Here is a 113,708-nt window from a genome sequence, read left to right on the forward strand (position 1 = left end):
CAAGCAGCGTGTTCATCAGCGATTCCTGCCTTACCCAGCCACCGGCTGCAAGCAGCGGAATCAACTGGACAAGCATCGGCAAATTCGGGATCGCCCGCTTGTACAACCTCATCCAAAAACGGATCACATCGTGGTAGAGCTGATCGGTGTACGGCTGCTCCAGCCGCTCGCGGCCCGCCTCCGTAATCGCCACTTTTCCTTCCGCTTCCTCAATCCACTTGTGGTAGTAGCAGAAATCGTAGAGCAACGAAAACCGGTCCGGGTACACATCGAAGTGAAGTCCGTAGCCAAAGCGCCATTTTTGCGGCAAAAGCGGTTCTTCCTTCACGTACAAAAATTGAAACAACTGCTGCTGATGCCTTTTGTACATGCCTCCTTCGGCCGTAAGCGGTACAGGCTCTTGCTGAAGGAATTGTAAAAATTGCATGATATCGTCGCAGAGAGCCGTTCCTTCATCCCTGTACGCTTTCGGTCCCGGAACGACCAGCGTGTTTTGTTCGCGCCACTGATCGAGCCAGGCTTGTATGTACGGCTCACGGATGTCGAGCGGAATTTGATACTGCCCGATCGTCTTGCTTTTCGCCGGGAAGATCCATCCTCTTTTCATGGCCGCGGCCACGAACTTTCTTGCTTCTTCCTGCTTTTTTTCTTTGGCACTCTCCAGAGCTACTCCCGCTTTGGCCAGCAAATCTTCCAGCGACATGACGGTTCGCTTGTCGAGTAGCAGTTGCAGCAAAAAATGCGTTTCTGCCGAGGATAGCTGGGCTACTTCTTGCGCGATTGTCAACCGATGGCGCAGGCTGGACAAGAGCGAGGTGATTAGCTCGTTTTTGGAATGAGGGTTGCATTCGCATCCGTAGTGATTGGCAATCTGATGGAGCTGCCGGATATCGGTGTACACCAAGATCTCAGCCAAGTTCATCTGTGCATCCCTTCTTTGCGATGGCTTTCTTGTATCCCTCATTCTTGCCAATAAGCGGAAAAATAAACAGGAAGCCACCTGAGTGACTTCCTGTTCGTCGATTTTTTTATGCGCGAGCGTTTTTTTCGCTCTATTCTTCGTCTGTTTCGTGATCCCATTGGTCGTGCAACTGCTGGTATTCTTTCGCCTCGTCGTACCGTCCTGCCTGCGTCAAAAGCGCAATCAGGCGGCGAATCTGGTCGAGGTCGAAGCCGGACAGCGTCACGTATTGCTTCAAGGCGTCGATGGCCTGCTCGGTTTTGCCGAGCGACAAGTAAATGTCTGCCGCCAAAGGGTACGCGGCGACGTATTCCTCGTCAATCGCCTGCAGGGTGGTCACCAGCTCCACGGCTTCCTCCAGACGTCCCACATGGAAGCCCATCAAGGCTGCTCCGTACAGCACTTCCGGCGAGCGATCGAGCACCAACGCCTGGCGGAACACCTGGTACGCCTGCTCAAACTGGCCGCTTTGCGCCAGCGAGCGCCCTTTTGTCAACAGCAGATCGAGGCTCTCGTGGCCTGCCTCCTCCAACAGCTTCATCGCTACGTCGTCTTCGCCGATGCGGAAGTACAGATTGCCGAGTGCCGCCAAAATGTCCTGGTTGTCCGGCTCTTTTTGCCTTGCCTGCTCCAGATACTTCACCGCCACCTCATCCAAATCTTGCAGCGCGTACAAATCGGCGAGCAACAGGTCAAGCTGAATGCTTTCGTAGCCCGATTCCTTGCATTCGTAGAGCAAATGCTGCGCGGTTTCAAAATCGCTGGAATCAAGGGCAATTTCTGCGAGCAACAGTTGGCACTCTCTGCGCAAGGAAGGCTCCATGCCCGGATTTTTCTCCAGCACCTCCGACAACAGCTTGCCCGCTACTTCCAAATGTCCCAGCCGGTACCACACCTCGGCCAAATACATCATCACATCCGGAAGATCAGATCCGTGCTCCTGCACTTTTTGCAGGGCGGTCAAGCCCAGCTCCACCTCGTCGTTTTCAATCCGCTTGATTGCCTCGTCTATGACATACAGCCATTTTTTTGGCATCGTGTTCACCTCATATGTATTTTGCTTCGGCCGTATTCTCAATGAATAGCCACAAAAGACCGTCCGAGGACGGTCTTTTCTTTCCTTAATGATCTTATACCATTATGCACGAGTAAGCCAGCTCATTGTCAACACGGTTATCAAAATCCCGAAAACACTGAGCACGATCGAATAGTTAGGCTTGGCTGCATCCGCTGTCGCAGGCTTGCCATCCAGCGGAACGATGGAAGCCGTCGCACTCGCAAGCGCATCTCCCTGGGAAGAGAGCGGCTGTGCTTCTACAACGTATGTACCATCATCTGTTTGCATGGAAGAAGAGATGACTTGTGCCTTTGGCGTGTTCATCGCCATCACTTCCCCGTTAATGACGAGGGCGTTAGCCTGTTCCGTGGAGCTTGTATTCACATATAGCGTAAACGTAAACAACAGCAGCAAAAGTACGGCTACACTTGCCCCCATACGTCGCATTCTGGCTGTTACGCTGAAAATTTTTCTGCCAATCGGGATCGCCCACTGCTCCTCAGACAAAATCCGGGCCATGACCGCATCTACAATGGAACGGGAAGGCGTAACCGAATGGTACTCTTCCTTGTCCATCGCCATCCACTCCCCGCTGTCCGACCAAATTTCATAGTCGGAACGGCAGGCATAACAAGAAGCCATATGATGGTCGACGCGGCGTTGCGTCACCTCGGGCAACAGATTTTCGGCGTAGTCAGGCAGAATTTCCTGCACTTCTTCACATTTCATCATCGATTCATCCCTTCAGCTTCATCCAATTGAGGGTCCAGGATGTAGGTTTCCAACTGGCCTTTTATACTTTGGCGTGCCCGAAACAGCAAGGATTTCACGGAGCTGACGGTCAAATTGAGGATCGTGGCGATCTCTGTGTAATCCATTTGTTCGTACTCCCGCAAAATCAGGGCGGAACGCTGCTTTTCCGGCAGGTTGTTGATCGCCAGTCTGACCATGCTCTCCCGCTCGTTGCGCAACAACACCTGCTCGGGCAAGGTTTTGGGAGAAGCCATCGGCACTTGCAGCGTATCGTCCAGATACACGTCGGAGTTGCGGCTTTTGCGCAATTCGCTGAGTACGGAGTTGCGGGCTATCGTATAGAGCCAGGTGGAGAAGGTTGCTTCTACATCACGGAAAGAATGAATGCTCTTATACGCCTTGTAAAACGTCTCCTGACAGATGTCCTCAGCGATATGCTCCAAATGAGCCTGGCGCAAAAGGTGAGTGACAAATGAGAGGATCTTTTTTTCATAACGACGAATCAGTTCAGCATAGCATTCCAGATTACCTTCTTTAATCTCTCGGATAAGCTGGGAATCGGTCATGATCAGGATTACCTCCTTGCGATTCCGATCCCTCAGCGGCCTTTGTCATATTAGACTGCTGGGGATGTAAAAAGTTGCGCGACCTTACGATTCTTTTCTCGTCTCACTGCGGGAATCCTTCACGAAAAAACCCCCAATTTTGGGGTTAAATGACATAGGCGTTGGGCTTTGTGTCGAAAATCCGCCTGCCCATCCCGATTGAAGAGCTAAACTGCGCATTTCGATACATCCATTTACCGTTCGACATAACAGATGCTGGAAGATGCATTTCGCTAAAATTGAGAATAGTGGAAAGATCATACTTTGTCAACCAGTTTTCCTTTTTCAGGAAGACAATATCAGCGTCCGCCCCTGGTGTCAAGCTTCCTTTTTGCGGATAAAGCCCAATCGCCTTGGCAACGTTTGTCGAAGCGAGTCTGACGAGCAGACAAAGCAGCATTTCCGGCGAGCACCATCTCCTGCGATAGTCAATGCGAACCTCCTGCAGAGGCGAAGCGACCTGGCAGCTATCGTAAAACCTCTGATATATATATCGGACAGCCCGGTCAGTTGTTTCAGCGTTCAAACGGAAAATGTGCAAAAACGGATCGGATTGTTTTGGTTCAAAGGCCGCTGACGGATCAGCAATGACAGTACGCACCTTCCAGTATCTCGTGGCGTCCAGCCAAAGCTGCCGAATGAGATCACGCTGTTCTTTTTTTACGGAAGCATCATTTTGAATATGCAAATGCAGAATCGTTTGTTTAGACGTATGAAGTGGCAAAAGCGTTTCCCAATTTATTGTGGAAATTTCTTCTGGGCTTCGGACCGTCACATGAAAGGAAGAAAAGCCGAGCTCTGAGTACTGCGCCACCGTTCTCGGCTGTAGCTGGGCAGGCTCGATCGCCACGTGCCAGGCGTAGTCGAGTGGGCTGTTGAAGTGCCTCGTCTGCTGGTATTCCACCTGCGGCCTGCTCATCCACGGCTCCGGGCGCAACACGTCCACGAAGCTCGTACAACCGCTCCTGACGAGCTCTCGCATCACTTCTATGTACGTCTTCCCATCTTTTATTTTATACAACGATTGTGTCGGCAGTGCGACGAAACCGGGCAAAAGATACATGCCGGACGCGTCCACCTCTTCAAAGACGGTCGTCGCGGTCGTTTTGGGCAAGGTATCCTTGGCGATGCGAACGATTTTTCCGCCTGCAATCCAAATATCTGCTTCTTTGACTCCGTGCGCTGTGACTACCGCTCCTCCTCGAATGACCATTCCTTGCTCCGGCACGCTCGTCCCCTCCCGCCTCGCATCGAGCTGCAATTTGTACGAGCATATGCGCGGGCAAGGAAAAAAATACAAAAAAAGACCGCCGTTGATTGTAAGCGCATTCAAACGGCGGTAGCACACGTGTGCTTTTATGATATTGGATAGGAGTGGAGAGAAACCATACTGTAGTTTTATAATAAACGGAATGTAAGCGCTTGTCAAATCATTTTTGCTAAAAACCGCCAGACCTGTCCCGACGTTTTCCCGGCGGTTGGTAGACAGGCAAAAGAGCCTGGCTCGGTTGCGAGCGGCAGGCTCCTTTCCCTCTTTTTACTGTTGGCTGATGCGCGTAAGCAGCTCGTGGAATCCCGGGAACGATACGTCGATCGCTTCCTCGTTTTCGATTCCCGTCTCCCCTGTTGCCGCCAATCCGGCAATCGCCATCGCCATTCCGATGCGGTGATCGCCCATGCTGTCGATGACCGCGCCTGTCAGCGGAGTCTCGCCTTCGATAATCATGCCGTCCTCTGTCGGCGTGACACGACCGCCGAACTTGGAGAGCTGGCTTACGACCGTAGCGATGCGGTCGGTTTCTTTTACCTTCAGCTCCTCCGCATCGCGAATCACGGTCTTGCCCTTTGCCTGCGTCGCCATGACCGCGATCACCGGAATCTCGTCGATCAGCCGCGGAATGATGTCGCCCGCGATTTCAATGCCGTGCAACTCGGAATGGGTCACGAGCAAATCGGCAACCGGCTCTTCGTTTACGACGCGCTCGTTGAGCAGCTCCAGGCTTCCGCCCATCGCTTTGACCACGTCGATGATCCCTGTGCGGCTCGGATTGATGCCGACATTTTCGATCAACAGCGAGCTGCCGGGAACAACCATAACCGCTGCGATCAAAAACGCCGCAGAGGAAATGTCCCCTGGCACGGAGATAGCCCGTCCTGTCAGCTTTTGTCCGCCTTCTACAGATACGGTCAGGCCGTCGCGCACGACAGAGACGCCAAACGCTTGCAGCATGCGCTCCGTATGGTCGCGGGACAAATGCGGCTCCGTGACGCTGGTCACGCCGTTCGCCTGCAAGCCTGCGAGCAAAATCGCCGACTTGACCTGTGCGCTCGCTACCGGAGACTGGTAAGCGATCGCCTCCAGCTTGCCGCCGCGAATCGAGAGTGGCGTAAACTCGCCGTCTTTTCTGCCGTCGATCTTCGCGCCCATCTGGCGAAGCGGTCCGATCACGCGCCGCATCGGGCGTTTGGCGATCGACTCATCGCCTTCCATCACTACGTGAAACGGCTGTGTCGCCATAATTCCGGACATCAGGCGAATCGTCGTCCCGGAGTTGCCGACGTCGAGATGCTGCAAAGGCTCCCGCAGGCCGTACCAGCCTTTTCCGTGAACAGTCACCTTGTCGCCTTGCTGTTCGATCTCGATGCCCAAGCGGCGGAAGCAACTGATGGTGCTCAGGCAATCTGCCCCAGGCAAAAAGCCTTCAATCGTGGTGACGCCCTCTGCCAGCGCACCGAACATGACAGCGCGGTGCGAGATGGATTTATCTCCCGGAACACGCACGGTCCCTGTTATTTTTTTGGCTTGACGAACTCGAAGCACAGTTCCACTCCCCTTTGTCTCTTCAGCAATTAGTCATGCTGTGAAGCGTCTTCGTTGTAAAGTGTGTTTGTACAAAATGGCTTAGGAACGCCTGTACACATTGTAATCGAAAAAGCGCAGAAGTTCCTCCCCTTTTTCCATCTCCTCCTGGGAATGGAAGGTGATGCGCAGCGCTCCGTATATGTCTTCACGCGTCTCTCTGATTTGCAGGTTGGTAATGTTGATCTGCTTCGCTCCCAAAAGCGTCGTGATGCGGCCAATCTCCCCCGGATGGTCGGGAATGTCGATATACAGGTCGTTCAGAGGCGGCAAAGCCCCGGCTTTGCGCTCCGGCAGGCCGTCGCGAAAATCGCGCGCTGTCTGGAAAAACCGCTCAATGCCTTCTGGATCGCCCTCTTCCACAAGCTCGATAACATCCTCCAGAGCTTTTGTCCAATCTTTGGCGATTTTTAACAGCGGCTCGCGGTTTTGCAGGAGCACATCGCGCCACATCCGCGGGTTGCTGGACGCAATGCGCGTAATGTCGCGGAAGCCGCCTGCGGCCAGGCGTGCGTGCCAGCCGTTTTCCTCGTCGTAGCCCGCAACCAGATTGACCAGCGCGGATGCCAGCACGTGCGGGAAGTGGCTGACCGCGCCCACTACCTGATCGTGGGTGTCAGCGTCCATTTGCACGACTTTTGCCCGCGTCAGCGAGAGCAATTCGGTCAGGCGCTCGACTTTTTCAGGCGGGGTGCCCGGTGCGGGCGTCAATACGTAATAGGCATTCTCCAACAGCCTGTCCGAAGCCGCTTCGACCCCTGACTTGTGCGAGCCTGCCATCGGGTGTCCACCAATGAACGTCACGCGCTCCGGGATGACTTCTACGGCTTGTCTGACGATGCCGGCCTTGGTGCTGCCCACGTCTGTTACAATGACGTCTGGCTGCAGCTCCATGTCTTGCAAATGCTGCAAGGTAGCGACGATCTGCTCGACAGGCGCAGCGAGAAAAATGACATTCGCTTCCCGGACGGCCGTTTGCAAATCGGTCGTGCCTGCGTGGATGACGCCGAGCGTCAACGCTTTATCTAACGGTTCTTGACGTACGTCGTAACCGACGACCCGGATGTTGGGGTCCCGTCGCATCGACAAAGCGATCGAACCGCCGATCAATCCGACTCCGATTACGGCGATAGTAATTTTTTTCATCTCCACTTCCTGTCCTTCCTTGTTCGCGTAGACAAAGATGCCGGGGCACGCCCGGCATCTTTTGTCCGTTATTTCAATGCGCCAGTCACAATTTCTTTCAACACAGACAAAATCTTTTCATTCTGTTCTTTCGTTCCCACCGTAATCCGCTGGTATCCCGGGAAGCCGAGTGCATTCCCCGAGCGCACGATGATGCCGTGCGTCAACAGCTTTTTGAACACTTCATCGGAATCTCTTTTCAGGTCAACCAAAATGAAGTTGGTCTGCGACGGGAAGTAAGAAAGTCCCCACTCGTCAAAAGCGTCCGTCAATTGCTTCAGCCCTTCGCGGTTGCGCTCGCGGCATGCGGCCACGAACTCCTGGTCGCGCAAGGCCGCACGAGCTGCTACTTGACCGAGCGCTCCGGTGTTGAACGGTTCGCGCACGTGCTCCAGTGCAGACACCAGCTCTTCGGAGGCGATGCCGTAGCCGATCCGCAGCGTTGCCAGACCGTAAATTTTGGAGAACGTCCGCAAAATAATCAGATTCGGATACTGATCGAGCAAAGGAACGGTTTGTGGATATTTTGGATCAACAACATACTCGTAATAAGCTTCATCCAAAACAACGAGAACGCTGCTCGGCACTTTTTTCAGGAACGCTTCCAGCTCTGTCGCAGTCACGATGGTACCGGACGGGTTGTTCGGGTTACATACCCATACGACTTTTGTCTGTTCGTTGATGGCTGCTGCCATCGCTTCCAGATCGTGAACGCCGTCCTTGAGCGGAACCTCGATCAGCTCTGCCCCTTCGATAATCGCATTGGAGCGATACTGGGAAAAGGTAGGAGTCGCCATGACCGTGTTCGTGCCTTCACTCAAAAAAGCGCGGGAGATCATCAACAAATTTTCGTCGGAACCATTGCCGAAAATGAGTTGACTAGGCTTCACGCCGAGGAAATCGGCCAAATCCCAGCGCAGGCTGAGGCTTGCGCCGTCCGGGTAAAGAGCGAGATTGTCCAGTTGCTCCGCAATGGCCGCCTTCGCCTTAGGCGAGCAGCCGTAAGGGTTCTCGTTGGACGCCAGCTTGATTACTTCTGTCAAACCAAACTCCCGTTTGACGTCTTCAATGGGCTTCCCTGGCTGATATACCGGGGCATTGAGTATGCGTTGCTTCGGTTGCATCCACGTTCACTCCAGTCACATTTTTCCCATTATTGTAGCGCACTCGCCAACTGTTGTACAAACGTTTTTATTTTTTCAACAGCAACTGGCATTTGTGCCGGATCTTTCAGTTGGTCCTCGTGCTGTTCAATCTGCTGCACGATCGCGCTGCCCACGATCACGCCGTCTGCATGCGGCGCTACGGCCCGCACCTGCTCTGACGTGGAGATGCCGAATCCGACGGCAGTCGGCGCAGTCGTGCTTGCTTTTACCCGCGCCAAAAAGTCCGCCAAGTCTTCGCGCAAGTCTGTCCGCGCTCCCGTCACGCCGAGCGACGAAACGCAGTACAAAAAGCCTGTCGCCTGCTCGCCGATCGTCTGGATGCGCGTATCGGACGTCGGTGCCACGAGCGAAATGACGTGCAAGCCGTTTTGCTTCGCGGCAGCCACGGCTGGGCCGTTTTCTTCAATCGGCAAATCCGGAATGACGACGCCGTCTGCTCCATGCGCGGCCAGGTCGGCGAAAAAGCGTTCGATTCCGTATTGCAGCACGGGATTGAAGTAAGAAAACAGGACGATGCCCGCTTCTACGCCCGACTCTCGCAGGCGGGAGACGAGCTGCAAGGCGTCTGCGATCGACACGCCGTGTTGCAGCGCACGCTGCGAGGCGCGCTGGATCGTAGGGCCATCTGCCAGCGGATCGGAATACGGAACGCCAAGCTCGATCACGTCCGCTCCGGCCTCCACCATCGCAGTCACGAGTTGAAACGTCGCTTCCAAGGTCGGATCTCCTACCGTAATAAACGGGATAAAACGCTTGCGGCTGCGATCCGCAAACAAACGGTCAATTCGATTCGTTGCTGCCGTCATCATGCCACTCCCCCTTCTGTGCGTTCCGCCAGCGCTTCCTGGATGGTCAGCACGTCTTTGTCCCCGCGTCCCGACAGGCAAATGACGATGATCTTCTCCGGCGACATTTGCGGAGCGCGCTTGATGACCTCAGCAATCGCGTGGGCGCTCTCCAGTGCGGGAATAATCCCTTCCGTGCGGCACAAAAGCTCGACGGCCGCGAGCGCCTCCGCATCGGTTACGGACGTGTACGTCACTCTCCCGGTATCTTTTAAATACGCATGCTCAGGGCCGACGCCCGGGTAGTCCAGCCCCGCCGAGATCGAGTGCGCCTCTTGCACCTGTCCGTGCGCATCCTGCAGCAAGTAGGTGAGCGAGCCGTGAATCACGCCTGGCCGCCCAAGGGTCAATGTCGCGGCATGCTTGTCTGTCTCGATTCCTTTTCCTGCCGCTTCCACGCCGCGAAGCGCGACAGACTCATCCTGAATAAACGGGTAAAACATCCCGATCGCGTTGCTGCCGCCGCCTACGCAGGCGACTACCTCGTCGGGCAGCTTGCCGAGTTGCTGCAAAATTTGCTTACGCGTCTCCTCCCCGATAATTTTCTGGAACTCGCGCACCATGTACGGATACGGATGCGGGCCGACGACCGAGCCGATCACGTAAAACGTCTCCTCTACGTGCGAAACCCAGTGGCGAATCGCCTCGTTCGTCGCGTCCTTCAGCGTCCGCGAGCCGGACACGGCCGGAATGACTTCCGCTCCCAACAAGTTCATGCGAAAGACGTTCAACGATTGGCGGCGAATGTCTTCCTCGCCCATGAACACTTTGCAGGAAAGTCCGAGCTTCGCGGCGACCGTCGCGCTGGCAACGCCGTGCTGCCCCGCTCCCGTCTCTGCGATAATCGCCTTTTTGCCCATACGCTTTGCCAAAAGCGCCTGCCCGAGCGCATTGTTCAGCTTGTGCGCCCCGGTATGGTTGAGGTCTTCGCGCTTGAGGTAAATTTGCGCCCCGCCAAGCGCCTCCGTCAGCCGCTCCGCATGTGTCAGCGGCGTAGGGCGACCTGCGTATTTGCTGAGCAGCTCATTCAGCTCGGCTACGAACTGTGGATCACGTCGCGCTTCCTCAAAAGCAGCCTCCAGCTCGTACAAAGCATTCATCAACGTCTCTGGCACGAATTTTCCGCCGAACGCTCCAAACCGTCCGTTCTCGTCAGGCACGACCCGCGTGGTTGTCTGTGTATTGCTTGGCATGCGCCTTCACCCTCTCCACCAGTTTTTTTATCTTTTCTCCGTCTTTCTCTCCATCCGTCTCTACTCCGCTGGACACGTCGATCACCGCAGCCTGGTACGTGCCAATCAGCTCGGCTACGTTTTCGGCATGAATCCCGCCTGCGATGATGCAATCCGCTTCCTTGCACTTCGCTTGCAGCAGCGGAATTTGCTCCCACGAAAACTTTTTCCCTGTTCCGCCTGCTTGCGCCGGATCGTACGTATCGAACAAAAAGGCGCTTACAATCCCCTGATACGCTTCCAGCGACGCGGAGGCATCCGCTTCGCCTCCAACAGCCAGTGCCTTCCATACCGGCACCGAAAACCGCTCTCGCACTTGGCGGCAAAATTCCGGCGTCTCCTGGCCGTGCAGTTGAATGACAGAAAGCGGCGCTTCCGCGAGCACTTCAGCCAGCTCATCCATCGTCGGATTGACAAACACGCCGACAGCCGGCGGGTGGCCGAAAACGGCAGCGAGCAGCCTCCCTGCCGTTTTCGCGTCTACCTTGCGCTTGCTTGGCGCAAACACCAGACCGACATAGTCGACGTCCAGCTCTTTTAGCAGCGCAAGCGTCTCCGGGCGTTTGATCCCGCAAATTTTCAACCGGGTCACAAGCTCACCCCCGCCTTGCTGCCTTTCGCTGGTCCGACCAGATCGAAAACCGCCTGTTTCACGTCTTGCTGGCGCATGAAGTGCTCGCCGACCAAAACCACTCTCGCTCCCGCCTGTCTGACGTTTTCCACATCGGTCGCAGAAGAAATGCCGCTTTCGCTAACGACAGTCAGGGAAGCAGGCAGCTCCGCGAGCAGTTCGTGCGTCACCGCGAGATCGGTCTGAAACGTATGCAGGTTGCGGTTGTTGATCCCGAGCAGCTTCGGTTCGATCGCGCGGAAAACGAGCTCGCACTCCCGCTTGTCGTGGACTTCGACGAGGACGTCCATCCCGAGTTGTTCCGCCGTCTGCGACAAATGCCGCAGTTGCTCGTGCGTAAGGATCGCGGCGATGAGCAAAATGCAATCCGCTCCGGCTGCCCGCGCTTCCACTACCTGAATGTCTTCGATGAGAAAATCTTTTCGCAGCAAAGGACGGTCTACCGCTTCGCGAATGCCCTGCAAATAAGCGAGACTGCCCTGGAAAAACGACTCGTCGGTCAAGACGGACAGGCACTCGGCCTCAGCCGCCTGATACGCCCGCGCAATCGCGAGCGGGTCAAAATCCGGGCGAATCAGCCCTTTGGACGGCGAAGCCTTTTTCACTTCGGCAATTACGCTGACCGGGCGGCTGCTCTGTTCCAGCGCCTGGCGAAAGCCGCGCGGACGCTCCTGCGCTTTGGCTTGCTGCAGCAAGGCCGCTACCGTCGTCTCTTTTTGCAGGCGAGCGATTTCCTCGCGTTTTTTTTCCACGATTTTATGAAGCATGAATCATCCCTCCTGCAATTTGCCGAATGTGCTCCAGCTTGCGCATGACGAGTCCGTCGTCAATCAGCTCCGCTGCCCGGATCACGCCTGCTTCGATCGAGCGAACGCGATTCGCCAGGTAGAGGATCGCCCCTGCGTTTAACAGCACGATGTCGCGCGCCGCCCCGCGCTTGCCAGCGAACACCTCGCGAATGATCGTCGCGTTTTCGCACGCGTCTCCGCCGCGCAGCGCTTCTTTTTCATGGCGGCGCAATCCGAACTGTTCTGGGTCGATCTCATACGTGCGAATCTCGCCGTCACGCAGCTCCGCGATCTGGCTTGTTCCCGTCACGGTCAGCTCATCCAGCCCGTCAGAGCCAGCCACGACCAGCGCCCGCTCTACATGTAGCTCGCGCAGGACAGCCGCGACAGTCGGCAGCAGCTTCGCATCATAGACGCCCATGAGCTGATGGCTGGCGTTTGCCGGATTCGTCAGCGGGCCAAGCAGGTTGAAAACGGTGCGCACGGCCAGCTCCTTGCGCGGACCTGCCGCATGCTTCATCGCCTGGTGGTAGAGCGGCGCGAACAAAAAGCACAGGTTGGTCGCACGCAGACAATCAGCGGCGGACTTGGGCGACAGGTTGACCGGAACGCCCAGCTCTTCGAGGACGTCTGCACTGCCGCTTTTGCTCGACACAGCCCGGTTGCCGTGCTTGGCGATCCGCACGCCGTCGCTCGCCGCCACAATCGCACTGGCTGTCGAGATATTGAACGTGTTGCTGCCGTCTCCCCCTGTGCCGCACGTATCGACCAGACCCGGCAGCTCGATCGGAAAACGCATCGCCCGGGCGCGCATCGCCTGCGCAAACCCGATGATTTCCTCTACTTGCTCGCCCTTGAGCCGCATACTCGCCAAAAAGGCTCCGATCTGGGCTGGCGTCGCTTTGCCGTCCATGATTTCTCCCATCGCTTCCTCTGCGATTGCTCGCGACAAATCGTTTCCTTGCAAAATTTGCTCCAATACATGGGTCAGCATGGCAATACCTCCTTGCGCACAAATAGCTGTTCTGCCTTTTCCAAAGCCGAAATCATCGCGGCTGCCTTGTTTACCGTCTCCTGGTATTCGCTTGCGGGAACCGAGTCGGCGACGATGCCTGCTCCTGCCTGCACGTGCGCGTACCCATCCTGGAAAAACAACGTCCGGATCGTGATGCAACTGTCGAGCGAGCCGTCGAAGGAAATGTAGCCGATCGCTCCAGCGTACAGATGGCGGGCATCCGGTTCCAGCTCGGCGATAATCTCCATCGCCCGCAGCTTGGGCGAGCCGGAGACGGTCCCGGCCGGGAAGGCGCTGAGCAGGGCGTCAAAAGCGTGTAGCCCCTCGCGCAGCTTGCCCGTCACGTGCGACACCATGTGCATCACATGCGAGTAATTTTCGATGACGAGCGCCTCTTCCACGCGGACGCTGCCGTAAGCCGACACCTTGCCGACATCGTTGCGGCCCAGGTCCAGAAGCATGTAATGCTCCGCCCGTTCCTTTTTGTCGGCCAAAAGGTCTGCCGCCAGCTCCTCGTCCTCCTGCGGCGTCGCGCCTCTTTTTCTCGTTCCGGCGATCGGGCGCATCTCGACTTTTTCATCCTCGACCCGCACGAGCAGCTCGGGAGACGTACCGACGACCGTCTCGCCCTCGTATTCGAGGTAGTACATGTACGGCGAAGGATTCAGCGTGCGAAGCAGTCTGTACACGGCAAACGGATCAACGTCGGTCTTGACGGAAAAACGTTGCGAGAGCACTACCTGGAAAATATCGCCCGCTGCGATGTACTCTTTTGCCTGCTCGACCATCCGCTCGTACTGCTCGCGGCTCATGTTCGGCTCGACGTTGAGCGGGGCTGGTGACTGGGTTTCTACCTGGATGCGGCTGTCCACCTCCAGCGGAGCGGTTACCTTTGTAGCGAGCTGCTCCAGCCTTTCGCAGACTAGCTTGTATTTTTCGTCAATAACCTCGGCGGAATCTCCCGGCTCTACGTGCAAGTTGACGATCAACTGAATTTCCTGCTTCAAGTGATCGAAAGCGATCATTTCGTCGACGAAGAGGAAGCGCATGTCTGGCACGCGCACTGCCTCTTGGCGGTGCGCCGGCAAATTTTCAAAATAGCGCAGGGTGTTGTAGCCAAAAAAGCCTACGGCCCCGCCGCTCAAGCGGGGAAAGCCGGGCAGCTTCGGGCTCTTGAAGCGATCCGTCTCCTGGCGCAAAAAGTGGACGGGATTGCCTGTCAAAGCTTTTCGCTCTCCGCTGCGCGTCACTACGGAGATGTCTTCCCCTTTTGCTTCCACGATTTGAAAAGGGTTCATCCCGATGAACGAGAAACGGGCCCAACGCGCTCCGCCTTCCACGCTCTCCAGCAAAAACGAATCACTCGTACGAATCTTCTGATACAATCGGATGGGTGTCTCCTGGTCTGCCAAAAGCTTCAGGCTCACAGGAATCAGGGAATAGGTCGCCGAAAGGTTCTTGACCTCAGCAAGGGAGGGAAAATACATGAACTCTCATCTCCTTTTTAGTGGGAGCGAAAAGGGAGAACAACCGCCTTTTCACTGCCCGCTGCCTAGAGCGAGAGGTAGGGGGGAGAAAAAATATACAAAAAAACCCAGCGACAGAACTGGATTGGGTAGACAAATATGTACCCAGCCTGCTCTTCTCTCCTCAACCTAACTCATCTCAACTCTGCTCTACTCATTCTCAACTCAGCCGGTATTGGCTCTTCTTCTGCAAAAACGAGGCGCTCTCGTTTCACTTATGGTAAAAGAGAGCGCCCTGATTGTCAACTGCGATTTGTCAAATCCGGGCGAAGCTTGACTGCATCCCGCAAAAAGACGTGCTGAATCTCTTTTGCCGACTTCTCTGTGTTGACGTGCATCATGACGCGAATACAGAGGGGCAAGCTGCCCGGCACAGGAATTTCCCGCGCGCACATCAGCGGGACATACTGCCAGGCCTCCCCTTCCAACAGACGCGCCGCCTGGGCGGGAAACGTCGCACATAAATCCTCTGTCGTCGTGATGATGATGCTGCCGATCTCTTCCGGATTTACTTCATTGCGCGTGACCATTTCTTCCAGGAGCCACTTGGTGGAAGAGACAATCTCTTCCCGCGTATCGGCTTCTACCGTAACCGCGCCTCTGATTCCTCGCATTCCCATTACAAAGCCTCCGCTTCTTCACTCATTACTGTCAGGATGAGCTGTTCGTCTACGTGTTTCCCAATCTCCGCCTGCCCGATTGCGCTAGGCAATACGAGGGCAAGCTGGCCGCCGACTGTCTTTTTATCCCGCTTCATCGCCTCGAGGACGTCTTGCGGCTCAAGTCCTTTTGGCCAAGCCGTTGGCAAATGGTACAGGCTGAGCAAATGCTTCGTGCGATCGTACACGCCTCTTTGCGCCAAGCCGATTCGCTCCGCTACTTTGGCGGCGATGCACATCCCGATGGAAATGGCTTCGCCGTGATTCAACGTCGCGTACGCCGACAGCGCCTCAAACGCATGGCCGAATGTGTGCCCCAAATTCAAAAGCGCACGCTGGCCCTGCTCGGTTTCGTCGGCAGAGACAACCGCAGCCTTGACGGCGCAGCCTCTTTCGATCGCTTTCCCTAACAATTCTGAATCAAGCTCCCACAGGCGGGCGGCGTTCTCCTCCAGCCAATCCACAAAGGAGGCGTCCGAAATAAGAGCGTGCTTGATGACTTCGGCAAAGCCTGCGGCCACTTCGCGCTTGGGCAAGGTGTGCAGCACCTTTGTGTCGTAGATCACGACGCGAGGCTGATGAAAAGCACCGATCAAGTTTTTCCCCAACGGGTGATTGATCGCCACTTTTCCTCCGACTGAGCTGTCGTGAGCGAGCAACGTCGTCGGCAACTGGACAAAGTCAATGCCGCGCATGAACGTAGCCGCCACAAAGCCAGCCAAATCCCCCACGACGCCGCCGCCCAGCGCGAGAATTGCGGATTTGCGGTCCAGTCCGCCCTGAATCGCTTCGGTCATCAACCGTTCGTAGACAGCGAGACTTTTCGATTGCTCGCCCGCTTCCACGACGCTCGCTATCGCATTGTATCCGGCAGCGCGCAGAGCATCGCGCAGCGGCTCTAAGTAACGAACCGCCACATGCTCATCTGTAATAATCATCAGTTTGCTTGTGGAGACAACTCCTGCCTCCGCAAGCAAATCAGGAACCTGCTGCAATAGAGAATCGCCGATCACAATCTCGTAAGAACGCTCTCCCAGCTCTACTGTCAGTCTGTTGGTCTTCATTAGAATTTCTCCGTGTACGCGCGGTATTCACGCACGTTTTCGATCATGTCGTCCATCGAATCGCTCGGGAACTTCTCGCACATCGCCTGCGCGATCTCCCACGCGACTACCGCTTCCGCTACGACGCTCGCAGCCGGAACCGCGCAACTGTCGGAGCGCTCGATGCTCGCGGAAAACGGCTCGCGGGAGTCGATATCCACGCTCATGAGCGGCTTGTACAGCGTCGGGATCGGCTTCATCACGCCGCGCACGACCACAGGCATCCCCGTCGTCATGCCGCCCTCCAAACCGCCTGCGCGATTCGTTTTGCGGCTGTAGCCGGTCTCTTCGTTCCAGATGATTTCGTCGTGGACTTGCGAGCCTTTCAAGCCTGCCGCCTCAAACCCGATGCCGATTTCCACGCCTTTGAACGCCTGAATGCTCATGATCGCCTGCGCCAGTCGTCCGTCAAGCTTGCGATCCCATTGCACGTGGCTGCCAAGGCCGATCGGCACGCCTTCCACGATTACTTCGACCACGCCGCCGAGGGAATCGCCGTCTTCTTTTGCCTTGTCGATCGCCGCCATCATGAGCGGCTCCGCTTCTTTATCCAGGCAACGAACCGGCGATTCTTCCGTCCGGGCAATCAGCTCTTCCAGGCTGACCTCCTGACGCTTCGCCACCACATCATTGATCTGCAAAACTTGTCCGCCGATCCGGATGCCGAAAGCCGCCAGCAATTGGCGAGCGACAGCCCCTACGGCCACGCGGATTGTCGTTTCGCGGGCGCTGGAACGTTCCAGAATATTTCGCATATCGCGCTGATGGTATTTAATCGCACCATTCAGGTCAGCGTGGCCTGGACGCGGGCGAGAGACGCGGCGCTTTTCCTCTGCGCCCTCTTCTACCGGCTCGGCACTCATGATCGTTTGCCAGTGAGTCCAATCCTTATTTTCAACGACCAGCGTGATCGGTGCCCCTGTCGTATAACCGTGGCGCACGCCGGACAAAATTTTCACCTGGTCTTTTTCAATCTGCATTCTGCGGCCACGTCCATGCCCTTTTTGACGACGTGCCAACTGTTCATTGATTGCCTCAACCGAAATCGGCAAGTTGCTCGGAACTCCCTCGATGATCGCCGTAAGCTGCGGGCCGTGAGATTCCCCTGCTGTCAAGTAACGCATCTCTTCCTTCCTCCATCCTCCAGGCAGCTTGTATCCCCATTCCTTCCGGTTCGGGTCGCTGTCCTTTATCACTTTTAAGCGCTATAATATCATACCTGTCTCGCTGTGGAAACACAAAAGTAGAAACCTGCGCGAAAACCTTTCGTTTGCAGAAAAAACGCCCCTCCGACGGGAGAAGCGCTTCGTTTGCAGATGGCGCTGATTAAAAAGGATCGACCATCAAAAAAGGATTGGGGCTAAGCGGCCTTCTGGAATGATCCACACGTATCAAATCATCCAGTTGAGTTTTTTCAGCCCCAAGTATTTGTCCGCATTCTTGCAACGTAATCAAACCCCGACGGTATGCTTCGATGACCTTGTGCTTATCCATCTGCTGCCTCCCTTGGCAAAGTAAGTATTCCTAGTCTTGGGAAAAAAGAGCAGCGTTATACGAAAGGCCGAGGGGATTTATCCCATTTTTCGATAAAAGAACGTATCTTCCGTCTCCAACTGGTATTGCTGGGGCTGGAAAATTTGCTCCGTGCTGCCGACAAACAGCACGCCGCCCGGTTTGAGCGCCCGGCTGAACTTGTGGTACAGCTCGTGCTTCGCCTCTTCCGTGAAATAGATCATCACGTTGCGGCAGATGATGAGATCGAACTGCGTGTCAAACGCATCAGCTAGCAAGTTGTGCTTCTTGAACGTGACACGTCTCTTCACCTCGTCGGAAATCCGGTAGCTGAGCGCGTCCTTGACGAAGTACTTGTCCACCAGCTCCTTCGGACAATCCTGCAACGAACGGTCCGTGAAAACGCCTTGCTTGGCCTTGGCCAGCGCGCCCTCATCAATATCGGATGCCAGCACAGTCGCGTCCAGACGCTTGCGCAGCAAGATCAGCGAGAGCGTGTACGGCTCCTCGCCAGTGGAACAAGCGGCACTCCAGCATTTGATGCGCGACGATTGCTTGGCGAGCCGCGGCAAGATCTTGTTCTCAAGAACTTCCCAGCGCCCAGGGTTGCGGAAAAACTCCGAGACGTTGATCGTCATCCGATCGAGAAATTCGTAAAACAGTTCCTTGTCCTTTGCAATCGCATCGAAATATTGGACAAACGTGCCATAGCCCCGCTTTTGCCGCAACGAAGTCAGGCGCCGCTTCATCTGTGCTTCCTTGTAGAGGGCAAGATCAATTCCGGTCATTTTTTTCACACTAGCGATAAATTGGAGAAAGTCCTTATCTTCCATACAGAATTGTACCCCCTTGAAAACTCTTAACTCTTTGATTTCGCTAATATTCGCCAAAATCCTATCACTTCTCGGGGAGATTTTGACGAAAAAAAGAAAAAACCCCACGCATGGGGTTTTTTCGTCGTTGGATCGGCAAATTAGATCCAGCGTTGGATTGTTTTCTCGAAGGAGAGAACTTCATCAGCGGAGAACCAGAGGCCGATTTCACGCTCAGCGCTTTCTGGGGAATCGGAACCGTGGATGATGTTCATGCCAACGGAAGTCGCGAAATCGCCGCGGATTGTACCAGCAGCCGCATCAACCGGGTTTGTTTTGCCCATCATCGCACGAGCAGTGGAGATGACGTTGTTTCCTTGCCATACCATTGCGAATACAGGACCGGAAGTGATGAAGTCAACCAGTTCGCCGAAGAACGGGCGCTCTTTGTGCTCGGCGTAGTGTTGTTCAGCCAGTTCGCGGCTTACTACCATCAGTTTAGCACCAACGAGTTGGTAGCCTTTTTTCTCGAAACGGGATACGATTTCTCCGATCAGGTTACGTTGTACGCCGTCAGGTTTTACCATAAGGAACGTTTTTTCCATTGTAAGTATGCCTCCATCAAAGCTATGTATTGGTGTTTACAACACCAACGAAAATTTTATCAAAACTGGGGTGGCCAAGCAACAGGCAGACAGTCAAATTCTCATTAAAATTTGCGATCGATGATAAAGTTGGCAATTCCTGTCAATGATGTTTTCGCCTGCGTATTGGGCAAGTCGCTGAGAACCGCATGCGCGCGGGCGATATAGCGCTCGGCCAGCCGCTGGGAAAAGGCAATGCCTTCGTCCTGGCGCACCAGGCGAATCGCTTCGTCCGTATGCTCCCAAAACGTATTTTGCCTGATCCATTCCTGGAACTGTCCGCTCGCCTTGCCGTGGTAAGCGGTGTAGAGCGCCGGCAGCGTGATGTTGCCATGGAGAAGGTCGCTGCCCGCCGGTTTCCCCAACTGCTTTTCCGTTCCGGTAAAGTCGAGAATGTCGTCGGTAATTTGAAAAGCCATTCCGACGTTGTAGCCGTACCAGTACATTTTTCGCACCAACTCTTCGGTGGCGCCGCTCGCCACGGCACCCAACTGACAGCTAATCGCGATCAAAAGCGCCGTTTTCCGCTTGATTCTGCGCAAGTACGTGCGGAAGTTTTGATCCCAGTTGTTCAAATCTTTTACTTGCTCGATCTCGCCCTTGCACACCTCGACAATGGCGTTGGAGAGAATCTGGTGCAGCTTCGGATTCGGAAGCTGGGAAGCGATCGCCAGCGCGCGCGCGAAAATGTAATCGCCCGCGTACATCGCTATTTTGTTGTCCCATTTCATGCGCACCGTGTCTTTGCCCCGCCGCTTGTCCGCATCGTCAATCACGTCGTCGTGCACGAGCGAAGCCATATGAATCAGCTCAAGCGGGACGGCGACGTGCTTCAAAACTTTTACATCGTAATGGCCCCACTTGCCTCCGAGCAGCACAAAGACCGGACGGATGCGCTTTCCTCCTGCTTTGAGCAAATGCGTCGAGGATTGATACAGCTCGCGAACGTCTGTATCGATCGATTTTTCCAGTTCATCCTCAATGTACTGGACGTCCTTTTTCATCTTGAAGTAAATATCGACTAGGTTCATCCGTTATCCGTTCCACCTATCTCGCAAGCGTAATATTGGTCTTGTGGCCATCCGCCTGCCACAACTCGACGGTCGCGGGCGCCGCTAGTAACCCCAGCTCCGCCGCGCATCGGTAATAATACTCCAGTCCTACCCGCTGCCCTTCGCCGAAATCGTGCTGCAGTCCCGCGAAGTAACGAATCCATTCCTCTTTAGTTCCGCCGAAGTGCGCGCATACGTAGTCCACTAACGGACCGGGATCGGCTTTCGTCTTCTTTTTGCTCGCCAAAAACGAAGCGTGGACTTCTGCGATCAAATCGTAATGCTCGGCTATGACAGCGCGCCTGAGCGCCCAGATGGCAAACGTCATGGAATAGCCCGTAAATCGGTGCCACAGCTCCCCGAGATCGTACACGTGCAAGTCTTTGGCCGTCCGCTCTGCGGCAATCGCGTCGTCGCCGATGAGCAGGGCAGCATCTGCGCCTTGCAGCATCTGCGCCAGGTTCGGCTCTTGTGTAACGTAAGCGATCTCGTATTCGTAAAACTTGTGGAGCACGATTTTCAACAGGTTCACCGTCGTCGCTGACGTGTTGGTCAGGGCGATTTTCGCCCCGTTCAACTGCTCGATCGGCTTTTTGCTGAATAAGAAAAGGGAGCCTACTCTCCCTTTGGCACTGACAGACAGGTCTGCCAATGCCACGTACTGGGAGGCATGCTCAGCATAGCTAAACGAGGAGATCGGCCCCATGTCAATCTCGCCTTTTGCCATCGCCAGATTCAACTGGGCTGGCACCTGGCGGATGAACTCGATCCGGTCCTCGAATTTTGCTTGTTCAAAGTAGTAGTAAACAGGCAGTACGTTGGTGTACAAGATTTGTCCGATCCGCAAAGACTTTTGCATGCGTCTACTCCCCCCAACGCCGAAACAGCGAGTGTGGTACATCCAGTGCATCCAAAGCTTTCCCAACGACAAAGTTAATCAGGTCATCCATCGTTTGCGGCTTTTGGTAATAGCCGGGCATCGCCGGCAAAATCCGCACGCCCAGCCTGCTCAGCGTGAGCATGTTTTCCAGGTGGATCGCATTGAGCGGCGTCTCCCGGGGGACGATGACCAGCCGCCTGCCTTCCTTAATCATCACATCGGCGACGCGCTCCAGCAAATTGCCGGAGGCGCCATGGGCGATGCCGGATACGGTGCCCATCGAGCACGGAACGACGATCATGCCGTCGCAGCGATACGAACCGCTCGCGGCAGGGCAATTGAAGTCGCGCAGGCCCCAATAATGCAGCTCACCGGGGAAATCCTGCTGGAGCTTCTCCCGCAATAGCCCTTCCCGGTCGTCTGCCTGCCAGTCCAGCTCATCGTGAAAAACTTGCCAGCCTGCCTCGGTAATCATCAGATGGACGATATGCCCGGCGCGCAAAAGCTCGGTGACGACGCGGACGCCGTAAATCGCGCCGCTTGCTCCTGTAATCCCCACTACCCACTTTTGCCTGTTCATGCAATCACCAGATCAATCATAGTAAACACGAACATGACGACGCTCAAAATTCCGTTCATGTTGAAAAACGCCACGTCGACTTTGGACAGGTCGGTCGGCTTCACCAGCGTATGCTCGTAAATCAGGATCGCCCCGGAGATGAGCACGCCGAGCAGGAACCAGATCGACAAGTCCGCTACGACGTACAGCGACATCAAGCCGACAAAGGTAAGGATGTGGCACAGTCTCGCCACGAGCAGCGCATTCGCAATGCCAAAGCGGCTCGGCATCGAGAACAGCCCTTCTTTGCGGTCAAAATCGGCATCCTGGCACGCGTAAATAATATCGAAGCCCGCCGTCCAGAACAGCACGGACGCAAACAGGAGTAAGCCGATCGCGTCTACCTGGCCTGTCGTGGCTACCCAGCCTCCCAGCGGTCCGAACCCGATTGCTACTCCCAATACAAAATGGCAGAGCCATGTAAAGCGTTTGGTGTAGGAATACAGCACCAGTACGAAAACAGCAAGAGGCAGCAGCTTGACGGCCAGATCGTTCAACTGGAAAGCAGCGATGAACAACACAATGAACGAAACGACGATAAACAGGATGACTTCCAAAACGGAGATCAGCCCTGCCGGAATCGCGCGTGTTGCCGTTCGCGGGTTTTTGGCGTCAATGACGCGGTCGATGAGTCGATTCAGCGACATGGCTGCGCTGCGCGCCCCTACCATCGCAACGGTCACCCAAAAAATTTCCAGCCAGGTCGGCCATGCCTTCTCAATTACAATACTTCCCAAAACTGCGCCCATAAAAGCAAAGGGCAGAGCAAACAGGGAATGCTCGAATTTTATCATTTCCAAGATGATTTTCAATTTACGTAGACCCATCTATGACACTTCCTATCTACTGAAAAAATACCGCCCATGCCCGCTCACGCCGGGGCCAGACGCTGAGGCTACGGCTTTGTGCCGATATGCAGAGCGGATACCCCACCCATAAACAGCTTGACCTGGACCGGGGCCAGACCAGCCTGCTGAAACATCCCCGCCAGCTCGCGGCTGTCCGGGAAATTCGTCAGGGAGTGCGGGAGCCAAGCGTATTCCTCATACTTGTTCACGGTCATTTTCGCAATCAACGGCAAAATTTTATAGAAGTATAAGTAAAATAGCTTGCGATACGGAATGAATGGAGGCTTGGACACTTCCAGGGAAACGACTTTTCCTCCCGGCTTCACGACGCGGGCCATCTCATTTAGCACCTGCTGCACATCCGGTACGTTGCGCAAGGCGAAGCCGATGGTGGCAAAATCAAATGTATTATCCTCGTAAGGCAGATTCATCGCGTCGGCATTCACCAGCTTGACGGTATTGCCGACCCCGGCGTTCGCTACCTTGTACGCTCCGACATCCAGCATGTTTTGGCTGAAGTCCAGCCCGACAACCCGCCCGTCTTTGCCCACGGCCTTTGCCAGCGCAATCGTCCAGTCCGCCGTTCCGCAGGCGACATCAAGCGCGCTGTCCCCTGGCTTGATGTTCATCTGCTTCATGGTGTAATTGCGCCAGGCCAGATGGCTGCCAAAGCTGATGACGTTGTTCATTTTGTCGTAGTCGCTTGCAATGCTCTCAAATACGGAGTGAACGTACTTTGCCTTCTCTTTCATTTGTGTCTGGTCCACTAGGCTACATCTCCTCAATAACTCGTTTCAGGCGATTCACTCGATGGGAGTAGCGAGCCGTTATGGAAGCGAGCACGTTGCGCGTTTCGGCAGGGTGCAGCGTGCGCACCATTTGCTCGCACAAGCTGAGCATTTCCATGGCTTTCATCTCGACGCCTGACAACACCTGGGCAAGCGTAGCGCCTGGTTTTTGCAGCAAAAAACGAGCAAAACCAAAAGGAACTTGTTCTTGCCACTTGATTTGCTCCCATTCTCCAATGACACTCTCTACCTTGGCCGTTTCTTTCATCAGGTTCACCCAGAAACGGCGGCGATCGTCCGAATCGGCATACTTCTCGACAATCGCTACATACAAGCCTGTATCAATCGCATTGCGCAGCTCCCAGTACTCTTCGTCTGACAAGCTTCTGGAATCGCGACCTGCCACGTACAGCTTCATTTTCGCTTCATTCACGCGCTGAACGGCTCCGGACAACACCTGGATCGCTTCGATCTCGCCTGTTTCAGACAGCAGGTGGTAGTAGCGGCTGCTGTAATAATCGCCGGCGAGCACCGTCAACTGCCGATTTCGTTCTGCGCTCAATGAATCTTCGTACTGATTTTTGACATGTTCGTGCATGTCCAGTCCCAACTGAACAAGTCCCGTCGCCGTGCAGAAAATGGATGCCCGTTCCTTCGTCATGCCTTGTTCCCGCAAAAACAGATACAAGAGTTCCAGGCGATTTTCCGCCATGGAAGGAACGTCCACGTAATACTCTACATAGGAATGGGTGGTTCGCTTGTAGATCTGCTCGATGATCGACCGAACCTCTTCTACATATGGGGTATGTTCTTTGCTCATGCGTCCTCCTCCACAAGCTGCGCAACCTAAAGATGTCTGCCTGTTCCGTACACTTCCGTCTACCTTTACCATCCGGTCAAAAGGCCGTCCTTACTATCATACCATACTTCTTCCATCAGGGACTAATTCTCTCGTAAAAATACGGCTCGATTCGCACGGGAAATGTGTTTTTGACAAAGGAATCGACGTCTTCCAGCTCCGCGATCGGTTTGGGATGCGCCAGCGAACTGGCTCCCGTCGTTTGAATGGCAATCAGTAGTTTCGACTCTTTCGGCTGGTCGCTTTCCTCCAGCAAGCGGAAATAGACCTGCCCGACATTATCCGTGAGCGTCAACAGCTCGTATGTCAACTGGTAAAAATCGTGATACACATGACTGACATTCACCTTTTCCCCCGGTTTGATCACGAAATCGACATAAACTGACGGGTTTTCCCATTTTATACGCTTCATTTTATAGTGTGGCGTCATCAATGTAAACAAATCGAGGACATTTCGCTCGCTCAGTTGAATCGGGTGTGACGGCTGGAAGGTTGGAACATCCGTCCGCTGCCACCCGGCGCTCGGAACAAGCGACAGCATCAAGGCCAAAAAAGTGGAAACGACAATTGCCACGAGCAGTTGGCGCGGCATAGACATCCCTCCTCTCCACCATTGTACAAATAAAAAAAGCAGGCTATGCCTGCTTTCGCAAAATGGAACTCGTTATTCCGTCGTATCGATGACACCGTGCTGCGAGTAAATCACCGCTTTTCCTCGAACCTTGATGGCAGAAGTATGCTCTGTGAATTGGAAGATCATCACTTCGCCCTTGTCGAGCTTTTCCGTATGATGAAAACGGGTGTCGGAGCCGCGTGTAAGGCCGATGACATGCACGCCGTTTTCTTTTGCTTTGACTACAAAATAGTCCTGGTTAAATGGCTGTGACAAGTTGTTTCCTCCTGACCAGTGCGTGATGCGCCTTGTCTAGTATGATGTCCCGTCGGGCTGCAAACGGCTCATGATTTTTGCTACATAACGCTGTGTTTCCTGAGGCAACTGATTGTACTTCGCCTCCAGCTCCTCATCGCTGTCGATGCCCAGTCGGCCTACGCGACCCGGGCCTGCATTGTACGCTGCCAGCGCCACTTTGACGTTTCCATTATAGCGGTCGAGAAGCGATTTCAAGTATTTGGTTCCACCCGCCAAGTTTTCGTCCGGGTCGTATGCATTGCGGACGCGCATCGCCTGTGCAGTCTTGTCCATAAGCTGCATCAAGCCTTTTGCCCCCGCTTTGGAAACGACGTTCGGGTTGAAGTTGGACTCTGCCCTCACGACTTCCCTGACGAGGTCAGGGTCGACGCCGAGCGCTTTGGCGGTCCGTTCGATTTTCTCCAAAATAGCTCCGGGAGCAACCGTTGCTCCTTTTGCCGCCGTCGTATTCAACTCTGCCTCGTAGTCTGCGGCCAGCTTCCACTCCTTGCTGCCGTCGAGCTTGGCCAAAATCTCTTGCGAGGAAATGACGCGCTGGCCTGACGCCAACTGCGTCTGCAAGATATCAGAAAAGAGATCCTGCTCTCCGTAGGGGGAAGAAGCTGCTTGATCGGTCAAATAAGATTGCGGCATTGATTGTAAATACGGCTGAAGCGATACAGGCACCTTCATGGCATGGAACAACCCTTCCCTTGCTTGTCTCCCCTCTATTATAAAAAAGAAAGATCAGGAAGCCAATAGCAAAAATGGCAACTGTCAAGAACAAAAAAAGAAGCCTGTTCAGAGGCTTCCTCGCTTTTTATTCAGATGGTCGGAATGCAGGGATTCGAACCCTGGACCTCACCCACCCCAAGGGTGCGCGCTACCGGGCTGCGCCACATCCCGACTGTACATCTGTACTTTACAATATTTTACCTACAGTGTCAATAGAAAATGCCGTAATTTTCATCTTCGCACGCGTTGACTGCATACCAGCGGGACGCTAGGAACGGATGAGGCTGAACACTTCCGCACGAGCGGCTGCGTCTTTTTCAAACATGCCGCGCACCGCAGAGGTGACGGTTTTCGAGCCAGGCTTCTTCACGCCGCGCATCGTCATGCACATGTGCTCTGCCTCCACCACGACGATCACGCCGTGCGGATCGAGCTTGCGAACGATGGAGTCGGCAATCGTTGTCGTAATTCGCTCCTGAAGCTGCGGACGCTTCGCCACGGTGTCGACCGCGCGCGCCAGCTTGCTCAAGCCTACGACACGCCCGCCGCGCGGAACGTAGGCGACATGCGCCTTGCCGAAAAACGGAACCAGATGGTGTTCGCACATCGAGTAGAACGGGATGTCCTTGACCAGAACCATTTCTTCGTGATCTTCGCTAAACACCGTCTCGAAGTACTGCTCTTCGTTTATGTGCATGCCCTCGAATACTTCGGCATACATTTTCGCAACGCGCTTGGGAGTATCCAGCAGCCCTTCCCGGTCGGGATTATCGCCTACCGCCTCCAGAATCATGCGGACAGCCTGTTGAATTTTATCCAAATCAACGTTCATACATTCGTACCTCCTACATAGCGGCCTCTTTCCCTAGAAGCGACAGCTTCTCTGGCTGGCCTTATCCTGATCCGATTGTCATGCTTCCGTGCGCACAAACAAGCCAAGCCAATCTTACCATACCCGCTTTAAAAAAACAAAAACATCTGACAAGACAACTGTATGTATGGGGCTCAAGCGCCGATAAACATTTTGATTGAAGCCTGCTCCCGGGAGGTGATCGCGTCGGGTCATCCCCAGACGTTAAAAAAAATCCACATTGCAATCAATGTGGATTTTTTTATGTAAGTGCTTCGTTCTCAAAAGAAACAACTACTTGATGGAGTCTTTGAGTTGTTTACCTGGTTTAAACGCAGGTACTTTGCTGGAAGCGATTTCGATCTCTTCACCTGTTTGTGGGTTACGACCTTTACGAGCCGCGCGCTCACGAACTTCGAAGTTACCAAAGCCGATCAGTTGGACTTTATCACCAGTTTTCAATGCATCAGCAATTGCATCGAGAACAGCGTCAACTGCTTTTGTTGCATCTTTCTTGGTGAGTTCAGTGGTTTCCGCCACTTTTGCAATCAATTCTGTTTTGTTCATTTTATTCACCTCCCCTCAAAGAACACCAAGTCCTAGCTATTATTTTTCTTAACCGAAACGAAGCGTTTTATACACGATTGGTGGTATTTACCGATCTGACAAGCTTATAGTAATACACCGATTTCTTAAATTCAAGCCCCTCCTGTCGAAATTGAACGAAATACAAGAAAAAAAGGCATCCCGTCACACCGGGAGCCCCCTTTTAGAATCAATTGTCTAGGTCTATTTACCTAGTCCTTAAAGTATGATCGCAATCAGACCGCCAGAGCCTTCGTTGATGATTCGGCCCAATGTTTCCTGCAGTTTGTAGCGGGCATTGTCCGGCATCATGGTGATCTTCGCCTGGATGCCCTCTCTCACGATGGAGTGCAGCGAACGACCGAAAATGTCCGAATTCCAGATCGACAGCGGGTCTTTGTCGAAGTCCTGCATCAAGTAGCGGACGAGCTCTTCGCTCTGCTTCTCGGTTCCGATAATCGGCGCAAACTCGGATTCGACGTCCACGCGGATCATGTGGATCGACGGCGCGGTCGCTTTCAGCCTGACCCCGAAGCGCGGTCCCTGGCGAATCAGCTCAGGTTCGTCCAAGGTCATCTCATGCAGCGACGGAGCAGCGATTCCGTAGCCCGTACTGCGCACCATATGCAAGGCTTCCGCTACCTGATCGTACTCGCGCTTGGCGTGGGCGAACTCCTGCATGATTTTCAGCAAATGATCTTTGCCGTTGATCTCGACACCGACGATCTCCATCAGGATGCGATCATACAGTTCATCCGGCGCGAACAGGTCGATTTCGGCGATCCCTTGGCCCATATGCATGCCTGCCAGAGACGCCCGCTCCACGAAGTCATAGTCATTGAAGAAACCGACGACGCGGTCCACGTCGCGCAACCGGCGAATATCCTGCACGGTTTCACGTACGGCTTCTTCATAGTTCTGACGGAGCCAGTGACCGTTTTCCAGCACCATGACCCAGCTAGGCAGATTGACGTTTACTTCGTGCACAGGGAACTCGAACAGCACTTCTCGCATCAGGAGGAGAATTTCCTGCTCCGTCATGTGGTCGACGGACAAGGCCACGACGGGCACGTCGTACTTTTCCTGAAGCTGCACGCGCAAGTTTTGCGCTTCGTCCGAGCGCGGGCGCGTCGAGTTGACCACGATGACAAACGGTTTGCCCACTTCCTTCAGCTCATTGACGACCCGTTCCTCCGCGTCGATGTATCCTACACGCGGGATTTCCGCGATGCTGCCATCTGTCGTGACGACGATCCCGATGGTCGAGTGCTCCTGGATGACTTTGCGCGTTCCGACTTCTGCTGCTTCCTCGAAAGGAACCGGCTCCTCATACCACGGAGTGTTCACCATCCGGGGACCGTTATCATCCTCGAAGCCTTTTGCCCCCTGAACCGTATAGCCAACGCAGTCAACGAGGCGGACGTTAATGCTGAGTCCTTCTGTTACATGTACGTTTACGGCCTGGTTCGGAACAAATTTAGGCTCTGTCGTCATAATTGTTCGGCCGGAAGCGCTCTGCGGCAGTTCATCTGTAGCGCGAATCCGCTCTGCTTCTGACTGGATATTCGGGATGACGACCTGCTCCATAAACCGTTTAATAAAGGTCGACTTTCCCGTACGAACAGGGCCCACTACCCCGAGGTAGATGTCTCCGCCCGTCCGTTCGGCAATGTCTTTAAAGATGTCGACTCGTTCCACCATCGATGACCTCCTTCTATTTGTCTATTTTTACACTATGACCGATTTTCCGAATTATCCCTGACCGTCAGTATTTTCGTAGGGAATCTCGTACTAGTTTCGTGGACAGTACAAGTATATGTGCGGCTGGACCAACTAGAACAAAAAAACAACTCCGGCAAGAGTTGTTTTTTTTGTCCGCTATTTGATTTTGAGCAGCCTCGGCTCGCCGTCTACCAGCTCGTACGGGAACGATTTGGCCGGCACAAACATCGAGGCGCGCGCGAGGACGTATCTCGGGTCTGTATTGGGCGTGACAGTCGCTTTGTTTTCGCGCAGCATCGTCGCGATATCTGCCGCGTAGTCGATCCCGACCTGCCCGTCTGCGTTCATGACCAGCGGCAGCAAATAATTGCCCATGGTGGACGGCACCTGCCATGTTTTCACGCCGATTTCGGCATGGTCGATCGAGTAGTAGCCATTGCCCAGATCGGCCTGAACAGGCAGCTTGTTGAAGTAGCCGCGGTAGCGGTCCACCGCGCTTTGCACGTCGGCAACCGTGCTGACGGCCCCCAGATGGATCAGCTTGACAGTCGGCTTCGTCTCCACGTCAATCAGGACGTATTTGTAAATCCCGCCCTTTTCAAAAGCGTTTCCGGGAACATCCGGGATGTATTTCGGAATCATTTTGCGAAAATCAATCTCGTATTTCTCAAAAATGGGAGTATCCAGCGGCTTCGTCACGATCGGCAGCACAGACGTATCTTTTTGGAATTGTTCGATTCCTTTTTGCGCCGCTTCGAGAAAAAACGCGCTGGGTACCTGGTTTTCCGCCTTTCGCTCTTCCGGATACAAACATCCGGACAGCAGAACGGAAAGGATGCTCAAGCTCATCGTCAGCTTGAAGGTTTTACGCCATGATTGCCACATCTTATGTACACCTCAAACCCTCATTCTTCATTTTCCATGCGTTGCCGCTCCAGCGCGGCAGCCACGACCGATTTCAAGCGGCTCTCCGGTATGCGGACCGTACAGTCGCCGTGCGTCGTCTTCGCCTGACAGGCCAGGCGTATCCCCTGCCGCAAGTCCTGCTCCGGCATTTTTCGCAGCTCCAGCGCGGTCGGAGCCACCAGCTCGCCGCTCTCCACGACGACGCGGCACATCAGACAGGATGCGTGGCCGCCGCACCTTTGCGGGATCACGATCCGGGCATTGCCAGCCACGCTGACAAGCGTCTGTCCTGCCCTGGCCTTCACGCTTTTGTTACTGGGAAGAAAAGTTACCTTCCCCATGTCGTCACTCCTTTTTAATACGGTCGATGGGCAAGCTTCACATCTCCTTGCCCGACGATCCTGATTTGGCAGCCGAGTCTGAATCCTTCTGCCCGCTCGGCTTTGCGCAGGCGCAGTTTTTCTTCGCTGGTGATCTCGTTGAGGAACGAAGCTCCCTCCACAACCAGCGTGCGGCATTGGGCGCATACGCCTCTCTGGCAGGCATGTCCCCACGTCACCTTGTGCTTTTTGGCCATCGCGACCACCGTTTCGTTCAGCTCCACCGGCAGTTCGTGGGTTCCTGCACGCGTAATCAGCGTCAACTGCGACATCCTTTCTCCTCCTTAGACAAAAATCACGATCAAAATCATGACAAACACTGCGATCAGTAACAAGAAAGCGCAAGTCTTCACGAGAAACCTGACAAGCGCATTTGTCATTTTTCTGGCAAAGATCATCAGCAAATTGCAGACGAACATCAGCCCAATCGCCAGCAGCGAAATGTTCATCTTGGTCATAGGATCAATATACATCTTTCTTGCAGCATCCTTTGCATTTTTTGCTTCATTATACCATACTTCCCAGCTCTCGTCTGACGTTGTGAACCTCCATCTGGACGTTCGCATAGACTATTCTGATGAATTCGCCCATGGGAGGGATGAATGTTGAACAGCAAAGTAAATGGACGCAAGTGGCGGAACCCGTACGCTCCCATACCGAGCAGAAAACTGAGCGACCAAGCGGCCGACGTATCATTGGCCATCAGCCCGAAAAAAATCATTCCCGCCGTCGACCTGCGATCGTCTGTGTCCAAAATGCGCAGCAACATCAAAGGGATCAGCAGCACGATTCGCCAGGTAGAGGAAACGATGGATACGCTGTACGGAGCAATGGAGATCATCGAGAACCTGGGCAAGCGCACAGCCGAACCTGAAGCGGCCGCAGAAAAGCCCGTCTCGACCAGACGAAAAGGCAATGCCGGCGCAGCGAAGGAGAGCGCAAAAGGCAGGGAAGCGGTCCGCGCAGAAGAGGCTCCACAGGAATCCAGTGCAGCGGCAGGAAGCGGCGGAGGCAATCCGCTGGGCAACATCGACATCGGGCAAATCCTGGGCCTCTTGCAATCGCCCTTGGTGCAAAACCTGCTGACGCAAACGGTGAGCGGCACGAGCAAGCAACGAAAAAAAGAGGGATGAGATCCCTCTTTTTTTCTTGGTATCTGTAGGTCAGCCATGTCCCTGTAGAGCCATGATTGTTCCTAGTTTTACTGTATGATGCTTTTAACAGCAGGTAACGGGCATAATCGCCCATTTCTCTCATTTGAGCAGCTTGGACAAGGAAGACATGTCATTCAAATTGATTTCTTTGTTGCGGAACATCTCGATGATCTTGTCTTCCTTTTCGGCGTTGAGCTTTTTCCCGCTCATGGTCGCGAGCGTCTGGAGGATTTGCCGCAGCTTTGCCTCATCCTCGAAGTCGCTGCGCTTTACCTGGCTGGCAAGGGAACGCAGTTTCCCCTCGTCGACCTTTTCTGCAGCTTTTCCTTGCAAACGCTCCAAAAAACGCTTAGAAAGATTGTTGTTCATCCTTTGATCTCCTCCTGCACCTGGGCTTTCACCCTATCGTATGTGCAGGAGCCTACATGTGTGAAAAGCTTCGCCTATGCTTCTATGCTTCCGTCCGGGTTCAGGTAGCCCATCTCGAACGTCTTCCCTCGGCCCATCAGCTCTTCTACCCCTTGGCGCGGCTCTTTTCCTTCGAACAAAATGCCGTACAGCACCGACGTAATCGGCATCTCGACCTGTTCGCGCTGTGCCAGGGCGTGTGCCGCGTGAGTCGTGCGCACGCCCTCGACGACCATCCCCATCTGCTCCAGAGCGTCGTCGAGCTTTTTGCCTTGGCCCAGCATGAAGCCTGCCCGCCAGTTGCGGCTATGGCGGCTGGTGCACGTCACGATCAGGTCGCCGACGCCCGCAAGCCCCGAGAACGTAAGCGGCAAGGCGCCCAGTTTGATGCCGAGGCGGCTGATTTCCGCAAGTCCGCGGGTCAAAAGCGCCGCTTTCGCGTTGTCGCCAAATCCGAGGCCGTCTGACATGCCCGCTCCGAGCGCAATGATGTTTTTCAGCGCGCCGGCAATTTCCGCCCCGATCAGATCATGGTTGGTGTAGACGCGAAAATTGGCGTTCATCAACAGGTCCTGCGCGCGGAGCATGCTCTCCTCCGCTTCTGACGCAACCACCACTGTCGTCGGCTGCCTGCGGACTACTTCTTCCGCGTGGCTCGGTCCGGACAGGACAGCGAGCTTGCCGGAAATTTCGGGCGGGATTTCTTCCATGATGACCTCTGACATTCGCTTCAGGCTTTCCAGCTCAAAGCCTTTGGTCGCATGGATCAAAAGCACATCCTTATGTAAAAACGGAGCCAACTGCCTGCAAATTTGCCGCATCGCGTGCGACGGAACGGCCAGCAGCACGATCGGTTTGTCGGAAACGGCCGCCTGGATATCCGTCGTGGCGACAATGCTCTCGGCCAGCTTGGCCTCAGGCAAATATTTGGCGTTCGTATGCTTGCTGTTCACTTCATCTGCCAGCTTGGGATCGCGTACCCACAGCGTAACCTGATGGCCGTTTTCCGCCAGAACGGAAGCGAGCGCCGTTCCCCAGCTACCCGCACCGACTACTGTAACCTCTTTTCTCAATAGATCCCCCTCCATCATTCCAGTCTTTTTCGTAAGAACGATTCAGACCTATCCCAGCTTGCGATTGGACTTATCTCCCAATTTCCGTTCGTTTCCTGCGAGAAGATTGCGGATATTATTATAATGGCGAACATACGCAAACACAGCGATTACCAAACTTGTCCAAAAAAAGGAAATCGGTTTGTCCAACAGATAAAGGGAAACAGGAATAGCCGTAACCAGCACAAGCGATCCGAGCGAGACGTATCGGGTAATCGCAATGACCAGCACAGCCAGTACCGCTGCAATCAAAAAGGCCAGGGGAGAGAAGCCTAGCACCACGCCGAGCGTGGTCGCAATGCCCTTTCCCCCGCGAAAGCCAAAGTAGATCGGCCAGTTGTGCCCTGCGATGACAAACAGGCCCGCCACTGCATAGGCAGCGGGATCACCTGTCATGAGGTGTGTTATTCCCATCGCCGCCAATCCTTTTAATGCATCAAGAATCAGCACGGCGATACCCGGACCTTTTCCCAGCACGCGAAGCGTATTGGTCGCCCCTGCGTTCCCGCTGCCATGTGAGCGAATGTCAATTCCTGCAACTTTTTTGGCGATCAGATAGCTGAAGCTAATTGAACCGATCAAATAGCTGAGCACCCAGGCTACTAACACCATGGCGGTTTCCTCTCCCTACGTTTTTTTCCGCGTCCATATGCGAACAGGCGTACCTTCAAAGACAAACGCTTCACGGATCTTGTTCTCTATATAACGCTCATAGGAGAAATGCATAAGCTCCGGATCGTTCACGAACAAAATGAACGTGGGAGGCTTGACTGTCGCTTGTGTCGCGTAGTTGATTTTCAGTCGCTTTCCTCTGTCAGACGGCGGCGGTGTGCGAATCGTCGCATCCGTTACGATATCGTTGAGGACGGAGGTCGGAATGCGCATGGCGTGTGCTTGCGCGACCTCGTTGACTTTCGGCAGGATCGTGTGAACGCGCTGCTTCGACTTCGCCGAGACGTACAGAATCGGCGCGTAGTCCAGATATTTGAACTCCTCGCGAATCAGCTCTGTGAAGCGCCGCATCGTCTTGTCGTCTTTTTCAACGGCATCCCACTTGTTGACGATAATAATTACGCCGCGGCCTGCCTCGTGCGCATAGCCGGCAATTTTTTTGTCTTGCTCGATGATGCCTTCTTCCCCGTTGATGACGACGAGCACGACATCGCTGTCCTCGATGGAACGCATCGCGCGCATGACGCTGTATTTTTCCGTCGTCTCGTACACTTTCCCGCGCTTGCGCATCCCGGCGGTATCGACGAGAACGTAGCTCTGTCCATCCCGCTCAAACGGCGTGTCGATCGCATCGCGCGTAGTGCCCGCGACGTCGCTCACAATGACGCGCTCTTCGCCGAGCAGCGCATTCGTCAAGGACGACTTCCCGACGTTCGGACGGCCGATAATGGACACGCGAATGACGTCCTCTTTCCGCTCCTCGTCGTCTTCGGCAGGAAAATGCCGAACCACTTCCTCCAGCATGTCTCCCAGGCCAAGGCCATGGCTGCCTGAGATCGGGAACGGTTCACCCAAGCCAAGCGAATAAAAGTCGTAAATATCGGCACGCATGTCCGGGTTGTCCGCTTTGTTTACTGCGAGCACGACTGGCTTTCCGGTGCGGTTCAGCATCCGGGCCAGCTCCACGTCAGCGTCTGTCACGCCTGTCCGGCTGTCGGCGATCATGATGATGACGTTAGCCTCATCAATCGCCAGCTCCGCCTGGTAACGCATTTGCGTGAGAATTTCATCGGTCTCGCCAAACTCAATCCCGCCCGTATCAATCACGTGGAAGGTATGGGTCAGCCATTCTCCTTTTCCGTACAGGCGGTCACGGGTTACTCCCGGCATATCCTCCACGATCGCGATGCGCTCGCCGACCAGTCTGTTAAAAATCGTGGACTTGCCCACGTTGGGTCTCCCCACAATGGCTACCACAGGTAATCCCATAATCAACAACACTCTCTCTCATTTACGTTTTGACTAGCTAATCATACCATACACTACTTGTGGCGAACAACGATAAGGGTATCAGGGCTTACCTCGTGCACCATGGCGTCCAAAATCTTTTCCAGCGTGAAAGCCGTCTGCTGCATCTTCTCATGTGTCGGCTCGATGAAAATCGGCGCGCCGCCCGCGATGCCTTCCCTGTTCACGGTAATCACGGCCAAAATCGTCCCGGTCATGATCTACAGCTCCTTTTTGACTAATTTCGTCTTCTGCGGCATCCGGAAGACGCTCTCTAAAATCGGCACCGCATCAATGACGGCTTTGCCCCGCTCGGCATCCTTTTCCTGCGGCAAAAGGAAGACGCCGAGCCTGCCGGATTGCAGGTCGCGTTTTACCAGTGGCGTCAAGGAAGGCTCCCCTGTATCGGTGTACACGCCGAGCTGGGTCGCTACATCATGCAAAATCGCCTGGCGCTGGCCGGGATGGGCGATCGTCACTTTGGCGTTGGCATCCTTCGGGGTCAAAATAAAGCCGACTCCGTGCTCGCGGATGACCTTTTGCGCGTCTTCCAGACCGACGTTCATGATGTAAATGTCGCCTACGTACAAGTCTTTTCCGTCCACTCTCACCTCTGCCGGACTCGTGTCTGCGATCAGCGACAGCGTCTTCCCGGAGCGCAACTTGCGCGAAATGACAAGGGCGATCACCCCCGCGATGATGCCGCCCCACCAGTTGAACAAAATCGTCGCTGTCGCGGCGACGAGGGAGGTGAAAATCACCATGTAGTTGCGCCCTTCGAACACCATGGCGATCCCTTCGATGTACGGACCGCCGCGCGGTACCAGCTCTAGCTTGTCAATCTCCGTCAAGGTCGTCCGCTCCATGTTGCGCACGTCGCGGAACTGCTGGGCGGCCACGGTCAAAAACGTCACGGCCGTATAGTTTTCCTTCAACAGTGCCGGCACAGCCAAAGCGCCCAGGGCCGAGGCGATCACCCCGAGCGACACATGAATGATTTTTCCGTGCGGATACGTCGGATATTGGCGATAATCCGTCCGCAGCAGATGGATTCGGCACATGATCCCGAAGACGAACCCGATCGTCAACGGAACGACAAACTCATTGGCCAACAACTCTTTAAACAAACGCGATCACCTACCAGTATCGGAATGGGAAGGCTCTGCCTCCCTCCGTCCGAAAAGCCGACGAATGGCAGTCCAGAGCATACTGATAAGCCCCAGCAACGAAATGCCGCTCCACAACAGGTCTTGCGCGTAATCCGTTCCCAGGCTGCACGCTCCGGACGCCCGCCAAAAATAGAGCGCGTAGAGCGCATCCGCCAGCGGCAGCGCCAGCATGAGCAGAAACAGCCGGACGGCCATAAGCCTGCTCGTCGCAAGCGTGATCGCGACGCTAATTCCCGGCACGATCACCCGCTCGTCCCAAATCAACAGGATCGGGTCGGAAAAAAACAGCCAGCGCAGCCAGAAAACCATGACGGCAACCCCCGTCGCGCCGAGCACATACAGTCTTCGGCCTGCTTTGGGGAGCCGTGCATAAAAGATCGCGCTTGCGAAAAAGGGCAGCAACGTTCCGCTGAGACTTACCTGAATCGGGGCGAAAAACAATGTCCAACTGACAAAGGAGCAAATCAGAAACGCACAAAGAACGGCGAGCACGCGCCTTCTCTCCATGCCCATTTCCCGCAGTTGCGAGTCAAAGCTCCCCATCCAGACAAGACAAAGCAAAGACCACTGGATGAGGATCGCAATGGTTCCCTCGTTCATGTTCATCTCCTCAAAATGATGGTTGTCTCCCCAAAGTATGCCTCAAGCGTCCGCCTTTCATGAATGGCTCGTCCGTTAGTCAGCGCCGCTCTGCCCATTCCTCCACTGCTCTCCCGCGCAGACGGGCGCGCTCCGCTGTTTTGCCTGTTATCAACAGCGGGGTGTTGACGCCATCTGCGAGCTGCACAAGCCCGAGCGCCGTCATCGCCACGCGAATCTGGTGATGCCAGCCGTCTACTTCCGCCAGGCATTCTTCGATCGGGTGCGCGTGCACGACGCGCAATAGCGCACCCGCCACGCCGACAGCCGAAGCTCCCAGGCAGACCGCTTTTATCACGTCCAGTCCGTGCCGCGCTCCTCCCGTCGCCATGACAGATGCTTGCGCGTGTATATCGCGGTCTGCTTCCAGCAGGCTCTCGACGGTCGTAAAGCCCCAATCCTCAAACATGGACAGCGGGTGAGCGCTCCTTTTGTTTTCCACTTTGGCAAAATTCGTTCCGCCTCTGCCGCCCACGTCGATGCTTTTGATCCCGGCTGCGGTCAGCTTGAGCATCGTTTCCTTCGCCATCCCGAATCCGACCTCTTTGACGATCACCGGGACGTCGACGCTCTCCTGGATGCGCTGGATCCGCTCCAAATAGCCGCTGAAATCGCGATCTCCTTCGGGCATCAACAGCTCCTGCATCACATTCAGGTGAATTTGCAAGCCGTCTGCCGCAAGCATTTCTACCGCTGCCTGCGCTTGCTCCACTGTCGCTTCCGCCCCGACATTCGCCCAGACGATGCCGCGCGGATTTTCTTTGCGCACAATCTGGTAGCTCGCGGCGACAGACGGGTCGCGCAGCGCGGCCATCTGCGAACCGACGGCCATCGCCAGTTGGCGCTCCCTGGCAATGATCGCAAGCTTCTGATTAATCTGCGTTGTCGCTTCCGCTCCGCCTGTCATCGCGTTGATAATGAGCGGAGACGGCAGGCGAAAAGAAGCAAACTCCGTATCGAGCCTTGTCTGTTCGTAGCCGATATTCGGCAGGCTATTCGGCACAAAGCTGACGTCATCAAAGCTGTTTGTACCGATTTCGGCCGTTGCCAGTGCATGGCGAATATGGTCAAGCTTTCGTTGCGAACGATCCACGCGTCTTCCCTCCCGACAAACCTTTTATCCCCTTGTAGCTTTGGCCACAGCCAAGCAAAAAGGGATACGCAAGAGCGTACCCCCTTATTTTTCCCGTCTGTCTCGCTTACTTGAACTTGTCTTTCAGATCCGCGAACAGTTCACCAAGCGTTACACCCATTGGCTGATTGTTTTCTTGCGTGAATTGTTGCTGTTCACGCTTGCTTGCGCGCTCTGCCTGCTCGGCGCGATCTTCTTCTACCGCGCGGATGCTCAAGCTGATGCGCTGCTCTTGTGGAACCACATCGAGAATTTTCACTTGCACTTCCTGGCCTTCCTTGAGCACTTCGCCAGGCGTGTTCACGCGACGATTCGCGATTTGCGAGATGTGCACAAGCCCTTCAATTCCAGGTGCCACTTCGACAAAAGCACCGAAGGAAACGAGGCGTTTCACTGTACCCGTTGTGATCGAGCCTGCTTTAAACTCTTCGGCAACCTTTGCCCAAGGACCTGCCTGGGTTTCTTTGATGCTGAGGCCGATGCGCTCGTTTTCGCGGTCGATTTTGAGCACTTTCACTTGTACCTTGTCGCCTTCTTTTACGACGTCAGATGGCTTTTCTACGCGGTTCCAAGCCAGCTCGGATACGTGCACCAGGCCGTCTACCCCGCCGATGTCCACGAATACGCCGAAGTCGGTCATGCGTTGCACAGTGCCTTCCAGCACTTGACCCACCTGGATTTGATCCAGTACGGACTGTTTTTTCGCTTTTGCTTCTTCTTCCAGAACCGCTTTGTGGGAGAGGATCACTTTGTTTTTCTCTTTGTCCATCTCTACTACTTTCAATGTCAAGGATTTGCCTTTGTAATCGGAGAAATCCTCCACGAAATGACGCTCGACCATAGAAGCAGGGATGAAGCCGCGAACCCCTACATCTACGACCAGACCGCCTTTGACGACTTCCTTGACTGTCGCCTCGATGATCTCGCCTGACTGCATTTTTTGCTCCAGTTCAGCCCAGGAAGATTCCATCGCAACCGCTTTTTTGGAAACGACAAGCTCTTCTTTTTCATCGTTGAGCTTGATTACTTTTACTTCAAACGTGTCGCCAACCGCAACGACGTCAGACACTTTTTCCACATGCAGAGGAGACAGTTCGCTGATCGGGATCAGGCCATCGTATTTGTAGCCTACATCCACGAGAGCCTGTTTGTCTTCGACTTTGGTTACAGTCGCTTTTACGACATCCCCCACAGAAATCGTTGTTGCATCCGTCAAGCTTACGTTTGTTTCATCCATCATCCAAAAAACCTCCTTGAATACCATCGAGTCCCAGACCATCTATGTACAGGTTGTGTACCAACCATATTACACGAAGCGGGAGCAAGTATATTTTTTACTGTCGCCCGAAGGCTGGCAGTTAGCACTGACGTAGCCAGTAAGTTCCAGCAAATGTAGTATTTGTCCCTTTGTCGATTCTATACCGGACTTAGGGAAGATGCTGGTCGCGCAATTCCTTGATGCGGGCCATGATTAAATCGCTCGTCTCCTTCAGCACATCGGAGCCGGACTTGGCTTCGCGCAAGCTGGTGAGATCGATCGGCTTGCCGTAGACGATCTTGATCGGACGAAACGCCCGATACGGCCCGATAATCGCTACCGGAATGACCGCTGCTTGCGATTTGAGGGCAAACATCGCCACCCCTGGCATCGCTTCTCCCGGTTCGCCGGTTTTGCTGCGGGTTCCCTCGGGAAAAATTCCAAAGATTTTTCCATCTTCAAGCAGTTTGAGCGTCGTGCGGATCGCCGCCCGATCACCCGCGCCCCGCTTGACTGGGAAAGCGCCGAATTTCGTAATAAGAAAAGATAAGAGCGGAATTTTAAACAGCTCTTCCTTGGCCATGAAGTGCACCTGGCGCTCGATTCCAGAACCGAGCAGCGGCGGGTCCCAGAGCGAAATGTGATTGGCGCACAAAATCACCGGGCCTTCCTTAGGTATATGTTCACGCCCAATCACTTGCCAACGGAAGACAAGCGAAAATATGATGCGGAATATTCCGCGGAATAAACGGTAATAGGTCACTTGGCCGACTCTCCCGTTCGTTCGCAGATTTGCAGGATGTGGTCTACGACCTGGTCGATGGTCATCCCCGTAGTGTCGACCAGCACGGCATCGTCCGCCTGGCGCAAGGGAGCCACCTCTCTTTGCATGTCCCGGCGATCTCGCTCCTCTATTTCTTTTTCCAGCTCAGCCAGGTCTGCCTCGGTTCCTTTTTCCCGCAGTTCTTTCCATCTGCGTTCTGCTCGCTCGCGGATGGAGGCCGTCAGAAAAATTTTCACCTCGGCGTCAGGCAGGACATGCGTTCCGATATCTCTGCCGTCCATGACCACGTTTCCTTGCTTCGCCAGCTCTCGCTGCAACACCAGCATCTGTTCGCGAACGGAACCGTAGCTCGCGACAATCGAGGCGTACTGACTGACCTCTGGCGAACGAATCAGGTCCGTCACATCGAGCTCGTTCCAGAACACACGCTGCTGTCCAGCTTGCCGAACCAGACCAATCTTGTTGTTTTTCAAAAGTTCGGAAACAGCAGGCTCGTCGCCGATCGGAATCTGTCCGGAAGAAACAGCCCAAGCGAGAGCGCGGTACATGGCCCCGGTGTCGATGTAGACGTATTCCAGTTGCCTTGCTACCTTCTGTGCAACCGTGCTTTTCCCTGCTCCCGCAGGTCCATCAATCGCTATGTTCATTACTTCTCACCTGCTATGTACAGTAGTTCAGAAAGGGAGTAAAACAAGAAAAGCTTCTGCCCGAAGCCCTTTCCCATTCATGTGGTGAAAAACACGTGGCGACCGCGCGCGGTCTACGAAAACGCCCCTGACCGTTTTCTATGTTATTTATAATAGTACCATAGTATGGAAGCATGCGCAAACCTTTAGGGCTTGTCTGACACGCCTTCCAAGCGTTCTGTCTCGATCAGGAAAACGCGAGCCGGAACGTATTGAATCAGAATCTCTCCGGCTGTCAGCGCGATGGCGCAAGCCGCAATTCCAATCAAGATGCCTTTCTCTACCCGTCTGGAAAATCGGCGAAAACGCTCGTCGTACTGACTGGTCACTGGGGTCACTTCCTTTTCGGAAAAGCGTCAATCCTCGACGCCTTTTTTGCGAAGCTCTAGTTGTCTTTCGTAACACGCCCGAATCACTTTTACCCGATCCTGTTCGCTAATATTCGTAAATTTTCCCGATATCCACTGGTGCAAGCCCTTCTCTTCCGGCGCCTTTTGTCTGACGACCTCCAGCTCGGCGAAGGCGTGCTGGACCTGTCCGTTTTTGCTCGGCAGTGCGATCCAGACTTGCAGCACGTCTTTTTCGCGCAGACGATAAGACTCATCGCAAGTGAAAGACAAGCCGCCACCGCTGATGTCGATGGTTCTCGCCAAAAAATGATAGCGTCGCATCGGGTCCTGATGCTTGACAGCGATGTCCAGCGCGGTTTCGATTCGCAAGTAGTTGCGCCGTTGCGTCCGCACGATCTCTTCTTTTTTCGGCAGTTGCAACAGCAAGACAGGGATGTGCCCGCTCTCCCTGCTGACGATGGAAGACTGAAATTCATAGCGGGACCCGTCTTCGCCTACATACCAGACCAGACAGCTTGTCCCAGGCCTGAACACGCCAGTCCGCCCCGTGCTTTCACTGGTTGGCAACTCAATGGAAGCCAGCTCTTCTGTCATGTCGGTTATGCGGCTTTTAAAGGCCTCCATGCCCTGCTCGTCTTCAGAGGAACCCGTGAACTGAAGTCGTATGGTTTGTCCTACTCGTGGAAGCATCATAATAGCAAATGTTCCTCCTTTTCCCTCTCACTCACCCATTATATACTCTTTTCTTTCCAATCAGCAAATAGGGAAAGCCGTCAAATTCAGCTTTCCCCTTGATTTTTTCGCGTGCCTATTGCTGATTGTCCTGGTCTTCGCCCGTCTCCATTTTCACGACTTCTTCCTCGTCGCCATTCGTCGCGTTGATGTACACCATGTACGAATTTCCTTCAAAGCTGCCGGTCAGCTCCCAGGTCAAAACTTCCTTGCCGTCGTTTTTCCCTTCGATCAGCGCCAGTCGTTCGTTCGTAACCTTCACGCTCGGATTCACTTTTTTGCGCGCTTCTTCTTTGGAGATGCGCGGCTTGGACAGGATGCGTCGTTTGTGGTTAAACAAGTATTCGGTCGAGTTGAACGCTGTTACTTCCCCGTTGTCCAGCGCAATCTCAATCGTCACCGAATCCGGGTAAATGCGGACGCCGTCCTGGACGGGCACGAACGTAAAGAGGGCATTGCGGTCGTAGCTGTCAATCTCGGAGACGATCATGTTTTCAAAGCCATGCTTGCGCAAAAATTCCTCGCCCCGCTCCTGCGCTTGCTTCATGTCGAGCTTCTCTTCCCCAATCTCGCGCTCGCTCATCATCCAGACGACTTTGCCGCCGCGCTTTGTCACATCGAGGTTAATCGCGGCCTTTTGCCCATTGGGAGTGACGCGGACGCTGTACGCCGTGTAGGTTTGGCCTTTGCCGTTTTCATCTACCTCCACCTTGGCGTCCTGCGCGTTCAGGCGCAAAAATTCCAGTGCGCTTTTCTTCGCGTCCTCCGGAGTGGCTGGCTTGCCGTCGATCCCCTGGATTCGCTGCTGCTTTTTCTTGTCCAGGCTCTGGATGCCGACTCCCCAATCCAAATCGGGAAACTCCTGCACTTTTTTCTCGATCGTCTGAAACCCGTCGACAATCGTGTTGTCCGATTTTTTGTCGTCGGAAGCGAGCGCCGTCTCCACATCCATCCAGCGAAGCTGTTTGTCGATGACGTTGGCCTGGACGTTGCGAAGCTGGTCCTGGATGTCCTTGGCCTGCTTGTGCAAGCTTTTCAACGTGCCGTATTCCTTGTCGCTAAGCGGCTCCTTGTCCAGATCGCGCACAGCGACCCGATACGAAAAATCAGCGACCCGTGACAGCATCTCCTCTGTATTGTTGAAAGGCATCAAGGTCAACGGAAGCTGGCCCACGTCCGACTGCGCCGCATAGGCGAGCCGCCATACATTGGTCAAGGTCGGCGTCATTTGCCGCCGGGAGTTGACCACCAAAGATTTTCCGAGTTCGTCATGCAATTTGTCTATGCGATAGGTCAGATCGTGAAAAGCCCGCTGATACGAGTTCTCTGCCTTAATCAAAACCGAGTTTTTTTCGTTGTGCTCCTGGTAGCCCCACATCCCCGCGCCTACCAAGGCAACCAGAGCGATGGGAAACAAGACACGCGCCGTTGCTCCATATACCATCCCTTGCCACTCCTTTTCTTCTTTTTAAATAGCCGTTACCTGCAGAAGATGTGCTTCCCGATTTTTTTGACTTGCGGCCTGCTCCAAATCCATTTGGATGTCGCCGTTTCCGGATTGAAATAGTAGGTGCAGCCTCCCGACGGGTCCCACCCGTTCAGGGCGTTTTTCACAGCCTTGCGCGCACTTTCATTGGGGGTCAGCCAAATCTGGCCGTCCGCTACAGCCGTAAACGCGCGCGGCTCGAAAATGACCGCAGATGGCGTGTCAGGAAAAGATGGGCTTTTGACGCGGTTTAAAATGACGGCCGCGATCGCCACCTGGCCTTCGAACGGCTCGCCCCTGGCCTCTCCGTACACTGCATTGGCCATCAGCTTCAGGTCATTCTCCGATATGCGCGAAGGATGAAAGCTCGCTTTTGCCTTTGACTGCTTCTCGTTTGCCGGTGCAGCTATCTGTACTTCCCGTGCGGCCGCAGCGCTTTTTTTGCTGGAGAAAAGCTCGTACCCGCCAAAGCCTGCCACTCCAAACAAGATCAACAAACTTGCGATCCAGATTTTTTGCACGGCGAAAATCCTCCTTGGCATGAATTGAAATCTTTGCATAGTGTTAGTGGAGGAAGAATGGATTATGCATGCAAATCCGCCAGAAGGCGCAAGCCCCAGAGGCTTCCAGCACAAAAAGACCGATGCGGCTTGGCATCGGTCTTTTTGTACCGTTTGTTATTCGTTTGTTTACGATTCGTCAATGCGAAAATGCTGGTCGTTGTCGCACAAGCATTGCTTGAATCCCGTTTCCACTTGCCCGCCCGGTTCCCTGCGGCCACGGAGGGTAAATTTTTCTCCACATACATTACATTGAATGGTCACTTTTGCTCGTTCGGATTTCAGCATGTCTCGTCTCCTCCTTATCGTCTATTGTGGACGCGAAGAAAGATTTTTAGAACCGTAATCATGAGCGCGCTGCACCTTTTTCAAGCCTTGCCACCAGAGGACAAGCATGAATGGCACGATGACCACGAGCCAGTTTTGAATGGAGAGAAAAATCGCGTTGTAGAGGGCGTGCAGCCCGATCGGCAACGAGATGGACAGCCAGAGAAAAAGCTTCTCCTGCTCTTTCTTTCGCGAGAACTTCGCTCGCCCCAAATAATAGCCCATCCAGACGGCGAACAGCGCGTGACTGGAGACGGGCAAAAGCGCGCGCCAAAAGGCGATGTTCAAGCCGTTGATAATCAAATAAAACAGGTTTTCCAGAGTGGCAAAACCGAGCGACACGGCGACCGCATAAACAATCCCATCGTAAGGCTCATCGAACTCCACGTGCTTGTAGGCGGTGAAGAAGATGACCATCCATTTGAAAAACTCTTCTACTACAGCGGACTGGATGATTTCCGCGACAACTCCGCTCCGCCAGTTCCATTCTGTCTGCATGATGTACTGGAGCACCATAATCGGAATCACCAGCAGCATCCCAAAGATAAACGACCGGATGACCATAGAGATCGGCTCCGGCTCGAGACTGTCACGCAGGTAAAAATAACTCATGATGGCGATACCGGGGGCTATTGCCGCGCCGATCATTGCAATCATCTTTTATTGCTCCTTTACACAAGGCTGTTATTCATCGTACCATGAATATTGGTTGATGAAAACCCGCTACAGGAGAGAGAGCATGACAAAAAAAATATTGGTAGTCAACACTGGCGGCACCATCGCCATGTCTGTAGATGACACAGAAGGCGTAAAACCGCTGGATGACCAGGCTGTGAACAAAATTCTTCCTTTTTTAGAGCGTTATGCGGACGTCACCATGAAAAATGTACTGAATCTGCCAAGTCCTCACATGACTCCCAAGATCATGAACGACCTGCGCCTGCAAATCGAAGAAGCTTTTCGTCAGGAGCAATACGACGGTGTGGTCATTACGCACGGAACCGATACGCTGGAAGAGACGGCGTATTTTCTCGACCTGACGCTGTCTGTCGACGTGCCGATCGTCGTGACGGGCGCCATGCGCAGCAGCAACGAGCTGGGCGCGGACGGTCCGGTCAACCTGATCTCCTCCGTGCGCACGGCCGCTGATCCCGGAAGCCTGAACAAAGGCGTGCTCGTCGTGTTCAACGATGAGATTCATGCGGCGTGCCACGTCACCAAGACACATACGAGTAATGTCGCCACTTTCCAATCGCCGCAATACGGCCCAATCGGCACCATCGCCAAAAAAAGCGTGCAGTACCACCACGCGCCTTTGGCGCGGGAGCATTACACGATTTCCCATGCCGACGGAAACGTCCCGCTGATTAAAGCAGTCGCTGGCATGGATCCGTCCTGGCTCCAGTTTTTGCTCGACCAGCCGATTGACGGGCTCGTGATTGAAGCGTTCGGCCTCGGCAATTTGCCGCCAGCGATCATCCCGACCTTGCAGCAGTTGCTGGATCGCGGAATCCCGATCGTGCTCGTGTCCCGCTGCTACAACGGGCAAGTACAGGACGTGTACGACTACGAAGGCGGAGGCCGCAAGCTGAAGGAAATGGGCATCATTTTCTCCAACGGGCTCAACGGTCAAAAAGCGCGAATCAAGCTGATCGTCACCCTGCAAAAAACACGCGACTTCCAGGAACTGCAAAAACTATTCGATCGGTAACACGACCGGACAAACCCTCCTCGACCCTTCCAGGAGGGTTTTCCTGTTTCTGTTTCCTGTACGTTCCCGCCCAAACAAAAAGGCTTCGCCACATAAGCGGCGAAGCCCGGTTTTTCTCATATCGGGAAGGTCGTCTGTTTTGCTTATACCCAGCCGCGGAAGCGAGAAGCTTCTGCCATTTTGCGCGCACCGACCATGTAAGCGGAGAGGCGCATGTCCACACGGCGTGTTTGGGACAGGGAGTAAACATTTTCAAACGAGCGAACCATTACTTTTTCCAGTTTCTCTTCTACTTCTTCCTCTGTCCAGTAGTAGCCCTGGTTGTTTTGTACCCATTCGAAGTAGGAAACCGTTACGCCACCGGCACTTGCCAGTACGTCCGGTACGAGCAGGATGCCGCGCTCGGTCAGGATCTTGGTCGCTTCGAGCGTAGTTGGGCCGTTAGCCGCTTCTACGACGATTTGCGCCTTGATGTTGTGAGCGTTTGCAGCAGTGATTTGGTTTTCGATCGCTGCAGGAACGAGAATGTCGCAATCCAGCTCCAGCAGTTCTTTGTTCGTGATCGTGTTGTTGAACAGCTTGGTTACCGTACCGAAGGAGTCGCGGCGATCGAGCAAGTAGTCGATATCCAGACCGTTCGGATCGTGCAGAGCGCCGTAAGCATCGGAAATCCCGACGACTTTTGCTCCTGCATCGTGCATGAATTTCGCCAGGTAGCTGCCTGCGTTACCGAAGCCTTGCACGACAACGCGCGCGCCTTTCACGTCAATGTTGCGGCGTTTTGCAGCTTCGCGAATGCAAATGGTAACCCCTTTGGCTGTCGCTGTCTCGCGTCCATGCGAACCGCCAAGTGCAATCGGTTTACCGGTAATGAAACCAGGTGAGTCAAATTCACGGATACGGCTATATTCGTCCATCATCCAAGCCATGATTTGCGAGTTTGTAAAGACGTCCGGAGCCGGAATGTCTTTTGTCGGCCCCACAAGTTGGCTGATTGCGCGAACGTAACCGCGGCTCAGTCTTTCCAGTTCACGGAAGGACATTTCACGCGGGTCGCAAATGATACCGCCTTTACCACCGCCATAAGGCAGGTCGACGATACCGGCTTTGAGGCTCATCCAGATAGAAAGTGCTTTAACTTCATCCTCAGTAACTTCCGGGTGGAAACGAATGCCCCCCTTGGTCGGACCAACCGCATCGTTGTGCTGAGCACGATAGCCCGTAAACACCTTTACTTCGCCGTTATCCATGCGAACCGGAATGCGTACGGTCAAAACGCGTAGCGGCTCCTTCAAGAGTTCAAACATCGATTCTTGGTAACCTAGTTTGTCCAGTGCTTCCTTGATCACCGTTTGAGTCGAATGCAGCAAGTTCATTGTTTCTTGCTTTTCTTTCCCTTCGGTGCTTTCGGTTACCACGTCTTGATTACCCATTACTTACCACCTCAAAAATGTTATCGGTCAATGCAGCCTTTAGTATACACGCTTGTATCAGGGTTGAGAAGCGTAAAAAAGTTTTTTTTCCATTTCGAAAACGTTTTCTCCGGCTCATCTGCATATAAATACAACGATTTCCCCGCCAGTCGCAACTGGAAACGAAAAGCGCCCATGCACCTTGACATGGCGTAAAACGTACATCCCTTGGTTGTTGTAGTGTACCCAACGCGCATTCTTTCATGACGGGGCAAGTGAAATTATGCCATAATGGAAACAGTAATTCTGGAAGTTTATTCACGGAGGCGTTTTTATGAAAAAAAATAAGATTTTGTTCGTTTTCGCTCATCCTGACGACGAAACCTTCGCGTCCGGCATTACGATTTCCAAATATACCCAAGAAAACATAGCAGAATGCCACCTGCTCTGCGCCACCAGGGGCCAAGCAGGCAAACCCGGCAATCCGCCGCTCTGCACCATCGAGCAACTGCCCGCGTATCGCGAGCAGGAATTGAGAGAGGCGGCTTCCATCCTCGGGCTTGCGAGCGTGGACATATGGGACTACCAGGATAAGCTGCTGAACACCGTGCCCGTCCAGGAACTGGTGGAACGCATCCACCAGGCGGTCGCAAAAATCGAGCCTCATGTACTCGTCACTTTTGCCCCGCATGGCATTTCCGGTCATCCGGACCACCAGGCGATCTCTCTCGCAACGACCCAGGCTGTCCAGTCCTTGGGCACGGCGACGAGCGTTCGCAAGCTGTACTACGCAACCCGCGCCTCCAACGGGCCATTCGGGGCCGTACAGCCGCCGTTTTCCGATCCGATCGAAAGCATTACCACCATCGTTGACGGGCCGGCGTACAAGCCGCAGGTAGCTGCTGCTCTGCGCGCCCACCGCACCCAGCATCTGTCCGTAGAGCGCGTGTTCCCTGGCGTCACTGCCGGCGGCTTTGAATCGGTGCCTCCGAGCAATCACTACATTCTGGCCTGGCACAACCTTCCCGGCTACACGATCGCAGGCAAGGAAGCCGACTTTTTCGCCGGCCTCGACAGCCCCGAGTAACCTGAGACAGCAAAAGCACCTAGTTGATGGACTAGGTGCTGTTTATTCTCCCAGGCATTTCATCCTTTTGCTTACGTGAAATGTCTGCATATTTCCTTGACAGCATCGTCGGCAACGACAACTTTGCCATATTCCTCCAGTACATAAATCGTTGTCGGCGTCGCTTCCCCGTACTCAGAGAGGATCGCAATCAACTTGTGGTATCGCTCCTGATCCAATTCCACCTCTTCCAAGACCAGGTGGTATTTCCCCTGGTAGAAGTAGGCCGACCCTCCATTGGTCAGCAAGGCATTGATACGATGGGCAGCTTCAACCATATGCTCAAAGTCACGGAAGGCGTAGATAATCAGGTCGCTTTCCTCTAGGGTGACTTCTAATTCGTACACTTCTTCGTCCTCAAATTCTTCTTCTTTTCCGTCCTTTGAGCCTGTTTTGCCGCGAGTTACGATCACGACCATTCCCTGAGCTGGCAAGGCGAACACTTCAACTGCAACAGGCCCTGACACTTCGAATCCCAATTCGTGATAAGCCTGCTCCATCATGTCGTTGAACAGTTCATGAACTTTAGGAATGTCACGCCACATGTCTTCTTTTTCTATCCCGCGCTCTGTTAGGTCGTCAAACGTTAAAAAGATTCGTATTTTGTCTTGACCAAGGCGTTCAACACGCATGACTGTCCCTCCTCGCCATCCAGTCGTACTACAAAATATGATGCTAAGCCTGTAAGAGTTCTCCGCATTTTCCGACGAATGCCCGTGCTGCATTCAACCATTTTTTCGCAGATGGGAAAATCCGGGGTAGTCCTATCATATCACATTTAGTAGCAGGAACATAGCACCTGACACTCTCCGAGGCTCTTCGCGCACTTTCGCACGCACGTGTCGATTCGGACGCTTGAAAAGCAGACTTTGTAGCAGCCTGACGCTTCCTGCGCTTTCCCAGGAAAAGCTGCTCGTTTATCGCCATCCAATCATGAGCGCGACTGCGGCCGCCAGGAAGGTGGGAACGGGCATTTTGACAAATTGGATCAGCAGAACAAAAAAGGAGAAGAAGCATAAAGGGGCGTGAACCCATCCCGTCTGCAGCATTCGGCCGTACAAAAACTGGCTGACATGAAAATGCAGCAGGCCGAACAACAAGAGGCAAGCCCCGCTGAACAACAGCAGTGACAGCAAAATCTCCACGGGCGAAAACAGAAACATCGACACCCAGTCTCCGAATCGCTCCAGATGCATATGTTTGGCGGGAAAAACGTGCTGGGCAGCACTTCCCAATAGCCATGCCAGAAGTCCGACAAACAGGCTTCTTCCCATTACCAGCATGATTCTAGGGCCTCCCGATTGTTTCTTCCCCCCATATATATTGATTCCGGCTAGTTCGGGTTCCGCGTCCATTTGCTCAAGCAAGAAAAAAACGCCGCACGCTTCGGCGTTTGCTTTTTTCCCAAAACGTCCGCCCTGCTCCCCCTGCAAAGGGGCTATTTCTGTTCAAACGGCAGCTCGCCATCCAGCTCGCGAAGTCGCTTCTGAATCCAGATCGCCGCCTGTGCGCCATCCCCCATCGCGATCGCGACCTGCTGGGAATGAACGGCGATGTCACCGACTGCCCACAGATTGCGATGATCGGTTTCTTTTGTGCGCGGATCGGTGCGCACGTGTCCTTTTTCATTGATATGTACGGAAAAAGCTTGCAACAGCCCGGTCTGGGCCTGCGCCCCGGGAAAGGCCAAAAAGGCGCGGGTCACGGTCAACTTTTCCCCTGAGGAAAGCTCTAATCGTTGCAAGAGGCCATCTGCTTGCACGAGCTTTTCCACACGCGCAGCGCGATAGCCAATCCCCAGCCTGTCCAGCAGCGCCTGCTCCTCTTCGTCGATTTCGCTGCCGCCGTGATTGACGACGACCAGCTTTTTCGTGTAGAAAAACAGATCGCCTGCCATCTGGACAGCGTGTGAGCCATCGCCAATCACCGCCGTTGTCTGTCCGACGCTCTCGTACCCGTCGCAATCCGGGCAAATAAAAACAGACAGCCCGAGACAGTCGCGCAGTTCGGCAATCGCCGGAAAAGGGTCCGCCATTCCCGTCGCCATGACGAGCGTTTTCGCCTGCAACGCCTGTGCGCCCGCTCTCGTTTTCGTGGTTACCCGGAAGCTTCCCTCCGGATTTGCGACAAGCCCCGTCACTTCATCCGCAATGAACTCGGCGCCGTATTGCGCGGCCTGCTTCCGCCCTTCCCGGCGAAAAAAATCGCCGCTGACCCCTTCCGAGAATCCGAGGATGTTCCGGTAGTTTTTGGCGACCGCCGACCGTCCTCCCGGCACGTCGATGACCGCCACGCGGCGAGGGCTTCTGGCGAGCTGGATCGCCGTCTGCAAGCCCGCTATTCCCCCGCCTACAATGATCGTATCGTACATCGCTAGCCCTCCACTGATCCGTCTACTGCCTTTAGCATAACCGCAGGCGGCGGGAACGATTACGGAGAGAGCGGCACGAAGACCACCTTTCCTTCTGCCAGTTGCGTTTCCGCGTTCAGCCCGTTGTATTTGGCAATGCGGGCGACGTTGGAATTGTTGCCGTAATATTTGCGGGACAGCATGAACAGCGTCTCTCCCTTTTGTACGACGTGCTTGACGACTTTTGGCTTCTGGGCTGGTTGTACCGGCTTCTGTTCAGGAGCTGGCTGTGCCGGAGCAGGAGCAGCAGATGCGCTCTCGGTTTTTTGCTGGACGGGCTTGCTCTCGGTTTGCGGAGCTACTGCCGCGCTTGTGCTGGCCGGAGCGCTGCTTGCGGCAGTAGCAGGCGGCGAAGCGGCAACAGACGCAGATTCAGTCTGCTCGGCTGGCTGCGCAGTCTCTGCGGGAGTAGACGGGAGCGCCACCGATGTTGGCTCGCTGGCGGCTGTTTCCGTTTCCGCTCCCGTTTCTGCTTCGGCTGCCGCCGTCTTCGCTTCGCCTGCCTCTGGCGGCGTCAAGATCATGTCGACGGCTTCTGCCTGTTCCCGGGCTACATTCGCCTTGTACAGCTCCAGGCCGATCAGCCCGAAAAAAACAAGTCCAAATACCAAGAGTCCCGACCGAACCCATGTTTTCAATCCCACTGACGCTTTTGGGCGGGTATGACGGGAGCGTCGAGGCGGCAATTGGTTCGTCTGCAAATTCACTCTTCCTCCCCCTTTTCCTTTTTCAAAGTCTTTTGCAGATAAAAGGCCAATGAAACATCAATGGCAATATGCGCGACGATGGGCGGCCACAAAGAGCCGTGCCAATCCATCAGCAGCCCCAACAGCCAGCTCGTGCCATACACGCTCGCGATTAACAGCGGCTTTTTCAAATAGCGCACATGTACGAGCGTAAAGATGAGGCTCGTCCAGGCATTCCCGGCAAACGGCTGGATCACGCCGCGAAACAGCCATTCCTCGCCAATACCGACGATGACGCATACGAGCACCGTCAGGCTGGAAGACATGGCTCCAAACACTTTTTCGTTGATGCTGCCGTCGTCCTGCCAGCGTCTGGGTAAATAGGTTTCCATGGCAATGCTGAAGAGCACAATCCCCGCTGCCACACCGCACGCAAGGCCGATTCCCTTCCACCCCGGGAAGCTGAACAAGCCAAGCGTCCCTTGCCATCCGTGGACCCAGAAGCTGCTTGCCGCTGCCGCCGCCAAAACCAACGCCTGGGTCAGCCACAGATTCAGCCGCAGCGTCGCTTCATCCACCTCTAGCCCACTTTCTTTCACGTAATCGTTCTCTCCTTTTATTTTTTCGGCAAAAGCTTGTCCAATGCCTGCCGCAAACTCCAACTGTTTTGTGCTTCCGGCTGCATCAGCGCGGGCTGCTGCCCTTCGTAAGCTTGCCGCTGCAATCCGCAGCGCGAGCAGCAAAAACGGTCATAGCCGTGGTCTGCTTCGCCAAAGTATTGATTCAAATGCTTGCGCAGACAACTGTCAGCGAGCACGTACGATACCATTTCGGACAACTTTTTTCGCTTGACGGCCTTTCGCTTTTCCGTCTCCTGCCAAATATCATGGACGGGATTGGCTATTTCGTGTGTGCTGCTCACCTGCGCCCGGGACAGGGCACGCTCTGTATAAAAGGTGAGCATGGCCGCCATTTCCTCGGACATGTCGATCATGGCCAATGCCTGGGCATCCAGGGCCGCTCCCCCGCGGTAATATTGGATAAACTGCTGGATTTGCACAGGAGTCGGGTATTCCTTGTCCAGCATGTACTGATGAATCTGGATGTCCTCCTGGGCGTACAGCAGCATGGCATAGCCGGGCCGTCCATCGCGGCCGACCCTGCCGATCTCCTGCGAGTACGCCTCCAGGCTTGCTGGCATCTGGTAGTGAATGACGTAGCGAATATCCGGCTTGTCGATGCCCATGCCAAATGCGTTCGTCGCGATGATGACGTCCAGTTCGCCCGCCAGAAACTGCGTCTGGATCAGCATCCGCTCTATGCTGTTCATGCCTCCGTGGTAACCGTCCACGCGCCTTTTCCCGTCGAGCTGATACGCAGCCACGAGCACATCGACGGCCTGCCGCGTGCTGCAATAGACGATTCCCGGCCCTTCCAGCCTGTCCATCAGCTCGAACGTCAGTTGGCGCCGCTCGCTTTCCCCGTTCACTTCCGCCAGATCAAACGCGATGTTTGCCCGATTGAGCGATTGCACGACGACATGTTCCTGCGCAATCCCGAACAGGGAGCAGATTTCATTGCGCACCGCTGTCGTCGCCGTCGCGGTCACAGCCAGCACGGGCGGATTGCCGAGCTGTTTTAGCGTGTCCGGCAGCCGCAAGTAATCGGTGCGAAAATCGTGTCCCCACGCGGAGATGCAGTGGGCTTCGTCAATCGCCAGAAGCGACACCCGCGCGCGGCCCAGCACTTGCTGGACGTAGGGCTGCTGCAGCTTTTCCGGCGAAATGTACAGCAGCTTGCAGGCGCCAGCCGCGATCTTCTGCAACACTTCCCGCGCCTCTGCCGGGTCTTGCGTGCTGTTTAAATAGGCGGCAGGTATGCGCCTTTTCGTGCGCAGTTGCTGAACCTGATCGACCATGAGCGAAATGAGCGGGGAAACCACCACCGTGATACCCGGCAACAGCAAGGCAGGAAGCTGATAGGTGACCGATTTCCCGCCGCCCGTTGCCATCAGGCCGAGGACGCTCTGTCCGCCTAGCACTCGTTTTATGATAGCCGCTTGGCCCGGCCGGAATGCCTCGTAGCCGAAATACTCCTTCAAATAGTCGTGCAACTCTTTATCCATTCGTCTCCCCCTGCCTGCGGGCCAACGCCAGACGGATTTGCAAATAGCTGACGGCAGGCCCGACGTGGTCCTTGATGAGCCGCAGTCTGCTCGTTTGCAACGCTTCGCTTGCGGCGACGATCACGCTGCGCGTCTCGGGGGACAAATAGGCCGATTCATCCCACTCCGGACAGCGCAGGGCAATTTCCACGAGATGATCTTCGACCGTGCTTTCTTTCATTTGCCGTCTGACGGCGATCTCCGCCTTGCTCCAGCCTCGCTGCACCATGGCATACGTCCGGGCCGCGCTGTCGCTCAACCGCGGATCGAGCTTGTTTTCCCGGGTGACCAGCCGGGAAAGCAGCGGAAACGCCTCTGCTTCCTTCATCAGCCGTTGCATCGAGGCAGCCAGCCCATAGCGGAACAACAGCGTCAGATAGACGCGCGTCACCTGCTGTTGCTTCGCCAGTTGTCCAAGCGTTTTTCCCACCTGCGAGATGCCGGATAGTTGAGTGACCAGCAGCTTTTGCACCTCGGGCGCAAGCGGCTCCCACAGCCGGTACAGCTCCTCGGCCAGCCCGTCTGTCCATACCGCTCTCGCCTCTTTCGGCTGCAACTGCTCCTTGACCCAAAGCTGGACGGATTTGTCGGTCACGACAGGCGTAAACCCAAGGTCTTTTCCCAGCATTTGCGACACCGTTTGCACCAGAAGGTGAAGCCGCTGCCAAAACGTCTCGATGCGCGAAGCGAAATCAAACTGCGTAAAGGGCGCAAACCAGACGGCGAAGCGGTATTTCTCATACGCCTCCCGGGCAGACTGGCAGCCTGTTTCGGTGACCAAAAACGTCGGCTTGGGGCTTGCCCCTTCCCCTTCCCGCTGTTGCAAATGCCCTTTTTGAAACAAAGTTGCAACAATTTTATCCCAATCCTCTTTTGAAAAACCGGGAAACATCCGATAATACGGATAAAGGTTGTACAAATGCACATCCTGCAGGGTCTGATTCGCTTTTCTGCCGCGCAGTATGTAGTAGGCTGACTGAAGCGTTCTCTCGTTCGCCAGAGGAATCATCGCATTCAGGGCGACAGCGCATAGAAGCTCAAGTTCCTCTGCCACACTGTTTTGACTGTTCATTGGTACTCCTTGCACTTTTCCTTTTTATTTTTGGCGGGCATGGCAGCCTGCACCATTTTTGCTGGATTGGATTTGGAGGATTTCTTTATGACAAAACGATTGAAAAAGTCAGAATTTATGATGGCGTACATGATCATCATAACACTTGCATGCGGGGTTGGTGGATTTTTTTTCGGCGCCCATTATATGAAGTCATCGATTGAAGCCGAGCAGGCGGCTGCGCTGGAAGCCAAACAAAAAGAAGCGGAAAAGGAAAAGCTCCTGCGCGAGCAAAAGCTGTACAGCGAGCAGGACTTCATCCGCTTTTACTACGCCGTGTACGCGCCGGCGCTTGAACTGAAACAGGCGCATTTCGATGCGATGGCAAATTGGGGAAGCCTCGATCAGAAAGGCCGCTCTGACGCGTTGAAGCAGTTGGAAAAGCTAGCCGAGCAGACGCTGAAGGAGTTGGAAAAAAAGGTGCCGCTCCCGACCTCTCCGCTGCTGACACAAGCACACGCCAATTTTACGAACAGTGTACGGGCTTATTTGGATAGTATGGAGAGAATCCGTTCCGATCAGAATAGTAATGCCGCAACGCCTGCTGCCATCGCTTCCAACTTGACTTTATCCCAGAACAGTTGGTTGACGGCCCAGGAAATGGTCTATCATTCCGTCGCGGCCTGGGAATCGGCGTATGTCGAGAAAAAACCGATGCCACAAACAGCGCCTGCAACCGTTACGGCAGCGCAGTGGAAGCAGTACCCTTTTCACTACCGGACTTATTTGGCCGCCCTGTTCATGTCTGCGAACAAGCATTGGGACAGCTACAATCCGGAAGATTTGACCGCCCGCCTCGACCTGCTGCTTGCTTCCAGCGAGTCGCAAACGTTGGGAATCACGGATGTGGCAGCGGCAGTGAAGGTGTTGCATGCAACCGATGCCGTCCACTTTGGCGATTTCAAGAAGTTGAATGGCAAGCTTTACTCCGTACTGAACACCCCTGAAATCCCGCTTTACAAGTAGTCGTACATTTTTAGACTGATTCAATCTTGAAATCTTGTGGACAAGAGCATACAATTGTCTATGATAGTGGACGTACCACTTGTAACGGGAGGTGAAACCACAATGACTACATGGGTAGATAAAGATACTTGTATTGCTTGCGGTGCCTGTGGCGCCACGGCCCCTGACGTTTTTGACTACGACGATGAGGGCCTTGCGTTCAACAAGTTGGATGACAACTCTAACAGTGTTGAAATCCCGGATATCCTGCAAGACGACGTTCGCGACGCTGCGGAAGGATGCCCGACCGACTCTATCAAAGTGGAATAGGATTCCAAGAACAAAACCTCTTACGTACTTTGTATGTAAGAGGTTTTTCAGTTTTCTCCCCTGAACGGCTGATCGACATTTTCCCGTTTCTTATTTTTTGATTTTTCGGTAAGATAAAATCATGCAGAAAAACCGAACATTCCGGCGCATTTTTCCCATTTTTTGTGAGACCAATATCTTAACGTTCGGTTTTTGGTTGTTTTCTAGCTCTTACCCACTCCCTGATCGCTATTATTCACGAACGATAAATCTATTTTTTTTGACATTGTTCATTTTTTCTTGTTTTTGTTCTTGACGGTGTCATTTTGCCGTGATATCTTTAGTACAAATCTTACGAAACACCACATCACCAACAGCGATGACGAAGAAATGCTGTGGCCCCGGAAATCCTCAGAGAGCCGATGATTGCTGCGAATCGGCGGTTTCTACCACAGATAAGCACTTCCGAGCTGCTGCGCTGAACGGACGATTTTTCCCGTCCCAGTAGGTGCGAACGGTAGATCCGTTATCTCTACAGGTCATGTACCTGCCAAGGCTCCTTTTTGAGAAAAAGGGAGCGAATGAGGGTGGCACCGCGAAGCAAAGCCTCTCGTCCCTCACTGTTCTGTAATAGGAGCAGTGTGAGAACGGGAGGTTTTTTTATTGATTTATTTAGGAGGAGAGAGACATGTTCACTGACAAACTGATTTTGCGCATTCCCGGCCCTACCCCGATCCCCCCTCGCGTGCAGTTGGCGATGAGCCAGCCGATGATCGGACATCGCAGCGGCAAATTTTCCGCTCTGTTCGCTCGCACGGCGGAACGACTGAAGCCTTACTTCGGTACGACCCAGGACGTGTACATCCTGGCTGGCAGCGGAACCGCCGCGCTGGAAACAGGCGTCGTGAACACTCTGCAGCCTGGAGATGAGGCAGCGATTCTCGTCAGCGGCGCTTTCGGCGAGCGTTTCGCCAAAATTTGCGAGCGCTACGGCGTGGTTGCCCACCGTCTGGAGGTTCCTTGGGGGCAGGCCGTTACACCAGAGCTGCTGGAAGCTTTCCTCAAGGAAAAACCGCAAGTAAAAGCGGTATTCGCGACCTACTGTGAAACATCTACCGGGGTGCAAAACCCGATTGCCGAGCTTGCCAAAACGATCCGTACCCATTCGGACGCGCTGTTCATCGTAGACGCGGTTAGCTGCCTGGGCGCTGTCCCTTGCGAAATGGACGCCTGGGGTGTCGACATCGTCGTGACCGGCTCGCAAAAAGCGTTTATGCTGCCAACCGGCCTTGCTTTTCTGGCGGCGAGCGAACGCGCCTGGAAAGTCATCGAAGCGAACAAGCCGCTCGCTTTTTATCTCGACCTGAAGGCGTACAAAAAAAGCCTCGCCGAGCAAACAACGCCGTACACCCCGGCCGTCTCGCTCATTTTCGGTCTGGCCGAGGTGCTCGATATGCTCGACGAGGAAGGCTTGCCTGCGATCATCAAACGCCATGAGCTGATGCGCGACATGACCCGCGCAGCCATGCGGGCGTTGAACGTCAACCTGATGGCCGACGACGCTTACGCCGCTCTGACCGTCACTTCCTGCGATCCTCAAGGGGCGTTTGACGCAGAAGCGCTGCGCAAGGTGCTGACGAAGCAGTACAACGTCACCATCGCCGGCGGCCAACAGCATTTGAAGGGGAAAATTTTCCGCATCGGGCACATGGGCTATTGCGAGCCGCTCGATGTCCTGCAAGTGATTTCCGCGATTGAAATGTCGCTCCACCAGATCGGTGCTCCAGTCGAACTGGGTGCCGGTGTCAAAGCTGCTCAGGAGGTGCTCATTGCACATGTATAAAGTTCTCATTACTGACCCACTTAGCGAATTTGGTATCCAGCAACTGCTGGACGCAGAAGATGTCGAAGTCGTCCGCAAAACCAACCTCTCTCCTGCTGAGCTGATCGAAGTCATCGGCGACTACGACGCCTTGCTCGTCCGCAGCCAAACACAGGTGACAGCCGAGGTGCTCGCCGCCGGGAAGAACCTGAAAGCAGTCGGCCGCGCTGGCGTAGGCGTGGACAATATCGACATCGCCGCAGCGACCCAGGCGGGTATCCCGGTCATCAATGCGCCGGACGGCAATACGATTTCCACCGCCGAGCATTCCTTCGCCATGCTGATGGCAGTCGCTCGCAACATCCCGCAGGCGCACAAAAAGCTGGTCGACGGCACTTGGGACCGCAAAAGCTTCCAAGGAGTGGAGTTGAACAAAAAAGTGCTCGGCGTCATCGGCATGGGCCGGATCGGCTCCGAGGTCGCCAAACGGGCCAAAGCGTTTGGGATGAGCGTCATGGGCTACGACCCGTTCATGACGGAAGAACGCGCGCAAAAAATGGGCGTCATCCACGCGACTGTCGATGAGATTTGCCGTCAGGCCGATTTCATCACCGTTCACACCCCGCTGACAAAAGAAACACGCCACATCATCAGCACGCGTGAATTTGCCAAGATGAAGGAAGGCGTGCGTCTCATCAACTGCGCGCGCGGCGGCATCATCGACGAGAAAGCGTTGTACGAAGCCATCACAAGCGGCAAAGTCGCCGGAGCCGCTCTGGACGTATTCGAGGAAGAGCCGCCTGTCGACAACCCGCTGGTCGGCCTGCCGCAAGTGGTCACGACCCCTCACCTGGGCGCTTCGACAGTGGAAGCGCAGGAAAACGTCGCGGTCGACGTTTCCGAGGAGATTTTGAAGGTACTGCGCGGCGAGCCGTTCAAAAACGCCGTAAACCTGCCGTCCATCCCTGCACACGTGATGGAAAAGGTGCAGCCGTACTTCCAGCTCGGTGAGAAGCTGGGCCATTTCCTCGCCCAAGTGACTGTCGGTTCGATCTCCGAGGTGGCAATCAAATACAGCGGCGAGCTGACCGACGTGGATACGTCGCCACTGACCCGTACCGTCCTGAAGGGCGTCTTGTCCTTCCGCCTCGGCGAAGTCGCGAACTACGTGAATGCGCCGCTGCTGGCAAAAGTGCGCGACATCACCGTTACCGAGCAAAAGGCGGCGCAAAACAAAGGCTTTACCAACCTGCTGACGGTTACCCTGAAGACGACGCAAGAAACTCGCATCGTTGCGGGTACGCGTCTCAACGGCTACGGCGCGCGGATTGTGAAAATTGACGACTTCGCCATCGACGTGGCGCCAGAAGGCTATCTGCTCTATATTCACCACAACGACCGCCCCGGTGTCATCGGACGCGTCGGTTCCATCCTTGGCGAAAACAGCGTCAACATCGCGACGATGCAAGTAGGGCGCCGCGATGTCGGCGGAGACGCGATCATGATGCTGTCTGTAGACAAACCGCTGACCCCCGAGCTGCTCGATACGATGGGCGAGCTGGCCGAAGTGAAAAGCGTCACGCAAATTGAACTGTAGGCGGTTTTTCCCGCTTCATGTTTCGCCGAAAAGACCTGGCTGCGCGCCGGGTCTTTTGCTTTACCCTCCATTTTGTTAGCGCTATAATGGGACAAGATGATTTTACACCAAGAAAGGAGTTTCTTATGACGAACCAGGCGCTGTTCGCCATTGGCATCTTTTTAGTTACTTACGCATTTATTATTAGCGAAAAATTGCACAGAACGATCGTCGCCATGTGCGGCGGGATTCTCATGGTGCTGTTTGGCATCGTCACCCAGGAGCAGGCGATTCATCACATCGACTTCAACACGCTCGGCCTCTTGATCGGGATGATGATTCTCGTAGCTGTGACAGCGCAAACCGGCGTGTTCAAATACGTCGCGATTCGCGCCGCCAAGCTGGCAAAAGGCAAGCCAGTCCGCATTCTCGTCTACTTGAGCATCATCACCGCGCTCGCTTCTGCTTTTCTGGACAACGTCACGACGGTGCTCCTGATCGTCCCCGTTACGTTCAGCATCGCCAGACAGCTTGAGCTGAATCCGATTCCTTTTTTAATCAGCGAAATTATTGCCTCCAATGCAGGCGGTACCGCAACCTTGATCGGCGACCCGCCCAATATCATGATTGGCAGCTCCGTGCCCGAGCTTGATTTTATGGCGTTTTTGCTGAATTTGAGTCCGGTTATTGCCATCATCATGGCGCTGACCATCTTGTGCCTCGTTTTCATTTATCGGAAACAACTGCATACTTCTCCGGAGCTGAGCGCGAAGATCATGCAGTTGAACGAACGCGACGAAATTACCGATACGACCTTGCTGAAAAAATCATTGACCGTCATGGCTTTGACGATTATCGGCTTCATGCTGCACGGGGCCCTGCATCTGGAATCCGCGACCATCGCGCTCACTGGCGCTTTTCTGCTTCTCCTCATCACCGGAGAGCATTACCTGGAGGACGCGATCAGCAAAGTCGAGTGGAACACGATTTTCTTTTTCATCGGCTTGTTTGTCCTTGTATCGGGTCTGGTCGAAACAGGCGTCATCGCGAAGCTGGCGAGCCAGGCGATCAACCTGACAGGGGCCGATCCGTTGAAAACGTCGCTGCTCATTCTGTGGATGAGTGCGATTGCTTCGGCGTTTGTGGACAACATCCCGTTCGTCGCGACGATGATCCCGATGATTAAAGAGATGGGGGCACTGGGCATTACCAACCTGGAGCCGCTTTGGTGGAGCCTCGCTCTCGGCGCCTGCCTGGGCGGAAACGGCACGCTCATCGGTGCCAGTGCCAACGTCATCGTCGCCGGTCTCGCCGCCAAGGAAGGGCATCATATCGGCTTTGTCAGCTTTATGAAGGTGGCTTTCCCGCTGATGATTATGTCGATTGTCGTCTCCCATCTGTACGTTTACTTACGCTATTTTGTCTGGTAAGGAGGAAACCGTTTGCTCCACTACACATTTGCTGAGAATGAAATCGAGATCACGGAGAAAAGCGCAGCGCAGGACACTACTTTTACGATTGCGGTCAAGTCCGAGGAAATGAGAACGCGGCTGAAGCAGGTTCGCCATTTTTTTGAGGAAAACAAAGATTACACCGATGTGCTGTTTTACTCGCGCCAGGACGGAACCTACGAAGTGATCGTCCGCCACGATCAAAAGCACGCGTTTCTCATTCACGCCTTCCGCTGCAAATGTTTGACCTCCTTGCGCTGGGCTTGAGCTTGCACACACGTTTGGACAAAATCACAAAGACTCCGCCGCTTTTCATTGCGATGGAGTCTTTTTCGTACGCCGTGCGCTTGGCTTCACTTCAAGATGTCCAAAAGGCCGCGAACATCATCCAAAATGTAGTCGGCTTGCACTTCTTCAAATTTGCTGCGGGCCTCCTGGCCTGACAATCCGGTCAGTGTCGCCGCAAACCGGCAGCCGATGGAGCGAGCCGCGAGAAAATCGGCCAAGGAATCTCCCACGACCAGCACTTCGGCGCCGTTCGCGATCGGCAGCGGGTATTGCAGCACGTCACGGTCCGGTGTGGACAAGCCGAGCAAGCCTTTTACATACGAAAAAGGATGCGGCTTGGACAAGGGCACGTAGTTCGGGCAGTTCGCTTCTGCTTCGAGCACATGAGTGGCGGTCACTACACGCTCAGGGTCAAACCAATCCAACAGGCCCATCTCGCGCAAAGGAACGTGTGTCTCGATGCTCGGACGGCCTGTTCCAATGCCCAATGTGTACCCGCGTTCTGTTAACGTGCGGAACAGCTCGACCATGTCTTTCGTCGGCACAATCGGGATTTCGTCAGTCAGGAAGCCTTTTTTGCCTGGCTGCATCGTTTCCCGTCCGATAGAGGCAGCCACTCGCTCATCGCCCAAGTACCATTCCTGAAACGTCTCCTGCACCAACTGCCACAGGGCGCAGTTCGGCGAAAACATGTCGGTTTCCACTCCGCAACGTTCGCGGGCCAGCTCGTTCAAATACAACAGCAGGTCGGCCTTTTGCGCCGAGCTTCGCGCAAAGTCAGGGAGAAAAGCAGCGTAGTCGACCTGAAAATCAGGAGCGTAGACGGTTGCCCAGTCGCGCAGCCGGGCGAGCTCTTGCCGCTCAAGCGGAGCGGTGAGCAGGCTTGCCGCTTCCGGCACGTGCGGCTTGAGGGCTTCGATCAAACGAATCAACTGGTAGGAAAACGCGAGGAAAACCATATCCCAGTTGGAATTGATGCCGCGGGATTTGATGAAATCCAGCACTTCATCATGCGCGAACACTTGCTCACGGACGCGCCGAATCAGCGCTTCCTCGGGAGCCGGAGTAAACGTATCCCCTTGCAAACCGACGTACCCCGGACTGAACAAAAGCTCCCAGACTGTCAGCGCGGAAGCATCGAAGTAGCGTTCTTCGCTGAGCATAACCCCATCCACATCAAACAAGATCGTTTTTATCATCTCTCTCTACACTCCTATTTGTTTTTCGCCTGTACGGTCATCGCGATCGTAAAGGTCGTACCCTCTCCCAGCTTGCTTTGCACGCCGATTGTCCCGCCGTGCGCTTCGACGATGTTGCGCGCGATGGCAAGACCCAGTCCGGTCCCGCCTACGCGCCCGCGTGTCCGGGCCTTGTCGGCCTTGTAGAAGCGCTCGAACACAAACGGCAAATCCTCCTGCGGAATCCCGCTGCCTGTATCGCTGATCTCGATCAGCAAAGTCTTGTCGCCGCGCGCGCGGATGGTGACGCTGCCCCCGCTCGGCGTGTGCCTGAGCGCGTTGTCGATCAGGTTGGTCAACACCTGCTCCATCCGGTCCGGGTCGATGTAGACCTCGCTGTGCGACGTCGTCACATCCAAAAGCAGTGTAATCCCGCGCTCCCGGGCCAGGTTCGTGAACTTGCGCTGGATTCGCTCCAGGTACGGGCGCAGCTCCACAATCTCCTGAAACAGCTCCACATGCCCGGCTTCCATCCGCGCCAGGCTGAGCAGCTCGTTGACCAGCTTGGTCATGCGCACCGACTCGTCGTAAATGATTTGCGCAAGTTCTTTGTGCTCTTCCGGCGTCGTCGCGATATCGTCGACTATCGCCTCGCTGTAGCCTTGCAACATGGACAACGGTGTGCGCAGCTCGTGCGACACATTCGCCACGAAATCGTTGCGCATTTTGTCCAGCTTTCGCTCCTGGGTGATGTCGCGCAGGACGGCTACAGCCCCGCGAATTTGCTCGCGGTCATTGAGCGGCACCATGACAAGCGCCCAGATGCGGCCCTGTACCGGAATGTCCTCCGTGACCTCCTGCCCGGTTTGCACGACCTGCTGGTAAAAGGCGAACAGCGGAACCTGCTCGTCCTTGTGCTCGAACTCCCAATCGCGCAAAAAGCGCTCTGCGGGCGGATTCGTGACGGCAATTTTCCCGTTGACGTCGATCATGACCACCCCGTCCACCATCGAGCGCAAGACGCTTGCGAGCTGCTCCTTTTCTTTGGACAAGGCGTCGACAAGCTGATTCAGCTTGCTCGCCATCGTGTTGAACGAGGCCGCCAGCTCGCCGGTTTCGTCCGTTGTTTTGATCGGAACTTCCGCGTGAAAATCGCCTTCCGCGATCCGGTGCGCCGTCTCCTTCATTTGCCTGAGCGGAATCGTGATCCGCGACGACAGGAAAAAGGCAAACACCGTGGTAGAAACGAATGCAATCACGCCGACGACAAAAATTAAAAACCGCACTTCGTTTACGGTATCGTCAAAATCCTCAATCGCCTGGTACATCACCACAGCGCCCTGCTTGCCCGGCGCGACCTCCAACGGCACCGCCACCGCGAGCATTTGCACGCTGCTCATATGGTCGTTCGGATTGTTCGAGGCCACCTGCAAGTATATTCGCTGCGGGGCGGGATGCTTTCCGGCCAGTGCCTCGGACAGATGCAACGCCTGGTCTTTCAGCAACTGCTCGACGGGAATGTCTGGCAAGCCGTTGCCTTCGCTTTTTCCGATGACCTGGCTGTTCTCATCCAGCACCACCATCCCGGTGTGGTGGACAAGGCCAAAGGTCGAAGCCATCTCCAATGCTTCCCGCTTGTCCGCGCTCGCTGCCAGCCCCTTGGACAATCCCTCTGCCAGCTCCTGCAAATTTTTCGTCTGCCGATTGCTGTAAAAGCTGTCAAACGACTGCACGAGCAGCAGGCTGAAGATCGTCAAAACGAGCGCAAACAGCGCAATAATCGTCATCCATAGCTTTCCGACAACGCTGCGAAAAATAACGTCCACTTATTTCGGCACCTCAAGCTTGTAGCCGACTCCCCAGACGGTCGCAATCATGTTGGCCGCCTGCGGAGAAACCCGGTTCAGTTTTTCGCGCAGCCGCTTGATGTGCGTATCTACCGTGCGCAAATCTCCGAAAAACTCGTAATGCCAAACGTCTTTGAGCAGCTCCTCGCGCGTAAACACTTTGTCCGGCGACAGGGCGAGGTAGTGCAGCAGCTCGTACTCTTTCGGCGTGAGGCTCACTTCCTGGCCGCTCGCGATGACTTTGTGCGCGTCGTGGTCGATCGTCAGCTCGGGGAAAACAAGCACGGAGTGGCTGTTGAACGTCTCCGTCTTCAAGTAAGCGGTAGCGGAGGAACGGCGCAGAATCGCTTTGACCCGGTACATGACCTCGCGCGGGCTGAACGGCTTGACAACGTAATCATCGACTCCCGCCTCAAAGCCATGCACACGGTTTGTTTCTTCGCCTTTTGCCGTGAGCATGATGATCGGGGTTGCCTTGAACTCGCGAATGCGCTGGCATACTTCGATCCCGTCCATCCCGGGAAGCATCAGGTCGAGCAAAATAATATCGTAATCGCTGCCGACAGCCATCTCGACAGCCTGTTCGCCATTGTCAGCCTCGTCGATGAGGAAGTTTTCCCTTTCCAGGTACATTTTCAGCAGGCGGCGAATGCGCTCCTCATCATCTACTACGAGAATACGTGCCATTTTTTCCATGTTTAACACCTCTTGGCCTCATGATATCGTACAACGGTTTGAAGATAGTCCAAAAAGCTGGCAAAATCACCAGCTTTTTGAAGGGGTATGCTACACGCCTGCGTAGGAGTGCAGACCGGCAATGACCAGATTGACCACGACCAGTGTAATTAAAATGATAACGAATCCGATGACGGACATCCAGGCTGATTTCGCACCGATCCAGCCGCGGGACAGGCGCAGGTGCAAATACGCACTGTAAAACAGCCAGACGATGAGCGCCCATACTTCTTTCGGGTCCCAGCCCCAGAATCGTCCCCAAGCTTCCTGCGCCCAAATCATCGCAAAAATCAAGGCGCCCAGGGTGAACACAGGATAACCGATACTGATGGCCCGGTAGCTGATTTCATCCAGCAGGTCAGGCTCGATGCCTTCCAGCGAAGGCTGGATCACAGCGCCGAGACGCTTGCGGAAAATCAGGCGCAGCCCGCCGTACAAAACGGTCCCGGTGATGATCGACCAGAGCATCGTGTTCAGTTTGCGCGCGGCGTCCTTCCCTTCCATCCAGGTCGGCGCTTCGAACCACGGGTTCATCGGCCCGGCCTGAACGATTTTCGAATCGGCTGGGGCGACGATCGCGGGCATCGTGTACTCCACCTGTACTTTTTCCATCTGCCCGGCCGCGTTCATCTGCTCCATGTTCATTTCAAAAACGGTCTTTTGTTCCATTCTGGCAAATGTGGATTCCATCAAAATGAACCCGACGAGCATGAGAACGACAGCAAGCACGAACTCCAGCCACTTGGTGCTGCGCGTAGAAATATGTTGCGGCACCGTACGAATCAAATACATCAGCCCTGCTGCGAAACCGACTGCGAGAATCCCTTCCCCGAGCGCCGCTGTCGTCACGTGAATGTGCAGCCAGTAGCTTTGCAGCGATGGAATCAGCGGCGTCACTTCTTTGGGGAACACGTACGAATACGCCAGCATGATGACCCCGAGCGGAAGCACAAACGCCCCGATTACCGTCAGCTTGTAGATGCGGTAAATAATCAGATAGGCCAGGATAATACAGTAATCCAAAAAGGCCATAAACTCAAACATGTTGCTCGTCGGGCTGTGCCCTCCGCCAATCCAGCGGGCAATCACATACCCTGTCTGCGCCAGAAAGCCAATGACCGCAAGCCAATAGGCAATCCGTCCATAGCGTTCCTCATGTTGCTTCGGATCGCGTCCCGCCCAGTTTTTCCCCGTCATCGCCACCACAAACACAACCGACGAGATCACGTACAGCAAAAACGCGATATCCAGTAACCAGTCACTCAATTGTATGAGCTGCACGTCGAGAGTACCCCCTTGGAGCTTTTACGCCTTCGTTTTTTCTTCGATGGTTACAGGGAGCTGCAACTGCTCAACCAAACCGTCCACTTCCCTGCGAAGCCCGAACCAGTTTTTGTTCGTATGCGCTGCCAGCAAAATCGTTCCATCCTGTGTCTGCACCCAGATGCGGCGATGCTGCCAGAAGAAGCCCATCGCGACACCGATCATAAAGATAAACGCCCCGAAGTAAATGAGCGGCACGGCCTTGTCGATCCGCACGTTCAAGCCGGAGATGTCGATCAGATCAGGCTTGTGGAAGGTCAGGCCGAAGCGGGCATCCGATTTTTGCGTCAAAACCGAGCCTTGCAAATAGACCAGCTTCTCGCTTTGCTGTGTAGCTTCATCCACAATCTCCAGCGCGACCATCGGATTTTTCGGCAGGTTCGTTTTCGTAGCAGGCTTGCCGTCGCTGCCCATTATGAAATCCGGGAAGTAATCCAGGACTCGCACCTTGATTCCGGCGGCGACTTCTTGCTCTACTGCCGGATTGTACAGATCGACCTTGAACGCCCCCAGCTCCTTGTCTCCGTTTTTCACGTCGACCAGCACAAAGTTGAGAGCGCCGAGCTGCATCTCCTGTACCCCTGACTGATAAATCGCAATATCTCCTTCGATCATCGGGTGGTTGACGATAATCGGGCCTTTTTGCACTTCGACCAGATCGGGTTTCTTGCCCGGTACGTCCGCGTTTTTGTTCAAGTACAGGACGGCATCGGTCTGGAAGCTTTTCGGGATTACGCCCCCGTTCAACTCCAGCTTCTCCGGCATTTCTTCCTCCGACCAGTACGTCGTCTGGTAGTTCTCGCTTTTTATGTAGTAGGGCGTCTCCGGGATCGCAACGGTTTGTCCCTCGCGCACCCAGACGAACTCGTCCAAGTAGAAGCCAGGGATATTGCGCATGAGCACACCGATCAGAAACAGGATCAAACCGATGTGGTTGATGTATGGGCCCCAGCGGCTGAAGCGGCCTTTTTCGGCCATGATCGCCCGCTCTGCCCGGAAAATCCGGTAGCCTTTTTTCTTCAGGACGGCGGCCGAGCGCTCCAGAAGCTCCGCCTGATCTGCGTCCGGCGCAAGCTCTCCTTCGCCAAACAGCTTCTGCCCCTTCAAAAACGACTTGTGCTGATTGAGCCGCGGCTTGCTGAGCGCCTTGTAGAGCGGAACGACCCGGTCGAGACTACAGATGACCAGCGAAGTTCCCAAAAGCACGAGCAGCGTCACGAACCACCAGGAGGAGTACAGATTGTGAAAGCCCAGCCCGTAGTAAACGGTTCCGAGCGTCCCGTACGTATCGGTATAGAAGCGCGCCACATCGGCTTCTGTCGGCACCGGAACAGGTATGTATTGCTGCTGCGGAAACACCGTTCCGACGGCAGAGGCAACCAGAATAACGATAATGATACCGATTGCAATTTTGACCGAGGAAAAAGTATTCCAGATTCGGTCGATCCACTTTTTCGTGTACGTCTGGGAACGCCGTGCCATCCCTTCGTAGCGCATGTCGGGAAACTGTATCTGCTCGAACACTTCCACATTCAACGGCTTCCCGCACGATTCACAGAGCAGCGTTCCGACGGGATTCGTATGTCCACATTCACATTTTCGCTGATCCATATTGCTCCTCGCTTACGGCAAGATTTTGGACAGTTTGTCCGCAATCATCGCTTCATTTAGTTGTCCGATAAAAATTTCCTTCACTTCTCCATCAGGCGCGATGAAAAAGGTCGTCGGAATCGGACCGATCCGGTACAGCTTCGTAATTTGCGACTGGCGGTCCAGCAAAATCGGAAACTCGACGCCGAACTGCTTCACAAATGGCTCTACGGCAACCGGCGACTCGCCGATGTTCACGCCGAGTACAACCAGTCCTTTGTCCTTGAACTTGCTGTATTGTTCCTGCAAGGCGGGCATTTCCTTTTTACAGGGCTCACACCACGTCCCCCAAAAGTTGAGCACGACGCCCTTCCCTTTCAAATCGTCAAGGGCCAATTCTGGTCCATTGAGCTGCTCCAGGCTGAAATTCGGAGCGTCTCTCCCTACTTTTACCGCATTCGGGTCCTTCACGAAGCTGGAGTAGAGTGCAAAAACCAGGGCGACAAGCAGCAGACCCAATACCGCGATCCTGACATATGTACGATTGCTTTTGTTCATGTTGCCCATACTCCCATCTACTACAAATAAATTGCAGGCATTATCCATTCTATTATAGCGTTCCTAGATTTTCCGCCAGCGCATAACTTATGAACAGATTTTGAACGAATCACAGTTTTGCCCCTCGGCCCCGCCTGTTTTGAATCAGTCCCTGCCTGAGCTTGTCTACTTCCTGCCGCGACAGCGGACGATACTGGCCTGGCCGCAAGCCTTCCAGCGTCAAAAAGCCGAGGCGAATGCGCTCCAGCGTCAAAACGGGATGGCCAATCGCGTCGCACATCCGCCGGACTTGCCGATTCCGTCCTTCGTGGATGGTCAGCTCGATAAGCGCCTTCGCATTGCCTGGCTCTGCCTTCACCAGTCTGGATGCCCCCGGCGAAGTCATGCCGTCCTCCAGGCGAATCCCGGTCGCGAGCTTTTTCAGCTTTTCCTGGCTTGGCACGCCTTTTACCCAGGCGCGGTACACCTTGTCGATTTCATAGCTCGGATGGGCAAGCTTGTTGGCGAGATCGCCGTCGTTCGTCAGGAGCAGCAAGCCTGACGTATCATAGTCGAGACGTCCTACCGGATAGACGCGCTCTTTTACTCCTGTCAGCAAGTCGGTCACTACCCGCCGTCCGCGGGGGTCGGTGACGCTCGTGATGACGCCTGTCGGCTTGTACAGCAAATAGTAGACGTGCTCTTCCAGCGCGATTTCCCGGCCTTTTACCGTAATCCGGTCAGTCGCCGGATCGACCTTCATCCCTTGCTCGCGAACGACCTGTCCATTCACCTGCACGTGTCCTTGTGCGATCAGTTCCTCACAATGCCGGCGAGAGGCGACTCCAGCATGCGCCAATACCTTTTGCAAACGTTCCATTGTTGGATCACCTCTACAACATCATACCCATTCTTACCAGTGTGGACAAGAAAAAGGGAAAAACTTCCCCGGCGTTCGAGGAAGTTTTCTCATCCGACATGTCTGTTTTCGATTCAGGAGAACACATACGAGACGATCAGCAAGGAAAAAATGACCCCTGCCAGGTCAGACCACAAACCTACTTTCAGCGCGTAGCTCGAATTGCGAATCCCGACAGCGCCGAAGTAGACGGTCAAGACATACAGCGTCGTGTCCGTGCTGCCTTGCATCGTGGCAGCCAACCGGCCGAAAAACGAATCCGGCCCGTACTGGGCGATCAGATCGGTCGCAATCGCAAGCGAGCCCGTCCCGGTCAGCGGACGCAGCAGGGCGAGCGGCACGAGTTCCTCGGGAAAATGCAGCATGTCGAGCACAGGCTTGATTCCCCGCAAGAGCAAGTCCAGCGCCCCCGACTCGCGGAACATGCTGACTGCGACCATCATCGCGATCAAATGGGGCAAGATGCGAATGGTCGTGGTCAGCCCCCCTTTTGCCCCTTCGACGAATGTTTCGTAAACCGGGACCTCTCTCTTCCACCCGTATAAAAGGACAAACGCGATCGTAACGGGAATCGCCCATAGCGAGAGCAGGGACACCCATTGGTACATACGGTTTCCCCCTAACTGTGACGTCGTAAGTGACGATAGCGATACCAGCGGTCGATGAAAAGCGCCACGATCGTTGCGGCAAAGGAAGAGACAAGCGTCGTGCCGACAATCTCCACCGGATTGACCGAGCCGTACTGCATCCGGATGGCAATCATCGTGGTAGGGATGATCGTGATGCTCGCGGTGTTGATCGCAAGTAGCGTGCACATCGCCGGGGAGGCGTGCTGCTTATCCGGGTTGAGCTTTTGCAGCTCTTCCATGGCTTTCAGTCCCATCGGCGTCGCCGCGTTGCCAAGTCCGAGCAGGTTGGCGCTCATGTTCGACAAAATATAGCCCATGGCAGGGTGCCCTTTTGGCACGTCGGGAAACAGCAGTTGGATGATCGGCGCCAAGACTTTGGACAACAGCGCGAGCAGCCCTGATTTTTCTGCGACTTTCATGATGCCCATCCAGAAGGCAAGCACGCTCAGCAGGCCAAAGCATACCGTGACGCCCGTTTTTGCTCCTTCAAAGGCAGCGGCGTTGACCGCTTCCATCCGCCCGGTGACGGCTGCCACCACGATGCTAATGACAATCAGTCCGAGCCATATGACATTAAGCACTCCACAGCCCCCCTGCCACGATGTCCCAGAGTTGCTTCCAAAACGCATGCGCGCCCGTCAGCGGCTGGCTGCTCGTCGGGGCGTCCGCGCGAACGAGCAGCGGAACCTGCCCGATCATCTGTTCCTTCAAATAAAGCTGCAAAAAGCCGACAAGCTGCCCATCCATCTTCGGGGTAATCGTCGATTGGCCCACTACCACGCGCTGCTTAATCCCCGCCTCCTCCGCAGTCTGGAGCGGATAGCGAAACGCGTTTTGTGTCACCAGATGGGTCCCTGCTTCCATCGTGAGCGGCATCTCCGGCTGGACGTCCTGCCCTTCCCCGACCAGTTGCTTCAGCGGGAACTGGGCAAATCCGTAGTCCAACAGCTTCGCCGAATCGTTCCAGTCATCCGAAGCGTTCAACGTAATCGTCGCCAACTGTCGCCCGTCGCGCGTGGCCGATGCTGCGAGGCAACGCTTCGCCAGCTTCGTATAGCCTGTTTTGACGCCGTCCGCTCCGTTGTACAGGTGCAGCATCTTGTTTTTGTTCAAAAGCCGTCTGTCCCACTCTTCCCCTTCCCAGGAGATATCCTTGACTTTGGTGGACACGATCTGGCGAAAGACGGGATTGCGCAACGCATAGGCGGACAGCTTCGCCATATCTTCCGGCGTGGAGTAATGCTGGTTGCTGTCATCGAGCCCGTGCGGATTGGTAAAATTCGTATGCTCCATCCCGATCAAGGCGGCTTTTTCATTCATCAGATACGTAAAGCCGGGGACAGAGCCGCCGATATGGGTGGCAATCGTGACGGCAGCGTCGTTTCCGGAGCGCAGCATCAGACCGTAGAGCAGCTCTTCCAGCGTCAGCTTCTCGGAGCGCTTCAGGTAGATGGACGAGCCTTCTACGCCTACCGCTTCCGGTGGTACGGTCACCACATCGTCCAGCTTCCCGGTCTCAATCGCGACAATCGCCGTCATCGTCTTCGTCAGGCTGGCGATCCGCATTTTTTTCGTGCCGTTTTTCGAGTAGAGAATCCGCCCGCTGGCAACGTCAATCAGGGCCGCCCCCTCGGCAGACAGGCTCGGCGGCGCTTGGGCTTCTGCGATTGATACCGGAGCCAACAGGAGCTGTATAAAAAGAAAAACGACGAGTCCGCCGGACAGAAGTTTTCGCACGTTCATAAACGTCCTCCCCATCCCAAAAGTACAACGATACACAGGTTTGTACATATATATGGGGACGAGTCGGGAGGTAGTACGAAAAACTGTCCGAACTGACTAATCGTTTGTCTTTTCTTCCTGCTTGCCAAATAGCGCGGATGCTTCCATGCGGATTTCCTCGATATCCAGATTGACGGGCGGCTCCGGCAGATCGGAAATTTCGCGCAGGCCAAAATGCTCGAGAAACTCTTTGGTCGTGGCGTACAAAATCGGGCGTCCGATCCCCTCGGCTCTGCCCGCTTCGCGAATGAGCTGTTTCGACAAAAGCGTATTAAGTGCCTTTTCGCACTTCACGCCGCGGATTTCTTCGATTTCCGAACGCGTCAAAGGCTGCTTGTAGGCAATGATGGCGAGCGTCTCCAATGCGGCCTGGGACAGCGTCGACTGTCCCGGCGAGGTTGCCAGTCGTTCGAAATACGGAACATGCTCGGGCAAGGTGGTCAATTGATACGCCTTGGCCACTTCCACGATTTGCACGCCGCGCCCTGCCCGGCGAAAGTCCGCTTTCATGTCCTCGATCAAATCAACGACCTCTTCTTCCGACACCTCGACGATTTCACTGATCTCCTTGGCATCAATGCCTTCATCCCCCGAGATGAACAGCAAGCCTTCGATCACGCCTTTCAGCTTGTCATAGTCCATCGTTTTGGGCTCCTTCCGCATCACATATCATGATGTCCTGAAACAGTTGATTTTGAATACATGTAATGTGCTTTGCCTTCATCAACTCCAGCAAAGCGAGAAATGTCGTCACGATTTCCGAACGGGTCGCCCCTTTGGAAAAAAGCTGGGAAAAGCGCACCATTCCGCCGCCGACACGCACTAGCTGGCGAATTTGCGTCATCCTGTCCTTGATCGAGATTTCGTCACGGGAAACCTTTGTCATCGGCTCCTTGTCTTTTGCTTTTTGCACCAGCTTTTCCAGAGCGTTAATCAGATCGTACAAGGTCACGTTTTTGACCGTGTGATCTTCCTCGCGCACGTACGGCGCCAGACTTTCCGCAGGCCGGGTAAACACCTGGTTGCGGCCGATTTCCATCTCGCGCAACTGCTCGGCCAATAGCTTGTAGCGCTTGTACTCCAACAGCCGCGCCACCAGTTCCTCGCGCGGGTCCACTTCCTCGACATCCATATCGAGAAACGGCTGAAACACGTGCTCCTCTTTTCTTGGCAACAGCATCTTGCTCTTGATCGAGAGAAGCGTCGCCGCCATGACGACAAACTCGCTGGCGACGTCCAATTGCAGCTCTTGCATTTGATCGATCGTCGCAAGGTATTGCTCGGTAATTTCCGCTATCGGGATGTCGTAGATGTCCACTTCCGCCTTGTCGATCAGGTGCAGCAAAAGGTCAAGGGGCCCTTCAAAGGAATCAAGTTTGATGCTGTATGCCAAAAGACGTCCCCTCGTTTCCTTTAAATGAACGCGCTCACGATGCCCGCTGCAATCTGTTGCACAAAGTTCAGCATCATGCCCATAGGAACTCCGAAGATCATGGAGCTAACCCCCGGGATAAAGATCAAGAGCAGCAAAAGCCACGGGCCGTAAATTTCAAAGTTGTAAAAAGCGCCATCCCAGCGTCTCGGCGACAGGAAACGCACGATCTTGTACCCGTCGAGCGGTGGAACCGGCAGCAAGTTGAACACAAACAGACCGATATTGATGATGATACAGAATCGGAGCGTCGTCTCCAGCGCAAACGCCGCTTTGTCGCTCATGCCGTCCATCACGCCGAAAAGGCTTACGAGTATGTAAATGACGCAGAAAAGAATCGCCAGCACCAGGTTAATCAGTGGCCCCGCCGCTGACACGTACACAATGCCCAACCGCTTGTTCCCGCGAAAATGCAGCGGGTTGATCGGCACAGGCTTGGCCCAGCCGAACGGTCCAAACAGAATGAGGATCAAACCGAACGGATCGATATGCGGGATTGGATTTATCGTTAAACGGCCCTCATTTTTGGCGGTATCGTCGCCCAACTTCCAGGCGACAAAGGCGTGCGCCCATTCGTGCAAACTGAAAGCGATAACGAATGCAATCATGCGAAACGGTACCGTTTTCCAATCAAAGTGAAAAAGATCCATTGGTTCCCCCTTAACAGCCTCTAAGGCAAAGCCGTTCCCCCCAAGCCAGCATATCATGCTATGTCGAGGCAGCTTGTTTACGCAGCTTGTGAAAAGTCCATCGACTTTGCTCGGCAAAAAATCGTCTACCCTATAGGATACCAGCAGATGGATAGGCTTACAAGTGTATTCGCGGCGCAATAAAAAGCACCGGCAAGCCTGTGCCCGCCGGTGCTGCAAAACGCTGATTATTCGGCTCCGACTTTTACGGTTGCCATTTTGTCGCCTTGCTTGATCGCGTCGACATGCTCCATGCCGGAAGTCACGCGGCCAAACACAGTATGTACGCCATCGAGGTGCGGGAAGGAATCGTAGCAGATGAAGAACTGGCTGCCGCCTGTGTCTTTGCCTGCATGCGCCATGGAGAGCGCACCGCGCAGATGCTTGTGCGGGTTTCCTTTTGTTTCACATTTGATGGTGTAGCCTGGCCCGCCTGTTCCTGTTCCATACGGGCACCCGCCTTGAGCTACGAAGCCAGGAATGACACGGTGGAACGAAAGACCGTTGTAGAAGCCTTCGTTTGCCAGTTTTTCAAAGTTCGCAACGGTTCCCGGAGCTTCCTGATCGAACAGCTCCAGCTCGATTTGACTACCATTTTCCATGGTGATGTGCGCTTTTTTCATGGATGAGCCTCCAGACCTTGTAAAGTTAACGTTCCTATTTTACCACGCGCAAAGGTCCCCGTCCAATTTATACCTCCACGCCCGTCTGCTGCTCGCATTCGCGGTCGTGGACAAACACCGTGCCGGGATGCGACTTGGCCGTTTTTTTCACATCTGCCGCCCGCCGTGCCACTGCTTCCGCGCTCGTGTACAGGTCAGGGCCGAGATCCACTCCGGCCATCGACATCGACAGTTGCACCTCTTCGCCCATCCGGCACTTTTCATAAATGTCCGCGAAGTACGACGAAAACGAATCAATCAGAAAAGCGATGAGCGCATCCACTCCGTGCGCCGACGTGATGAGAATAAAATCGTCGCCGCCGATATGGCCGATAAAATCGTTTCCGCTCCCGAACCGCCGGGACGCTTCACGCAGCAAATTCGCCGTCCGGACGATAATTTGGTCCCCGACCTCAAAGCCGTAGCGGTCATTGAACCATTTGAACCGATCGAGGTCGCAATAGATGACCATCTGCGCCTCGCGCTGCTTGATTCGCAAGTTCAGCTCGCGCTCAATCTGCACATTTCCGGGAAGTCCCGTCAGCGGATTGGCGGAGCTGGCCATTTCCAGCTTGATCGACGCCATCTTGTCGAGCAGGTTTTGCACGGTCACGATGCCGAGGTATTCATTTTGCTCGCCGACGATGATGACGACGTCGTACAGATGGTAGGCGTCCCGCGCCATGGCCCGCTTGGCTACCTCGTCCAGCCTGTCGGTTTTGCCGGCTTTGAGCGGATTCGTGTTCATGATGTGGGAAACAGGCCGCTCGTAGTAGAGCGCAATCCCGTACTGGCCGCCGAGAATTTGATAGAGGGAAAAGCGCATGACCAGCCCGATCGGCCGCCCCTCCTCCAGCACGACGACGCTTTCGATTCGCTGGTTTTGCTCGAAAATTTCGTGCACCCGGCGGACGCGGACGTGCTTTTCCACACAGATCGTCTTCGCCAAAATCTCCGTCATGTCCGGCGTTACAATCAGCGCCTCGCGCTCGCCGTTCCTTCGTTTTTCCTGCATGTAGCGCAAAAAGTTCATCGCCTGGCCAGACACTTGCGCCATCCCCTTGTCCGGCTTGCCCAAGTAATAGCCTTGGCCGTAGACGACGCCTACGTCCATCAGCGTTTCCAGCTCGCGCTCTGTTTCGATGCCTTCCGCAATAATTTTGCAGTTGACCTTCTCGGCAAACGACACGAACGTCTCCAGAAGCGCCTGCTTGATCGGGTCGACATCAATGTTGCGGATGAGCGACATGTCCAGCTTGATGAAGTCGGGGTAAATCTCCGTAATGGATTCCAGGCTGGAATACCCCGCTCCGGCGTCGTCTACCGCGATCAAATAGCCTTTTTTGCGATATTCCTCGATAATTTTGCGAAAAACGGCATAGTTGGTGATCGCGTGGCGCTCGGTAATTTCGAAGACGATGTTGTGCGGGTTGAGTCCGTAGTTGGCAAGCAGGCTCTGGACTTTGCCGCGCAGCAAAAACGGATCGTCAATCGCCCGCGGGTCCAGGTTGATAAACAGCTTTTCGTTCGGATTCAGGTAGCGCAGTTGCTCCAGCGCCCGTTTGCGGCAAATGTGCTCCAGGCGAAAAACCGTATCCGTCTCTTCCGCATAGCTGAACAACGTCGCAGGCGTGGCAAACGGGCTGTTTTGCGGGCCGCGAGCCAGCGCCTCCCAGCCCAGGGCGTGACCGTCGGGCAGATGAACGATCGGCATGAAATGCATGTGTACATTTTCTTCGGCAAGCAGCTTGTGAAACTGCGTCATGTGCGTATATTTTTCCGAGGTGATCCCGTACTTCGCCATGTGGACGGCGTGTTTGACAGAGGTGTACATCTCGCGCACGATATCGTGACCTGCAATCGGGGCGTACCCGATATGGACGCGCAAGTCCTCCCGATTGACGAAGCTGACCTGGCGATTGAGCTGCCGCTCCGCCACTTCCTGAAAATGAATGGAGAGCATGCGGCAATCTTCGTCGCTCACTTGCCCGCCAAACGAAACGTAAATGGCGAAATCGTCGCCCCACAGCTTTTGAATCGCCAAAATCCTCCCCTTGATTTCAAACGCCTGGCGGGCCACCGCCGGCAGTATGCCTTCAAAAATGTGCAGCACCCGCTTGGCGCTCGTATCGCCATAGCGCTGCTCCACTTCGGTCATTTTTACGATGTCTACGTAAAACAAGACGACATTGCGGCCTTTGTTAATTTCCTGCCGAATGACGGTCTTCATCCATTGACGCTTATCTAAGGAAAAATAAGGAAAGCGCCAAAATCGTCTGATGAGAGTCGACAGCATGCTGGATCCTCCTCGCCACCTCCATTATGGCAGGGAAGGTTTAATTTTTCGTGAATGCGGAGTGAAGGTAATATAAAAACCCTTCCGCAGCATGGTCGGAAGGGTTTGGTCTATTGATTCGCTTAGCGTTGCAACTGCGCCCGTTTTGGCAAAAGGTCGTGGCCGACTACATCCGCGTACGTCTCGCGTTTGACGACCAGCTCGGCCTCTCCGTCCTTCACGAACACAACAGCCGGACGAGCGATGCGGTTGTAGTTGTTGGACATGGAATAGCCGTAAGCCCCTGTGCTGGTCACAGCCAAAATATCGCCCGCAACCGCTGGCGGCAGCTTCACGTCCCAAATCAGCATGTCGCCAGACTCGCAGCATTTGCCTGCAATCGAAACGACTTCGCTGGCAGGCTGGTTCATCTTGTTGGCAATCGCCGCTTCATACTGCGCATTGTACAGGGCAGGACGCAAGTTGTCCGTCATGCCTCCGTCCACCGCGACGTATTTGCGGACGTTCGGAATTTCTTTTTGGGAGCCGATTCGGTACAAAGTAGTGCCCGCGTCGCCCACGATGCTGCGGCCTGGCTCGATCCACAGCTCAGGGAGCGGAATTGCACGCGCAGTTAGCTCTTCGCGAACGACATCGGTAATCGCCTTGATGTACGTTTCGGCTGGCTGCGGCGTGTCGCCCTCCACATAGCGGATTCCGAAGCCTCCGCCCACGTTCAATACTTCTGGCAGGAAGCCGTACTGTTCTTTTGCTTCGCCCAAAAGCTCTGTCAACCGCCTTACCGCGACGAGGAAGCCGTCTGTTTCAAAAATTTGCGAGCCGATATGGCTATGAACGCCCAATAAGTGCAGATGATTGCTCTCGTGTGCATAGCGGATCGCTTCCAGCGCCTGACCGTTTTGCACGTCAAAGCCAAACTTGGAGTCGATTTGCCCCGTGGAAATGTATTCGTGCGTATGAGCTTCCACACCTGGCGTCACGCGCAGGAGAACCGCAATCTTTTCGCCGCGCTCCTCGGCCAGATCGGCAAGCACGTGAAGCTCATAAAAATTGTCTACCACAAAACAGCCGATTTTCGCATCCAGCGCCATCTTGATTTCGTCTATCGACTTGTTGTTGCCGTGGAAGTGAATGCGCTCTGCCGGAAAACCTGCCTGCAGCGCTGTGTACAGCTCACCCCCCGATACGACATCGAGAGAAAGCCCTTCTTCCTCTACCAGTTTGCACATCGCCATCGTGCAAAACGCTTTGCTGGCGTACGCGACCTGAAACGAGAAGCCCGTTTGCCTGAACGCCTCTACAAAGCTGCGGCACTTTGCGCGAATGTGTGCCTCGTCATATACGTACAGCGGCGTGCCGTACGTAGCTGCCAGGCTGGTCGTATCACAGCCCCCGATTTCCAGATGTCCCTGCTCGTTCACTCGACTTGTCCCGTGTAAAAACATAATTGGCTCCTCCCAGTCTAAACCCGCCGATTCTAACAGCCCAGATCCTATAGAGAAAGGCAACCGACCCCAATGCGTCAGTTGCCATACATAACAAGCATCGTAAGGCTTCCCCATCAATTTACTACAAGCCTGTGCTTTTGACAATGGGTGATGACATCCGTTTTCTGAATATTATTGACGAGAGGAATTTTGGGAGCGAACGATACTCGGACGCCGGTTTTTGCTTGGAACCGCCAGGCGGACGACGACATCCTTCATCGCCTTGTAGTTAAAAGGAATGAGCGGCCACAAATAAGGCGTGTTGAGCGAGCGCGTCGCAGCCAGGCCGACCAGGACAGCGAGGAAGCCGATCATCAGGCCCGGCGTCGAGAAGAAGCCGACCATCAAGATCAGGAAAATGCGCACCAGCCGATTCGCTAGGCTCAGCTCGTAGCTTGGCGTCGCAAACATGCCGATTGCCGCCACGGCGAGGTACAAAATGACCTCCGGCGCAAACAGCCCGACTTTGATCGCGACATCCCCCACGAGAATCGCCGCCAAAAGCCCCATCGCGACCGAAAGCGGTGTGGGGGTATGAATCGCGGCCATTCTCATCAAATCTAGCCCCAGCTCCGCCATAATAAATTGCGCCAGCAGTGGAATGTTGCCTTTATCCTTAATGCCGATGAAATGAAGCGGCTCCGGAATCATCGACGGATGCATTACCAGAAGCAGCCAGATCGGCAAAACGAACACCGAAACCAAAATTCCGAAGAAACGCACCCAGCGCAAGTACGCTCCCACGACAGGAGTCTGGCGGTATTCCTCTGCGTGCTGGACGTGGTGAAAATAAGTCGCAGGAGTAATCATGACGCTCGGCGATGTGTCTACGTAAATCAGCACATGTCCTTCCAAAAGGTGTACCGCCGCCACGTCGGGTCGCTCGGTATAGCGGACCAGCGGAAACGGATTCAGCGTCTTCCCGATGATGAACTCCTCAATCGTCTTCTCCGCCATCGGAATCCCGTCGATCTGGATATTTTGCAGCCGTTCTTTCAATTCGTCCACCAGATCCGGGTTCGCTACATCTTGCAGGTACGCGACGGCGACATCCGTTTTGGTGCGCTCGCCAATCTGCATGATCTCGAATCGCAACCGCTCGTCGCGTATCCGCCTGCGCGTCAGCACCGTATTCGTCACGATCGCCTCGGTGAAGCCATCGTGCGCCCCGCGAACAATCCGCTCCGTGTCCGGCTCCTGCGGCGTACGCGTGGGCAACACTTTCGCATCCATAATGATCGCATGGGGAGAGTGGTCGATAATCAGCCCGACCTGCCCGACCAGCAGCTTGTCCATAAACTCGTCTGTTGTATCGACTTTGACGAGCTGAAAAAACGGAATGAACTTGTAAAACAGCGTATCAAACAAATTGTCCGCGACGTCCCTGCCGCGCAAGTCGTTGATCTCCCGCATGATTTGCGTGACGAGCTGACTCTCCACAAACCCGTTTATGTAGTACATAAGCAGCTTCGTGTTGCCCACAAAAAACTCGTGGACGCCGATGTCAAAGCTTTTTCCTACCCCGAGCCTGTCGTTTAGATACTCCTTGTTTTCCTCAATTCGGTCCGAGATGGGGCGTCTTTTCTCCGTCACTGTCGCCATAGGCACCGCTCCTTTCCATGATCCATTGCACCGCCCTTTTGGTGATCGGGCAGCCGTTTTGCAAGCTGTCGCGCCCGTCCATTTTCCCGATGTCTCCGATGCCGATGACATTGGGCAGCTTCAAGGTGTTCAAAATATCGACGGTGTCGCCGTAAATATGATGCTGCAGCTCTTGATCCGCATATCCGTCCTTGTCGACCGCCCCCTCTACGATCTGCCCCTGGTTGTCGACGGAATAGGCAACCGTCACACCGTGTACCCAGTTCGTATGAGAGGCGACTGCGAGCGCGCCAATCACTTCGATGTCCGGGTGGCTGGCGACGTATTCAATCGCCCGCTCCCCGCGCCCTTTGCCAAAATCGCCGTTGTCATCGAACATGACGATGACCGGATCGTGGGGCGCCATCTTGATGAGCTCCACCACCTGCTTGCCGGAAACAGGAGTCGGATTTCCCGCAGACAGCGAAATGCACCTGCCTCCCAGCTCTTTCGCGACGCTCTCCACTGCTTTTTGCGCGATATGGTCGCCGTCTGTCACCAGGATGACCTTGCGCCGCTGATCCTCCCTCATTTGCTCACCGTCCCTGCTGCGTCAGCCTTTCGGTTTGAAGACGAGCGAAGCCAAAAAGCCGAACGCAATCGCAGCCGATATCCCTGCACTGGTGACTTCAAAAATGCCGGTAGCGACCCCGATCAGGCCGTTTTGCTCCGCTTCGCTGATCGCTCCGTGATACAGCGCATGTCCGAAGCTCGTAATCGGCACCGTGGCACCTGCTCCGGCAAAATCAATGAACTTGTCGTACACGCCGATAAAATCGAGCACAACCCCTGACACTACCAACGTACTCATCACGTGAGCCGGGGTGAGCTTGCCGACATCGAGAAGCAGTTGCCCGATGACGCAGACAAGCCCTCCGACGACAAATGCAATTACATATTCCATCATTGTCCTCCTTCGAGCGCAACCGCATGGGCGATGCACGGAATCGAATTGCCTTGCTGCGTGCTGACCGGACTGAGCAGAGCCCCCGTCGCGCATACCAGCACTTTTTTCAGCAAGCCGCGGTTCAACTGGTCCATAATGTAGCTGTAGGTCACAACGGCGCTGCTGGCGCAGCCGCTGCCGCCTGCGAATACGTCCTGATCCGGCGTGTAGATCATCAGGCCGCAGTCGTTGTACACCCCGTCCATATCGTAGCCTTCTGCGAGCATCAGCTCTTTGACGATCGGATAGCCGACAGACGCCAAATCGCCTGTCACGATCAGATCGTAGTCTTTCGGCTCTCGTCCCGTATCCTGAAAATGGGTCAAAAAGGTCGATACCGCCGCAGGTGCCATGGCTGAGCCCATGTCAAACGGGTCTTTTATGCCCATGTCCACCACTTTTCCCAGCGTCGCATACGTAATCCGCGGCCCCGTCCCCCCAATTCCAATCAGCCCGGCTCCCGCTCCCGTCACGGTCCATTGCGCGCTCGGCGGCTTTTGCCCGCCGTATTCGGTCGGATAGCGATACTGTCGCTCTGCCGTGGCGTTATGGCTGCTGCAGGCAGCTACTGCCCTGTCTGCGTAGCCTGCGTTTACCAGAGCCGTCGCCGTAGCCAGTGTCAGCATCGAGGTCGAGCACGCCCCGTACATCCCCAACAGCGGAATCTCCAGCTTTTCGGCCGTGAAGTTGGTCGTGATGTTCTGATTCAGCAGATCGCCTGCCAAAATGACATCGACGTCCTGGCCCGTCACGCCCGCTTTTTTCAGCGCGGTGGAGACGGCGTCCTCCATCAGCTTCCGCTCCGCATTCTCCCACGTATCCTGGCTTGCGTACATGTCGTCGTGAATCACGTCAAACAAGGAGGCCAGTGGCCCTTCGCCTTCCTTCGGCCCTACTGCGACCGCCGAGCTTTGCAGGCGGACGTTTTGGTCGAAGCGCCAGGTCTGGCGGCTCACGCGTTTCTGTTGTGGATTGCTTGACACAGACAGCCCTCCCGTCAAAAGAACATGTGATACAGGCTTTTTAAAACGCCCGCAACAAAGGCCGCCACCACCCCGAACACAATGACGGAGCCTGCGAGCTTGAACATGTTGCCGCCCACTCCGAGAACCAGTCCCTCGCTGCGATGCTCGATAGCGGCCGACGCGATGGAGTTGGCGAAGCCCGTTACCGGAACGGCAGAGCCCGCCCCGGCGTACTGGCCGATGTTGTCATAGACGCCGAGCCCCGTCAGCAGCACAGACAAAAAGATCAGCGTGGCAACTGTCGGATTGCTCGCGGTCTTCTCGGTAAAGCCGAAAAAATGGATATACATATTTTGAATAACCTGTCCCAAAAGACAAATCGTTCCCCCGACCCAAAACGCCCGCAACGAGTTCAAGAGGACATTGCGCTTCGGCTGATACTTGGAAGCCTGCTGCTGGTAAAGCTGCTTCGTCATCTGCATCGATCCGAGCGATTTCGATTTCGTTTTGGTTGCCATGCCCTTTCACTCCTTTGTAAGTCCATAGATCCTGCCAGGTCCCCTACCTCTATCTTTCCTTCTTCAAACTTTGCCTATGAATAGCGGTATTTACCAATTCACAGATGCAAGAGCCATTGCAGAAGCGAGCCGGTGACTTTGCCGAACACGACCGCCATCAACAGAAACAGCAGACTGCCATCCATGCTGATCCGCTTCGCCAAAATCGGAAAGACGTTCAGCACCTCGGTCAAGCCGGCAGCCAGTGTGCCGACAAATACGCCCGCAAACAGCCCGTAAAGCGAGGTAACGACGACTGGCATATGAGCTTTGACGTGAAAAAAGTCAATCAGCGTAAAAAAAAGCGCCCCCATCACCAAGGCCCATTCCAGTGCGCGAATATGACGGTGAGCGTTGGTCAGTTGCGTCAGCCTCGGGATAATGTCCAGCACGGTAATGAAGGCGACAAGCCCGCTCCCCACCGCAAGCCCGCCGCCCAGTCCAATCAAGACCAGCAAGCCGCATGCCCATACGCTCATAGCTTCGTTCGCTGGTTTTCTTTGTTCTCGTTCTGGATGTAGTACTGGTCGAGGCTTTGCTGGTACATGAACAGCTCCACTTCCAGGGGGCTTGGCTCTTCGTTGATTTTTTTCTCGAAAATATGGTTGAAAAACAAAATCATCCCCATGCCGATCCCGATCGAATACGGAATCTGCAGCCAGAGCGGCTGCTTGCTCTGCTCACCCGTGATGAGATAAAAAATGCGCTCGTGCACCTCGCGCATGCTGACGTCCGTGTGGAAGTTCATAATCGCCAGGCCCGAGCCGATGAACAAAAGCAGCCAGACGAGCGCAACCAGCACAGGGTTCGCTTTTTTCCGCGGGTTCAGCACTTCCACAATGATTTGCGGCGCTCCCTGGATTTCCAGCTCGACTTCCGGATAGACGGAGCGGACTCTCTGGATAACCTGCATGATGTCGATGACGATCAAGTTGCCGTCCGTCGGCTTGACCTGATAGATTGGCATTCGCTTTAACGCATCCTCGCGTTTCCCATCCCAAAAAAGCTGGCAAATATCCCCTAGCGTAATCATCGCCTCCGGCTTGACTGCCAGACGCTTTCTCAGACGGAGAAACAGCGCGTCTTTCATGAAAACTCCTCCCTGCCTAAAACGTGCTCATTTATCCCGTAGTATGTGCCCGCAGCCAAAATCCATACCCTAAAAAAGGCTGCGGCTGCCATGTACAGGCAAACCAAAAACACCCAAGCGCCAGGCTTCGGTGTTTTCCATCCTTCTATTCGGCTATCAGTGTTCGATCTGATCCTTGATCGTTTGCAAAATGCGCTTCTCCAGACGGGACACCTGAACCTGGGAGATTCCGAGCCGCTCCGCCACCTCAGACTGGGTCTGGTCTTTGTAGTAGCGCAAATAGACAATGAGCTGCTCGCGCTCGCTCAACCGACTGATCGCATCCTTCAGCGCGATTTTTTCAAACCACTTGTTCACGCCTTCGTCGGCGATCTGGTCGATCAGCGTAATCGGGTCTCCGTCATTCTCAAAGACTGTCTCGTGAATCGAGGAAGGCGCCCGATTCGCTTCCTGGGCAAACACCACTTCCTCCGGCGTGATTCCGACGGCGTCTGCCACCTCGGCAATCGTGGGTGCGCGGCCAAATTGCTTGTACAGCTCATCCTTTGTTCGTCGCACCTTGTTCGCGGTCTCCTTGAGCGATCGACTAACCTTGACTGTGCCGTCATCACGCAAAAACCGTTGGATTTCGCCAATAATCATCGGCACGGCATACGTCGAGAACCTGACGTCATAGGAAAGGTCGAATTTGTCCACAGCTTTCAAGAGGCCAATACAACCAATTTGAAACAAATCATCCGCTTCGTACCCTCGGTTGATAAAGCGCTGGACGACGGACCAGACCAACCGGATATTGCTGTTCACAAGAAGCTCGCGCGCTTCGGTGTCTCCAGCCTGGCTTTTGGCGATTAGCTCTTTCACTTGGTCATTGGTCAGAAATGGTTGACTCGCATTTTTGATATCGGCACCCATTGGCACTACCCCTAATTTTGCAAGGCTTTGGCAAACGACAGGCGTTTGGTCAGACGAACGGTTGTCCCTTTACCAACAGCCGTCGCGACTTCCAAAGAATCCATGAAATTCTCCATAATGGTAAAGCCCATTCCCGAGCGCTCCAGCTCAGGCTTGGTCGTATAAAGCGGCTGCATCGCCTGCTCCACATCCTCGATTCCTTTTCCGTTGTCCTCCACGACCAGCTCCACAGCTCCCTCGTCGATTCGCACAGAGATATGTACCACGCCCTCTGGATTTTCGTCGTAGCCGTGAATGATGGCGTTCGTGACAGCCTCGGATACAACCGTCTTGATCTCCTCCAGCTCATCCATCGTGATGTCGAGCTGCGAGATAAACGAAGCGACCGCAATTCGCGCAAACGCCTCATTTTGGCTCAGTGCAGCAAACGATACGGACATAAAATTGCGCTGTACCTTCATTTACGCCACCCCCAGAACAAGCAGAGCATCTGCTTCATTTTCGCGGAACTTGATTACTTTGAACAGGCCAGACATTTCAAAGATCCGGTAAATGGTGGGGTTGATCGAGCATACGTACATTTCCCCCGAGCGGGCGGATATTTGCTTGTAGCGCCCCAAAATCACGCCGATACCGGAACTGTCCATGAAAGCCAAATCAGCCAGGCTCAGTACGATATGACGAATGTTGGGTGTACGCAAAATATCATCCACTTTGCTGCGCAGCTCTTCGGCTGTATGATGGTCCAGCTCTCCCTGCAAGCGGATCACCAGCACGTCCTGCCGGGTCTCCATCGCAATCCGTAAACTCATGGCTGACTCACTCCTTCTCCCTTGAATAACCCTCTCTTTCTGCTTCGCTCAAACCAATTCCTGCCAGGCGACAAAAGAACAAAAAAATCGAGCAGCCGCGCCATCGCATTCGAGGCAACTCGATTCTTTTCGCGCTTCTTTGCTGTCTGTCAGTAACTAATCAAAACGCCCTTGGTGGTTCGCTTGAGAATCTCCCACATGCTTGCTTTATTCACTTGTTGCTCCGGGAACAGGTCAATCCGGTTTACTTCGCGGCCGTCTTTCGTGCGGATGAAAATATGGCCGACGACCTGGTCCTTCGAGAGTGGAGCGTTGACGGAGCGGTTCATGACGACTTCTTTCGTGTACGTGTCCGCCGACTCGCCTTTTTTCATCAGCAGGCTGACGGCTTGTGGCGTCACCACGTTGACTTTGGGCGTCTGCCCTTTATCCACCGTGAGCGACTCCACCGTCTCGCCTTTTTTGTACATCGGCATCACCTGGAAATGGGTGAAAGCGTAGTTGAACATCGTGGACACTTCGTTGTTGCGCGTCTTGACGTCAGGCTCGCCCATAACGACCGCGATGATGCGCATATTGTTGCGTTTGGCGGTAGCGGTCAGGCAGTACTTGGCCTCGCCTGTAAAGCCGGTCTTCAAGCCGTCTACGCCTTCGTAAAAACGGACGAGCCGGTTCGTATTGACCAACCAGAACGGGCTTGCCGAGTCTTTGCGCAAATAATCCTGGTACGTCCCGGTAAACTTCGTAATCCCTTCGTGCTTCAGCAGCTCACGCGACATGATCGCGATGTCTGCCGCAGAGGAGTAGTGATTTTCCGCAGGCAAGCCGTTAGAGTTGACAAAATGCGTGTTTTTCATCCCCAACTGCTTCGCCCGCTCGTTCATCCGGTTGACAAAGCTCTCTTCCGTTCCGGCGAGATGCTCTGCCATGGCGACTGAAGCGTCGTTGCCCGAGGCGATCGCGATGCCTTTTATCATGTCCTCTACCGTCATTTCCTCGCCGGGCTGCAAAAAGATTTGCGAGCCGCCCATCGACGCTGCTCGTTCGCTGGTTCTAACCTTATCGGTAAATTTAAGCTCTCCCCGCTCCACCGCCTCCATAATCAAGAGCATCGTCATCACCTTGGTGATGCTGGCGGGTGGCATTTTTTCGTTTGCATTTTTTTCGTACAACACCGTTCCCGTGTCTGCTTCAATCATGATCGCAGACGAGGCGTGCGGGGCAAAATTCATCTCGCTGTTTGGCGGAGCTGCTTTTTCTTTTGCCAACGCACCCATCGGAGAAAAGATGGTCACACACATGATGAAGCAAGAAGCCAAGTATCCTATCCGTTTCATAGCAGTCCCTTCCCTCCATTCATGGTTTTATTCTCACCAAGGGGGTAGGAAAATATTCACAAAAAAAATCCCTTCCGCATTTCGCAGAAGGGATTCGTTTTAGATCACAAAACGGCTGACATTTTCCGTCAATTCGTCTGCCATCTTTTTCAATTGTTCCACATTTTCGTTGATGCGCGCAATCGAATTCAACTGCTCGTCTACCGTCTCGACAACCCCGGAGATCGACTCGCTGATTTCGTCGGACATGCTGGCCAGACGCTGCATCGAATTGGTTACAACCTGATTGCCCGCAGCCATTTCCTCGGAGGTCGCCGTCATGGACTCGCTCTGCTCCGCAGCCGACTGAATCTCCGCCACGATGTTTTGGAACGTCGTGCCCACAGACTCGACAGACTTCAAGCCGCCGCCTACCATCGTGACGATTTCGTCCATATGCTTGCTCATATCCATCGCTTCATCGTTAATCGAGTGAGCGATAGCGGCAATGCGCTCGGAGAAGGAGCTGCTCTCTTCTGCCAGCTTGCGCACCTCGCTCGCCACGACCGAGAAGCCGCGTCCTGCTTCGCCTGCGCGCGCCGCCTCAATCGCCGCGTTCAACGCGAGCAAATTTGTCTGTGAGGCGATGCTCGTAATCATTTCGACGATACTGGTAATCTCGCGGGCCCGCTCGCGCAAGCTGTGCATTTGCGCGGCTGTGCGTTCCACCTCGCCTGTCGCGCGGCGTACCGTGTCAATGACGTCCTCGACCAGTTGCATACCGCCCTGGGCGCGCTCAAACGTCCGCGTCGTCGCAATCGAAGTGGACTCCGCCGCGATCGCTACCTGCTCGACGCCTTGCGAGATTTCCGAGACGGTCGTCGCCGTCGCCTGCACCTCGTTCGTCTGCGTGGAAACCCGTTGCGCGATCGTCGAGATGTTGTCAGTGATGACGCTGATCGCCCCTTTGTTGTCCTGGGCGAACTGCGTCAGCTCGTCTGTCGCCACGTTCAACTGGGTTGCTTGTCCTTGCACGAGCGCAATCAGCTTGCGCAGCTCGGCAGCCATCTCGTTCATCTTGCGGCCTACCATCGCCAGCTCGTCATTGCCGTTTACGTTGACATGGACGTCGAAGTGGCCTGAGCCGATGCGATCCATGTCTCTGGCAATCGCAAACAGCGAGAGGCGAATCCGCTTGGCGAACCACCAGATCGCCCATACCGACAGCGCAATAATCGGCAGGCTGAACAGGACAAAGTACAGCCACATGCCATTCACTTCGCCGTACACTTCATCGCTGCCCGTCGACAGGACGACGTTCCACTTCAACAGGTGGATCGGCGCAAAGGCAGCGAAGGAATCTTTGCCGTGATCGGAGTACAACAGGCTGTTGCTCATGTCATGCTTCATCAACTCCAGCATTTCCTCGTAGTCCGACTGCCCTGCGAGCACCAGCTTGTTGTTGTTTTGCGGGTTTTGGTGAGCAACGACCAGCCCGTCCTGCCGAACGACAAACGCATATCCGTTTTGCATGAAGGAGATTTCCGGAATTTTTTCCGTCATCTGGTCAATCGTAAATCCGACGACGAACATGCGGCTCGTATCGCTGTTTTTCTCCCCGACAGGTGTCGCAATATAAAGAAAACTCTTATTAATGCCCTCAACAATTTCCTCGTCTGAAATGACCGTTTTCCCGGTACTCATGACCCGTTGGTAATACTGCTTTTGCTTGAAGTCAATCTCGTTTTTCCCGGTCAGGGAGTAGAGCGACCTCCCGCTGCTGCTGTCTATCAAATAAATTTTGGATATTTCTTTATGCGATTGCCGCATCAGCGTGAACTGCTCCATAATCAACGGCTCCAGCTCTGTCATCATGACGCGCTTGGCGGCAGCCGATTCTGTCGACTTCACGATTGTTTGAATCCAGTCTTCCATGCTGGCCGCGTGCTGCTCCGCCAGCATTTTCGCTTGCTTGGAAGTAATGGAGAGCAAAGTAGATTTTGAAAAAGAAAGCGCTATGTATTGCAACGAGCCAATAATGATAAGTACGAGAATCAAGCCAAAGACAATCATCTTTGTTGCCAGGGAGCCCCGCAGTTTTTCTGTGGCGAGCAGGCTCTTGATGTTTCCTTTTCCAGAAAACGAAAACCCAGCCCCTTTCTTTTTCCATTTCGGCGACAAAAATCGGCTCATGATGCTGCCTCCTTTTCATACCCTACATTTTCTAGTGATGGTTTTGAAAAAAAATACCATTGAAAAAGGTTATCAACTGTACTTATACCCTGTTTTCCAAGTGGTAAAACCTCCCTTTATGAAAGGAGCGAGTTCCGGGTCTGATGCATCCGAGAACTCGCTTTCTTCATGAAAAGATTAATTGTACAAGTGACAAGCAGCGAAGTGTCCGGGCTCGACTTCTTTCCATACTGGTACAGATGCAGCACACTCCGGCATTGCTTTCGGGCAACGCGTGCGGAAATGACAGCCGCTTGGCGGGTTCATTGGGCTAGGTACATCACCTTGCAGCACGATGCGCTCGCGGTTGCGCTCCACCTCTGGGTCTGGGATCGGAATCGCAGACAACAGGGCTTGCGTATAAGGATGGAGCGGTTTTTCATACAAAGCGTCGCTTTCGGCCAGCTCGACCATTTTGCCCAGGTACATAACGGCAACGCGGTCGGAGATGTATTTCACCATAGACAGGTCATGGGCAATGAACATGTAGGTCAGGCCCATTCTTTCCTGAAGCTGCTCAAGCAGGTTGACAACCTGTGCCTGAACGGATACGTCGAGAGCGGAAATCGGCTCGTCACAAACAATAAACTTAGGTTCTACAGCCAGCGCACGGGCAATCCCGATACGTTGGCGCTGACCGCCCGAAAACTCGTGCGGGAAGCGGTTCATGTGCTCAGGGTTCAAGCTGACCAAAGAAAGCAGCTCCTGGATGCGTTCCTTGCGCTTTTGCCCGGTAGCAAGGCCGTGAATGTCAAGCGCCTCGCCGATGATATCCCCAACAGTCATACGCGGGTTCAAGGAAGCGTACGGGTCCTGGAAAATCATCTGCATGTTGCGGCGCATGGCCTTCATTTCCTGATGATTCAAATTCATGATGCTTTTGCCTTCAAAGAGGACGTCCCCGCCAGTCGCGTCATATAAACGAAGAATCGTACGACCCGCGGTGGACTTCCCACAGCCGGACTCCCCTACTACTCCGAGAGTTTCCCCCCGTTTGATTTCAAACGAGATATCATTCACAGCTTTCAGAGTATTATCGCCAATGGAAAAGAACTTTTTCAAGTTGCGTACTTCAATGAGTGTCTCACGGTTATCCACTGTTTACCCTCCTCCTACGATCCTGCGCGGTTCTGAGCGAGCGGGTGCTGCAGCCAGCATGCTGCTCGTTGGGTCGTGCTGATTTCGTTCAACTCAGGATCGATCTCCTGGCAAACACGCATAGCCGATTCGCAGCGAGCGGTGAAGCCACAGCCCACTGGCGGACGCAGAAGGTCCGGCGGTGTTCCGAAGATCGGAGTCAACGGCTCATCACGGTTCAAGTCCAGACGCGGCACAGAGCGCAGCAGACCTTTCGTGTACGGATGTTGCGGGTTGTAGAAAATGTCATCTACTGTGCCCGTTTCAATCACTTTCCCAGCGTACATGACGATCACGCGGTCGCACATCTCAGCAACAACACCAAGGTCATGCGTAATGAGGATAATGGAAGTACCCGTTTTCTTTTGCAAGTCTTTCATCAAATCCAAAATCTGAGCCTGAATCGTTACGTCCAAAGCTGTTGTCGGCTCATCCGCTATCAACAGCTTGGGCGAACAGGCGAGAGAGATGGCGATCATCGCCCGTTGGCGCATCCCGCCGGAAAACTCGTGTGGATATTGCTCCACACGTTTTTCCGGTTGCGGGATACCTACCATGGTCAACAGCTCAATCGCGCGATCGCGAGCGGCTGCACGGCTCATGTTTTGGTGCTTGATAAGTCCCTCGGTAATCTGGTTGCCAATGGTCATCGTCGGGTTCAACGATGTCATCGGGTCCTGGAAAATCATCCCGATGTCTTTTCCGCGGATGGATTCCATTTCTTTATTCGACTTTTTGACAATGTTCTGTCCATTAAAGAGGATTTCGCCTTTTTTGATCTCGCCTGGCGGCATCGGGATCAGCTTCATGAGGGTTTGAGCGGTTACGGATTTACCGCAACCGGACTCCCCTACAATCGCTACTGCTTCCCCGCGATTTACGTGAAAATTAACGCCTCGTACTGCTTTGACTTCACCTGCATACGTATGGAAGGAGACATGCAGGTCTTTTACTTCGAGAATGCGTTCCATAACGATGATCCCTCCTATTTACGCAGGCGTGGGTCTACTGCATCGCGCAGACCGTCACCAAACAAGTTAAATGCCAAGATGGTCACGGAGATGAAAAGGGCCGGGAACATCAACCGCCACGGATAGTACTTCATGGCAGGCAAACCTTCTGAGGACATCGTGCCCCAGGAAGCAACAGGCGCCGCTACCCCCAAACCGATAAAGGACAGGAAAGACTCTGCGAAAATCGCGGACGGTACAGTCAAGCTGAGCGTAACGATGATTGGACCCAAAGCGTTTGGAATCAGGTGTTTAAAGATCAAACGGCCGCTGTCAGCACCAAGGGAGCGCGCTGCCAGCACGAATTCTTGCGATTTGAGCTGCAAAATTTGCCCGCGCACAATCCGGGCCATCCCAATCCACCCCGTTATCGTCAAGGCGATAATGATCGTGCCGACCCCGGGGGCTAAGACAACCATCAGCAAAATAACGACAAGCAAGTACGGAATAGCGAACAAAATATCAGCGAAACGCATCATGATCTCGTCTACTTTACCGCCATAGAAACCGGCAATACCGCCCCAGATGACCCCGATAATCAAGTCGATGAAGGCAGCAGCCAGACCAACTTCCAAGGAAATGCGAGCTCCGTACCAAATCCGCACGAACATGTCGCGTCCAAGGTCATCCGTACCAAACCAGTGCTCAGCGGATGGCTTTTTGTTTTTGCCAGCCAAATCGGTTGTGAAATAGTCGTTGGAAGACACCATCGGAATGACGACAGCACATACCATCAGCGCGACGATAAAGATCAAGGAAGCCATCGCGACTTTATTCATTTTCAAGCGACGCCATACATCCGCCCAGAAAGAGAGGCTCGGACGCTTGATCGCTTCTGCTTGGCGAAGATCGACCGAAATCGGTTCAAAATGCTCTTTTGTCAATTGCTGCATTTTCACATTACTCCCTTCCTGCGTCTGCGAGTTTAATTCGTGGGTCTACCAAGGTGTACGCGATGTCCACAATCAGGATCATCACTACGAGAATGATGGAGTAGAAGACCGTTGTCCCCATGATAACCGTGTAGTCGCGGTTGGTGATGGACAATACGAATTCACGACCCAGACCAGGAACCCCGAAGATACGCTCGATAACGAATGCACCAGTCAGGATGTTGGCAATCAATGGACCGAGGTAAGTAATAACCGGCAAGAGCGCGTTGCGAATTGCGTGCTTCACGGTAATCGTAAAGGTGTGCAGACCTTTTGCTTTTGCCGTTTTGATGTAGTCTTGTCCAAGGACTTCAATCATATTGGAACGCGTCAAACGAGCGATAAAAGCCATTGGCGACGCGGCGAGTGCGAGAGATGGCAAAATCGTGTACTCGAAGCCTTCCCATTTTGCGATAGGCAAAAGGCCCCATTGAATCGCGAAGAAATACTGATAAAATGATGCCAAGATGAAACCTGGAACGGATAGCCCCAAAACTGCTATCACCATAGCGGAATAATCTTGCCACTTGTTATGCTTCAGTGCTGCAACCACCCCAAGGATAATACCTCCGAAGATTGCCAAGAGCAATGCTTGTGCTCCCAAGTGCGCTGATACAGGGAAACCGCGATTAATCATTTCGTTTACCGTCGAAGATTTTTCTGTAAACGACGGGCCCAAATCCCAAGTAACGACACCCTTCAAATATTCGAAGTACTGCTCGTGCAGCGGCAAATTCAGCTTGTATTTGGCCTCGAGTGCCGCTTTAATCTCATCAGGAACGTTTTTCTCTGATGTAAATGGTCCACCCGGTACCGCTTTCATGATGAAGAAGGTGGCCGTTACAATCAGGAAGAGCGAGATGAGCATGAAGATGATGCGCTTACCAAGATAACGGATCAACTAATTTACCCCCTTGACAGATTTGATTGCTTTCACGTCCCATCTTTACACTGCGGACGTTACCGACACAGTGCAAAAATCGGCTGTGTAAATAACCCAAAAATGATCTCTTGCGTTGAAACTTTTCTCTATATTTTTCTTTTCCAGCTTGTTTGCGAGCTGGTATTTATGGGAAGGGACTGCATAGCAGAAGGTATATGGGTTTCCATATACCCTCTGCCGCAATACCCGATTCCTTCAGTTAGATTACTCTACGTATGCCCATTTCCAGTCGACGTCTCCCAGACCGCCAATGACAACGCCTTTGACGTTTTCTTTCTGTACCCAAGAGTTGGTATAGAAGTAAATTGGCATGATCGGCATTTCGTCCATCAAGATTTGCTCGGCATCTGCGAGAATTTTCTTACGCTTCTCCGGATCAGCTTCCAGAGCAGATTGGTTCAGGAGCTCTTTGAACTTCGGATTTTCCCAACGCGTATCGTTGTTTCCACCCAGTTTGTCCTTGTACAGCTCCAGGAAGTTGATTGGATCGTTAAAGTCGCCCAACCAGCCCATACGGCCTACTTGGAAGTTACCCGCATGCATGTCTTCCAGGTACACTTTCCACTCTTTGTTTTCCAGCTTCACTTCTACTCCGAGGTTTTTCTTCCATTGGTCTTGGATCGCTTCCGCAATCTTTTTGTGACCTTCGGAAGTGTTGTACGACAAGGTAATTGGCGGCAGCTTTGTCAGGCCTTTTTCTTTCATGCCTTCTTCCAAAAGCTTTTTCGCTGTTTCCAGGTCGTTGTCCTTGAAGTAGCCGTTCGGGTTCAGGACCATGGATGGCGGTACTGCCCCTGTTGCCGGGATTTGTCCGGTTTGCAGAATATTGTCAATCAGGGCTTGGCGGTTAATCGAGTAAGCAAAAGCTTTCCGAATCTTCACATTATCGAACGGAGGTTTTTCCACGTTGAACTTGTACCAGTACGTACCCGCGATTGGCTGGGTCGTAATTTTGCCTTGCTCCTTCAGCGCAGGAATCGCATCTGTCGGCAGCGCGCTCATTGGAGCACCCGCCCAATCCAGTTCTCCGTTTTCAAACATGGACAATTCGGTGTTCTCGTCCTCTACCATGGAGAACTCGATGCGATCGAGCTTCACGGCATCCTTGTCCCAATAGTTTTCGTTTTTCACGAGCACGAGCTTGCTTTTGTGCTCCCAGGATTCCATTTTGAACGGGCCGTTGCCCACGTGGGTTTTCGCTTCGCCAGCCCACTTCTCGTTGGCTTCGATCACTTTTTTGTTAACAGGGAAGTAGGTTGGGAAAGCAGTCAGCTCCAGGAAGAATGGAGTCGGATTTTCAAGCTTTACTTCCAAAGTCTTGTCATCCAGTGCCTTCACACCAACATCATCAAGCTTAGCTTCGTTTTTGTTCGCTTTTTCACCGTTCTTAATGTAGTAGAGCTGATAAGCGTAGTTTGCTCCGGTTTTCGGATCGAGTGCCCGCTTCCAGGCGTACTCGAAGTCGTGCGCTGTTACCGGATCGCCATTGCTCCATTTTGCGTCGCGAATGGTGAACTTGTAGGTCAGCATGTCTTCAGAGACTTCCACTTTCTCGGCAGCCGCCTCATGAGGCTTTCCGTCTTCTCCGATGCGGGTGAGACCGTCAAAGGTAGCGCGGATAATCGCTGCGGAAGTAGTGTCTTCCGAAAGGCCAGGGTCAGCCGTAGGTGGCTCAGAGTGCAGGTTCAGTTTCAGAACTTGTGGTTTTTTCTCTGCCTCTGGTGTTGCCGCAGGCTGTTCGGTGCTCGAATTGTTTGACGGTTGTGCTGGAGTGGAAGCTTGCTGGCCACCGCAACCGGCCAATGCCGTACCCAAAACTGCAATCGAGCTTACAAGTGCAAATACATTCTTTTTCAACGCAATAACCCCCCGTACGTTTTCTTTTTTGTCTTTTTTCAGAAAATAAAGGACGAAAAAAACGAACATGGCCCGAAGCTTCCTGACTTCGGCTAGAAGGCATCAACCCCTTTCACTGCAGGGTCACCTCGTCATCGTGAACGATAGAGAAGGAATCTTTGTACTGCTTCAGTTCCAACGAAACATCCGCGCCTACAATCCCTTCAATTTGAGAGAGTCGTTCATTGACGAAAGTGATCAGCTCGTCATTGCTATGGAAACACGCTTGGATAATCAAGTCGTGCTTACCGCTAAATGCACCCACAAACCGGACTGCAGAGAATTTGCTCAACTCTTCTGCCACATTTTTCTGTGAACCGAGTTTGGTGGTCAACCCGATGATTGCTTGTACTTTCAGCCCAAGCTTTGCCGGGTCGGGATGAATAACGAATTGAAAGACTCCATCTTGCAACAGACGGGTAATGCGAGATCGAATGGTTCCCTCGCTCACGCCAAGTTGATGCGCGATTTCTGTGTACGGGATTCGTCCGTCTTCCTGGAGGATTTGCAGAATCTGCTTGTCAACATGGTCCAACTTTCTCATAAATACGTTTTTCCGGGAACCTCCATCCTTTTTTTACGAAACTCGAAAAAATCTTTAATAATTTGTCTGTTACATTAAAAGTAATCTGAAATGATAGCGGTGTCAACGAAATTTGACAAGTAGAATTATAAAACATTATAAAGTGTAGCCGAACAGTAAAAATTTTTTTATATTATCAAACAAGCACTTCCTATCTCATATTGAAAAGGAAAATGACAATTTAATCAACTATATTTTCTCGAAAAACTGTATTTTTACACACAGAAAGAGTGTGCGCACCCCAGGCAGGCACACTCTTTCCTTTGTTGATCCTTCAAGAAAAAGGCGCGATTTACGCCTCGATGATTTTATAAATCAGCGGCTGGGCGGACGGAATTGTTGTCGAAATAGAGAAGGCATTCCGCAATTCTTCCAGCGCGCTTTGCAAAAGCTGCTCGTCGTTGGCGTGGATCGTCATCAGCGCCTCGCCGGCCCGGACTTCGTCTCCCCGCTTTTTGTGCAGCACGAAGCCTACCGCCAGATCGATCGGCATTTCCTTCGTCAGACGGCCAGCTCCCAGGACGACAGAGGCATGCCCTACCGCTTCGGCGTCAATCGCCTCCACATAGCCATCCTGCTCTGCGACAACCTGATGAATGATTTTCGCCTGCGGCAAACGGGATAGGTCGTACACGTCCTGTTTGTCGCCGCCTTGCGCTTCCACCATCTCGGCCAGCTTGTCCACGGCTTTGCCGCTCGTCATCAGTTCCTCCAGCTTGACGCGGCCTTCCTCAACAGTGGAAACGAGTCCACCCAAAACAAGCATGCGCGAGCCAATCGAGAGGGCAAGCTCGGTCAAATCTTTTGGCCCTCTGCCAGCCAGCGTCTCTACGGCTTCTTTCACTTCCAGCGCATTGCCCACGGCAAAGCCGAGCGGCTGGTTCATGTCGCTGATGACCGCCACCGTTTTGCGTCCGACCTGGCTGCCGATTGCGACCATCGCGTTTGCCAGCGTTTCCGCTTCTTCCAGGCTTTTCATGAACGCACCCTTGCCGACTTTTACGTCGAGCAGGATGGCGTCAGCGCCCGCCGCAATCTTTTTGGACATGATCGAGCTTGCGATCAGCGGAACCGCTTCTACGGTCGCTGTCACGTCACGCAGCGCGTACAGTTTTTTGTCTGCCGGAGTCAGGTTGCCGGACTGCCCGATGACGGACACGCCAATATCGCGCACCTGCTGCAAAAACTGCTCGCGTGTGCGCTCTACCTGAAAGCCGCTAAACGACTCCAGCTTGTCGATCGTTCCTCCCGAGTAGCCCAGGCCGCGGCCCGACATTTTCGCTACGGGAATGCCTGCTGCTGCCACCAGAGGGGCGACGACAAGCGTCGTCTTGTCGCCTACTCCCCCCGTGCTGTGCTTGTCCACCTTGATGCCTGCCAGCGAGGACAAGTCGAGCTGTTCGCCCGAGCCTGCCATAGCCAGTGTCAAATCTGCTGTCTCGCGCGCTGTCATGCCGCGGAAAAAAACCGCCATCGCCCAGGCGGACATCTGGTAGTCAGGAATGGTTCCGTCTGTATATCCGTCTACGAGAAACTGTATTTCCTCGGTTGTCAGCTCGCCGCCGTCACGCTTTTTGGCAATCATATCGACCATCCGCATAGAAAATCCCCTCCGCCTTGTTCTTTACAGTTTGGCTACGATGCCGTTGACCAATGCCAGGAACTGCGTTTTTACTTTTTCGGTCGTCTCCATTACTTCATCGTGCGAAAGCGGCTGTTCGAGAATGCCTGCTGCCATGTTGCTGATGCACGAAATGCCCAGCACTTTTACTTTCATGTGGCGCGCGACGATCACTTCCGGAACAGTCGACATCCCTACGGCATCTCCGCCGAGCAGACGGAGCATGCGGATTTCCGCCGGCGTCTCGTAGCTTGGGCCAAGCAATCCTACGTACACGCCTTCGCGCAGCTTGATGCCTTGCTCGGACGCTACTTGATGCGCCAGTTGGCGCAGCTCTTTGGAGTACGCTTCGGACATGTCAGGGAAACGCGCGCCCAGCTCGTCGTCGTTTGGCCCGATCAGCGGGTTGCGGAAAGTCATGTTGATATGGTCGGAAATCAGCATCAGATCGCCCGGATCGTAACCTTCGTTAATGCCGCCCGCCGCATTGGTCACGATGATCGTCTCCACGCCCAAAAGCTTCATCACGCGGATCGGGAAAACGACTGCATCCAGCCCGTGGCCTTCGTAGAAGTGGAAACGGCCTTGCATCGCCACTACTTGTTTGCCTTGCAGCTTGCCGATGACGAGCTGCCCTTTGTGTCCGACTACCGTGGACACGGTGAAGCCCGGAATTTCGTGGTACGGAATGACGACCGGATTTTCGATCTCATCGGCCAAAACGCCCAGCCCGGAACCCAATACCAGCCCGATCGTCGGCTTTTCCGCCAGTTTTGGTTCGATAAACGCTACTGCTTCTTGCAAATTTGCCATATGTGAACACTCCTCTTCGGTTACGTTTCTTCTATATAAATATTTATAATCACTTAACCTTTATACACGATTCAGGAAGCTTTTTCCGATTGCCGGAGCGGCCACGCCAAAATTGTCCGCAATCGTCGCGCCGAGATCGGCAAATGTTTCGCGAATGCCCAAGTTTTCCCCTGTGCGTATGCCTTTGTGGTACACCAGGAGCGGAACGTATTCGCGCGTATGGTCGGTTCCGTGGTGGACCGGATCGTTGCCGTGGTCAGCGGTAATCACGAGCAGGTCGTTTTCTCGCATGGCGGCCAAAATTTCCGGAATGCGGGCATCGAACTCCATCAGCGCCTGGCCGTACCCTTCCGGATCGCGGCGATGTCCGAACTTCGCATCAAAGTCGACGAGGTTGACGAACGACAGACCTGTAAACGACTGCTTCATCGTGCCGATCAATTGGTCTACGCCATCCATGTTATCTTTGGTTCGGATCGACTGCGTGATTCCTTCCTCGGCATAAATGTCGCTGATTTTGCCGATCGCGATCGAGGTCAGTCCGGCATCCTGCAAACGGTTCATCACGGTCGGCTCGAACGGCTTGACGGAGTAGTCATGGCGATTGGCGGTGCGTGTGAAGTTGCCCGGCTCTCCGACAAACGGTCTGGCGATCACGCGCGTCACGGCAAACTCATCCCGCAAAGTAAGCTCGCGCGCCACCTGGCAAATGCGATACAGCTCCTCCAACGGCACGATTTCCTCGTGGGCAGCCACCTGGAAAACGCTATCAGCAGACGTGTACACAATGACAGCCCCTGTTTTCATGTGCTCTTCGCCCAGCTCGTCGAGAATATCCGTACCGGAAGCGACTTTGTTTCCAAGCACCTTCCGCCCGATGCGCTGTTCAAATTCCGCGATCAGCTCGGCTGGAAAACCGTCCGGATACGTCCGAAACGGCGTTGCGACGTGCAAGCCCATAATCTCCCAGTGGCCTGTCGTCGTATCTTTTCCCATGGAAATTTCCTGCATTTTCCCATAGTGGGCGGCTGGAGCTTCCGCAGCAGGGACGCCTTTTAGCGGGGCAATATTTCCGAGCCCGAGCTTTTGCAGGTTCGGCAAAGCAAAGCCTGCGACGCGCTCCGCGATATGGCCGAGCGTGTTGGCTCCTTCATCGCGGAATTTGGGAGCATCTGGCTGTTCGCCGATTCCCACGCTATCCATAACGATCAGAAATACACGTGAATAACGCAATGTTAACGCCTCCAGTTCAAAAAATGGATAAAGTTTCATCCCAGGTCGTCAGACGTCTGACCTGATGGAGATAAGCTTGCTCCGCCTCGGACTCGGGCGGAGTCATCTGTGTTTCTTTTGTCTAGCGTTGTCGGGGGTATCTTCATCGTATCCCAAGCCGCATCGGCATTACGCTCGCGGATGCGTTTTGGCATAAATGTCCTTGATCCTCGTCCGGGTCACATGCGTGTAGATTTGTGTCGTGGAAATATCCGCATGCCCGAGCATCTCCTGTACCGAGCGCAAGTCCGCCCCGTTTTCCAACAGGTGGGTGGCAAAAGAATGACGCAAGGTATGCGGCGTAATCTCCGCCCGGATATTCGCTTTCGCGGCATAGCGCTTGATAATTTTCCAAAAGCCCTGACGCGTGATCTGCTTGCCCAAATGATTGAGAAACAAGGCTGACTCGCCCGTCCCCTTCACCAGCTTGGGACGTCCTGCCTGCAAATAGTGCCGGACCATCTGAATGGCGACGGAGCCAAGCGGAATAATCCGTTCCTTGGAGCCTTTTCCCATGCATTTGACAAAGCCCATATCCAGATTGACATCCGCTTTGTCCAGATTGACCAGCTCAGAGACGCGGATGCCTGTCGCATACAGCAGTTCCAGCATCGCCTTGTCCCGCAGCCCGGCCGGGTGATTGACAGGGGGACTGTCCAGAAGCCGCTCCACTTCGTCAACCGAGAGCACTTTTGGCAAGCGCTTTTCGATTTTGGGCGTCTCCAGGTGGATCGAAGGATCTTTGTCGATGATTTTGTCCCGAACGAGAAACTGGTAGAAAGCGCGAATGGATGCCATATTGCGCGAAAGCGTCGCGGTTGCCCGCCCCTTTTCCCGCAGGACGAGCAAGTAGCCGATGATGTGCGTCCGCGTTGATTCCTCGATCCGGGTCACGCCCTGCTCGTGCAAATACGAGGTATAGGCGACCATGTCCCGCTGATACGATTCCAGGGTGTTGCGCGATAGCCCCTTTTCCACAGCGAGGAAATGGATAAATAGATCAATCAGACTGTCCATGAAGCTGTCCCCTTCAGGTGATAAGTATCCTGTATTGCTTTCCACATCGAGTAAAAATCTCCTGCTGCCCGCACACAAAAAAGTGCATTTACTCTCCCGTCAAATAAAACAACTGCAACCGCGCGAGGTAGCCGTCCAGGTCCTGTGTTTGCGGGGAATTAATCAGTTTCACGACCTTCACGGCATTCCCGTGCGGCTCGTGGTATGGGTCGGCCGGCAGCAATTTTTCCGCAAGCAACGTGATGATACCGTAAGAGAGCAATGAGCACGTCACGAATAACAGCAAAAAGCGAAGCGCCTCCATCATCCGGCGATACGGGAACCCCATCTGTCCACCTCCCTGCTCTCTTCATATGTATGCACTTGTCTCTTCGCCCATGCGGCTCTACAGCGGAAGCTCCTGCAGCACATCGTCGAGCGGCGTGTACGGCAAGTTCAACGAACGGGCGACAGCCTCGTAAACGATATGTCCGTTTAGCACGTTGACCCCGCGCGCCAAGGCCCGATGCTGGGAAATCGCCGCCCGATACCCTTTGTTGGCGAGCAAAAGCCCGTACGGCAGCGTCACGTTGGACAACGCAATCGTCGAGGTGCGCGGTACCGCCCCTGGCATGTTGGCCACCGAATAGTGGACGACGCCATGCCGGACATACGTCGGGTCGCTGTGGGTGGATATGCGGTCGACCGTCTCGATGGAGCCGCCCTGATCGATTGCCACGTCGACAATGACCGAGCCAGGCGACATCGTCTTGACCATCTCCTCCGTGACCAGCCGCGGAGCGCGGGCGCCGGGAATGAGCACGGCTCCAATCAGTAAATCCGCGTCTTTTACCGCTTCGGCGATGTTGTAGGAGTTGGACATCAGCGTCTGCAGCCTGCCGCCAAACATTTCATCCAGTTCGCGCAGCCGGTTGGCGTTAATGTCGAGCAAACTGACATTGGCCCCAAGCCCGATCGCCATTCGCGCCGCATTCGTCCCGACGATGCCCCCGCCTACAATGACGACGCGCCCAGGCAAAACACCGGGGACCCCGCCCAAAAGGACGCCTTTTCCGCCGTGTGGCTTCTCCAGAAACTGCGCCCCGATCTGAACGGACATCCTCCCCGCCACTTCGCTCATCGGCATGAGCAGCGGCAGTGCCCCGCTGTCGGTCTGGATCGTCTCGTAGGCGATTGCCACCACTTTTTTCGCCCGCAACTGCTCGGTCAGCTCCCGCTCCGGCGCGAGGTGCAGATACGTAAACAGAATCAGGTTTTCCCGGAAGTACGGGTACTCGTCAGGCAGCGGCTCCTTGACCTTGCAGATCATGTCGGCGTTTTTCCACACTTCCTCTGCCGACGGCTGAATTTCCGCCCCTGCTGCGGCATAGTCTTCATCGGTAAAGCCGGAGCCTACTCCCGCCTGCGTCTCTACCAGCACGCGGTGTCCTGCTTGCCTGTAGGAGCTGGCGCCAGCAGGAGTAAGCCCGACGCGGTTTTCGTTATTTTTGATCTCTTTCGGTACGCCAATAATCAAAAGCCATCTCGCCTCCTGTCTCCATGTACTGTTCTAGGATGCCACAGGAAAACGTCGGCCATTACAAAAGCGCCGAAAGAGAAAAGAAAAAAACTTCTCCGTTCCCAGAGAAGTTGGCTTATTTGAAGTCCTCCACGTTTACTTTGTCAATGCAGCGACCGCAAATCCCGTAAAAGGTAAGACGGTGGTCGGTAATAGCAAAGTTGTAAACATTCTTGACCTTTTCTTCTGCACTGACAAGCAAGTCTTCAAAAATCTCGTCCACAGTGCCGCAGTTGAGGCAAATGAGGTGATGGTGGTGGTAAGCCGCATTGTCATCGCGAAGGTCGTATCTGGCTACCCCATCGCCGAAGTTCATTTTATGAAGGATTTTCAAGTCGCTCAAAAGCTCAAGAGTTCTGTATACAGTCGCAAGCCCGATTTCGGGCGCTTTATCCTTCACCAGCAAATAAACATCTTCCGCACTCAAGTGATCTTCTTCATTTTCCAGCAAGACGCGAACAGTGGCTTCACGCTGTGGTGTCAGCTTGTAGTTTTGTGAATGCAACTGTTGCTTGATCTTCTCTAATTTTTCTTCCAACATTAATGCCCCTCCCCGCTCGCATGAAACCTGTTCCTATTATAGTAGAGGGGCGTCGAATAAGTCAAATGCATGAGTTCTTACCTGATAATTATTCTTAATTGAGCACGAGCTGCATCAGTCTCGGCGACACAAACGTCTCGAACAGAGCGGCCAGCGTCAGCACGCCCAGCATGGAAATGACCAGCACGGTATAGCCCATGAAATGCGGGGCAATGACATCGCGCTTGCTCAACAGCCGGGTCTGGATCAGCCGGAGAGAAAAAGAAATTCCGCTCACGCCGATGATGAACAGAGCCGGAACGACGAGCAAATTTTGCGGGAGTACGCCGAGCATGGCGAACGTCACGCCTTTCCACTGCAACTGGCTGACTAAAAAGCCGACGGTAAATCCGACGACGACTCCTTTGAGAAACAGCATCAGCAAAATCATCGGCAGGCCGATAATGGATAAGCCCAGCACCCACATGATCGCGACCGTTTTCGCATAATGCCCGAACGACTGCTGAAAATGGGCGCTCGTCTCCGGGATGCCGCTCGTGCTCAGGCTGTTAAAAAAATATTGCAGAAAACCGTACAGCTCCTGCTTTTGCGAAAGTGGCAGCGAGTTGACGAGCACGGCACCGAAAATAATCCCCATGGTAAACAGGACAATCGTAAACCAATAGAGCGACTGATGTTCTCTCATATAGGATTGGATAGTTTGTCCGACTCGTGAACGCACGGTTCGTCCCCTCCCGCTTCGCTGATTACTGTACAGCTTATGCGGGCTGATGAGGGGCTATGACAGTTAGGACAAGATCACCTTTCCGTAAGTTCCCGCGCCGCCTTTTTGCACGTTCAAACAACCTGCTCTGCCTGCCACGATCAGCTTGGCAATTTTTTCGCCGACGACATGTGCCAGTTCTTCCTCTGTCGCTCGGTGCACGACATTCATCTGCGTGCCAAACGCGTGATACAGCTTGGCGAGCAGCTTCGGCCCGACTCCCGGGATAAATTCCAGCGGAAACTGCTCGATATAAGGCGGGCGAAACGCAGGGTGCGCTCCGGCTTCCCGGTCTGCCAGCTCGTCGATGCGCGCAGCCACGCCGCGCACGATCCGCTTGTGTCCGCACTCGGGACATCTCCCTTTTGCGTCTGCTGGCAAAAGCGACTGGCAGCCCTGGCAAGCGGTTTGGTGGTATTTGCCCAGTTGCGGATGCAGGCCGTAATTCACCGTCACCCCTCTGCCGCCCTCGCGGCGAATCGCTTTTGCCCACTCGGCGAACGAACGCGCTTCCATCGCTATGCTTTGATACTCTCGGCCGATTTTGTCGAGGGAGTGCGCATCGGAATTGGTGAGAAACGTTTTGGCGTGCAGCTCGGACAGCCGATCCGCCATGTCCGTATTCGCGCTCAGCCCAAGCTCTACAGCGTAGATGCGGGACGGGTCGAGCACATCCGCCAGCCGATCTGTACAGCTTCCGTACAGCCCTTTGTGCGGGGTGAAAATGTGCGCCGGAATGAGCATCCCGCCCAACTGTTCCACGGCATCCTGCAGCTCGCCAATCCGGGCAGCCACGCGCTGGGAGCTGAGCTGGACATTTTTGCAGCGCTCGGCAAGCCAGCGGGTCCATTGCTGCATGTTAGCCAGCCTCGGCAAGTAGACGAGGAAGTGAGCCGCTCCCCGCCCCGGCTCCTTGATTTCCAGCTCGCAGCCGAGAATCAGCATCGTCCCTTTGTATAAAATCCCTCCGTCCGCATGCTCCGTCGCCGCTCCCGCCTCCAACAGAGACATTAGCTCGTCCTGCACCTCCGGCGAATGCGCGTCGATAATCCCGATGACATCCATTCCCTTTTTTTCCGAAGCTTCCTCCAAAATTTTCGTCAAGGTCATCTGGCGCGACGCGGTAATTTTCACGGGCTTTCCGGTCCACGTTCCGCCTATGTGGATGTGCATGTCGCAAAAATAAGTCTGCATTACCCGTTCAACTGCTTTCGTAGCAGCATGTTCTCCCAGGCAAACAGCGCCACTACCGTTTTCGCATCGCGAATCTCCCCGCTGCGGTGCAAGGCGTGCGCTTCCTCCAGTGTCAGCTCAAGCGCGTCCACGAACTCATCCTCGTCCGGCTTGCTCTCGCCTTTTTTCAGCCCTGTCGCGACAAACACATGCAAAATCTCGTCGGCGAAGCCTGGCGAGGTGTAAAACGAGCTGAGCGGCTCGTAGTGGCTCGCCACATAGCCTGTCTCTTCTTCCAATTCGCGCTTGGCGCAAGTCAGTGGCTCTTCTCCCGGCTCCAGCTTGCCTGCGGGAATCTCGACAATCGTCTGCTCCAGCGGCTTGCGAAATTGCCGCACCGCCACCAGCTTGTTGTCATCCGTCAGCGCCATGACGGCAACCGCTCCCGGGTGATTGACGATCTCCCGCTTCGCTGTATGTCCGTTTGGCAAAAGCACCTCGTCGACCTTCAGACTGATAATCCGTCCCTCGTAAATCGGCTGGCTGGCAATCGTTTTTTCGTACAAGTGGTCTTGCTTGCTCACATTCATCATCCTTTTTTTCAGCTTGGTCGTTCTAATTCGATTCCTCGCTCCATAAGTTGGGAGCATAAAGCTTGTCCACACTCATTGTATCGGAGGAGATTGTGAATGAAAACCTATGTCAGCGAAAAGCAATTGCGGATGGTTGGAAAAGCATGGGAAATCAAGGCCGCTCTCCGCTCCTGGTCAAATAAAGAGCTAACGCTTCAAGAGTATTTGACGAAGCGGACAAACGCTGCTCGCCGCTGAGCGCCTCCGCCGGATACGACAGGCTTTTCCCCAAAAGATCGGCGGCCAAAACAGCCGTCTGAAACGGAACCGGGTCCTCTCTCCAGCTTCTGCCCATTGTGGAAAAGGACAAGCCGTAGCCTTTTTCCAGCGCATCGAGGCGCGCGACAGACGGCGCTGGTCCATATGCCAGCCTGTGTCCGGCCCGGCTGTCTGTAATCGCTGCGAGCTGCTCTTCGATAATCGCATCGCGCTCGTCGCCAAGCCGCGGCAACGTCACCAGCACGGGGCAGAGGGCAAATCTGCCGAGGATCGCAGTCGTATGATGGCTGATGCCGTAATGGCGACTGCGCTGGTCGGCAAAGCTGATGCGCGGAATAAAAAAAGGCGTGCCTCCCAGTGCCGACACGGCGTGAATCACTTCTGCCAACTGGACGCCGGAAAAACCGTAGGAAGTGCCCGTTCCCGCAACGCCCGGGCCAAGCATGCAGACGATGACATCGGCCCGCTCCACATGGCGCGCGGCCAGCAAACCGCTATGAATCGTCACCGCCTCGCGATCGCCGCCCCACGCATGTCCCGTCGTAATCGTCGCCGTCAAGTTGCCCGACCGGGACAACTGTTGGACGTGACGGCTAAGCGCAATCGGCAGCGAAGCCGCATCGGGCATGACATAGACTAACCGCAGTTGCGGATCGTTTTCTTTGAGCGCAAGTATTGCCGGCGGCAGCAGGCTGTGCAGCTCGCCGATGAGCACAGGCGTACCGTCCAGCGACAGGTCCGGCTGCCGAAACAAGTCGTGAAAAGGGCTGGCCTGTTCTTCGACCGCATCCACTGCCAACTGCCAGGGCGAATAGCGCATTTTCATAATATGTCCCCATTTGCTCGGCATGACGTCGCGGCTTGCCTCTTCCCCAGTCTTGCCGACGACCAGATGAAACCCGCCCGTCCCGAGTTGCAGGCGCAGCGCCGTCGTATTGAGCAGGAGCGTATCGCCGATGCGGTAGTCCTCCTGGGCAAACGAAAGTGCCTTCTGCGGGCCAGCTTCCTCCCCGGCGCAAGCAGCCAACTCGACCTCCAGCACTTGCATTCCCGCGTGCTTTTCTCCTATACGAATGACCGTGCCCGTCACCAGATACAGCATGCTCCTCCCCCTCGTCCCGCTCCTTCCTACAGTCTATGACAGACAACGTTTGTCCCAATCATCCATTCGCAAAAAAGCAAAAAGCGGAACCCCCATCGGGATTCCGCCAGCCTGTTCCTACTGTTCTTGTACTTCTGCGATGATAGCGAGCACCAGCTCGGCTGCTTTGTTCAGTTCAGCGATTGGCATGCGCTCGTTTTTCGTATGAATTTCCTCGTAGCCGATGGCAAAGTTCACGCTCGGGATGTTGTAGCCGTTGAACACGTTGCCGTCGCTGCCGCCGCCGCTTGCGACAAGCTCCGGATTGCGGTCAATGCGCTTGACTGCGCCGATCGCTTTTTGCACGACTGGCGTTTCTTCATTGAATTTGTAGCCGTGGTACATGAAGATGACGTTGTTCTCGCAAGTAGCGCCCATCTCGGCTGCCGCTTCCTCGAACGCTGTCGTCATTTTCTTCACTTGCGCTTCCAACTTGTCCATCACGAGACTGCGCGCTTCGGACCAGATTTCCACGTAATCGCTGACGATGTTGTACGCCTTGCCGCCTTCGAAACGCCCGATATTCGCGGTGGTATCCGCGTCGATGCGTCCCAGCGACATGCGGGAAATCGCCTTGCTAGCAACGGTGATCGCGCTGATTCCATCCTCTGGGTTGACGCCAGCGTGAGCGGCTTTCCCATGGATTTTGGTGACGATCCGGTACTGACCCGCACCTGCCACCGTAATTTTGCCGACAGGGCCTTCAGAGTCGAGAATGAAGCCCATCTCCGCCTTGAGCAAGCTTGCGTCCAACGCGCGGGAACCGACCAGACCGGATTCTTCCCCTACGGTCAAGACAACCTGGATCGTTGGATGGGGCAAGTTTTGTTCCTTCAGCGTGCGAATGCCTTCAAAAATAGCAGCAATCCCCGCCTTGTCATCCGCTCCGAGAATGGTCGTACCGTCAGAGTAGATGTAGCCATCGCGGATTTGCGGCTTGATGCCGTTACCTGGCACAACGGTATCCATGTGGCTGCTGAACAAAATCGCCGGACCGTTTCCTGTGCCTTCCAAGGTCGCAATCAAGTTGTTGGCGCCATGGCCTGTCTTCGCTGCTGCGTCATCCTCTTCGACCGTAAAGCCCATCTCGATCAGCTTTTGTTTCAGCACCTTGTGGATGGCTGCCTCGTTTTTCGTTTCGCTGTCAATCTGCACGAGCTCCAGAAACTCGTTTAGCAAACGTTCTTCGTTGATCGCACTCACACTCGTTACCTCCCGATTACTTGCCCGATTTTGGTACATATTCACAAGTTCCAGTATACCGCAAAAAAATTTTTTCTACTACGAAATCGCTCGCGATTCTTTTACGCTTTTGGATACTGGCACAGCTCGTACAGGACGCCGCCCGCCGCCTTCGGATGCAAAAATCCGATCAGAGCGTCGTGCGCACCGGCTTTCGGCACTTCGTGAATGAGCGCCACTCCCTGCTCCTTCAACTGCTGCAATCGGCTTGCCACGTCATCTACGTCGAACGCGATATGGTGCACCCCTTCGCCCCGCTTTTCGATGAACTTGGCAATCGGGCTGTCCGCCGAAAGCGGTTCCAACAGTTCGATCCGGCTTTCTCCGATCGCCAAAAACGCTACGTTTACTTGCTCACTCTCGACTTTTTCCGTCCCAACCAATGTCAAGCCCAACTGCTCGGTGTAAAAAGGGAGCGACTGCTCCAGACTTTTTACCGCAATTCCGATATGGGCAATCTTGTTTGGTGCGCTCACAGCCATCATCCTTTTCGCAAATGGTTGTCTCTTCGGCTACATTTCGGTACAATCCTGTTGAGGTCACGCATTCGTGTTAAAGCTAAAAAAACAATCAAGGTTGTTCTCTTTTCATTCTAGCATAGCTAGAGTCGAAATTACCTGATATTTTCCTCTCATTTGGTCATTTTCCGATCTGAAAGGAGGTTTTTCCACCGTGAAATTTCAGTCGCTGTTTGCGAAAATCCTAATTGGCTTGCTGATTCTCTCCCTCGTTGTGCCTACGTTTTTTTACTACCTGTAAACGCCTGCGGGTACGCCAAAAACCCCCTGCCGCAGCCAACATGCTGCGCAGGGGGTTTTTCCGTTCTACAGTAATGCTTGCCTGTTTTTACTTGTAAACGAAGACGCTGGATGTCTTCGCATCCCAGCCTACTTTGTAGCCGAGGTTGTCGGTTACGGTGCGAACCGGGATCATTGGCATTCCATTTTTCAGCACGACAGGCGTAGGCAGGGTGATTTCCTGGTTGCCCACTCTTGCTTTGTTGGAGCCAACGGTGAACTTCATCACTTTTGTTCCGCTGATGATCGCCACAGTGGAATTGTTCCATTGGGTGGTCAGCGCGAGCGCTTCCTTGAAGAATTGCGCTGGTACCATTGTCGTATTGCCGTTTGCGATATAAGGCGCTACTTGCAATGGATAGGTTTTACCGTGCAAGGTGAAGTTCGCTGTATTCACCTTGAACAGCGCTGCATTCGTCGGCACGGTCACGGCTGGCTGTTGCGGCTGTGGTGTCGGCTGCGGCGCTGGTTGAGCCGGAGCTGGCATTCCGACGCCTACTGCGCGCGCAAACAGCAATCCTTTTTCTTCAGACGTAAAGACGCTGATGCTGTATGTGTTTTTCACAGCAGGGTTTACGATGTTGGCAGCAGCATTGATGCTGATGTTTGCCGCTGTCGCTGCCGGAATGTCTTGCGACGGGTAAATCAGCACGTTTTGGCCGCGCACCGCTACGTAGTTGGCGGCTACGCCGTTCACGGTTACGTTTGCCGGAGCGATGTACGCCGGAACCTTGTAACCTGCCGGGAACACAAGCTCCACGAAGTCGCGCTGCTTCACAAGTCCTACGCCGAGACCTTTGATCGCCACATTGACACCTGTCGGCTTGCCAAGCGCTGTCGAGGTCAGCGCGATGGTCGCTGTGCTGTTATTCACCGTGTTGTTCGGTGTTGGTGTCGGAGTAGGTGTTGGCGTCGGGTTCGGTGTCGGATTGACAACAGAACCGCCAATCGTGAACGACTTGGACTCCAAAGTCCGGCCAGCGGCTGTCGCCTTCAAGGTGTAGCTGCCCGCTGTTTTCGGGTTGGTGATCCAGGCAGAGAAGGAAACGACTACTTTTACTTCGCTGGTGGCAGAGAAGTTGGACGGAGCCGTAATGTACACCTTGTTGCCGGAAGCGCTGACTCGCTTGGCCGTTTTGCCGTTCAAGGTAAAATCAGAGGCAGACAGAATGCCTGGAACCATATCGGCAGACGGGAATTCCAGAACGAGCTCTTCGTCCGCTTTCAACTGTTTGCTGCCGAAGTCGGCGTCAAACGTGTAGCTGGAACGCGCTCCCGCAGACGGGTCGGACAGGTTGACCGTAAAGCTGTTGGTCGCTGTGCTGGTGCTGGAACCGGATTTGGTGATTTCGAACTGTTCAGATTCGTATGTAACACCATCGTATTTGACTTTGTACGTGTATTTGCTGCCAGCGCTAGGGTTTTCGATGCCAGCAGACTTGCTGAATTCGAGGGTGATGTAATCATCGCCGGCAACGGAGCTTGGAACCTTGATTTCCACCTCGTCATCTTTTACGCTGACGGTTTTCACCGAGTAGCCGTTCAACTTGACATCGCCCGCGTCGATTTTGGACGGCAGCATGTCTTCATCCGGGAAAATGACGGTGATGTACTCGTTGGTTTCCAGCTCGTCGCTGCCTTTCAGCGAGATTTTGCCCAGCTTGACGCTTGTCGCTTCGCCCGCTGCCTTGCTGCTGAGCGATACGGAGTAGTCCTTGCTGGAGCCGGAGCTGCTGCTGGAACTGCTTTTGATCGTGACTTCGCCGTATTCTTCATCTTCGCTGCTGGTTGATACATATACGTCATAAGTTCCCTTGTCTTCCGGGTTTGTAATGCCGTCTTCGATCGTAATAGTAACCTTGTCGCCCTCTTCAAGATCTTCGTTCAATGTAATGATGACTTTTTTGCCGCTTGCTTTTGCGCTTTTGACTTTGAAGCTTGCATCTATATCGCTTGAACTGATGCTTTTGCTCACGGTATATTCGGAATCAAACTCAATCGTAATGGTATCTCCCTTGGTCAGATCCTCTTCCAACGTAAAGCTGATGTCGTAAGAGCTATCCTTGTCAGCCCCATCGTTGTCCGCTTTGACGGTCACTTTTTTCAAAGCATGAGCTTCTTGCGGTACAGCGACAAAAGGTGTAGCGGCCAGCGCTGATGCCAGCACTATTGGCAGTGCTTTTTTACTCTTCTTCATGTTTTTCCTCCCACATTTACCTATAATCTGGAAATCATTCTCTAGCAGGTCGCTACCAGTCTACCATAAATGATATCTGGAGGGAATCTCTTCTATGGAAGATAAGAGACTCCTTGGCTACTATTGCTAAGACGCATTCACCCGCGAAAAAGTTACATGTAAAAATCGTTCATCGGAAAATTTTTTTGCTGGCGAATGCCCCTCTCTTCGGCAGCCATAAAAAAACCAGGCCGGACCCGACCTGGTTGGCGTTGCTCGCTTTTTGGCGAGCGATCAGTACAGCTTCGTATCCGGGCCGATGCTCTCCAGCTTTTGCTTGACGCTTTGCAGGAAGCGTCCGCAAATGAGTCCATCGAGCACGCGGTGATCCAAAGACATGCACAGGTTCACCATGGAACGCACGGCGATCATGTCGTTGATGACGACCGGACGCTTCACGATTGATTCCACGCTGAGAATTGCCGCTTGCGGCGAATTGATGATCGGCTGCGACAAAACGGAGCCAAACGAGCCAGTGTTGTTGACGGTAAACGTACCGCCCGTCATGTCGTCCATCGTCAGCTTGCCGGCGCGTGTGCGTGCAGCCAGATCGTCGACAGCCTTGGCGATGCCGAGAATCGACTTCTGGTCGGCGTCCTTGATGACCGGAACGTAAAGCGCGTCCTCTGTCGCGACCGCAATGGAAATATTGATATCTTTTTTCACGATGATTTTGTCGTTCGCCCATGTCGAGTTAATCATCGGGTATTCTTTCAGCGCTTCGACAACCGCCTTGATAAAGAACGGCAGGAAGGTGAGGTTGAGCCCTTCTTTTTTCGCAAACTCGGCTTTTGCCTGGTTGCGGAAGTTGACCAGATTGGTCACGTCCACCTCGATCATTGTCCAGGCATGTGGCGCCTCGTGCTTGCTTTGCACCATCCGGTTGGCGATCGTCCGGCGAATTGGCGTTACCGGAACGATCTGATCGCCAGTCGCAACCGGAATGTCGACGGAAGGTGCTGGCGTCGCAGCAGGCGCTGTCGGAGCCGGAGCTGCTGTCGGAGCCGGAGTTGCAGCCGCTGGAGCAGGAGTCGCTGCCACAGGTGGTTGTGCAACTGCCTCTGCCACTGGCTCAGCCGGCTTTTGGCCGCCCGCGTCAATGATCGCTTGCACGTCTTTGCGCGTAATCCGTCCGCCTGCGCCTGTTCCCACGACGCGGGACAGATCAATACCATGCTGCTGCGAGAGCATCACGACGGCAGGCGAATAGCGCTGCTTCGTCCCGTCGTTTCCAGCCGCTTGCCGGGCTGCCGGAGCGGATGGTACAGCGGGTGCTGCTGCCGGGGCACTCGGTGCGGTGCTCGCCTGAATCGCCGCAGAAGCTGGTGCTGGCGCCTCTGCTGCTGCCGGGCTGGCAGACTCGCCTGCTGCACCACTTTCTTCTATATATAGGATCAATGTCCCGACCGCTACCGTTTCTCCTTCGGGAACGACGATCTCCGCGACTCGTCCGGATACGGTGGAAGGAACCTCCGCATTCACCTTGTCTGTCGTCACTTCCGCCAACGGATCGTATTTTTTGACGGTGTCGCCAACATTGACCAACCATTTGCTGATGGTCCCCTCGGTCACACTCTCGCCGAGTTGGGGCATAAGTACTTTCGTTGCCATGATCTTTGGTCCTCCTCGCCTTTAAAAGTTGGCCAACTCGCGCATTGCTTCCAATACTTTTTCCGGGTTGAGCATGAAAAATTTCTCCATCGGCGGGCTGTACGGCATCGCAGGTACATCCGGTCCGCACAGACGCTTGATCGGCGCATCCAGATCGAACAGGCAATGCTCAGCCACGATTGCCGCTACCTCTCCGCCGACGCCGCCCTCCTTGTTGTCCTCATGCACGATCAGCACTTTTCCGGTCTTGGACGCCGCTTCGACAATCGCTTCCTTGTCCAGCGGGTACAGCGTACGCAAATCGAGAACGTGCGCGCTGATGCCTTCCTGTGCGAGCTTCTCGGCTGCTTGCAGGCAGAAGTGCAGGGCAAGGCCGTAGGAAATGACGGTGATGTCCGTACCTTCCCGTTTGACATCTGCTTTTCCGATCGGCAGCACGTAGTCATGCTCCGGCACTTCGCCTTTGATGAGACGGTAGCAGCGCTTGTGCTCGAAGAACAGCACCGGGTCCTCGTCGCGAATGGCCGCCTTGAGCAGACCTTTTGCATCGTACGGAGTGGAAGGCGCCACGACCTTCAAGCCGGGAACATTCGTAAACATCGCCTCAACCGACTGCGAGTGGTAGAGCGCGCCGTGTACGCCGCCGCCGAACGGAGCGCGGATCGTGATCGGGCAATTCCAGTCGTTGTTGGAGCGATAGCGCATTTTCGCCGCTTCGCTGACAATCTGGTTCACGGCCGGCATGATGAAGTCGGCAAACTGGATTTCAGCAATCGGGCGCATGCCGTAAGCCGCCGCCCCGATCCCTACTCCGACAATCGCGGATTCTGCGAGCGGCGTATCAATCACGCGCGCCTCGCCGAACTCTTCAATCAATCCGTTGGTCGCACGGAACACGCCGCCGCGCACCCCGACGTCTTCACCGAGGACAAATACATTCGGATCGCGACGCATCTCTTCGCGCATCGCCATCGTAATCGCATCAATAAACGAAATGACTGCCATGAAAGTTCCCCCCTTAGTTCCCGTAGACGTGTGTCAATGTCGATTCAGGTGTCGGATACGGAGCGTTTTCCGCGTACTCGGTCGCCTCGTCTACTTCGAGCTGCACACGCGCCAGCATATCCGCTTCTGTATTTTCATCAAGCAAGCCGATTTCTCGCAAATAAGCGGCAAAAACGATCAGCGGATCTTTTTTCTTCGCTTCTTCTACCTCTTCCCGCGTGCGATACACGCGGTCGTCGTCGTCGCTGGAGTGCGGTACCAGACGATACATCACCGCTTCGATCAATGTCGGCCCTTCGCCGCGGCGAGCGCGGTCCACCGCTTCCTTCATGACGCGGTACACTTCAATCGGATCGTTGCCGTCTACGCTGACGCCCGGGAAGCCGTAGCCAATCGCCCGGTCTGCTACGCTTTCGCAAGCGAGCTGCTTTTTCAGCGGAACGGAGATCGCGTATTTGTTATTTTCACAGAAAAAGATGACCGGGAGCTTGTGCACGCCCGCGAAGTTGGCTCCCTCGTGGAAATCCCCCTGGTTGCTGGAGCCTTCGCCGAAGGAGGTGTACACGACAAAGTCTTTGTTTTGCATTCTGCCTGCCAGCGCCATGCCGACTGCGTGCGGAACTTGTGTCGTTACCGGGCTGGAGCCTGTCAGGATGTTGTATTTTTTACCGCCGAAGTGCCCTGGCATCTGGCGTCCGCCGCTGTTCGGGTCTTCTGCCTTGGCAAAAGCGGAG

Annotated in this window: 121 protein-coding genes, 1 tRNA gene and 1 other annotated feature (2 of these 123 cut by a window edge); of the genes, 9 read left to right on the forward strand and 113 right to left on the reverse strand. The window is 54.4% G+C overall.

The window, feature by feature from the left end; all coding sequences use genetic code 11:
• The 37 genes from AC3WQH_RS04240 to AC3WQH_RS04420 all read right to left on the reverse strand — a co-directional run.
• On the reverse strand, positions 1-922 hold the 5' portion of the coding sequence (locus AC3WQH_RS04240; RefSeq protein ID WP_492331917.1) for a hypothetical protein. The gene continues 197 nt to the left of window position 1, outside the view; 922 of the gene's 1,119 nt are visible here — the first part of the coding sequence; its start codon is at positions 920-922; the stop codon falls past the left edge of the window.
• Positions 923-1,052: 130 nt separating this feature from the next.
• Positions 1,053-1,997, reverse strand: a complete 945-nt coding sequence (locus tag AC3WQH_RS04245; protein ID WP_005831260.1) for a tetratricopeptide repeat protein — start codon at positions 1,995-1,997, stop codon at positions 1,053-1,055.
• A gap of 102 nt (positions 1,998-2,099) precedes the next feature.
• Positions 2,100-2,750 (reverse strand): zf-HC2 domain-containing protein, encoded by a 651-nt coding sequence (locus tag AC3WQH_RS04250; RefSeq protein ID WP_051353869.1) that lies wholly within the window; start codon positions 2,748-2,750, stop codon positions 2,100-2,102.
• The gene (locus tag AC3WQH_RS04255) at positions 2,747-3,337 is read right to left on the reverse strand and encodes an RNA polymerase sigma factor (protein WP_007785416.1); all 591 of its coding nucleotides are present in this window, start codon (positions 3,335-3,337) and stop codon (positions 2,747-2,749) included. The genes AC3WQH_RS04250 and AC3WQH_RS04255 overlap by 4 nt, the downstream gene beginning before the upstream one ends.
• Before the next feature lie 145 nt (positions 3,338-3,482).
• On the reverse strand, positions 3,483-4,439 hold the full coding sequence (locus AC3WQH_RS04260) for an amidohydrolase family protein (protein WP_241752999.1): 957 nt from the start codon (positions 4,437-4,439) through the stop codon (positions 3,483-3,485).
• A 474-nt stretch (positions 4,440-4,913) separates the two neighbouring features.
• Positions 4,914-6,197, reverse strand: a complete 1,284-nt coding sequence (gene aroA, locus AC3WQH_RS04265) for a 3-phosphoshikimate 1-carboxyvinyltransferase (protein WP_007785420.1) — start codon at positions 6,195-6,197, stop codon at positions 4,914-4,916.
• Positions 6,198-6,278: 81 nt separating this feature from the next.
• On the reverse strand, positions 6,279-7,382 hold the full coding sequence (locus AC3WQH_RS04270) for a prephenate dehydrogenase (RefSeq protein ID WP_007785422.1): 1,104 nt from the start codon (positions 7,380-7,382) through the stop codon (positions 6,279-6,281).
• 68 nt (positions 7,383-7,450) lie between these two features.
• On the reverse strand, positions 7,451-8,545 hold the full coding sequence (hisC, locus tag AC3WQH_RS04275; RefSeq protein ID WP_005831272.1) for a histidinol-phosphate transaminase: 1,095 nt from the start codon (positions 8,543-8,545) through the stop codon (positions 7,451-7,453).
• A 29-nt stretch (positions 8,546-8,574) separates the two neighbouring features.
• Positions 8,575-9,393: a tryptophan synthase subunit alpha gene (gene trpA / locus AC3WQH_RS04280; RefSeq protein ID WP_025843792.1), complete on the reverse strand. Its 819-nt coding sequence runs from the start codon at positions 9,391-9,393 to the stop codon at positions 8,575-8,577.
• Positions 9,393-10,625 (reverse strand): tryptophan synthase subunit beta, encoded by a 1,233-nt coding sequence (trpB, locus tag AC3WQH_RS04285; RefSeq protein ID WP_005831276.1) that lies wholly within the window; start codon positions 10,623-10,625, stop codon positions 9,393-9,395. The genes trpA and trpB overlap by 1 nt, the downstream gene beginning before the upstream one ends.
• Positions 10,585-11,256: a phosphoribosylanthranilate isomerase gene (locus AC3WQH_RS04290; protein ID WP_005831278.1), complete on the reverse strand. Its 672-nt coding sequence runs from the start codon at positions 11,254-11,256 to the stop codon at positions 10,585-10,587. The genes trpB and AC3WQH_RS04290 overlap by 41 nt, the downstream gene beginning before the upstream one ends.
• Positions 11,253-12,062, reverse strand: coding sequence for an indole-3-glycerol phosphate synthase TrpC (gene trpC, locus AC3WQH_RS04295; RefSeq protein ID WP_238500582.1), 810 nt, complete (start codon positions 12,060-12,062; stop codon positions 11,253-11,255). The genes AC3WQH_RS04290 and trpC overlap by 4 nt, the downstream gene beginning before the upstream one ends.
• On the reverse strand, positions 12,052-13,077 hold the full coding sequence (trpD, locus tag AC3WQH_RS04300; protein WP_429775511.1) for an anthranilate phosphoribosyltransferase: 1,026 nt from the start codon (positions 13,075-13,077) through the stop codon (positions 12,052-12,054). The genes trpC and trpD overlap by 11 nt, the downstream gene beginning before the upstream one ends.
• Positions 13,071-14,585, reverse strand: a complete 1,515-nt coding sequence (trpE, locus tag AC3WQH_RS04305; RefSeq protein WP_005831284.1) for an anthranilate synthase component I — start codon at positions 14,583-14,585, stop codon at positions 13,071-13,073. Before trpE ends, trpD begins: the two co-directional genes overlap by 7 nt.
• Positions 14,586-14,866: 281 nt before the next feature.
• On the reverse strand, positions 14,867-15,244 hold the full coding sequence (gene aroH, locus AC3WQH_RS04310; RefSeq protein ID WP_005831286.1) for a chorismate mutase: 378 nt from the start codon (positions 15,242-15,244) through the stop codon (positions 14,867-14,869).
• Positions 15,244-16,347, reverse strand: a complete 1,104-nt coding sequence (gene aroB / locus AC3WQH_RS04315; protein ID WP_005831288.1) for a 3-dehydroquinate synthase — start codon at positions 16,345-16,347, stop codon at positions 15,244-15,246. The genes aroH and aroB overlap by 1 nt, the downstream gene beginning before the upstream one ends.
• Entirely contained in the window at positions 16,347-17,510 is a 1,164-nt protein-coding gene (aroC, locus tag AC3WQH_RS04320; protein ID WP_005831290.1) for a chorismate synthase, read from the reverse strand. Before aroC ends, aroB begins: the two co-directional genes overlap by 1 nt.
• A gap of 202 nt (positions 17,511-17,712) precedes the next feature.
• Positions 17,713-17,880 (reverse strand): hypothetical protein, encoded by a 168-nt coding sequence (locus AC3WQH_RS04325; RefSeq protein WP_007785434.1) that lies wholly within the window; start codon positions 17,878-17,880, stop codon positions 17,713-17,715.
• 77 nt (positions 17,881-17,957) lie between these two features.
• Entirely contained in the window at positions 17,958-18,731 is a 774-nt protein-coding gene (locus tag AC3WQH_RS04330; RefSeq protein ID WP_221842122.1) for a CheR family methyltransferase, read from the reverse strand.
• Between the two features lie 140 nt (positions 18,732-18,871).
• Positions 18,872-19,315 (reverse strand): nucleoside-diphosphate kinase, encoded by a 444-nt coding sequence (gene ndk / locus AC3WQH_RS04335; RefSeq protein ID WP_005831294.1) that lies wholly within the window; start codon positions 19,313-19,315, stop codon positions 18,872-18,874.
• A 104-nt stretch (positions 19,316-19,419) separates the two neighbouring features.
• The gene (locus AC3WQH_RS04340; RefSeq protein WP_007785438.1) at positions 19,420-20,385 is read right to left on the reverse strand and encodes a polyprenyl synthetase family protein; all 966 of its coding nucleotides are present in this window, start codon (positions 20,383-20,385) and stop codon (positions 19,420-19,422) included.
• Positions 20,386-20,401: 16 nt separating this feature from the next.
• Positions 20,402-21,265, reverse strand: coding sequence for a menaquinone biosynthesis protein (locus AC3WQH_RS04345; RefSeq protein WP_005831298.1), 864 nt, complete (start codon positions 21,263-21,265; stop codon positions 20,402-20,404).
• Between the two features lie 4 nt (positions 21,266-21,269).
• A complete protein-coding gene (locus AC3WQH_RS04350) occupies positions 21,270-21,866 on the reverse strand; it encodes a UbiX family flavin prenyltransferase (protein WP_025843791.1) in 597 nt (198 codons plus the stop codon).
• Complete coding sequence (locus AC3WQH_RS04355) at positions 21,863-22,732, reverse strand: UbiA-like polyprenyltransferase (RefSeq protein ID WP_005831302.1); 870 nt, start codon at positions 22,730-22,732, stop codon at positions 21,863-21,865. The genes AC3WQH_RS04350 and AC3WQH_RS04355 overlap by 4 nt, the downstream gene beginning before the upstream one ends.
• 68 nt (positions 22,733-22,800) lie before the next feature.
• A complete protein-coding gene (locus tag AC3WQH_RS04360; protein ID WP_005831303.1) occupies positions 22,801-23,520 on the reverse strand; it encodes a demethylmenaquinone methyltransferase in 720 nt (239 codons plus the stop codon).
• A 4-nt stretch (positions 23,521-23,524) separates the two neighbouring features.
• Positions 23,525-24,361 carry a heptaprenyl diphosphate synthase component 1 gene (locus tag AC3WQH_RS04365; protein WP_005831305.1) on the reverse strand — a complete coding sequence of 279 codons (837 nt, stop codon included), beginning with the start codon at positions 24,359-24,361 and terminating at the stop codon, positions 23,525-23,527.
• A gap of 115 nt (positions 24,362-24,476) precedes the next feature.
• Positions 24,477-24,992: a hypothetical protein gene (locus tag AC3WQH_RS04370; protein WP_005831307.1), complete on the reverse strand. Its 516-nt coding sequence runs from the start codon at positions 24,990-24,992 to the stop codon at positions 24,477-24,479.
• A gap of 72 nt (positions 24,993-25,064) precedes the next feature.
• Complete coding sequence (mtrB, locus tag AC3WQH_RS04375; RefSeq protein WP_005831309.1) at positions 25,065-25,289, reverse strand: trp RNA-binding attenuation protein MtrB; 225 nt, start codon at positions 25,287-25,289, stop codon at positions 25,065-25,067.
• Positions 25,290-25,325: 36 nt separating this feature from the next.
• Positions 25,326-26,003: a lytic transglycosylase domain-containing protein gene (locus AC3WQH_RS04380; RefSeq protein ID WP_005831311.1), complete on the reverse strand. Its 678-nt coding sequence runs from the start codon at positions 26,001-26,003 to the stop codon at positions 25,326-25,328.
• 136 nt (positions 26,004-26,139) lie between these two features.
• Positions 26,140-26,216 (reverse strand) — tRNA-Pro (locus tag AC3WQH_RS04385).
• Between the two features lie 97 nt (positions 26,217-26,313).
• Positions 26,314-26,877: a GTP cyclohydrolase I FolE gene (gene folE, locus AC3WQH_RS04390; RefSeq protein WP_005831313.1), complete on the reverse strand. Its 564-nt coding sequence runs from the start codon at positions 26,875-26,877 to the stop codon at positions 26,314-26,316.
• 312 nt (positions 26,878-27,189) lie between these two features.
• Complete coding sequence (locus tag AC3WQH_RS04395) at positions 27,190-27,462, reverse strand: HU family DNA-binding protein (protein ID WP_005831316.1); 273 nt, start codon at positions 27,460-27,462, stop codon at positions 27,190-27,192.
• Positions 27,463-27,699: 237 nt separating this feature from the next.
• Positions 27,700-29,178, reverse strand: a complete 1,479-nt coding sequence (gene spoIVA / locus AC3WQH_RS04400; protein WP_005831318.1) for a stage IV sporulation protein A — start codon at positions 29,176-29,178, stop codon at positions 27,700-27,702.
• A gap of 180 nt (positions 29,179-29,358) precedes the next feature.
• A complete protein-coding gene (locus tag AC3WQH_RS04405; RefSeq protein ID WP_005831319.1) occupies positions 29,359-30,087 on the reverse strand; it encodes a YphF family lipoprotein in 729 nt (242 codons plus the stop codon).
• 20 nt (positions 30,088-30,107) lie between these two features.
• Positions 30,108-30,449, reverse strand: a complete 342-nt coding sequence (locus tag AC3WQH_RS04410; protein WP_005831321.1) for a 2Fe-2S iron-sulfur cluster-binding protein — start codon at positions 30,447-30,449, stop codon at positions 30,108-30,110.
• Between the two features lie 14 nt (positions 30,450-30,463).
• Entirely contained in the window at positions 30,464-30,760 is a 297-nt protein-coding gene (locus tag AC3WQH_RS04415; protein ID WP_007785453.1) for a 2Fe-2S iron-sulfur cluster-binding protein, read from the reverse strand.
• A 12-nt stretch (positions 30,761-30,772) separates the two neighbouring features.
• Entirely contained in the window at positions 30,773-30,961 is a 189-nt protein-coding gene (locus AC3WQH_RS04420; RefSeq protein WP_005831325.1) for a DUF2768 family protein, read from the reverse strand.
• Positions 30,962-31,090: 129 nt separating this feature from the next.
• On the opposite strand from AC3WQH_RS04420, the gene AC3WQH_RS04425 reads away from it, so the two are divergent.
• A complete protein-coding gene (locus AC3WQH_RS04425) occupies positions 31,091-31,621 on the forward strand; it encodes a hypothetical protein (RefSeq protein WP_007785455.1) in 531 nt (176 codons plus the stop codon).
• 120 nt (positions 31,622-31,741) lie between these two features.
• On the opposite strand, the gene AC3WQH_RS04430 is transcribed toward AC3WQH_RS04425, so the two are convergent.
• From AC3WQH_RS04430 to prsW, 17 genes are all read right to left on the reverse strand, one after another.
• On the reverse strand, positions 31,742-32,011 hold the full coding sequence (locus AC3WQH_RS04430; RefSeq protein WP_005831329.1) for a stage VI sporulation protein F: 270 nt from the start codon (positions 32,009-32,011) through the stop codon (positions 31,742-31,744).
• A gap of 74 nt (positions 32,012-32,085) precedes the next feature.
• Positions 32,086-33,123, reverse strand: coding sequence for an NAD(P)H-dependent glycerol-3-phosphate dehydrogenase (locus AC3WQH_RS04435; protein ID WP_007785459.1), 1,038 nt, complete (start codon positions 33,121-33,123; stop codon positions 32,086-32,088).
• Positions 33,124-33,171: 48 nt separating this feature from the next.
• Positions 33,172-33,774: a glycerol-3-phosphate 1-O-acyltransferase PlsY gene (plsY, locus tag AC3WQH_RS04440; protein ID WP_005831334.1), complete on the reverse strand. Its 603-nt coding sequence runs from the start codon at positions 33,772-33,774 to the stop codon at positions 33,172-33,174.
• 15 nt (positions 33,775-33,789) lie between these two features.
• Positions 33,790-35,103, reverse strand: coding sequence for a ribosome biogenesis GTPase Der (der, locus tag AC3WQH_RS04445; RefSeq protein ID WP_005831336.1), 1,314 nt, complete (start codon positions 35,101-35,103; stop codon positions 33,790-33,792).
• Positions 35,104-35,156: 53 nt separating this feature from the next.
• Positions 35,157-35,339: a capping complex subunit for YIEGIA gene (locus AC3WQH_RS04450; RefSeq protein ID WP_005831338.1), complete on the reverse strand. Its 183-nt coding sequence runs from the start codon at positions 35,337-35,339 to the stop codon at positions 35,157-35,159.
• 3 nt (positions 35,340-35,342) lie between these two features.
• Positions 35,343-36,248, reverse strand: a complete 906-nt coding sequence (locus AC3WQH_RS04455) for a YIEGIA family protein (protein WP_007785462.1) — start codon at positions 36,246-36,248, stop codon at positions 35,343-35,345.
• A 6-nt stretch (positions 36,249-36,254) separates the two neighbouring features.
• Entirely contained in the window at positions 36,255-36,890 is a 636-nt protein-coding gene (locus tag AC3WQH_RS04460; protein ID WP_007785463.1) for a YphA family membrane protein, read from the reverse strand.
• A 79-nt stretch (positions 36,891-36,969) separates the two neighbouring features.
• A complete protein-coding gene (fni, locus tag AC3WQH_RS04465) occupies positions 36,970-38,022 on the reverse strand; it encodes a type 2 isopentenyl-diphosphate Delta-isomerase (protein WP_122953146.1) in 1,053 nt (350 codons plus the stop codon).
• Between the two features lie 106 nt (positions 38,023-38,128).
• On the reverse strand, positions 38,129-39,301 hold the full coding sequence (gene rpsA, locus AC3WQH_RS04470; protein ID WP_005831346.1) for a 30S ribosomal protein S1: 1,173 nt from the start codon (positions 39,299-39,301) through the stop codon (positions 38,129-38,131).
• 187 nt (positions 39,302-39,488) lie between these two features.
• The gene (locus tag AC3WQH_RS04475) at positions 39,489-40,082 is read right to left on the reverse strand and encodes a lysophospholipid acyltransferase family protein (protein ID WP_007785466.1); all 594 of its coding nucleotides are present in this window, start codon (positions 40,080-40,082) and stop codon (positions 39,489-39,491) included.
• On the reverse strand, positions 40,079-40,750 hold the full coding sequence (cmk, locus tag AC3WQH_RS04480) for a (d)CMP kinase (RefSeq protein ID WP_122953145.1): 672 nt from the start codon (positions 40,748-40,750) through the stop codon (positions 40,079-40,081). Before cmk ends, AC3WQH_RS04475 begins: the two co-directional genes overlap by 4 nt.
• 185 nt (positions 40,751-40,935) lie before the next feature.
• Positions 40,936-41,118 (reverse strand): hypothetical protein, encoded by a 183-nt coding sequence (locus tag AC3WQH_RS04485; protein WP_005831352.1) that lies wholly within the window; start codon positions 41,116-41,118, stop codon positions 40,936-40,938.
• Positions 41,119-41,145: 27 nt separating this feature from the next.
• Entirely contained in the window at positions 41,146-41,832 is a 687-nt protein-coding gene (locus tag AC3WQH_RS04490; RefSeq protein ID WP_007785471.1) for a flagellar brake protein, read from the reverse strand.
• 115 nt (positions 41,833-41,947) lie between these two features.
• Positions 41,948-43,315, reverse strand: a complete 1,368-nt coding sequence (gene ypeB / locus AC3WQH_RS04495) for a germination protein YpeB (RefSeq protein WP_492331918.1) — start codon at positions 43,313-43,315, stop codon at positions 41,948-41,950.
• A 35-nt stretch (positions 43,316-43,350) separates the two neighbouring features.
• Positions 43,351-43,848, reverse strand: coding sequence for a cell wall hydrolase (locus tag AC3WQH_RS04500; RefSeq protein ID WP_369750406.1), 498 nt, complete (start codon positions 43,846-43,848; stop codon positions 43,351-43,353).
• A gap of 198 nt (positions 43,849-44,046) precedes the next feature.
• On the reverse strand, positions 44,047-44,205 hold the full coding sequence (locus tag AC3WQH_RS04505; RefSeq protein WP_005831362.1) for a hypothetical protein: 159 nt from the start codon (positions 44,203-44,205) through the stop codon (positions 44,047-44,049).
• Positions 44,206-44,226: 21 nt separating this feature from the next.
• Positions 44,227-44,901 (reverse strand): glutamic-type intramembrane protease PrsW, encoded by a 675-nt coding sequence (prsW, locus tag AC3WQH_RS04510; protein ID WP_007785478.1) that lies wholly within the window; start codon positions 44,899-44,901, stop codon positions 44,227-44,229.
• Between the two features lie 82 nt (positions 44,902-44,983).
• On the opposite strand from prsW, the gene AC3WQH_RS04515 reads away from it, so the two are divergent.
• Positions 44,984-45,955, forward strand: a complete 972-nt coding sequence (locus AC3WQH_RS04515) for an asparaginase (protein ID WP_290426021.1) — start codon at positions 44,984-44,986, stop codon at positions 45,953-45,955.
• 143 nt (positions 45,956-46,098) lie between these two features.
• Here AC3WQH_RS04515 and AC3WQH_RS04520 read toward each other — a convergent pair whose 3' ends face one another.
• Positions 46,099-47,331 (reverse strand): Glu/Leu/Phe/Val family dehydrogenase, encoded by a 1,233-nt coding sequence (locus AC3WQH_RS04520; RefSeq protein ID WP_085974920.1) that lies wholly within the window; start codon positions 47,329-47,331, stop codon positions 46,099-46,101.
• A gap of 370 nt (positions 47,332-47,701) precedes the next feature.
• Here AC3WQH_RS04520 and AC3WQH_RS04525 point away from each other — a divergent pair, with 370 nt between their 5' ends.
• Positions 47,702-48,454 carry a PIG-L deacetylase family protein gene (locus AC3WQH_RS04525; protein WP_025843783.1) on the forward strand — a complete coding sequence of 251 codons (753 nt, stop codon included), beginning with the start codon at positions 47,702-47,704 and terminating at the stop codon, positions 48,452-48,454.
• Positions 48,455-48,525: 71 nt separating this feature from the next.
• Here AC3WQH_RS04525 and AC3WQH_RS04530 read toward each other — a convergent pair whose 3' ends face one another.
• From AC3WQH_RS04530 to AC3WQH_RS04560, 7 genes are all read right to left on the reverse strand, one after another.
• Positions 48,526-49,125: a genetic competence negative regulator gene (locus AC3WQH_RS04530; RefSeq protein ID WP_007785485.1), complete on the reverse strand. Its 600-nt coding sequence runs from the start codon at positions 49,123-49,125 to the stop codon at positions 48,526-48,528.
• A 285-nt stretch (positions 49,126-49,410) separates the two neighbouring features.
• Positions 49,411-49,776, reverse strand: a complete 366-nt coding sequence (locus AC3WQH_RS04535; RefSeq protein WP_005831375.1) for a hypothetical protein — start codon at positions 49,774-49,776, stop codon at positions 49,411-49,413.
• 155 nt (positions 49,777-49,931) lie between these two features.
• Entirely contained in the window at positions 49,932-50,864 is a 933-nt protein-coding gene (locus AC3WQH_RS04540) for an NAD(P)/FAD-dependent oxidoreductase (RefSeq protein ID WP_007785488.1), read from the reverse strand.
• 59 nt (positions 50,865-50,923) lie between these two features.
• Positions 50,924-51,514, reverse strand: a complete 591-nt coding sequence (locus AC3WQH_RS04545) for a LysM peptidoglycan-binding domain-containing protein (RefSeq protein WP_237716678.1) — start codon at positions 51,512-51,514, stop codon at positions 50,924-50,926.
• A gap of 92 nt (positions 51,515-51,606) precedes the next feature.
• The gene (locus AC3WQH_RS04550; RefSeq protein ID WP_007785490.1) at positions 51,607-52,188 is read right to left on the reverse strand and encodes a CPBP family intramembrane glutamic endopeptidase; all 582 of its coding nucleotides are present in this window, start codon (positions 52,186-52,188) and stop codon (positions 51,607-51,609) included.
• Positions 52,189-52,205: 17 nt separating this feature from the next.
• Positions 52,206-53,714: a RecQ family ATP-dependent DNA helicase gene (locus AC3WQH_RS04555; RefSeq protein WP_005836239.1), complete on the reverse strand. Its 1,509-nt coding sequence runs from the start codon at positions 53,712-53,714 to the stop codon at positions 52,206-52,208.
• Positions 53,707-54,825: a YpbB family protein gene (locus AC3WQH_RS04560; protein ID WP_025843779.1), complete on the reverse strand. Its 1,119-nt coding sequence runs from the start codon at positions 54,823-54,825 to the stop codon at positions 53,707-53,709. The genes AC3WQH_RS04555 and AC3WQH_RS04560 overlap by 8 nt, the downstream gene beginning before the upstream one ends.
• 186 nt (positions 54,826-55,011) lie before the next feature.
• Here AC3WQH_RS04560 and AC3WQH_RS04565 point away from each other — a divergent pair, with 186 nt between their 5' ends.
• From AC3WQH_RS04565 to AC3WQH_RS04590, 6 genes are all read left to right on the forward strand, one after another.
• Positions 55,012-55,830 (forward strand): hypothetical protein, encoded by an 819-nt coding sequence (locus AC3WQH_RS04565; RefSeq protein WP_235694603.1) that lies wholly within the window; start codon positions 55,012-55,014, stop codon positions 55,828-55,830.
• Between the two features lie 102 nt (positions 55,831-55,932).
• A complete protein-coding gene (locus tag AC3WQH_RS04570; RefSeq protein ID WP_005836244.1) occupies positions 55,933-56,139 on the forward strand; it encodes a ferredoxin in 207 nt (68 codons plus the stop codon).
• 349 nt (positions 56,140-56,488) lie between these two features.
• Positions 56,489-56,739 (forward strand) — a binding site (T-box leader).
• Between the two features lie 67 nt (positions 56,740-56,806).
• Positions 56,807-57,961 (forward strand): pyridoxal-phosphate-dependent aminotransferase family protein, encoded by a 1,155-nt coding sequence (locus tag AC3WQH_RS04575; RefSeq protein WP_007785494.1) that lies wholly within the window; start codon positions 56,807-56,809, stop codon positions 57,959-57,961.
• A complete protein-coding gene (gene serA / locus AC3WQH_RS04580) occupies positions 57,954-59,537 on the forward strand; it encodes a phosphoglycerate dehydrogenase (RefSeq protein WP_310669809.1) in 1,584 nt (527 codons plus the stop codon). Before AC3WQH_RS04575 ends, serA begins: the two co-directional genes overlap by 8 nt.
• A 125-nt stretch (positions 59,538-59,662) precedes the next feature.
• Positions 59,663-60,946, forward strand: a complete 1,284-nt coding sequence (locus AC3WQH_RS04585) for an ArsB/NhaD family transporter (protein WP_005835975.1) — start codon at positions 59,663-59,665, stop codon at positions 60,944-60,946.
• A gap of 12 nt (positions 60,947-60,958) precedes the next feature.
• Positions 60,959-61,234, forward strand: coding sequence for a hypothetical protein (locus AC3WQH_RS04590; protein WP_025843778.1), 276 nt, complete (start codon positions 60,959-60,961; stop codon positions 61,232-61,234).
• 86 nt (positions 61,235-61,320) lie between these two features.
• Here AC3WQH_RS04590 and AC3WQH_RS04595 read toward each other — a convergent pair whose 3' ends face one another.
• From AC3WQH_RS04595 to AC3WQH_RS04845, 51 genes are all read right to left on the reverse strand, one after another.
• A complete protein-coding gene (locus AC3WQH_RS04595; protein ID WP_007785502.1) occupies positions 61,321-62,454 on the reverse strand; it encodes an HAD family hydrolase in 1,134 nt (377 codons plus the stop codon).
• Between the two features lie 14 nt (positions 62,455-62,468).
• Entirely contained in the window at positions 62,469-64,259 is a 1,791-nt protein-coding gene (locus AC3WQH_RS04600; RefSeq protein ID WP_005835982.1) for an ATP-binding protein, read from the reverse strand.
• Complete coding sequence (locus AC3WQH_RS04605; RefSeq protein WP_005835983.1) at positions 64,260-64,976, reverse strand: response regulator transcription factor; 717 nt, start codon at positions 64,974-64,976, stop codon at positions 64,260-64,262.
• A 90-nt stretch (positions 64,977-65,066) separates the two neighbouring features.
• On the reverse strand, positions 65,067-66,296 hold the full coding sequence (ccsA, locus tag AC3WQH_RS04610; protein WP_005835985.1) for a cytochrome c biogenesis protein CcsA: 1,230 nt from the start codon (positions 66,294-66,296) through the stop codon (positions 65,067-65,069).
• 24 nt (positions 66,297-66,320) lie between these two features.
• Positions 66,321-67,949: a cytochrome c biogenesis protein ResB gene (gene resB / locus AC3WQH_RS04615; RefSeq protein WP_238500571.1), complete on the reverse strand. Its 1,629-nt coding sequence runs from the start codon at positions 67,947-67,949 to the stop codon at positions 66,321-66,323.
• Positions 67,950-67,961: 12 nt separating this feature from the next.
• Positions 67,962-68,486 (reverse strand): thiol-disulfide oxidoreductase ResA, encoded by a 525-nt coding sequence (gene resA / locus AC3WQH_RS04620; RefSeq protein ID WP_005835990.1) that lies wholly within the window; start codon positions 68,484-68,486, stop codon positions 67,962-67,964.
• Positions 68,487-68,595: 109 nt separating this feature from the next.
• Positions 68,596-69,345: a pseudouridine synthase gene (locus AC3WQH_RS04625; protein ID WP_005835992.1), complete on the reverse strand. Its 750-nt coding sequence runs from the start codon at positions 69,343-69,345 to the stop codon at positions 68,596-68,598.
• A 113-nt stretch (positions 69,346-69,458) separates the two neighbouring features.
• Positions 69,459-69,992, reverse strand: coding sequence for a spore maturation protein (locus AC3WQH_RS04630; protein ID WP_005835993.1), 534 nt, complete (start codon positions 69,990-69,992; stop codon positions 69,459-69,461).
• Between the two features lie 11 nt (positions 69,993-70,003).
• Entirely contained in the window at positions 70,004-70,594 is a 591-nt protein-coding gene (locus tag AC3WQH_RS04635; protein ID WP_005835995.1) for a nucleoside recognition domain-containing protein, read from the reverse strand.
• Entirely contained in the window at positions 70,587-71,756 is a 1,170-nt protein-coding gene (locus tag AC3WQH_RS04640) for a D-alanyl-D-alanine carboxypeptidase family protein (protein WP_025843774.1), read from the reverse strand. The genes AC3WQH_RS04635 and AC3WQH_RS04640 overlap by 8 nt, the downstream gene beginning before the upstream one ends.
• Before the next feature lie 96 nt (positions 71,757-71,852).
• The gene (gene scpB / locus AC3WQH_RS04645) at positions 71,853-72,437 is read right to left on the reverse strand and encodes an SMC-Scp complex subunit ScpB (protein ID WP_005835999.1); all 585 of its coding nucleotides are present in this window, start codon (positions 72,435-72,437) and stop codon (positions 71,853-71,855) included.
• Positions 72,427-73,188, reverse strand: a complete 762-nt coding sequence (locus tag AC3WQH_RS04650; protein ID WP_005836001.1) for a segregation and condensation protein A — start codon at positions 73,186-73,188, stop codon at positions 72,427-72,429. The genes scpB and AC3WQH_RS04650 overlap by 11 nt, the downstream gene beginning before the upstream one ends.
• Before the next feature lie 20 nt (positions 73,189-73,208).
• Positions 73,209-73,877, reverse strand: coding sequence for a site-2 protease family protein (locus AC3WQH_RS04655; RefSeq protein WP_025843773.1), 669 nt, complete (start codon positions 73,875-73,877; stop codon positions 73,209-73,211).
• Between the two features lie 227 nt (positions 73,878-74,104).
• Positions 74,105-74,539, reverse strand: coding sequence for a peptidylprolyl isomerase (locus AC3WQH_RS04660; protein ID WP_005836006.1), 435 nt, complete (start codon positions 74,537-74,539; stop codon positions 74,105-74,107).
• Positions 74,540-74,606: 67 nt separating this feature from the next.
• Positions 74,607-76,874, reverse strand: a complete 2,268-nt coding sequence (locus AC3WQH_RS04665; protein ID WP_492331919.1) for a GGDEF domain-containing protein — start codon at positions 76,872-76,874, stop codon at positions 74,607-74,609.
• Positions 76,875-76,996: 122 nt separating this feature from the next.
• A complete protein-coding gene (gene lysA, locus AC3WQH_RS04670; RefSeq protein WP_005836011.1) occupies positions 76,997-78,319 on the reverse strand; it encodes a diaminopimelate decarboxylase in 1,323 nt (440 codons plus the stop codon).
• A gap of 174 nt (positions 78,320-78,493) precedes the next feature.
• A complete protein-coding gene (locus tag AC3WQH_RS04675) occupies positions 78,494-79,963 on the reverse strand; it encodes a spore germination protein (RefSeq protein ID WP_005836013.1) in 1,470 nt (489 codons plus the stop codon).
• A complete protein-coding gene (gene spoVAEA, locus AC3WQH_RS04680) occupies positions 79,917-80,534 on the reverse strand; it encodes a stage V sporulation protein SpoVABEA (protein WP_005836014.1) in 618 nt (205 codons plus the stop codon). Before spoVAEA ends, AC3WQH_RS04675 begins: the two co-directional genes overlap by 47 nt.
• A 21-nt stretch (positions 80,535-80,555) precedes the next feature.
• Positions 80,556-80,906, reverse strand: coding sequence for a stage V sporulation protein AE (spoVAE, locus tag AC3WQH_RS04685; protein ID WP_005836016.1), 351 nt, complete (start codon positions 80,904-80,906; stop codon positions 80,556-80,558).
• Positions 80,906-81,931, reverse strand: coding sequence for a stage V sporulation protein AD (gene spoVAD, locus AC3WQH_RS04690; RefSeq protein ID WP_005836018.1), 1,026 nt, complete (start codon positions 81,929-81,931; stop codon positions 80,906-80,908). The genes spoVAE and spoVAD overlap by 1 nt, the downstream gene beginning before the upstream one ends.
• Positions 81,932-81,945: 14 nt before the next feature.
• Entirely contained in the window at positions 81,946-82,431 is a 486-nt protein-coding gene (gene spoVAC / locus AC3WQH_RS04695) for a stage V sporulation protein AC (RefSeq protein WP_005836019.1), read from the reverse strand.
• A 98-nt stretch (positions 82,432-82,529) separates the two neighbouring features.
• Complete coding sequence (locus AC3WQH_RS04700; RefSeq protein WP_007785524.1) at positions 82,530-82,949, reverse strand: stage V sporulation protein AB; 420 nt, start codon at positions 82,947-82,949, stop codon at positions 82,530-82,532.
• On the reverse strand, positions 82,946-83,560 hold the full coding sequence (locus tag AC3WQH_RS04705; RefSeq protein ID WP_005827376.1) for a stage V sporulation protein AA: 615 nt from the start codon (positions 83,558-83,560) through the stop codon (positions 82,946-82,948). The genes AC3WQH_RS04700 and AC3WQH_RS04705 overlap by 4 nt, the downstream gene beginning before the upstream one ends.
• A gap of 156 nt (positions 83,561-83,716) precedes the next feature.
• The gene (gene sigF, locus AC3WQH_RS04710; protein ID WP_005827375.1) at positions 83,717-84,472 is read right to left on the reverse strand and encodes an RNA polymerase sporulation sigma factor SigF; all 756 of its coding nucleotides are present in this window, start codon (positions 84,470-84,472) and stop codon (positions 83,717-83,719) included.
• 11 nt (positions 84,473-84,483) lie between these two features.
• A complete protein-coding gene (gene spoIIAB / locus AC3WQH_RS04715; RefSeq protein WP_005827374.1) occupies positions 84,484-84,933 on the reverse strand; it encodes an anti-sigma F factor in 450 nt (149 codons plus the stop codon).
• On the reverse strand, positions 84,934-85,284 hold the full coding sequence (gene spoIIAA, locus AC3WQH_RS04720) for an anti-sigma F factor antagonist (RefSeq protein ID WP_005827373.1): 351 nt from the start codon (positions 85,282-85,284) through the stop codon (positions 84,934-84,936).
• Between the two features lie 149 nt (positions 85,285-85,433).
• Entirely contained in the window at positions 85,434-86,621 is a 1,188-nt protein-coding gene (locus AC3WQH_RS04725) for a D-alanyl-D-alanine carboxypeptidase family protein (RefSeq protein WP_005827372.1), read from the reverse strand.
• Positions 86,622-86,720: 99 nt separating this feature from the next.
• Positions 86,721-88,793 carry a methyl-accepting chemotaxis protein gene (locus AC3WQH_RS04730; RefSeq protein WP_005827371.1) on the reverse strand — a complete coding sequence of 691 codons (2,073 nt, stop codon included), beginning with the start codon at positions 88,791-88,793 and terminating at the stop codon, positions 86,721-86,723.
• Positions 88,794-88,970: 177 nt separating this feature from the next.
• The gene (locus AC3WQH_RS04735; RefSeq protein WP_005827370.1) at positions 88,971-89,930 is read right to left on the reverse strand and encodes an ABC transporter ATP-binding protein; all 960 of its coding nucleotides are present in this window, start codon (positions 89,928-89,930) and stop codon (positions 88,971-88,973) included.
• Between the two features lie 14 nt (positions 89,931-89,944).
• On the reverse strand, positions 89,945-90,940 hold the full coding sequence (locus AC3WQH_RS04740) for an ABC transporter ATP-binding protein (RefSeq protein ID WP_005827369.1): 996 nt from the start codon (positions 90,938-90,940) through the stop codon (positions 89,945-89,947).
• A gap of 14 nt (positions 90,941-90,954) precedes the next feature.
• On the reverse strand, positions 90,955-91,872 hold the full coding sequence (locus AC3WQH_RS04745) for an ABC transporter permease (protein ID WP_005827368.1): 918 nt from the start codon (positions 91,870-91,872) through the stop codon (positions 90,955-90,957).
• A 7-nt stretch (positions 91,873-91,879) separates the two neighbouring features.
• A complete protein-coding gene (locus AC3WQH_RS04750) occupies positions 91,880-92,812 on the reverse strand; it encodes an ABC transporter permease (protein ID WP_005827367.1) in 933 nt (310 codons plus the stop codon).
• A gap of 246 nt (positions 92,813-93,058) precedes the next feature.
• Positions 93,059-94,711: a peptide ABC transporter substrate-binding protein gene (locus AC3WQH_RS04755; RefSeq protein ID WP_007785533.1), complete on the reverse strand. Its 1,653-nt coding sequence runs from the start codon at positions 94,709-94,711 to the stop codon at positions 93,059-93,061.
• Between the two features lie 112 nt (positions 94,712-94,823).
• On the reverse strand, positions 94,824-95,294 hold the full coding sequence (locus AC3WQH_RS04760) for an Lrp/AsnC family transcriptional regulator (RefSeq protein ID WP_005827364.1): 471 nt from the start codon (positions 95,292-95,294) through the stop codon (positions 94,824-94,826).
• 331 nt (positions 95,295-95,625) lie between these two features.
• Positions 95,626-96,933 (reverse strand): pyrimidine-nucleoside phosphorylase, encoded by a 1,308-nt coding sequence (locus AC3WQH_RS04765; protein ID WP_005827363.1) that lies wholly within the window; start codon positions 96,931-96,933, stop codon positions 95,626-95,628.
• Between the two features lie 24 nt (positions 96,934-96,957).
• A complete protein-coding gene (locus AC3WQH_RS04770; RefSeq protein ID WP_005827361.1) occupies positions 96,958-97,767 on the reverse strand; it encodes a purine-nucleoside phosphorylase in 810 nt (269 codons plus the stop codon).
• Between the two features lie 60 nt (positions 97,768-97,827).
• Positions 97,828-99,000 (reverse strand): phosphopentomutase, encoded by a 1,173-nt coding sequence (gene deoB, locus AC3WQH_RS04775; protein ID WP_007785537.1) that lies wholly within the window; start codon positions 98,998-99,000, stop codon positions 97,828-97,830.
• A 168-nt stretch (positions 99,001-99,168) separates the two neighbouring features.
• Positions 99,169-100,056: a site-specific tyrosine recombinase XerD gene (gene xerD, locus AC3WQH_RS04780; RefSeq protein ID WP_005827359.1), complete on the reverse strand. Its 888-nt coding sequence runs from the start codon at positions 100,054-100,056 to the stop codon at positions 99,169-99,171.
• A gap of 88 nt (positions 100,057-100,144) precedes the next feature.
• Positions 100,145-100,384, reverse strand: coding sequence for a YqzK family protein (locus AC3WQH_RS04785; protein WP_005827357.1), 240 nt, complete (start codon positions 100,382-100,384; stop codon positions 100,145-100,147).
• Between the two features lie 57 nt (positions 100,385-100,441).
• Positions 100,442-101,572 (reverse strand): alanine dehydrogenase, encoded by a 1,131-nt coding sequence (gene ald, locus AC3WQH_RS04790; protein ID WP_122953136.1) that lies wholly within the window; start codon positions 101,570-101,572, stop codon positions 100,442-100,444.
• 118 nt (positions 101,573-101,690) lie between these two features.
• A complete protein-coding gene (gene fur, locus AC3WQH_RS04795; RefSeq protein ID WP_005827355.1) occupies positions 101,691-102,155 on the reverse strand; it encodes a ferric iron uptake transcriptional regulator in 465 nt (154 codons plus the stop codon).
• A gap of 94 nt (positions 102,156-102,249) precedes the next feature.
• Positions 102,250-102,876, reverse strand: coding sequence for a stage II sporulation protein M (gene spoIIM, locus AC3WQH_RS04800; protein ID WP_122953135.1), 627 nt, complete (start codon positions 102,874-102,876; stop codon positions 102,250-102,252).
• Between the two features lie 66 nt (positions 102,877-102,942).
• Entirely contained in the window at positions 102,943-104,112 is a 1,170-nt protein-coding gene (locus tag AC3WQH_RS04805) for an endonuclease Q family protein (RefSeq protein WP_290426027.1), read from the reverse strand.
• A complete protein-coding gene (locus AC3WQH_RS04810) occupies positions 104,112-104,675 on the reverse strand; it encodes an NUDIX domain-containing protein (RefSeq protein WP_005827350.1) in 564 nt (187 codons plus the stop codon). Before AC3WQH_RS04810 ends, AC3WQH_RS04805 begins: the two co-directional genes overlap by 1 nt.
• 160 nt (positions 104,676-104,835) lie before the next feature.
• Entirely contained in the window at positions 104,836-106,044 is a 1,209-nt protein-coding gene (locus AC3WQH_RS04815; protein ID WP_007785545.1) for a DUF3866 family protein, read from the reverse strand.
• A 117-nt stretch (positions 106,045-106,161) separates the two neighbouring features.
• Positions 106,162-107,286 carry a M20/M25/M40 family metallo-hydrolase gene (locus AC3WQH_RS04820; RefSeq protein ID WP_429782328.1) on the reverse strand — a complete coding sequence of 375 codons (1,125 nt, stop codon included), beginning with the start codon at positions 107,284-107,286 and terminating at the stop codon, positions 106,162-106,164.
• A 101-nt stretch (positions 107,287-107,387) separates the two neighbouring features.
• Positions 107,388-107,801: a methylmalonyl-CoA epimerase gene (gene mce, locus AC3WQH_RS04825; RefSeq protein WP_007785548.1), complete on the reverse strand. Its 414-nt coding sequence runs from the start codon at positions 107,799-107,801 to the stop codon at positions 107,388-107,390.
• Positions 107,802-108,171: 370 nt separating this feature from the next.
• On the reverse strand, positions 108,172-110,319 hold the full coding sequence (locus tag AC3WQH_RS04830; RefSeq protein WP_429782326.1) for a copper amine oxidase N-terminal domain-containing protein: 2,148 nt from the start codon (positions 110,317-110,319) through the stop codon (positions 108,172-108,174).
• 273 nt (positions 110,320-110,592) lie between these two features.
• On the reverse strand, positions 110,593-111,969 hold the full coding sequence (locus AC3WQH_RS04835; RefSeq protein ID WP_007785554.1) for a dihydrolipoamide acetyltransferase family protein: 1,377 nt from the start codon (positions 111,967-111,969) through the stop codon (positions 110,593-110,595).
• 21 nt (positions 111,970-111,990) lie between these two features.
• Entirely contained in the window at positions 111,991-112,974 is a 984-nt protein-coding gene (locus AC3WQH_RS04840) for an alpha-ketoacid dehydrogenase subunit beta (protein WP_005827340.1), read from the reverse strand.
• Between the two features lie 13 nt (positions 112,975-112,987).
• Positions 112,988-113,708, reverse strand: partial view of a thiamine pyrophosphate-dependent dehydrogenase E1 component subunit alpha gene (locus AC3WQH_RS04845; RefSeq protein ID WP_005827338.1) — the 3' portion only. It continues 272 nt past the right edge of the window; 721 of the gene's 993 nt are visible here — the last part of the coding sequence; the start codon falls outside the window, past its right edge; it ends in the stop codon at positions 112,988-112,990.

The sequence above is a fragment of the Brevibacillus sp. FW301-21C12A genome (assembly GCF_058788915.1).

What these genes read in the sequence shown, in the direction of transcription:
- AC3WQH_RS04245 (WP_005831260.1), bottom strand. Translation starts at nt 1,997, where the DNA reads ATGCCAAAAAAATGGCTGTATGTCATAGACGAGGCAATCAAGCGGATT.
- AC3WQH_RS04250 (WP_051353869.1), bottom strand. Translation starts at nt 2,750, where the DNA reads ATGATGAAATGTGAAGAAGTGCAGGAAATTCTGCCTGACTACGCCGAA.
- AC3WQH_RS04255 (WP_007785416.1), bottom strand. Translation starts at nt 3,337, where the DNA reads ATGACCGATTCCCAGCTTATCCGAGAGATTAAAGAAGGTAATCTGGAA.
- AC3WQH_RS04260 (WP_241752999.1), bottom strand. Translation starts at nt 4,439, where the DNA reads ATGTATCTTTTGCCCGGTTTCGTCGCACTGCCGACACAATCGTTGTAT.
- AC3WQH_RS04270 (WP_007785422.1), bottom strand. Translation starts at nt 7,382, where the DNA reads ATGAAAAAAATTACTATCGCCGTAATCGGAGTCGGATTGATCGGCGGT.
- hisC (WP_005831272.1), bottom strand. Translation starts at nt 8,545, where the DNA reads ATGCAACCGAAGCAACGCATACTCAATGCCCCGGTATATCAGCCAGGG.
- trpA (WP_025843792.1), bottom strand. Translation starts at nt 9,393, where the DNA reads ATGACGGCAGCAACGAATCGAATTGACCGTTTGTTTGCGGATCGCAGC.
- trpB (WP_005831276.1), bottom strand. Translation starts at nt 10,625, where the DNA reads ATGCCAAGCAATACACAGACAACCACGCGGGTCGTGCCTGACGAGAAC.
- trpC (WP_238500582.1), bottom strand. Translation starts at nt 12,062, where the DNA reads ATGCTTCATAAAATCGTGGAAAAAAAACGCGAGGAAATCGCTCGCCTG.
- trpD (WP_429775511.1), bottom strand. Translation starts at nt 13,077, where the DNA reads ATGCTGACCCATGTATTGGAGCAAATTTTGCAAGGAAACGATTTGTCG.
- trpE (WP_005831284.1), bottom strand. Translation starts at nt 14,585, where the DNA reads ATGTATTTTCCCTCCCTTGCTGAGGTCAAGAACCTTTCGGCGACCTAT.
- aroH (WP_005831286.1), bottom strand. Translation starts at nt 15,244, where the DNA reads ATGGGAATGCGAGGAATCAGAGGCGCGGTTACGGTAGAAGCCGATACG.
- aroB (WP_005831288.1), bottom strand. Translation starts at nt 16,347, where the DNA reads ATGAAGACCAACAGACTGACAGTAGAGCTGGGAGAGCGTTCTTACGAG.
- aroC (WP_005831290.1), bottom strand. Translation starts at nt 17,510, where the DNA reads ATGCGTTACTTGACAGCAGGGGAATCTCACGGCCCGCAGCTTACGGCG.
- AC3WQH_RS04325 (WP_007785434.1), bottom strand. Translation starts at nt 17,880, where the DNA reads ATGGATAAGCACAAGGTCATCGAAGCATACCGTCGGGGTTTGATTACG.
- AC3WQH_RS04330 (WP_221842122.1), bottom strand. Translation starts at nt 18,731, where the DNA reads ATGGAAGATAAGGACTTTCTCCAATTTATCGCTAGTGTGAAAAAAATG.
- ndk (WP_005831294.1), bottom strand. Translation starts at nt 19,315, where the DNA reads ATGGAAAAAACGTTCCTTATGGTAAAACCTGACGGCGTACAACGTAAC.
- AC3WQH_RS04340 (WP_007785438.1), bottom strand. Translation starts at nt 20,385, where the DNA reads ATGAACCTAGTCGATATTTACTTCAAGATGAAAAAGGACGTCCAGTAC.
- AC3WQH_RS04345 (WP_005831298.1), bottom strand. Translation starts at nt 21,265, where the DNA reads ATGCAAAAGTCTTTGCGGATCGGACAAATCTTGTACACCAACGTACTG.
- AC3WQH_RS04350 (WP_025843791.1), bottom strand. Translation starts at nt 21,866, where the DNA reads ATGAACAGGCAAAAGTGGGTAGTGGGGATTACAGGAGCAAGCGGCGCG.
- AC3WQH_RS04355 (WP_005831302.1), bottom strand. Translation starts at nt 22,732, where the DNA reads ATGGGTCTACGTAAATTGAAAATCATCTTGGAAATGATAAAATTCGAG.
- AC3WQH_RS04365 (WP_005831305.1), bottom strand. Translation starts at nt 24,361, where the DNA reads ATGAGCAAAGAACATACCCCATATGTAGAAGAGGTTCGGTCGATCATC.
- AC3WQH_RS04370 (WP_005831307.1), bottom strand. Translation starts at nt 24,992, where the DNA reads ATGCCGCGCCAACTGCTCGTGGCAATTGTCGTTTCCACTTTTTTGGCC.
- AC3WQH_RS04380 (WP_005831311.1), bottom strand. Translation starts at nt 26,003, where the DNA reads ATGAAGGTGCCTGTATCGCTTCAGCCGTATTTACAATCAATGCCGCAA.
- folE (WP_005831313.1), bottom strand. Translation starts at nt 26,877, where the DNA reads ATGAACGTTGATTTGGATAAAATTCAACAGGCTGTCCGCATGATTCTG.
- AC3WQH_RS04395 (WP_005831316.1), bottom strand. Translation starts at nt 27,462, where the DNA reads ATGAACAAAACAGAATTGATTGCAAAAGTGGCGGAAACCACTGAACTC.
- AC3WQH_RS04405 (WP_005831319.1), bottom strand. Translation starts at nt 30,087, where the DNA reads ATGTGGCAATCATGGCGTAAAACCTTCAAGCTGACGATGAGCTTGAGC.
- AC3WQH_RS04410 (WP_005831321.1), bottom strand. Translation starts at nt 30,449, where the DNA reads ATGGGGAAGGTAACTTTTCTTCCCAGTAACAAAAGCGTGAAGGCCAGG.
- AC3WQH_RS04415 (WP_007785453.1), bottom strand. Translation starts at nt 30,760, where the DNA reads ATGTCGCAGTTGACGCTGATTACGCGTGCAGGAACCCACGAACTGCCG.
- AC3WQH_RS04420 (WP_005831325.1), bottom strand. Translation starts at nt 30,961, where the DNA reads ATGTATATTGATCCTATGACCAAGATGAACATTTCGCTGCTGGCGATT.
- AC3WQH_RS04425 (WP_007785455.1), top strand. Translation starts at nt 31,091, where the DNA reads ATGTTGAACAGCAAAGTAAATGGACGCAAGTGGCGGAACCCGTACGCT.
- AC3WQH_RS04430 (WP_005831329.1), bottom strand. Translation starts at nt 32,011, where the DNA reads ATGAACAACAATCTTTCTAAGCGTTTTTTGGAGCGTTTGCAAGGAAAA.
- plsY (WP_005831334.1), bottom strand. Translation starts at nt 33,774, where the DNA reads ATGGTGTTAGTAGCCTGGGTGCTCAGCTATTTGATCGGTTCAATTAGC.
- der (WP_005831336.1), bottom strand. Translation starts at nt 35,103, where the DNA reads ATGGGATTACCTGTGGTAGCCATTGTGGGGAGACCCAACGTGGGCAAG.
- AC3WQH_RS04450 (WP_005831338.1), bottom strand. Translation starts at nt 35,339, where the DNA reads ATGACCGGGACGATTTTGGCCGTGATTACCGTGAACAGGGAAGGCATC.
- AC3WQH_RS04460 (WP_007785463.1), bottom strand. Translation starts at nt 36,890, where the DNA reads ATGAACGAGGGAACCATTGCGATCCTCATCCAGTGGTCTTTGCTTTGT.
- rpsA (WP_005831346.1), bottom strand. Translation starts at nt 39,301, where the DNA reads ATGATGGATGAAACAAACGTAAGCTTGACGGATGCAACAACGATTTCT.
- cmk (WP_122953145.1), bottom strand. Translation starts at nt 40,750, where the DNA reads ATGAACATAGCGATTGATGGACCTGCGGGAGCAGGGAAAAGCACGGTT.
- AC3WQH_RS04490 (WP_007785471.1), bottom strand. Translation starts at nt 41,832, where the DNA reads ATGATGCTTCCACGAGTAGGACAAACCATACGACTTCAGTTCACGGGT.
- ypeB (WP_492331918.1), bottom strand. Translation starts at nt 43,315, where the DNA reads ATGGTATATGGAGCAACGGCGCGTGTCTTGTTTCCCATCGCTCTGGTT.
- AC3WQH_RS04505 (WP_005831362.1), bottom strand. Translation starts at nt 44,205, where the DNA reads ATGCTGAAATCCGAACGAGCAAAAGTGACCATTCAATGTAATGTATGT.
- prsW (WP_007785478.1), bottom strand. Translation starts at nt 44,901, where the DNA reads ATGATTGCAATGATCGGCGCGGCAATAGCCCCCGGTATCGCCATCATG.
- AC3WQH_RS04515 (WP_290426021.1), top strand. Translation starts at nt 44,984, where the DNA reads ATGACAAAAAAAATATTGGTAGTCAACACTGGCGGCACCATCGCCATG.
- AC3WQH_RS04520 (WP_085974920.1), bottom strand. Translation starts at nt 47,331, where the DNA reads ATGAACTTGCTGCATTCGACTCAAACGGTGATCAAGGAAGCACTGGAC.
- AC3WQH_RS04525 (WP_025843783.1), top strand. Translation starts at nt 47,702, where the DNA reads ATGAAAAAAAATAAGATTTTGTTCGTTTTCGCTCATCCTGACGACGAA.
- AC3WQH_RS04530 (WP_007785485.1), bottom strand. Translation starts at nt 49,125, where the DNA reads ATGCGTGTTGAACGCCTTGGTCAAGACAAAATACGAATCTTTTTAACG.
- AC3WQH_RS04535 (WP_005831375.1), bottom strand. Translation starts at nt 49,776, where the DNA reads ATGCTGGTAATGGGAAGAAGCCTGTTTGTCGGACTTCTGGCATGGCTA.
- AC3WQH_RS04540 (WP_007785488.1), bottom strand. Translation starts at nt 50,864, where the DNA reads ATGTACGATACGATCATTGTAGGCGGGGGAATAGCGGGCTTGCAGACG.
- AC3WQH_RS04555 (WP_005836239.1), bottom strand. Translation starts at nt 53,714, where the DNA reads ATGGATAAAGAGTTGCACGACTATTTGAAGGAGTATTTCGGCTACGAG.
- AC3WQH_RS04560 (WP_025843779.1), bottom strand. Translation starts at nt 54,825, where the DNA reads ATGAACAGTCAAAACAGTGTGGCAGAGGAACTTGAGCTTCTATGCGCT.
- AC3WQH_RS04565 (WP_235694603.1), top strand. Translation starts at nt 55,012, where the DNA reads ATGAAGTCATCGATTGAAGCCGAGCAGGCGGCTGCGCTGGAAGCCAAA.
- AC3WQH_RS04570 (WP_005836244.1), top strand. Translation starts at nt 55,933, where the DNA reads ATGACTACATGGGTAGATAAAGATACTTGTATTGCTTGCGGTGCCTGT.
- AC3WQH_RS04575 (WP_007785494.1), top strand. Translation starts at nt 56,807, where the DNA reads ATGTTCACTGACAAACTGATTTTGCGCATTCCCGGCCCTACCCCGATC.
- serA (WP_310669809.1), top strand. Translation starts at nt 57,954, where the DNA reads ATGTATAAAGTTCTCATTACTGACCCACTTAGCGAATTTGGTATCCAG.
- AC3WQH_RS04585 (WP_005835975.1), top strand. Translation starts at nt 59,663, where the DNA reads ATGACGAACCAGGCGCTGTTCGCCATTGGCATCTTTTTAGTTACTTAC.
- AC3WQH_RS04595 (WP_007785502.1), bottom strand. Translation starts at nt 62,454, where the DNA reads ATGATAAAAACGATCTTGTTTGATGTGGATGGGGTTATGCTCAGCGAA.
- AC3WQH_RS04605 (WP_005835983.1), bottom strand. Translation starts at nt 64,976, where the DNA reads ATGGAAAAAATGGCACGTATTCTCGTAGTAGATGATGAGGAGCGCATT.
- resB (WP_238500571.1), bottom strand. Translation starts at nt 67,949, where the DNA reads ATGGATCAGCGAAAATGTGAATGTGGACATACGAATCCCGTCGGAACG.
- resA (WP_005835990.1), bottom strand. Translation starts at nt 68,486, where the DNA reads ATGAACAAAAGCAATCGTACATATGTCAGGATCGCGGTATTGGGTCTG.
- AC3WQH_RS04625 (WP_005835992.1), bottom strand. Translation starts at nt 69,345, where the DNA reads ATGGAACGTTTGCAAAAGGTATTGGCGCATGCTGGAGTCGCCTCTCGC.
- AC3WQH_RS04630 (WP_005835993.1), bottom strand. Translation starts at nt 69,992, where the DNA reads ATGTACCAATGGGTGTCCCTGCTCTCGCTATGGGCGATTCCCGTTACG.
- AC3WQH_RS04640 (WP_025843774.1), bottom strand. Translation starts at nt 71,756, where the DNA reads ATGAACGTGCGAAAACTTCTGTCCGGCGGACTCGTCGTTTTTCTTTTT.
- scpB (WP_005835999.1), bottom strand. Translation starts at nt 72,437, where the DNA reads ATGGACTATGACAAGCTGAAAGGCGTGATCGAAGGCTTGCTGTTCATC.
- AC3WQH_RS04655 (WP_025843773.1), bottom strand. Translation starts at nt 73,877, where the DNA reads ATGGATCTTTTTCACTTTGATTGGAAAACGGTACCGTTTCGCATGATT.
- AC3WQH_RS04660 (WP_005836006.1), bottom strand. Translation starts at nt 74,539, where the DNA reads ATGAAAAAAGCGCACATCACCATGGAAAATGGTAGTCAAATCGAGCTG.
- AC3WQH_RS04665 (WP_492331919.1), bottom strand. Translation starts at nt 76,874, where the DNA reads ATGCTGTCGACTCTCATCAGACGATTTTGGCGCTTTCCTTATTTTTCC.
- lysA (WP_005836011.1), bottom strand. Translation starts at nt 78,319, where the DNA reads ATGTTTTTACACGGGACAAGTCGAGTGAACGAGCAGGGACATCTGGAA.
- AC3WQH_RS04675 (WP_005836013.1), bottom strand. Translation starts at nt 79,963, where the DNA reads ATGGCGACAGTGACGGAGAAAAGACGCCCCATCTCGGACCGAATTGAG.
- spoVAEA (WP_005836014.1), bottom strand. Translation starts at nt 80,534, where the DNA reads ATGAGGGAGGATCAGCGGCGCAAGGTCATCCTGGTGACAGACGGCGAC.
- spoVAE (WP_005836016.1), bottom strand. Translation starts at nt 80,906, where the DNA reads ATGGAATATGTAATTGCATTTGTCGTCGGAGGGCTTGTCTGCGTCATC.
- spoVAC (WP_005836019.1), bottom strand. Translation starts at nt 82,431, where the DNA reads ATGGCAACCAAAACGAAATCGAAATCGCTCGGATCGATGCAGATGACG.
- AC3WQH_RS04700 (WP_007785524.1), bottom strand. Translation starts at nt 82,949, where the DNA reads ATGAGCGTATGGGCATGCGGCTTGCTGGTCTTGATTGGACTGGGCGGC.
- AC3WQH_RS04705 (WP_005827376.1), bottom strand. Translation starts at nt 83,560, where the DNA reads ATGAAAGACGCGCTGTTTCTCCGTCTGAGAAAGCGTCTGGCAGTCAAG.
- sigF (WP_005827375.1), bottom strand. Translation starts at nt 84,472, where the DNA reads ATGGGTGCCGATATCAAAAATGCGAGTCAACCATTTCTGACCAATGAC.
- spoIIAB (WP_005827374.1), bottom strand. Translation starts at nt 84,933, where the DNA reads ATGAAGGTACAGCGCAATTTTATGTCCGTATCGTTTGCTGCACTGAGC.
- spoIIAA (WP_005827373.1), bottom strand. Translation starts at nt 85,284, where the DNA reads ATGAGTTTACGGATTGCGATGGAGACCCGGCAGGACGTGCTGGTGATC.
- AC3WQH_RS04725 (WP_005827372.1), bottom strand. Translation starts at nt 86,621, where the DNA reads ATGAAACGGATAGGATACTTGGCTTCTTGCTTCATCATGTGTGTGACC.
- AC3WQH_RS04730 (WP_005827371.1), bottom strand. Translation starts at nt 88,793, where the DNA reads ATGAGCCGATTTTTGTCGCCGAAATGGAAAAAGAAAGGGGCTGGGTTT.
- AC3WQH_RS04740 (WP_005827369.1), bottom strand. Translation starts at nt 90,940, where the DNA reads ATGGAACGCATTCTCGAAGTAAAAGACCTGCATGTCTCCTTCCATACG.
- AC3WQH_RS04745 (WP_005827368.1), bottom strand. Translation starts at nt 91,872, where the DNA reads ATGCAGCAATTGACAAAAGAGCATTTTGAACCGATTTCGGTCGATCTT.
- AC3WQH_RS04760 (WP_005827364.1), bottom strand. Translation starts at nt 95,294, where the DNA reads ATGAGAAAGTTGGACCATGTTGACAAGCAGATTCTGCAAATCCTCCAG.
- AC3WQH_RS04765 (WP_005827363.1), bottom strand. Translation starts at nt 96,933, where the DNA reads ATGCGGATGGTCGATATGATTGCCAAAAAGCGTGACGGCGGCGAGCTG.
- AC3WQH_RS04770 (WP_005827361.1), bottom strand. Translation starts at nt 97,767, where the DNA reads ATGGCAAATTTGCAAGAAGCAGTAGCGTTTATCGAACCAAAACTGGCG.
- xerD (WP_005827359.1), bottom strand. Translation starts at nt 100,056, where the DNA reads ATGGACAGTCTGATTGATCTATTTATCCATTTCCTCGCTGTGGAAAAG.
- AC3WQH_RS04785 (WP_005827357.1), bottom strand. Translation starts at nt 100,384, where the DNA reads ATGGGGTTCCCGTATCGCCGGATGATGGAGGCGCTTCGCTTTTTGCTG.
- fur (WP_005827355.1), bottom strand. Translation starts at nt 102,155, where the DNA reads ATGTTGGAAGAAAAATTAGAGAAGATCAAGCAACAGTTGCATTCACAA.
- AC3WQH_RS04805 (WP_290426027.1), bottom strand. Translation starts at nt 104,112, where the DNA reads ATGCAGACTTATTTTTGCGACATGCACATCCACATAGGCGGAACGTGG.
- AC3WQH_RS04815 (WP_007785545.1), bottom strand. Translation starts at nt 106,044, where the DNA reads ATGCTGTATCTGGTGACGGGCACGGTCATTCGTATAGGAGAAAAGCAC.
- AC3WQH_RS04830 (WP_429782326.1), bottom strand. Translation starts at nt 110,319, where the DNA reads ATGAAGAAGAGTAAAAAAGCACTGCCAATAGTGCTGGCATCAGCGCTG.
- AC3WQH_RS04835 (WP_007785554.1), bottom strand. Translation starts at nt 111,969, where the DNA reads ATGGCAACGAAAGTACTTATGCCCCAACTCGGCGAGAGTGTGACCGAG.
- AC3WQH_RS04840 (WP_005827340.1), bottom strand. Translation starts at nt 112,974, where the DNA reads ATGGCAGTCATTTCGTTTATTGATGCGATTACGATGGCGATGCGCGAA.